Annotated in this window: 112 protein-coding genes and 3 tRNA genes (2 of these 115 only partly in view); 65 read left to right on the forward strand and 50 right to left on the reverse strand. The window is 60.5% G+C overall.

Annotated features, from left to right (window positions below):
- The 4 genes from fecR to ydfG form a co-directional block, all read left to right on the forward strand.
- On the forward strand, window positions 1-211 hold the 3' end of the coding sequence (gene fecR, locus J0X03_RS12425) for a ferric citrate uptake sigma factor regulator FecR (protein WP_160204265.1). The gene continues 746 nt to the left of window position 1, outside the view; 211 of the gene's 957 nt are visible here — the last part of the coding sequence; the start codon falls outside the window, past its left edge; its stop codon occupies window positions 209-211.
- A gap of 213 nt (window positions 212-424) precedes the next feature.
- Window positions 425-2,677, forward strand: a complete 2,253-nt coding sequence (fecA, locus tag J0X03_RS12430) for a TonB-dependent Fe(3+) dicitrate receptor FecA (protein WP_226773067.1) — start codon at window positions 425-427, stop codon at window positions 2,675-2,677.
- 199 nt (window positions 2,678-2,876) lie between these two features.
- Complete coding sequence (locus tag J0X03_RS12435) at window positions 2,877-3,398, forward strand: GNAT family N-acetyltransferase (protein WP_060660756.1); 522 nt, start codon at window positions 2,877-2,879, stop codon at window positions 3,396-3,398.
- A gap of 125 nt (window positions 3,399-3,523) precedes the next feature.
- Window positions 3,524-4,273, forward strand: a complete 750-nt coding sequence (gene ydfG, locus J0X03_RS12440; protein ID WP_033642989.1) for a bifunctional NADP-dependent 3-hydroxy acid dehydrogenase/3-hydroxypropionate dehydrogenase YdfG — start codon at window positions 3,524-3,526, stop codon at window positions 4,271-4,273.
- A gap of 36 nt (window positions 4,274-4,309) precedes the next feature.
- On the opposite strand, the gene J0X03_RS12445 is transcribed toward ydfG, so the two are convergent.
- Window positions 4,310-4,636, reverse strand: coding sequence for a YnfA family protein (locus tag J0X03_RS12445; protein WP_033650474.1), 327 nt, complete (start codon window positions 4,634-4,636; stop codon window positions 4,310-4,312).
- Window positions 4,637-4,784: 148 nt separating this feature from the next.
- Between J0X03_RS12445 and J0X03_RS12450 the strand changes: the two genes are divergently transcribed.
- Together J0X03_RS12450 and J0X03_RS12455 are read left to right on the forward strand one after the other, a co-directional pair.
- The gene (locus J0X03_RS12450) at window positions 4,785-5,153 is read left to right on the forward strand and encodes a DUF1283 family protein (protein ID WP_033633135.1); all 369 of its coding nucleotides are present in this window, start codon (window positions 4,785-4,787) and stop codon (window positions 5,151-5,153) included.
- 89 nt (window positions 5,154-5,242) lie between these two features.
- A complete protein-coding gene (locus J0X03_RS12455; protein WP_033642988.1) occupies window positions 5,243-5,542 on the forward strand; it encodes a DUF1161 domain-containing protein in 300 nt (99 codons plus the stop codon).
- Window positions 5,543-5,594: 52 nt separating this feature from the next.
- Here J0X03_RS12455 and J0X03_RS12460 read toward each other — a convergent pair whose 3' ends face one another.
- Window positions 5,595-7,082, reverse strand: a complete 1,488-nt coding sequence (locus J0X03_RS12460; RefSeq protein ID WP_033642987.1) for an MDR family MFS transporter — start codon at window positions 7,080-7,082, stop codon at window positions 5,595-5,597.
- 509 nt (window positions 7,083-7,591) lie between these two features.
- Between J0X03_RS12460 and J0X03_RS12465 the strand changes: the two genes are divergently transcribed.
- From J0X03_RS12465 to clcB, 5 genes are all read left to right on the forward strand, one after another.
- The gene (locus J0X03_RS12465; RefSeq protein WP_160204264.1) at window positions 7,592-8,308 is read left to right on the forward strand and encodes an ABC transporter permease; all 717 of its coding nucleotides are present in this window, start codon (window positions 7,592-7,594) and stop codon (window positions 8,306-8,308) included.
- Window positions 8,309-8,372: 64 nt separating this feature from the next.
- Window positions 8,373-9,230 carry a glycine betaine ABC transporter substrate-binding protein gene (locus J0X03_RS12470; RefSeq protein WP_227711513.1) on the forward strand — a complete coding sequence of 286 codons (858 nt, stop codon included), beginning with the start codon at window positions 8,373-8,375 and terminating at the stop codon, window positions 9,228-9,230.
- Between the two features lie 8 nt (window positions 9,231-9,238).
- Window positions 9,239-9,889 carry an osmoprotectant ABC transporter permease OsmW gene (osmW, locus tag J0X03_RS12475; RefSeq protein WP_004938544.1) on the forward strand — a complete coding sequence of 217 codons (651 nt, stop codon included), beginning with the start codon at window positions 9,239-9,241 and terminating at the stop codon, window positions 9,887-9,889.
- Entirely contained in the window at window positions 9,886-11,025 is a 1,140-nt protein-coding gene (gene osmV, locus J0X03_RS12480) for an osmoprotectant ABC transporter ATP-binding protein OsmV (protein ID WP_033642984.1), read from the forward strand. Before osmW ends, osmV begins: the two co-directional genes overlap by 4 nt.
- A 125-nt stretch (window positions 11,026-11,150) precedes the next feature.
- Window positions 11,151-12,452: a voltage-gated ClC-type chloride channel ClcB gene (clcB, locus tag J0X03_RS12485; protein ID WP_089197010.1), complete on the forward strand. Its 1,302-nt coding sequence runs from the start codon at window positions 11,151-11,153 to the stop codon at window positions 12,450-12,452.
- Here the strand turns inward: clcB and J0X03_RS12490 are convergent.
- Entirely contained in the window at window positions 12,449-12,841 is a 393-nt protein-coding gene (locus tag J0X03_RS12490; RefSeq protein WP_033642982.1) for a helix-turn-helix domain-containing protein, read from the reverse strand. The genes clcB and J0X03_RS12490 overlap by 4 nt on opposite strands.
- A gap of 69 nt (window positions 12,842-12,910) precedes the next feature.
- On the opposite strand from J0X03_RS12490, the gene J0X03_RS12495 reads away from it, so the two are divergent.
- The gene (locus J0X03_RS12495) at window positions 12,911-13,405 is read left to right on the forward strand and encodes a DUF2938 family protein (protein ID WP_033642981.1); all 495 of its coding nucleotides are present in this window, start codon (window positions 12,911-12,913) and stop codon (window positions 13,403-13,405) included.
- 5 nt (window positions 13,406-13,410) lie between these two features.
- Here the strand turns inward: J0X03_RS12495 and bioD are convergent, their stop codons facing one another.
- The 3 genes from bioD to J0X03_RS12510 form a co-directional block, all read right to left on the reverse strand.
- Window positions 13,411-14,076, reverse strand: coding sequence for a dethiobiotin synthase (gene bioD / locus J0X03_RS12500; protein WP_033642979.1), 666 nt, complete (start codon window positions 14,074-14,076; stop codon window positions 13,411-13,413).
- A 144-nt stretch (window positions 14,077-14,220) separates the two neighbouring features.
- The gene (gene mlc, locus J0X03_RS12505; RefSeq protein WP_033642978.1) at window positions 14,221-15,438 is read right to left on the reverse strand and encodes a sugar metabolism global transcriptional regulator Mlc; all 1,218 of its coding nucleotides are present in this window, start codon (window positions 15,436-15,438) and stop codon (window positions 14,221-14,223) included.
- Between the two features lie 159 nt (window positions 15,439-15,597).
- The gene (locus J0X03_RS12510) at window positions 15,598-16,488 is read right to left on the reverse strand and encodes a LysR substrate-binding domain-containing protein (RefSeq protein WP_033650481.1); all 891 of its coding nucleotides are present in this window, start codon (window positions 16,486-16,488) and stop codon (window positions 15,598-15,600) included.
- Window positions 16,489-16,635: 147 nt separating this feature from the next.
- Between J0X03_RS12510 and J0X03_RS12515 the strand changes: the two genes are divergently transcribed.
- Window positions 16,636-17,904 carry an MFS transporter gene (locus J0X03_RS12515; RefSeq protein WP_169539675.1) on the forward strand — a complete coding sequence of 423 codons (1,269 nt, stop codon included), beginning with the start codon at window positions 16,636-16,638 and terminating at the stop codon, window positions 17,902-17,904.
- Between the two features lie 50 nt (window positions 17,905-17,954).
- Here the strand turns inward: J0X03_RS12515 and J0X03_RS12520 are convergent, their stop codons facing one another.
- Together J0X03_RS12520 and J0X03_RS12525 are read right to left on the reverse strand one after the other, a co-directional pair.
- Window positions 17,955-19,241, reverse strand: coding sequence for a glycoside hydrolase family 10-like protein (locus J0X03_RS12520; protein ID WP_160204263.1), 1,287 nt, complete (start codon window positions 19,239-19,241; stop codon window positions 17,955-17,957).
- A 126-nt stretch (window positions 19,242-19,367) separates the two neighbouring features.
- On the reverse strand, window positions 19,368-21,164 hold the full coding sequence (locus J0X03_RS12525) for a glycoside hydrolase family 3 N-terminal domain-containing protein (RefSeq protein WP_160204262.1): 1,797 nt from the start codon (window positions 21,162-21,164) through the stop codon (window positions 19,368-19,370).
- Window positions 21,165-21,530: 366 nt separating this feature from the next.
- Here J0X03_RS12525 and tus point away from each other — a divergent pair, with 366 nt between their 5' ends.
- Window positions 21,531-22,469 carry a DNA replication terminus site-binding protein gene (tus, locus tag J0X03_RS12530; RefSeq protein WP_160204261.1) on the forward strand — a complete coding sequence of 313 codons (939 nt, stop codon included), beginning with the start codon at window positions 21,531-21,533 and terminating at the stop codon, window positions 22,467-22,469.
- Here the strand turns inward: tus and J0X03_RS12535 are convergent.
- The 5 genes from J0X03_RS12535 to J0X03_RS12555 form a co-directional block, all read right to left on the reverse strand.
- A complete protein-coding gene (locus J0X03_RS12535) occupies window positions 22,459-22,827 on the reverse strand; it encodes a VOC family protein (RefSeq protein ID WP_028128189.1) in 369 nt (122 codons plus the stop codon). The two genes, tus and J0X03_RS12535, sit on opposite strands and share 11 nt — an antisense overlap.
- A gap of 90 nt (window positions 22,828-22,917) precedes the next feature.
- Window positions 22,918-23,607 (reverse strand): helix-turn-helix transcriptional regulator, encoded by a 690-nt coding sequence (locus tag J0X03_RS12540; RefSeq protein WP_033642971.1) that lies wholly within the window; start codon window positions 23,605-23,607, stop codon window positions 22,918-22,920.
- 61 nt (window positions 23,608-23,668) lie between these two features.
- The gene (gene fumC, locus J0X03_RS12545) at window positions 23,669-25,066 is read right to left on the reverse strand and encodes a class II fumarate hydratase (RefSeq protein ID WP_033650487.1); all 1,398 of its coding nucleotides are present in this window, start codon (window positions 25,064-25,066) and stop codon (window positions 23,669-23,671) included.
- 228 nt (window positions 25,067-25,294) lie between these two features.
- Complete coding sequence (locus J0X03_RS12550; protein ID WP_042784419.1) at window positions 25,295-25,627, reverse strand: hypothetical protein; 333 nt, start codon at window positions 25,625-25,627, stop codon at window positions 25,295-25,297.
- A 33-nt stretch (window positions 25,628-25,660) separates the two neighbouring features.
- Window positions 25,661-25,927: a hypothetical protein gene (locus J0X03_RS12555; protein WP_127897192.1), complete on the reverse strand. Its 267-nt coding sequence runs from the start codon at window positions 25,925-25,927 to the stop codon at window positions 25,661-25,663.
- Window positions 25,928-26,103: 176 nt separating this feature from the next.
- On the opposite strand from J0X03_RS12555, the gene manA reads away from it, so the two are divergent.
- Together manA and J0X03_RS12565 are read left to right on the forward strand one after the other, a co-directional pair.
- Window positions 26,104-27,282: a mannose-6-phosphate isomerase gene (manA, locus tag J0X03_RS12560; protein WP_160204260.1), complete on the forward strand. Its 1,179-nt coding sequence runs from the start codon at window positions 26,104-26,106 to the stop codon at window positions 27,280-27,282.
- A gap of 141 nt (window positions 27,283-27,423) precedes the next feature.
- Window positions 27,424-28,956, forward strand: coding sequence for a YdgA family protein (locus J0X03_RS12565; protein WP_033642967.1), 1,533 nt, complete (start codon window positions 27,424-27,426; stop codon window positions 28,954-28,956).
- 45 nt (window positions 28,957-29,001) lie between these two features.
- On the opposite strand, the gene J0X03_RS12570 is transcribed toward J0X03_RS12565, so the two are convergent.
- Complete coding sequence (locus J0X03_RS12570; protein WP_033642966.1) at window positions 29,002-30,156, reverse strand: serine hydrolase domain-containing protein; 1,155 nt, start codon at window positions 30,154-30,156, stop codon at window positions 29,002-29,004.
- A 103-nt stretch (window positions 30,157-30,259) separates the two neighbouring features.
- On the opposite strand from J0X03_RS12570, the gene J0X03_RS12575 reads away from it, so the two are divergent.
- Window positions 30,260-31,165, forward strand: coding sequence for a LysR family transcriptional regulator (locus J0X03_RS12575; protein ID WP_033650491.1), 906 nt, complete (start codon window positions 30,260-30,262; stop codon window positions 31,163-31,165).
- Between the two features lie 29 nt (window positions 31,166-31,194).
- Here the strand turns inward: J0X03_RS12575 and J0X03_RS12580 are convergent, their stop codons facing one another.
- A complete protein-coding gene (locus J0X03_RS12580) occupies window positions 31,195-32,331 on the reverse strand; it encodes a class C beta-lactamase SRT-3 (protein WP_033642964.1) in 1,137 nt (378 codons plus the stop codon).
- A 206-nt stretch (window positions 32,332-32,537) separates the two neighbouring features.
- On the opposite strand from J0X03_RS12580, the gene J0X03_RS12585 reads away from it, so the two are divergent.
- A complete protein-coding gene (locus tag J0X03_RS12585) occupies window positions 32,538-33,419 on the forward strand; it encodes a LysR family transcriptional regulator (RefSeq protein ID WP_033642963.1) in 882 nt (293 codons plus the stop codon).
- Here J0X03_RS12585 and J0X03_RS12590 read toward each other — a convergent pair.
- Window positions 33,416-34,447, reverse strand: coding sequence for a Mal regulon transcriptional regulator MalI (locus J0X03_RS12590; RefSeq protein WP_033642962.1), 1,032 nt, complete (start codon window positions 34,445-34,447; stop codon window positions 33,416-33,418). The genes J0X03_RS12585 and J0X03_RS12590 overlap by 4 nt on opposite strands.
- Window positions 34,448-34,670: 223 nt before the next feature.
- On the opposite strand from J0X03_RS12590, the gene malX reads away from it, so the two are divergent.
- Together malX and J0X03_RS12600 are read left to right on the forward strand one after the other, a co-directional pair.
- Entirely contained in the window at window positions 34,671-36,290 is a 1,620-nt protein-coding gene (gene malX, locus J0X03_RS12595; protein WP_069100786.1) for a maltose/glucose-specific PTS transporter subunit IIBC, read from the forward strand.
- Entirely contained in the window at window positions 36,283-37,464 is a 1,182-nt protein-coding gene (locus J0X03_RS12600) for a MalY/PatB family protein (RefSeq protein ID WP_046686981.1), read from the forward strand. The genes malX and J0X03_RS12600 overlap by 8 nt, the downstream gene beginning before the upstream one ends.
- Before the next feature lie 32 nt (window positions 37,465-37,496).
- On the opposite strand, the gene J0X03_RS12605 is transcribed toward J0X03_RS12600, so the two are convergent.
- Together J0X03_RS12605 and J0X03_RS12610 are read right to left on the reverse strand one after the other, a co-directional pair.
- A complete protein-coding gene (locus J0X03_RS12605) occupies window positions 37,497-37,865 on the reverse strand; it encodes a hypothetical protein (RefSeq protein WP_033640470.1) in 369 nt (122 codons plus the stop codon).
- Window positions 37,862-38,458 carry an NUDIX domain-containing protein gene (locus tag J0X03_RS12610; protein WP_122016359.1) on the reverse strand — a complete coding sequence of 199 codons (597 nt, stop codon included), beginning with the start codon at window positions 38,456-38,458 and terminating at the stop codon, window positions 37,862-37,864. Before J0X03_RS12610 ends, J0X03_RS12605 begins: the two co-directional genes overlap by 4 nt.
- Window positions 38,459-38,554: 96 nt before the next feature.
- Between J0X03_RS12610 and J0X03_RS12615 the strand changes: the two genes are divergently transcribed.
- The 3 genes from J0X03_RS12615 (at window position 38,555) to J0X03_RS12625 (ending at window position 41,107) form a co-directional block, all read left to right on the forward strand.
- Window positions 38,555-39,310, forward strand: coding sequence for a DeoR/GlpR family DNA-binding transcription regulator (locus J0X03_RS12615; protein ID WP_060660765.1), 756 nt, complete (start codon window positions 38,555-38,557; stop codon window positions 39,308-39,310).
- 135 nt (window positions 39,311-39,445) lie between these two features.
- Entirely contained in the window at window positions 39,446-40,444 is a 999-nt protein-coding gene (add, locus tag J0X03_RS12620; protein ID WP_019455941.1) for an adenosine deaminase, read from the forward strand.
- A 117-nt stretch (window positions 40,445-40,561) separates the two neighbouring features.
- Window positions 40,562-41,107, forward strand: a complete 546-nt coding sequence (locus J0X03_RS12625) for an AAA family ATPase (protein WP_033642956.1) — start codon at window positions 40,562-40,564, stop codon at window positions 41,105-41,107.
- A gap of 11 nt (window positions 41,108-41,118) precedes the next feature.
- On the opposite strand, the gene J0X03_RS12630 is transcribed toward J0X03_RS12625, so the two are convergent.
- Window positions 41,119-42,123, reverse strand: coding sequence for a bile acid:sodium symporter family protein (locus J0X03_RS12630; RefSeq protein ID WP_033640474.1), 1,005 nt, complete (start codon window positions 42,121-42,123; stop codon window positions 41,119-41,121).
- A 73-nt stretch (window positions 42,124-42,196) separates the two neighbouring features.
- Window positions 42,197-43,237, reverse strand: coding sequence for an oxidoreductase (locus J0X03_RS12635; protein ID WP_160204258.1), 1,041 nt, complete (start codon window positions 43,235-43,237; stop codon window positions 42,197-42,199).
- Window positions 43,238-43,461: 224 nt separating this feature from the next.
- On the opposite strand from J0X03_RS12635, the gene J0X03_RS12640 reads away from it, so the two are divergent.
- From J0X03_RS12640 to rsxC, 4 genes are all read left to right on the forward strand, one after another.
- Complete coding sequence (locus tag J0X03_RS12640) at window positions 43,462-43,902, forward strand: DUF2569 domain-containing protein (RefSeq protein WP_004938446.1); 441 nt, start codon at window positions 43,462-43,464, stop codon at window positions 43,900-43,902.
- A 135-nt stretch (window positions 43,903-44,037) separates the two neighbouring features.
- Entirely contained in the window at window positions 44,038-44,619 is a 582-nt protein-coding gene (gene rsxA, locus J0X03_RS12645) for an electron transport complex subunit RsxA (RefSeq protein WP_004938443.1), read from the forward strand.
- On the forward strand, window positions 44,619-45,191 hold the full coding sequence (gene rsxB, locus J0X03_RS12650) for an electron transport complex subunit RsxB (RefSeq protein ID WP_004938428.1): 573 nt from the start codon (window positions 44,619-44,621) through the stop codon (window positions 45,189-45,191). Before rsxA ends, rsxB begins: the two co-directional genes overlap by 1 nt.
- A complete protein-coding gene (gene rsxC / locus J0X03_RS12655) occupies window positions 45,184-47,496 on the forward strand; it encodes an electron transport complex subunit RsxC (RefSeq protein ID WP_160204257.1) in 2,313 nt (770 codons plus the stop codon). Before rsxB ends, rsxC begins: the two co-directional genes overlap by 8 nt.
- Window positions 47,497-47,529: 33 nt before the next feature.
- On the opposite strand, the gene J0X03_RS12660 is transcribed toward rsxC, so the two are convergent.
- A complete protein-coding gene (locus tag J0X03_RS12660; RefSeq protein ID WP_046686976.1) occupies window positions 47,530-48,423 on the reverse strand; it encodes a helix-turn-helix domain-containing protein in 894 nt (297 codons plus the stop codon).
- A 365-nt stretch (window positions 48,424-48,788) separates the two neighbouring features.
- Between J0X03_RS12660 and rsxD the strand changes: the two genes are divergently transcribed.
- From rsxD to dtpA, 5 genes are all read left to right on the forward strand, one after another.
- A complete protein-coding gene (gene rsxD, locus J0X03_RS12665; RefSeq protein ID WP_033652582.1) occupies window positions 48,789-49,874 on the forward strand; it encodes an electron transport complex subunit RsxD in 1,086 nt (361 codons plus the stop codon).
- 9 nt (window positions 49,875-49,883) lie between these two features.
- Entirely contained in the window at window positions 49,884-50,513 is a 630-nt protein-coding gene (gene rsxG, locus J0X03_RS12670; RefSeq protein ID WP_033652583.1) for an electron transport complex subunit RsxG, read from the forward strand.
- Window positions 50,510-51,208, forward strand: coding sequence for an electron transport complex subunit E (locus J0X03_RS12675; protein WP_033642947.1), 699 nt, complete (start codon window positions 50,510-50,512; stop codon window positions 51,206-51,208). Before rsxG ends, J0X03_RS12675 begins: the two co-directional genes overlap by 4 nt.
- A complete protein-coding gene (gene nth, locus J0X03_RS12680; RefSeq protein WP_019455952.1) occupies window positions 51,208-51,849 on the forward strand; it encodes an endonuclease III in 642 nt (213 codons plus the stop codon). Before J0X03_RS12675 ends, nth begins: the two co-directional genes overlap by 1 nt.
- A gap of 604 nt (window positions 51,850-52,453) precedes the next feature.
- Entirely contained in the window at window positions 52,454-53,968 is a 1,515-nt protein-coding gene (gene dtpA, locus J0X03_RS12685) for a dipeptide/tripeptide permease DtpA (RefSeq protein ID WP_033642946.1), read from the forward strand.
- A 75-nt stretch (window positions 53,969-54,043) separates the two neighbouring features.
- Here dtpA and J0X03_RS12690 read toward each other — a convergent pair whose 3' ends face one another.
- Complete coding sequence (locus J0X03_RS12690) at window positions 54,044-56,137, reverse strand: prolyl oligopeptidase family serine peptidase (protein ID WP_096242201.1); 2,094 nt, start codon at window positions 56,135-56,137, stop codon at window positions 54,044-54,046.
- 194 nt (window positions 56,138-56,331) lie between these two features.
- Window positions 56,332-56,895 (reverse strand): helix-turn-helix domain-containing protein, encoded by a 564-nt coding sequence (locus tag J0X03_RS12695; RefSeq protein WP_033642943.1) that lies wholly within the window; start codon window positions 56,893-56,895, stop codon window positions 56,332-56,334.
- Window positions 56,896-57,010: 115 nt separating this feature from the next.
- On the opposite strand from J0X03_RS12695, the gene J0X03_RS12700 reads away from it, so the two are divergent.
- Together J0X03_RS12700 and J0X03_RS12705 are read left to right on the forward strand one after the other, a co-directional pair.
- Window positions 57,011-58,198, forward strand: a complete 1,188-nt coding sequence (locus J0X03_RS12700; protein ID WP_033652587.1) for a benzoate/H(+) symporter BenE family transporter — start codon at window positions 57,011-57,013, stop codon at window positions 58,196-58,198.
- 100 nt (window positions 58,199-58,298) lie between these two features.
- The gene (locus tag J0X03_RS12705) at window positions 58,299-58,802 is read left to right on the forward strand and encodes a cupin domain-containing protein (protein ID WP_033652588.1); all 504 of its coding nucleotides are present in this window, start codon (window positions 58,299-58,301) and stop codon (window positions 58,800-58,802) included.
- Here J0X03_RS12705 and J0X03_RS12710 read toward each other — a convergent pair.
- Entirely contained in the window at window positions 58,767-59,621 is an 855-nt protein-coding gene (locus tag J0X03_RS12710) for an aminoglycoside phosphotransferase family protein (protein WP_160204256.1), read from the reverse strand. The genes J0X03_RS12705 and J0X03_RS12710 overlap by 36 nt on opposite strands.
- 181 nt (window positions 59,622-59,802) lie before the next feature.
- Here J0X03_RS12710 and J0X03_RS12715 point away from each other — a divergent pair, with 181 nt between their 5' ends.
- Window positions 59,803-60,207 (forward strand): RidA family protein, encoded by a 405-nt coding sequence (locus tag J0X03_RS12715; RefSeq protein ID WP_160204255.1) that lies wholly within the window; start codon window positions 59,803-59,805, stop codon window positions 60,205-60,207.
- A 768-nt stretch (window positions 60,208-60,975) separates the two neighbouring features.
- Here the strand turns inward: J0X03_RS12715 and J0X03_RS12720 are convergent.
- Window positions 60,976-61,356: a nuclear transport factor 2 family protein gene (locus J0X03_RS12720; RefSeq protein ID WP_101453063.1), complete on the reverse strand. Its 381-nt coding sequence runs from the start codon at window positions 61,354-61,356 to the stop codon at window positions 60,976-60,978.
- A gap of 276 nt (window positions 61,357-61,632) precedes the next feature.
- Between J0X03_RS12720 and J0X03_RS12725 the strand changes: the two genes are divergently transcribed.
- Window positions 61,633-61,902 (forward strand): hypothetical protein, encoded by a 270-nt coding sequence (locus J0X03_RS12725; protein ID WP_033642938.1) that lies wholly within the window; start codon window positions 61,633-61,635, stop codon window positions 61,900-61,902.
- On the opposite strand, the gene J0X03_RS12730 is transcribed toward J0X03_RS12725, so the two are convergent.
- Entirely contained in the window at window positions 61,899-62,291 is a 393-nt protein-coding gene (locus J0X03_RS12730; protein ID WP_160204254.1) for a nuclear transport factor 2 family protein, read from the reverse strand. The two genes, J0X03_RS12725 and J0X03_RS12730, sit on opposite strands and share 4 nt — an antisense overlap.
- A gap of 200 nt (window positions 62,292-62,491) precedes the next feature.
- On the opposite strand from J0X03_RS12730, the gene J0X03_RS12735 reads away from it, so the two are divergent.
- The 4 genes from J0X03_RS12735 to gstA all read left to right on the forward strand — a co-directional run bounded on the left by J0X03_RS12735 (window position 62,492) and on the right by gstA (window position 65,490).
- On the forward strand, window positions 62,492-63,187 hold the full coding sequence (locus J0X03_RS12735; protein ID WP_080301939.1) for an HD domain-containing protein: 696 nt from the start codon (window positions 62,492-62,494) through the stop codon (window positions 63,185-63,187).
- Window positions 63,188-63,282: 95 nt separating this feature from the next.
- Entirely contained in the window at window positions 63,283-63,546 is a 264-nt protein-coding gene (locus J0X03_RS12740) for a YjbD family protein (protein WP_033642935.1), read from the forward strand.
- A gap of 361 nt (window positions 63,547-63,907) precedes the next feature.
- Window positions 63,908-64,792 carry a 4-hydroxy-tetrahydrodipicolinate synthase gene (gene dapA, locus J0X03_RS12745; RefSeq protein ID WP_042784387.1) on the forward strand — a complete coding sequence of 295 codons (885 nt, stop codon included), beginning with the start codon at window positions 63,908-63,910 and terminating at the stop codon, window positions 64,790-64,792.
- 92 nt (window positions 64,793-64,884) lie between these two features.
- Window positions 64,885-65,490 carry a glutathione transferase GstA gene (gene gstA / locus J0X03_RS12750; RefSeq protein WP_025302671.1) on the forward strand — a complete coding sequence of 202 codons (606 nt, stop codon included), beginning with the start codon at window positions 64,885-64,887 and terminating at the stop codon, window positions 65,488-65,490.
- 39 nt (window positions 65,491-65,529) lie between these two features.
- On the opposite strand, the gene pdxY is transcribed toward gstA, so the two are convergent.
- From pdxY to anmK, 5 genes are all read right to left on the reverse strand, one after another.
- Window positions 65,530-66,390, reverse strand: a complete 861-nt coding sequence (gene pdxY / locus J0X03_RS12755; RefSeq protein WP_033652591.1) for a pyridoxal kinase PdxY — start codon at window positions 66,388-66,390, stop codon at window positions 65,530-65,532.
- Window positions 66,391-66,478: 88 nt separating this feature from the next.
- The gene (gene tyrS / locus J0X03_RS12760) at window positions 66,479-67,753 is read right to left on the reverse strand and encodes a tyrosine--tRNA ligase (protein ID WP_033642931.1); all 1,275 of its coding nucleotides are present in this window, start codon (window positions 67,751-67,753) and stop codon (window positions 66,479-66,481) included.
- A 139-nt stretch (window positions 67,754-67,892) separates the two neighbouring features.
- Window positions 67,893-68,546: a pyridoxamine 5'-phosphate oxidase gene (gene pdxH / locus J0X03_RS12765; RefSeq protein WP_033642930.1), complete on the reverse strand. Its 654-nt coding sequence runs from the start codon at window positions 68,544-68,546 to the stop codon at window positions 67,893-67,895.
- A gap of 88 nt (window positions 68,547-68,634) precedes the next feature.
- Window positions 68,635-68,937, reverse strand: a complete 303-nt coding sequence (locus J0X03_RS12770; protein ID WP_004931294.1) for an MliC family protein — start codon at window positions 68,935-68,937, stop codon at window positions 68,635-68,637.
- Window positions 68,938-68,982: 45 nt separating this feature from the next.
- Entirely contained in the window at window positions 68,983-70,104 is a 1,122-nt protein-coding gene (gene anmK / locus J0X03_RS12775; RefSeq protein WP_160204253.1) for an anhydro-N-acetylmuramic acid kinase, read from the reverse strand.
- Between the two features lie 351 nt (window positions 70,105-70,455).
- On the opposite strand from anmK, the gene J0X03_RS12780 reads away from it, so the two are divergent.
- The gene (locus J0X03_RS12780) at window positions 70,456-70,920 is read left to right on the forward strand and encodes an outer membrane lipoprotein (protein WP_025159710.1); all 465 of its coding nucleotides are present in this window, start codon (window positions 70,456-70,458) and stop codon (window positions 70,918-70,920) included.
- Between the two features lie 92 nt (window positions 70,921-71,012).
- Here the strand turns inward: J0X03_RS12780 and slyA are convergent, their stop codons facing one another.
- The gene (gene slyA, locus J0X03_RS12785; RefSeq protein ID WP_004931301.1) at window positions 71,013-71,444 is read right to left on the reverse strand and encodes a transcriptional regulator SlyA; all 432 of its coding nucleotides are present in this window, start codon (window positions 71,442-71,444) and stop codon (window positions 71,013-71,015) included.
- Window positions 71,445-71,624: 180 nt separating this feature from the next.
- Here slyA and J0X03_RS12790 point away from each other — a divergent pair, with 180 nt between their 5' ends.
- The 3 genes from J0X03_RS12790 to J0X03_RS12800 are packed head-to-tail and all read left to right on the forward strand — an operon-like array spanning window position 71,625 to window position 74,762.
- Window positions 71,625-71,861 carry a DUF1656 domain-containing protein gene (locus J0X03_RS12790; RefSeq protein ID WP_025159708.1) on the forward strand — a complete coding sequence of 79 codons (237 nt, stop codon included), beginning with the start codon at window positions 71,625-71,627 and terminating at the stop codon, window positions 71,859-71,861.
- A 3-nt stretch (window positions 71,862-71,864) separates the two neighbouring features.
- Entirely contained in the window at window positions 71,865-72,728 is an 864-nt protein-coding gene (locus J0X03_RS12795) for an efflux RND transporter periplasmic adaptor subunit (protein WP_160204252.1), read from the forward strand.
- Window positions 72,729-72,731: 3 nt separating this feature from the next.
- On the forward strand, window positions 72,732-74,762 hold the full coding sequence (locus J0X03_RS12800) for an FUSC family protein (protein WP_160204251.1): 2,031 nt from the start codon (window positions 72,732-72,734) through the stop codon (window positions 74,760-74,762).
- Here the strand turns inward: J0X03_RS12800 and sodC are convergent, their stop codons facing one another.
- Window positions 74,763-75,284: a superoxide dismutase family protein gene (gene sodC, locus J0X03_RS12805; protein ID WP_033642927.1), complete on the reverse strand. Its 522-nt coding sequence runs from the start codon at window positions 75,282-75,284 to the stop codon at window positions 74,763-74,765.
- 241 nt (window positions 75,285-75,525) lie between these two features.
- Here sodC and J0X03_RS12810 point away from each other — a divergent pair, with 241 nt between their 5' ends.
- Complete coding sequence (locus tag J0X03_RS12810) at window positions 75,526-77,370, forward strand: polyurethane esterase (protein WP_033652595.1); 1,845 nt, start codon at window positions 75,526-75,528, stop codon at window positions 77,368-77,370.
- Window positions 77,371-77,430: 60 nt separating this feature from the next.
- On the opposite strand, the gene J0X03_RS12815 is transcribed toward J0X03_RS12810, so the two are convergent.
- From J0X03_RS12815 to J0X03_RS12825, 3 genes are all read right to left on the reverse strand, one after another.
- Entirely contained in the window at window positions 77,431-78,327 is an 897-nt protein-coding gene (locus J0X03_RS12815) for an aldo/keto reductase (RefSeq protein ID WP_069100775.1), read from the reverse strand.
- Between the two features lie 100 nt (window positions 78,328-78,427).
- On the reverse strand, window positions 78,428-78,667 hold the full coding sequence (locus J0X03_RS12820) for a DUF1289 domain-containing protein (protein ID WP_019455980.1): 240 nt from the start codon (window positions 78,665-78,667) through the stop codon (window positions 78,428-78,430).
- Between the two features lie 21 nt (window positions 78,668-78,688).
- A complete protein-coding gene (locus J0X03_RS12825) occupies window positions 78,689-79,618 on the reverse strand; it encodes a LysR substrate-binding domain-containing protein (protein WP_187174031.1) in 930 nt (309 codons plus the stop codon).
- 138 nt (window positions 79,619-79,756) lie between these two features.
- Between J0X03_RS12825 and J0X03_RS12830 the strand changes: the two genes are divergently transcribed.
- The 6 genes from J0X03_RS12830 (at window position 79,757) to rnt (ending at window position 85,587) form a co-directional block, all read left to right on the forward strand.
- On the forward strand, window positions 79,757-80,398 hold the full coding sequence (locus J0X03_RS12830; protein ID WP_069100774.1) for an NAD(P)-dependent oxidoreductase: 642 nt from the start codon (window positions 79,757-79,759) through the stop codon (window positions 80,396-80,398).
- Between the two features lie 136 nt (window positions 80,399-80,534).
- Window positions 80,535-82,172 carry a phosphoethanolamine transferase EptA gene (gene eptA / locus J0X03_RS12835; protein ID WP_096242198.1) on the forward strand — a complete coding sequence of 546 codons (1,638 nt, stop codon included), beginning with the start codon at window positions 80,535-80,537 and terminating at the stop codon, window positions 82,170-82,172.
- Between the two features lie 102 nt (window positions 82,173-82,274).
- Complete coding sequence (locus J0X03_RS12840) at window positions 82,275-82,895, forward strand: TetR/AcrR family transcriptional regulator (RefSeq protein ID WP_033642921.1); 621 nt, start codon at window positions 82,275-82,277, stop codon at window positions 82,893-82,895.
- Window positions 82,896-82,982: 87 nt separating this feature from the next.
- A complete protein-coding gene (gene nemA, locus J0X03_RS12845; protein WP_033642920.1) occupies window positions 82,983-84,086 on the forward strand; it encodes an alkene reductase in 1,104 nt (367 codons plus the stop codon).
- Between the two features lie 332 nt (window positions 84,087-84,418).
- A complete protein-coding gene (gene gloA / locus J0X03_RS12850) occupies window positions 84,419-84,826 on the forward strand; it encodes a lactoylglutathione lyase (protein WP_033652600.1) in 408 nt (135 codons plus the stop codon).
- 77 nt (window positions 84,827-84,903) lie between these two features.
- Window positions 84,904-85,587, forward strand: coding sequence for a ribonuclease T (rnt, locus tag J0X03_RS12855; RefSeq protein ID WP_016927925.1), 684 nt, complete (start codon window positions 84,904-84,906; stop codon window positions 85,585-85,587).
- Window positions 85,588-85,655: 68 nt separating this feature from the next.
- Here rnt and J0X03_RS12860 read toward each other — a convergent pair whose 3' ends face one another.
- Window positions 85,656-86,003: a Grx4 family monothiol glutaredoxin gene (locus J0X03_RS12860; protein WP_004931329.1), complete on the reverse strand. Its 348-nt coding sequence runs from the start codon at window positions 86,001-86,003 to the stop codon at window positions 85,656-85,658.
- 416 nt (window positions 86,004-86,419) lie between these two features.
- Between J0X03_RS12860 and J0X03_RS12865 the strand changes: the two genes are divergently transcribed.
- Together J0X03_RS12865 and sodB are read left to right on the forward strand one after the other, a co-directional pair.
- Window positions 86,420-87,238, forward strand: coding sequence for a C40 family peptidase (locus J0X03_RS12865; protein WP_042784370.1), 819 nt, complete (start codon window positions 86,420-86,422; stop codon window positions 87,236-87,238).
- 200 nt (window positions 87,239-87,438) lie between these two features.
- Window positions 87,439-88,017 carry a superoxide dismutase [Fe] gene (sodB, locus tag J0X03_RS12870; RefSeq protein WP_004931333.1) on the forward strand — a complete coding sequence of 193 codons (579 nt, stop codon included), beginning with the start codon at window positions 87,439-87,441 and terminating at the stop codon, window positions 88,015-88,017.
- Window positions 88,018-88,081: 64 nt separating this feature from the next.
- Here the strand turns inward: sodB and cydH are convergent, their stop codons facing one another.
- Window positions 88,082-88,171, reverse strand: coding sequence for a cytochrome bd-I oxidase subunit CydH (gene cydH, locus J0X03_RS12875; RefSeq protein WP_094143265.1), 90 nt, complete (start codon window positions 88,169-88,171; stop codon window positions 88,082-88,084).
- A gap of 321 nt (window positions 88,172-88,492) precedes the next feature.
- On the opposite strand from cydH, the gene purR reads away from it, so the two are divergent.
- Complete coding sequence (purR, locus tag J0X03_RS12880; RefSeq protein ID WP_004931336.1) at window positions 88,493-89,518, forward strand: HTH-type transcriptional repressor PurR; 1,026 nt, start codon at window positions 88,493-88,495, stop codon at window positions 89,516-89,518.
- On the opposite strand, the gene punR is transcribed toward purR, so the two are convergent.
- On the reverse strand, window positions 89,506-90,462 hold the full coding sequence (gene punR / locus J0X03_RS12885; protein ID WP_047026199.1) for a DNA-binding transcriptional activator PunR: 957 nt from the start codon (window positions 90,460-90,462) through the stop codon (window positions 89,506-89,508). The genes purR and punR overlap by 13 nt on opposite strands.
- A 123-nt stretch (window positions 90,463-90,585) precedes the next feature.
- On the opposite strand from punR, the gene punC reads away from it, so the two are divergent.
- Together punC and cfa are read left to right on the forward strand one after the other, a co-directional pair.
- Complete coding sequence (gene punC, locus J0X03_RS12890; RefSeq protein WP_069100772.1) at window positions 90,586-91,797, forward strand: purine nucleoside transporter PunC; 1,212 nt, start codon at window positions 90,586-90,588, stop codon at window positions 91,795-91,797.
- A 343-nt stretch (window positions 91,798-92,140) separates the two neighbouring features.
- A complete protein-coding gene (gene cfa / locus J0X03_RS12895) occupies window positions 92,141-93,292 on the forward strand; it encodes a cyclopropane fatty acyl phospholipid synthase (protein ID WP_033642914.1) in 1,152 nt (383 codons plus the stop codon).
- Between the two features lie 72 nt (window positions 93,293-93,364).
- On the opposite strand, the gene J0X03_RS12900 is transcribed toward cfa, so the two are convergent.
- Both J0X03_RS12900 and J0X03_RS12905 read right to left on the reverse strand, forming a co-directional pair.
- A complete protein-coding gene (locus J0X03_RS12900) occupies window positions 93,365-93,658 on the reverse strand; it encodes an I78 family peptidase inhibitor (RefSeq protein ID WP_033642913.1) in 294 nt (97 codons plus the stop codon).
- A gap of 54 nt (window positions 93,659-93,712) precedes the next feature.
- Window positions 93,713-94,363, reverse strand: a complete 651-nt coding sequence (locus tag J0X03_RS12905; RefSeq protein WP_033642912.1) for a riboflavin synthase — start codon at window positions 94,361-94,363, stop codon at window positions 93,713-93,715.
- 239 nt (window positions 94,364-94,602) lie between these two features.
- Here J0X03_RS12905 and J0X03_RS12910 point away from each other — a divergent pair, with 239 nt between their 5' ends.
- From J0X03_RS12910 to J0X03_RS12940, 7 genes are all read left to right on the forward strand, one after another.
- Window positions 94,603-95,979, forward strand: a complete 1,377-nt coding sequence (locus tag J0X03_RS12910; protein WP_033642911.1) for an MATE family efflux transporter — start codon at window positions 94,603-94,605, stop codon at window positions 95,977-95,979.
- A 181-nt stretch (window positions 95,980-96,160) separates the two neighbouring features.
- Window positions 96,161-96,237 (forward strand) — tRNA-Val (locus J0X03_RS12915).
- 20 nt (window positions 96,238-96,257) lie between these two features.
- Window positions 96,258-96,334, forward strand: a tRNA-Val gene (locus J0X03_RS12920).
- A gap of 20 nt (window positions 96,335-96,354) precedes the next feature.
- Window positions 96,355-96,431: transfer RNA gene (locus tag J0X03_RS12925), tRNA-Val, on the forward strand.
- A 121-nt stretch (window positions 96,432-96,552) separates the two neighbouring features.
- Window positions 96,553-96,858: a cupin domain-containing protein gene (locus J0X03_RS12930; protein ID WP_099782863.1), complete on the forward strand. Its 306-nt coding sequence runs from the start codon at window positions 96,553-96,555 to the stop codon at window positions 96,856-96,858.
- A gap of 393 nt (window positions 96,859-97,251) precedes the next feature.
- The gene (gene pykF / locus J0X03_RS12935; protein ID WP_033642909.1) at window positions 97,252-98,664 is read left to right on the forward strand and encodes a pyruvate kinase PykF; all 1,413 of its coding nucleotides are present in this window, start codon (window positions 97,252-97,254) and stop codon (window positions 98,662-98,664) included.
- Window positions 98,665-98,972: 308 nt separating this feature from the next.
- The gene (locus J0X03_RS12940) at window positions 98,973-99,209 is read left to right on the forward strand and encodes a major outer membrane lipoprotein (protein ID WP_004931354.1); all 237 of its coding nucleotides are present in this window, start codon (window positions 98,973-98,975) and stop codon (window positions 99,207-99,209) included.
- 140 nt (window positions 99,210-99,349) lie between these two features.
- Here J0X03_RS12940 and J0X03_RS12945 read toward each other — a convergent pair whose 3' ends face one another.
- The 7 genes from J0X03_RS12945 to sufA all read right to left on the reverse strand — a co-directional run bounded on the left by J0X03_RS12945 (window position 99,350) and on the right by sufA (window position 106,270).
- Window positions 99,350-100,363, reverse strand: coding sequence for a L,D-transpeptidase family protein (locus J0X03_RS12945; protein ID WP_033652724.1), 1,014 nt, complete (start codon window positions 100,361-100,363; stop codon window positions 99,350-99,352).
- 298 nt (window positions 100,364-100,661) lie between these two features.
- Complete coding sequence (gene sufE, locus J0X03_RS12950) at window positions 100,662-101,078, reverse strand: cysteine desulfuration protein SufE (RefSeq protein ID WP_047026200.1); 417 nt, start codon at window positions 101,076-101,078, stop codon at window positions 100,662-100,664.
- 35 nt (window positions 101,079-101,113) lie between these two features.
- A complete protein-coding gene (gene sufS / locus J0X03_RS12955; protein ID WP_160204250.1) occupies window positions 101,114-102,340 on the reverse strand; it encodes a cysteine desulfurase SufS in 1,227 nt (408 codons plus the stop codon).
- On the reverse strand, window positions 102,337-103,623 hold the full coding sequence (gene sufD, locus J0X03_RS12960; RefSeq protein ID WP_160204249.1) for a Fe-S cluster assembly protein SufD: 1,287 nt from the start codon (window positions 103,621-103,623) through the stop codon (window positions 102,337-102,339). Before sufD ends, sufS begins: the two co-directional genes overlap by 4 nt.
- A complete protein-coding gene (gene sufC, locus J0X03_RS12965; RefSeq protein WP_004931365.1) occupies window positions 103,598-104,344 on the reverse strand; it encodes a Fe-S cluster assembly ATPase SufC in 747 nt (248 codons plus the stop codon). The genes sufD and sufC overlap by 26 nt, the downstream gene beginning before the upstream one ends.
- Window positions 104,345-104,387: 43 nt before the next feature.
- The gene (gene sufB / locus J0X03_RS12970) at window positions 104,388-105,884 is read right to left on the reverse strand and encodes a Fe-S cluster assembly protein SufB (protein WP_004931367.1); all 1,497 of its coding nucleotides are present in this window, start codon (window positions 105,882-105,884) and stop codon (window positions 104,388-104,390) included.
- A 14-nt stretch (window positions 105,885-105,898) separates the two neighbouring features.
- Window positions 105,899-106,270, reverse strand: coding sequence for a Fe-S cluster assembly scaffold SufA (sufA, locus tag J0X03_RS12975; RefSeq protein ID WP_004931368.1), 372 nt, complete (start codon window positions 106,268-106,270; stop codon window positions 105,899-105,901).
- Window positions 106,271-106,795: 525 nt separating this feature from the next.
- Between sufA and J0X03_RS12980 the strand changes: the two genes are divergently transcribed.
- Window positions 106,796-107,200 (forward strand): hypothetical protein, encoded by a 405-nt coding sequence (locus J0X03_RS12980; RefSeq protein WP_004931369.1) that lies wholly within the window; start codon window positions 106,796-106,798, stop codon window positions 107,198-107,200.
- Between the two features lie 45 nt (window positions 107,201-107,245).
- On the opposite strand, the gene menI is transcribed toward J0X03_RS12980, so the two are convergent.
- The gene (menI, locus tag J0X03_RS12985; protein WP_016927938.1) at window positions 107,246-107,662 is read right to left on the reverse strand and encodes a 1,4-dihydroxy-2-naphthoyl-CoA hydrolase; all 417 of its coding nucleotides are present in this window, start codon (window positions 107,660-107,662) and stop codon (window positions 107,246-107,248) included.
- Window positions 107,659-110,715, reverse strand: a complete 3,057-nt coding sequence (gene ydiJ / locus J0X03_RS12990; protein WP_160204248.1) for a D-2-hydroxyglutarate dehydrogenase YdiJ — start codon at window positions 110,713-110,715, stop codon at window positions 107,659-107,661. The genes menI and ydiJ overlap by 4 nt, the downstream gene beginning before the upstream one ends.
- 245 nt (window positions 110,716-110,960) lie before the next feature.
- On the opposite strand from ydiJ, the gene ydiK reads away from it, so the two are divergent.
- A protein-coding gene (ydiK, locus tag J0X03_RS12995) for an AI-2E family transporter YdiK (RefSeq protein ID WP_042784360.1) crosses the window boundary here: on the forward strand, window positions 110,961-111,264 show its 5' portion. The gene runs 797 nt beyond the window's last position; 304 of the gene's 1,101 nt are visible here — the first part of the coding sequence; it begins with the start codon at window positions 110,961-110,963; its stop codon lies off the right edge, out of view.

Consider the following 111,264-nt stretch of genomic DNA (forward strand, 5'->3'; position numbering starts at 1 on the left):
CGTCAGCCAGTGGCGGCTGGACCGGGTGATCGCCGAACTGGCGCGCTATCGGCGCGGCCACCTGAGCTGCGATCCGGCCGTTGCCGGCCTGCGCGTCAGCGGCAGTTTCCCGCTCAACGATACCGATCGCGCCCTCGCCCTGCTCAGCCAGACGCTGCCGGTACGCCTGCAAAGCTTTACCCGCTATTGGTTGCAAATCGTCCCCGCCTGAATTTTTTAAATGAAAATGATAAAAAATCGCATTCTTGATTGTCCCTTTTGCTTTGCTCATCCGACTCCCAGGAAAACACTGCAGCAATAAATAAAAAATGATTCAGGAGAAGGTATGAACAACGCTTGGGGAAAGGTCGCTCCGGCTTCGCTTTGGGGAAAACGTGCCACGCCGCTGGCCGTGGCCATTGGCCTGGTCTTCGCTGCACCGCAGATGGCGAGCGCCGCCAGCGCCGCTGCCGCCTATCACATTCCGGCCGGTGAGCTGGACGGCGCGCTGAACGCTTTCGCCGCGCGCGCCGGCATCGCGCTCTCGGTAGACGGCGCGCTGACCGCCGGTAAACGTTCGCCGGGCCTGAGCGGCAGCTACGGCGTCGATGACGGCCTGAACGCCCTGCTGGCGGGCAGCGGCCTGCAGGCTAAAGCGCTCGGCAACAACGGCTACACGCTGGCCAAACTGCCGCAGCCGCAGAAAGAAGAAGACATCACCGTGGTCGGCGACTGGCTGGCGGAAGGCCGTCAGGCAGACGTGTTCGAACACCCCGGCGCGCGCGACGTCGTGCGCCGCGAAGACTTCGTTAAAACCGGCACCACCACCGTGCGTGAAGCGTTGAACCGCGTGCCGGGCGTGGTGGCGCCGGAGAACAACGGCACCGGCAGCCACGATATGGCGCTGAACTTCGGCATACGCGGCCTCAACCCGCGCCTCGCCAGCCGCTCTACCGTGCTGATGGACGGCATTCCGGTGCCCTTCGCCCCTTACGGCCAGCCGCAGCTGTCACTGGCGCCGGTCTCGCTCGGCAATATGGATGCGATTGACGTGGTGCGCGGCGGCGGCGCGGTGCGCTATGGGCCGCAGAGCGTCGGCGGCGTCGTCAACTTCGTTACCCGCGCCATCCCGAAAACCTTCGGCCTGGAGGCCGGCATGCAGGGGCAGCTCAGCCCGACCTCGCGCCAGGATCACCCGAAAGGCACCGGCAACCTGATGATCGGCGGCACCGCCGACAACGGCTTCGGTGCGGCGCTGCTTTACTCCGGCACCCGCGGCAGCGACTGGCGCGAGCACAGCGCAACCAAGATAGACGACGTGATGCTGAAAAGCCGCTACGCCCCGAACGAGGTGCACACCTTCAACAGCCTGCTGCAATACTACGAAGGCGAAGCGAACATGCCGGGCGGCCTGAGCCGGGCGGACTACAACGCCAACCCGTTCCAGTCTACGCGCCCGTACGACAAGTTCTGGGGCCGCCGCCAGTTGGCGAACTTCGGCTATCAATATCAGCCTGATCAGCAGCATAAGTTCGACGTGCAGAGCTTCTACACCTACACCCTGCGCAGCGGCTATCTGGATCAGGGCAAGAACCTGACGCTGTCGCCGCGCGAATACTGGGTGCGCGGCGTAGAACCGCGCTACAGCCAGAGTTTCCGCTGGGGAGATTCCGCCCATGAGGTCGGCGTCGGCTACCGTTACGTCAGTGAGTCCACCCATGAGCTGCGCTACACCAGCAAGGCCAGCACCGGCAGGCTGCCGTCCACCGCCAGCCCGTACGATCGCGACACCCAGTCCGGCACCGAGGCGCACGCCTTCTATCTCGACGATCGCATCGACATCGGCGACTGGACCATCACGCCGGGCATGCGCTACGAGTACATCAAGTCGTATCAGAACAACTACATCAAGAATAACCGCCTCGACGTCAGCTATAACGCGCCGCTGCCGGCGTTGAACGTGATGTATCACCTGAACGAATACTGGAACCTGTACGCCAACACCGAAGGCTCCTTCGGCACCGTACAATACAGCCAGATGGGCAAAGCGGTCGACAGCGGCAAGATTGAACCGGAGAAGGCGCGCACCTGGGAACTGGGCACCCGCTACGCCGGCGATGCGCTGACCGGCGAGATCGGGCTGTTCCTGATCAACTTCAACAACCAGTACGATTCCAACCAGGTGACCGACAGCGTGACCGCGCGCGGCAAAACCCGCCACGCCGGGCTGGAAGGCAGCCTGCGTTACGATCTGTCGCAGCTGACGCCGAAACTGGACGACCTGACCGCCTACGCCAGCTACGCCTACGTCAACGCCACCATCCGCGAAGACGGCGGCTACAAGGGCAACCAGGTGCCGTTCTCGCCGAAGCATAAAGGCACCCTGGGGCTGGACTACACGCCGGGCAACTGGGCGTTTAACCTTAACGGCGAGTTCCAATCCAACCAGTTCGCCGACAACGCCAACACCGTGGCGGAAAGCGCCGACGGCAGCACCGGCCGCATTCCCGGCTATATGCTGTGGGGCGTGCGCGCCGCCTATGATTTCGGCCCGGAAATGGCCGGCCTGAATCTGGGCGTCGGCGTGAAAAACCTGTTCAACCACGAGTATTTCACCCGCGCCTATGACGACAACAACAAAGGTCTGTACATCGGTCAGCCGCGCACGATCTATCTGCAAGGTTCGGTGAAGTTCTGATCCTCAACGGCGGGCGCGGTTAACCGTGCCCGCCGCCTTTCCCGTCGACGTGACGACGTCACATAAAACCGTTCCTCCGCGTCGCCGCAGCGGCGAAAAATAAGTCGCTTCTGACGCCAATACGCGTAATATCGACGATCCGCCCCGATTTATGTGCGCGGATTTTTTGCCGTTATGGCCTGAAAAGCGAGGAAATAAAATGAATCACAATGACCTTTCTCAGTGCCGCGTTGACACCGACCGTTTGTTGATTGCCCCCTTTACCGCAGCAGACGCCGACGATGTTTACCAGGCGATCACCCCCACGCTGACGCGCTTTATGACCTTTGAGCCGGAGGCGTCGCCGGAAGATTTCGCCAACGTTTGGCAAAGCTGGCTGCCGCTGATGCGCGAAGGCGAAGAAGTGATCTTCGTCGCCCGCCGGCGCGAAGACCGGCAGTTTGTCGGCGTCGGCGGCGCGCACAACCTGCGCAGCCCCACCCCGGAGCTGGGCATCTGGGTGAAAGAGAGCCTGCATGGCCAGGGCTACGGCCGCGAAATCGTGCAGGGCATCGCGCGCTGGGCCAGCGAGCGCTTTCAGCCGCCGCACTTTCTCTACCCGGTGGCCGAGCAGAATACCGCCAGCCGCCGCCTCGTCGAGTCGCTGGGCGGCGTGCTGGCAGGCCGTTGCGAACGCATCAAGTATGACGCCGTGGTCTACCACCTGCCGCCTCAGCGCTAATCAGCATCGGGCCGCTGGCCCGGTGTGACCTTTTTTCCTTTCCGCCGTGATAACCGCTGCCACTGCCTGCGGGTTTGTGCTAATGATAGAAGCATGTAGGGTAAAAACAGTTGAGGAACAGCAACATGATTATATTTGTTACCGGCGCCACCTCCGGTTTCGGCGAGGCCATTGCGCGCCGTTTTATCCGTGAAGGCCACCAGGTGATCGCCGCCGGGCGCCGCCTTGAGCGTCTCGAAGCGCTGCAGGAAGAATTGGGGGAAGCGCTGCACATCGTGCGGCTCGACGTGCGCAACCGCGCCGCCATTCAGCAGGTGATAGAAGCGCTGCCGGCCGAGCTGCGCCAGATCGACGTGCTGGTGAACAACGCCGGGCTGGCGCTGGGGCTGGAGCCGGCGCACAAGGCCAACGCCGATGACTGGGAAACCATGATCGACACCAACGCCAAAGGGCTGGTGAACATGACCCGCGCGCTGCTGCCCGCCATGGTCGAGCGCAACGTCGGCCACGTGATCAACATCGGTTCCACCGCCGCCAACTGGCCCTATGCCGGCGGCAACGTGTACGGCGCCACCAAGGCGTTCGTCAAGCAGTTCAGCCTGGGCCTGCGCGCCGATCTGCACGGCACGCGCATCCGCGTGACCGATATCGAGCCGGGCCTGGTGGGCGGCACCGAGTTCTCCAACGTGCGCTTCAAGGGCGATGACGGCAAGGTCAATAAAACCTACGAAGGCGCCGATGCGCTGACGCCGGAAGACATCGCCGAGTCGGTATTCTGGGTCGCCACGTTGCCGGCGCGCGTCAACATCAACACGCTGGAAATGATGCCGGTCAGCCAGTCCTTCGCCGGGCTGAACATCCACCGCGGCGCCTGAGCCCTGTCGGCGGGAGGCGACTCCCGCCGTGTTTCCTCAGGCCGCGCGCCAGCCGGAAACAATAATCAGCATGCCCGCCAGCGCCACCCCGGCGCCGACCCAATCCAGCGTAGACAGCTTCACGCCGTCCACCACTCGCAGCCACAGCAGCGCCGTCGCCACATACACGCCGCCATAGGCCGCGTAGACCCGCCCGCTGGCCGCAGGATGCAGCGTCAACAGCCAGACGAACAGCATCAGGCTCAAGGCCGCCGGCAGCAGCAGCCAGGCGCTGCCCTGCTTCTTGAGCCACAGGTAAGGCAGGAAACAGCCGATAATTTCAGCGAGCGCAGTGGCGAAAAACAACAGCGTAGTTTTTAACATCGGTCGCAGTTTTCTCTCGATAAAGTAAACGAATCGGCGCTTGGCTGGTGAATTCCAGGAGCGCAGTGGTATATTTGTCACCACGCCTGCGGGCGAGGTAACGCCAGTGCCGCCTTCATCAGGCGCACTCACTCATAAGGATGAAACGATGAAAACATTTTCGACCCAACGACTGCTGCGCGGGATGCTGCCGGTCGCCATGCTGGCCGTAATGGGCGCCTGGCAGGCGCCGGCGCTGGCTGCCACCTGCACTCAGGGCAGTACCTGCGTCACCGTCGATGGCAAAGGCAGCGGCGCGATGAGCACCGAAGAAGCGCGCCAGAGCAAAGAGCAGTGGAATGATACCAAATCCCTGCGCCACAAGGTTAACACCCGCGTCGAGAAAGAATTCGACAAGATCGATCGCGCGGCGGATGACGAAGATCGCTGCAACGACAGCAACAACGTCAACGCCTACTGGGAGCCGGACACCCGTAAATGTCTGGATCGCCAGACCGGGCGTCGGATTAATCCTTAATCCGCCTGCGGCGGGCGGGCAAGCGTGAAACCCGGTCGCCGTTGCTGCTATCCTGTTACAGGAAGTCCATTGTCTAAAAGGATGACGTGATGAAAAAAACGCTGATATTAACCGCTGTGTTGCTGGCCGGCGCGCCGATAGCGGCCCTGGCCTCCTGCGAAAGCGTGAAAGCGGACATTTCGCAAAAAATCGTCAATAACGGCGTACCGGAGTCCGGCTTCAAACTGGAGATCGTGCCAAACGATCAGGCCGATCAAGCGGGCGGCCAGGTGGTCGGCCACTGCGAAAACGACACCCAGAAGATCGTCTACACCCGCCTGAACAACGGCGACGATCGCGGTGATGCGGCGCAGACCGGCACCAGCCAGGATACCTCCAACACGCAGTAAGCCGCACCGGCTACCCAGGGCGCTCTGCAGCAGCGCCCGCTCCTTCTCTTCCTTACGCCTGTTCCGCCTCTTCCTCTTCGCCCTGCGGCCGACAACGCGCCGGGATCAGCATCGCCGCCGCCAGCGCCAGCAACGACACCAGCGCCGAAACCAGAAACACCCAATGCAGCGAAGCCGCCACTTGCTGGGTCAGCTGCGCCAACGCCTCGCTCCCCATGCTCTGGCGCACTGCCGGTTCCATCAGCCGCTGTACCGGATCGTCAATCTCCGGCAAACGCCACTGCAGGTTGAGATTCAGCGTCGCGCCCAAAATCGCGGTGCCGATGGCCGAGCCCACCATGCGGGTAAACACCGTACAGGCGGTGGCGATGCCGCGAATGCTGTAATGTGCCGCGTTCTGCACCGAAACCAGAAACGTGGTATTGCACAGCCCCATGCCGGCGCCGACCATAAACGCCGCCACCCGGCCCCACAGCAAGCCGCCCTCCGGCTGCAGCAGCAGCAAGATCAGGCCGCCCGCCACCAACAACAGCGCGCCCAGCAGCGCCGTAGCGCGGTACGAGGTCATCAGCATCAAGCGGCCGCTCAGCGTGCTGGCCAGCGGCCACCCGATCGACATCAGCGCCAGCGTGGTGCCCGCCTCCAGCGGCGAGCCCCCCATCACGCCCTGAATGAAGGTCGGCAGAAAGGCGCTGATGCCCATCATCGCCGCGCCGATCACCAGCCCGCCGATGTTACCGGCGACGATCACCCGGCTTTGCCACAGCGCCAACGGGAACAGCGGTTCGACCGCGCGCCGCTCCTGGCGGACAAGCAGCGCCAGCGCCGCTGCCGCCAGCGCAAACAGCGGCACCACCCACCAGCCCAGGCTTTCCATCTGCAACAGCGCCAGCAGCAGCGCCGAAACGAACAGCGTCAGCCAGGCGGTGCCGGCCAGATCCAGCGCGTGCTGGCGCAATGGCTGATGCGCCGGCAGATAGCGCCAGAGGAAGAACATCGCCAACAGGCCGATCGGCAGGTTGACCCAGAACACCAACGCCCACGGCAAATGTTGCACGATAAACGCCCCCAACAGCGGGCCGATGATCGCCGACACGCCCCACACGCTCGACAGGTATCCCATCACCTTCGGCCGTTCGGTGGCGCTGTAGATATCGCCGATGATGGTAGAGGCGATCGGCATGATGGCGCCGGCGCCCAGCCCCTGCAGCAGACGAAAGCCGATCAGCCAATACATGTCGGGGGCGAAACCGCACAGTACCGATCCCAACAGGAACAGCGTGGCGCCGAAGAAGAACACCCGCTTGCGGCCGTAGAGATCCGCCAGCCGCCCGTAGATGGGAATGGTGATCGCCTGCGACAGCAAATAGACCGCGAACACCCAGCCCAGCAGCGAGAAACCGCCGAGATCGCCGATGATGGTCGGCATGGCGGTGGCGACGATGGTGGCTTCGATCGCCGACATGAACATCGCCAGCATGCAGGCGATCAGAATCAGCGGGCGGTGAGCGATGGGTGCGGGTGAAACGTTATTTGTCATGGCGTTATGCAGGTTTCCTGGCGTTTTTGTTTTCCCTGAGTATATCAGCAAGCGCCTGCACCGAGTCTATCCGCCCTCACATCCCGTCTTCGCCGACGGCGGATCGCACCATTTGGACTTGTTGTTACGGCGTAACGTTATGCGGCGGGTTTTTTTCACTTTCCCCCCATCCCAGCGCTGACGCGGGCTGAGACGCCGATCGGCGCAAACTCAATCACCTGATTTTGTTCATAAAACTTGGCACGGTCAACGACAGGGTGCTATACCTTCCCTAGCCGGAGTCGTTGGGCTTCGTGCTTTCTCGGGTTTAAATATCAGTATCTTATGCTGATTAACTCACGTATTGAGCCTACGTTCAGCACGCTGTGCCGAACGCACCCTTCGCTCAATGTCGCTAACCTCATGCGAAACGCCCGTTTTGTACCGCCACGCCCGCCGGGCCGTGGGTAACAATCAGAGCGGAATGCGCCGTCTCGTCGGCCGCTCCGCGCAACGGAGGACGCAACATCATGCACAAGTCAGCGCCATACCGGCGCCTGCTCCTCGGGAGCCTGTTGTTTATCGTCGTCATCGCACTGCTGGTTTACGGCATCGGTTGGGACACCCTCAAGTCGCGCCGGGAAGATTTGATCTACCTCGGCCAACAACACATGTTCCTGGTGGCCTGCTCCATGCTGCTGTCGCTGCTGGTCGGCATTCCCAGCGGTATCTTGCTGAGCCGCCCTTTCGCCCGCCGCTGGGCGGAACACGTGATGCAAATCTTCAACGTCGGCAACACCCTGCCGCCGCTGGCGGTGCTGGCGCTGGCGATGGTGATCATCGGCATCGGCGATCGGCCGGCGGTGGTGGCGCTGTTCCTCGCCTCGCTGCTGCCCATCGTGCGCAATACCTATGCCGGCCTGCGTTCGGTGCCGCCGGCGCTGGTCGAGGCCGCCAACGGTATTGGCATGACCGCCGGGCAGCGGCTGCGCCAGGTCGAACTCCCCAACGCGCTGCCGGTGATCTTCGCCGGGATACGCATCGCGATGGCGATTAACGTCGGCACCGCGCCGCTGGCGTTTTTGATTGGCGCCAGCAGCTACGGCGAGCTGATTTTCCCCGGCATCTACCTGAACGACTTCCCGACGCTGATCCTCGGCGCCGCCGCCACCGCGCTGATCGCCCTGCTGCTCGATCTGGCGCTGGCCGGTCTCGGCCGCCGGCTCAGCCCGCACACCGCATCCTGATGGGAGAAACGCGATGACTCGATGGTTACAACGCCTCCGCCACGCGCTGCTGTTCTCCTTGCTGATGACCGGCGCGGCCGCCTGGGCCGCTCCGCTGACGCTGGCGAGCAAGAACTTTACCGAACAGCGCATTCTGTCGGCGATCACCGTGCAATACCTGCGGGCCAAAGGTTTTCAGGTCGAACCCAAGACCAACCTGGCCACGGTGATCACCCGCAACGCGATGATCAACAAGCAGATCGACATGACCTGGGAATACACCGGTACCTCGCTGATCATCTTTAACCACATCAATAAGCGCATGACGCCGCAGGAAACCTACGACACGGTGAAAAAGCTCGACGCCAAACTCGGCCTGGTGTGGCTGCAGCCGGCGGATATGAACAACACCTACGCCTTCGCCATGCAGCGCCGGCGCGCGGAAAAAGAGCAGATCCGCACGATGTCGCAGCTGGTGGCCAAAGTGGAACAGGTGCGTAAAACCGACCCGAAACACAACTGGCTGCTGGGGTTGGATCTGGAGTTTGCCGGCCGCTCGGACGGCCTGAAACCGATGCAGGCGCTGTACGATATGCCGCTCGATCGCCCGCAAATTCGCCAGATGGATCCCGGCCTGGTCTACAACGCCATCCGCGACGGCTTCGTCGACGCCGGGCTGGTGTACACCACCGATGGCCGGGTGAAAGGGTTCGATCTGCAGGTGCTGGAAGACGACAAGGGCTATTTCCCGAGCTACGCGGTCACGCCGGTAGTGCGCGCCGACGTATTGCAAAACACGCCGGGGCTGGAAGAGGCGCTGAACACGCTGTCGAAACAGTTCAACAATCAGGTGATCACCGAGCTGAACGCCAAGGTGGATATCGACTACCAGACGCCGCAACAGGTCGCCGACGCGTTCCTCAAGCAGCGCGGCCTGATTTAGGAGGCATGATGAATACCTTACTTTACGCCTGGCAAAACTGGGCCTATATCGCCGGATTGACGCTGGAACACCTGCTGCTGGTCGGCATCGCCGTCGGCCTGGCGATCCTGATCGGCGTGCCGCTTGGCGTGCTGATCGTCCGCCACAAATGGCTGGCGACGCCGGTGCTGAGCCTGGCCACGCTGGTGCTGACCGTGCCCTCCATCGCCCTGTTCGGGCTGATGATCCCGCTGTTTTCATTGATTGGCCACGGCATCGGCTACGTGCCGGCGATCACCGCGGTGTTCCTCTACTCGCTGCTGCCGATCGTGCGCAATACCCACACCGCGCTCGACAATCTGCCCGGCGGGCTGCGCGAAGCCGGCCGCGGCATCGGCATGACCTTCTGGCAACGGCTGCGCTGGGTGGAGATCCCGGTGGCGCTGCCGGTCATTTTCGGCGGCATCCGCACCGCCGTGGTGATGAATATCGGCGTAATGGCGATCGCCGCGGTGATCGGCGCCGGCGGCCTCGGCCTGCTGCTGCTCAACGGCATCAGCAGCAGCGACATTCGCCAGTTGATTACCGGCGCCGTGATGATCAGCCTGCTGGCGATCGTCCTCGATTGGTTATTGCACCGCTTGCAAATTGCGCTAACGCCCAAGGGGATCCGCTCATGATTAAATTGGAAAATCTGACCAAACAGTTCATGCAAAAGAACGGCACGCCGTTCAACGCCGTCGACAACATCAATCTGGACGTGCCGGAAGGCGAAATCTGCGTGCTGCTCGGCCCTTCCGGCTGCGGCAAAACCACCACGCTGAAGATGATCAACCGCCTGATCGAACCCACCGGCGGCACCATTCTGATCAACGGCGAAGACACCAGCGCGCTGGATACCGTCAGCCTGCGCCGTAAAATCGGCTACGTCATCCAACAGATCGGTCTGTTCCCCAACATGACCATCGAGGAGAACATCACCGTGGTGCCGCGCATGCTGGGCTGGGACAAAAAACGCTGCCACGCCCGCGCCGAGGAGCTGATGAGCATGGTGGCGCTGGATCCCAAGCGCTTTTTGCACCGCTACCCGAAAGAGATGTCGGGCGGGCAGCAACAGCGCATCGGCGTGATCCGCGCGCTGGCGGCCGATCCGCCTGTGCTGCTGATGGATGAACCCTTCGGCGCGGTGGATCCGATCAACCGCGAAACCATCCAGAACGAGTTTCTCGACATGCAGCGCCAGCTGAAAAAGACCGTGATGCTGGTCAGCCACGACATCGACGAAGCGCTGAAGCTCGGCGATCGCATTGCGGTGTTCCGCCAGGGTAAAATCGTGCAGAACGCCAGCGCCGATGAGCTGCTGGCGCGGCCGGCGAACGAGTTCGTCGCCTCCTTTGTCGGCCAGGATCGCACGCTGAAGCGCCTGCTGCTGGTGCAGGCCGGAGACGTGGCAGGCCAACAAGAGACGGTGACGGTGCGCCGGGAAACGCCGCTGGTGGAGGCGTTCGGGCTGATGGACGATATCGACGCCCGTTCAGTGACGGTAGTGGACGCCGACGGCAAGCCGCTGGGCTACGTCAAACGCCGTGAGGCGCGCGGCGCGCCGGGGGTGTGCGCCGACAGCCTGCACCGTTTCCGCGTCACCGCCCGCGCGGAAGAGAACCTGCGCGTGGTGCTGTCGAAGCTGTACGAACACAACACTTCCTGGATGCCGATCGTCGATGAAGACGGCCGCTACAGCGGCGAAATCTCGCAGGATTATATCGCCGACTACCTCAGTTCCGGCCGCACACGCCGGGTGTTGACGCCGCAATAACCCACGCCGGGGCGCTCGCCGCCCCGCCCATGCCGCAGTTTGCTAAAGATTCACTGGTCATCGGCCGGAGCGCCAAGCACAATGCGCTGATGACCCTTTGATTTTTCTCACGACGCCGCCCACGCATGAAAAGATTGGTCCACCTGCACCACTATCGCGCCCTGCTGCGCAGCCTGCTTATCGCCGTGTTTATCGGCGTCGCCGCCGCCCTGGCGGTGTGGCTGTTTCACCGTTCGATGATTGGCCTCGAGTGGCTGCTGCTCGGCAATGCCGACGGCAGCCTGGTGGCCGCCGCCGCCGCGCTGCCCGGCTGGCGACGCGCGCTGACGCCCGCGCTGGGCGGTCTGGCGGCGGGCCTGCTGCTGTACATTCACCAGCGCTACCGCCACCAGCGCCCGGCGGCGCCCACCGACTATATGGAAGCGATTGAGACCGGCAACGGCAAGCTGGATACCGGCGCCAGCCTGGTGAAGTGTCTGGCGTCGCTGCTGGTGGTGTCGAGCGGCAGCGCCATCGGCCGCGAAGGCGCGATGATCCTGCTGGCGGCGCTGGTGGGATCGCTCTTCGCCCAGCGCTTTACGCACGAGAAAGAATGGAAACTGTGGGTGGCCTGCGCCGCCGCCGCCGGGATGGCCAGCGCCTACCATGCGCCGTTGGCGGGCAGCCTGTTTATCGCCGAGATCCTGTTCGGCACCCTGATGCTGGCCTCACTCGGCCCGGTGGTGATCGCCGCAGTGAGCGCTCTGCTGATGACCAACCTGCTCAACGGCGGCCAGGCGCCGCTCTACCTGGTGACGCCGCTCGCCGCCCCCTTGCCGACGCAATACCTGCTGATGGCGCTGGTCGGCGTGGTGGCCGGCGCCGGCGGGCCGCTGTTTTTGTGGTTGATGACCGCCAGCGGTCGCGCCTTCCGATCGCTGCGCCTGAAGCCGCCATTGCAGCTGGCGTTGGGCGGCCTGATCGTCGGGCTGCTTTCGCTGCTGTTTCCGCAAGTGTGGGGCAATGGCTACAGCGTGGTGCAGGCGCTGCTGATCGCGCCGCCGGGGGTGTTGCTGCTGGGCGCGATCCTGGTGTGTAAACTGTTGGCAATCCTCGCCAGCAGCGGCTCGGGCGCGCCCGGCGGGGTCTTCACCCCGACGCTGTTCGTCGGCGCCGCGCTCGGATCGATAATCGGTCAGCTGTTCGGCCTGTGGCCGGGCATGGATGCGGCGGTGCCGCTGCTGCTGGCGCTGACCGGCATGGCCACCCTGCTGGCCGCCACCACCCATGCGCCGATCATGGCGGCGCTGATGGTGTTTGAAATGACCGGCGAATACGCGCTGCTGCCCGGCATTCTGCTCGCCTGCGTGATCGCCACCACCGTGTCGCGCGGCCTGCGGCCGATCTCGGTGTACCACACGGCGCCGCTGCCCAAACGCGAGGTTTAGAACTCACCCTGCTGCAATATTTTCCTGAACTGCGGGCACTGCAGGTGCTCAGGTTCAGGGCAATCAACCATGTGCCGCAGCCCGTCGCGCACCTGTATCAGGCGCTGGATATGGCGATCCAACTCATCCGCCCGCGCAGCCAGCAACACGCGATCGAGCGCGATTTTGCCCCGTTCGTCAAACAAGGCGCTCATCTCATCCAACGTAAAACCGGCCAGGCGCGCGAGGGCGATCAACCGCAGTTGATCGAGCACCCCGGCGGCGTATTGACGGCGCAAACCGTGGCGGCCTATCGACGCGATCAGCCCCTTTTTCTCGTAATGCCGCAGCGCAGAAGGCGCGACTCCGCTCAGGCGCGCCACCGCGCCGATATCCAGTTCTTTTGCCATTGACTTGAAGCCGGCTTTAAGTTGCACACTGTGCGCACCTTATCACGTCACTGAGCCAAGGACACCCCTATGACCCCCGATTTGTTATTGCGCATTCTGTTAACCGGCGCCGGCGCCACCCTCTGCATGGATTTGTGGGCGTTGCTGCTGAAGCGGCGCTTCGGCATCCCTTCCCTCGATTACGCGCTGGTGGGCCGCTGGTTTCTCGGCATGTTCGACGGCCGCTGGTTTCACGCCACCATCGTCACGGCGCCGCCGCGCCAGGGTGAGAGAAAAATCGGCTGGATACTGCACTACGCCATCGGCTTGGCGTTCGCCTTTATCCCGCTCGGTTTGGCGGGCATCGAGTGGTATGCGGCGCCGGAACCGCGCATCGCGCTGTTGAGCGGCTGGCTGAGCCTGGCGGCGCCGTTTCTGGTGATGCAGCCCGCGCTGGGCTTTGGCGTGGCGGCGGCGAAAACCGCCAATCCGCGCAGAGCGCGGCTCCTCAGCCTGCTCACCCACACGGTGTATGGGCTGGGCCTGCTGATCGCCGCCCGGTTGTTGGCGACGTTCTGCGCCTGAATGGGCTACAGCAACGTGGAAATATCGAGGTAGTGCGCCAGTTCGCGCTGCTCCGCGCGCGGCAGATACGGAATTTCACCCAGCAGCGGCGCGGAAATGCGCTGCTGCAGCGCCGTGATGGTTTCGGCATAGTGTGCCAACCCCGGATTGATGCGGTTGGCCACCCAGCCCAGCAGCGGCAAGCCGTCGTTGATGATCGACTGCGCGGTCAGCAGCGCGTGGCTGACGCAGCCCAGCTTGATGCCCACCACCAACACCACCGGCAGTTGCTCCTGCACCACCCATTCGGCGTACGGCCGCAGATCGTTCATCAGCACGCGCCAGCCGCCGCTGCCCTCTACCACCACCGTATCGGCTTTGGCGGACAGATCGCGCAGGCCGCTGCTCATCAGGCCGTAGTTGATGTCCTCGGTGGCATGCGCATGAAACACCTCATCCAGACAGGTGATGGGATTGATCTCCTCATAGCACAGCGGCAAGGTGGAAGATGCCTGCAACACCAAAGCGTCTTTATTGCGGATGCCCTCGCTGGTTTCCTGGCAGCGCGCGGCGATCGGCTTGTAGCCCGCGACCGAGCGGCCATCGGCGGCCAGCGCCTGCATCAACCCGCGGGAAACCACGGTTTTACCGACGTCGGTATCCGTGCCTGTCACAAATAAACGCTTCAACATGAATAAAATGCCCCAGAATGCCCCGTTAACAATGTATCGCCGCACCGGCGGCGAAGAAGTCTTGCGGAAAAATTCTAGGGGATGCTGCCACGTAGGGGCTTGAGGTAGCTCAATCTTTTGCGGGATTAATAAGAAGTTCTGATGTTAGCCTTGCAGCAGCTGCACCAGCAATGAACCATTGTACAGCGCCTCTTTCACCAGCGCCGCGCCGGGCATGGTGCCCTGATTGAAGAACTGCGTGGATTCAACCTTGACCTGCTCGCTGTAGGCCGGCAGCGCCTGCTGGCGAATGCAGGAGGCGATGGCCGGGTGCAGGATCTCCGCCGCGCGGTTGAGCGGCGAACCCACCAGGATCTTCTCCGGATTGAACAGGTTGACCATGATAGCCAGAATGCGCCCCACGCTGTGGCCGACGCCGAGGATGATGTCCCGCGCCAGTTGATCGCCCGCCAGCGCGGCGTCGCACAGCGATTCAACGGTCAGCGGCGCGCCGTGCAGGCTGGAGCTCATCGAGCCGCTCAGCCGCTGCTGGGCGATCTCCAGCATGTTCTCGATGCTGGCCACGGTCTCGAGGCAGCCGTGGTTGCCGCAGTAACAGCGTTTGCCGTAAGGATCGACCTGGGTGTGGCCGATCTCCACCACGCTGTGGCTGCCGGCATGCAGCACGTGGCCGCCGGTGATCACGCCGGCGCCGACGTTGTGGTCGATCACCACCTGAATCACGTTCTGGCTGCCGCGCGAGGCGCCGTACAACGCCTCGGCCATGGTCCAGGCGCTGATGTCGTGTTGCAAATAGACGGGCAGACCGGTCCGGGTTTCCAGCGCCGGGCCGAGCGGCATCTCCAGCACGTCGTAAAACGGCATGCGGTGCACCACGCCGGACTGCACGTCGATAATACCCGGCAGCGTAATGGCGATCGCCGTCAACCGTTCCAGCTTGCTTTGGTGGCGAATAAAGAATTGATCGACTTCGGTCAGGATGCGTTTCAGCAGCGGTTCGGGATCTTCGGCCGCCAGCGGCAGCAGCTCTTCCACCACCAGTTTGCTGCTCAGATCGCGCAGCGCCAGCGTGATGCTGCCGCGGCTGATGCGGGCGGACAGGTAGTGCCAGGCCTCGGTGTCCAGCACCAGCCCCACCGCCGGGCGGCCCCGGCTGCCGATTTCCTGGTACTCGGTTTCCTTGACCAGATGGGCTTCCAGCAGTTCGCGCACGATCTTGGTGATGCTGGCGGGCGCCAGCTGTGCGCGTTTTGACAGTTCGATGCGCGAAATCGGGCCCAGTTGATCGATTAGCCGATAAACCGCCCCCGCATTGGTCTGTTTGATTTGATCAATATGCCCAGGCTGCCCAACCGCAATCACAAACCGGCTCCTACTATTTTTCGCGCTTCTAAATAAAGACTAGGGGTTATGGTGGGGCTTTTGTCATACAGCGTCAACTATTTGATTCGTTATGTGATTTGCTGCACAAATTCCTCGCAATTTCAGCGCGAATTGATTTTTATTTGCCCAATCTCAACGTCATTTCAGCATCAACGCCATCAGCGCCTGCGCCGCAGCGGTCAGCGGCCGTCGGCGGTGATGCACCAGCCACACTTCGGTCGTGGCGTCCGGCTCCGCCAGCGGCAAATAACGCACGCCGTCCACCCGCACCCGGGCGAAAGACGCCGGCAGAATCGAGACCCCCAATCCGGCGGAGACCAAACCGATGATGGTCATCGCCTCCCCCACTTCCTGAGTGATATACGGGGTAATGCCGGCCTTGCCGAGCAGCAGCAGAATTTCGTCATACAGCGCCGTGCCCACTTCGCGCGAGAAGAACACGAACGGCTCCTGCGCCAGGTGTTGAAAACGCAGCGCGCCGCCGGGCGTTTCCGCCAGCGGATGCCCCTCCGGCACCACCGCCACCAGCGGTTCGCGCAGCAGCAGCTGATAGTGCAGCGCTTCCGGCAGCCGCGTGTTGCGCATCACCCCCAGATCCAGCTCACCGTTCAGCAGCGGTTCGATCTGCTGTTTGGTGTTGATTTCGCGCATCTTGATGTGCACCTGCGGAGAATGCTGACGGAAAGCGCGCAGGCTGCGCGCCACCACGCCGATAAAGGGCGCGGAAGAGGTAAAGCCGATGGTCATTTCCCCCAGTTCGCCGCGATCCAGGCGCGCCGCCTTTTCCGCCGCGCGGCCGACCTGATCGAGCACCTGATAGGCTTCTTTGAGGAACATCTCCCCGGCCTGCGTCAAGCTGACGTTGCGGTTGTTGCGCGCCAGCAGCCGCGCGCCGACCATGTCCTCCAGCGCCTGGATTTGCTGGCTGAGCGGCGGCTGGGAGATACGCAGCCGCTCCGCGGCGCGGCCAAAATGCAGCTCTTCCGCCACGGCGATAAAGTAACGCAGGTGTCTCAACTCGATATTCATATTTAAAAAGTCTTAATTGTAATTATTAATATATTAGACAAAAAAATCGCCGCTCCCTATCATTTTGTTATCTGCAAAGTGTCTGTTTATCTCCCCGAAGTTCGGTAAGGAAACGCTGTGACAACCCCTGTGCGTTCTGCGGCCGTGATGCCGTCGACGCTGGCCGCCAACGATGACGCGGCCGCTGCGCCAAAAGTAAAACGCTCCACCCTCAACAACAAACTCCCCTATATCGAACGCGGCACGCCGCAGTTTATGCGCGTAACGCTGGCGCTGTTTTCCGCCGGGCTGGCGACCTTCGCGTTGCTTTACTGCGTGCAGCCGATCCTGCCGGTGCTGTCGCAAGATTTCGGCGTCTCGCCGGCCGAAAGCAGCCTGTCGCTCTCGGTCTCTACCGGCCTGCTGGCGATCGGCCTGATGTTCACCGGGCCGCTGTCCGACGCCATCGGCCGTAAGTCGGTGATGGTGGTGGCGCTGTTGCTGGCGGCAGTCTGCACGCTGATTTGCGCCTTTATGACCAGCTGGCACGGCATTTTGCTGATGCGCGCGTTGATCGGCCTGTCGCTGAGCGGCGTGGCGGCGGTCGGCATGACCTATCTCAGCGAAGAGATCCATCCCAGCTTCGTCGCCTTCTCGATGGGGTTGTACATCAGCGGCAATTCGATCGGCGGCATGAGCGGCCGCCTGGTGACCGGGGTGTTGACCGACTTCTTCTCCTGGCGCGTCTCACTCGGGGTCATCGGTCTGTTCGCCCTCGCCGCCGCCTTCATGTTCTGGCGCATTCTGCCAGCTTCGCGGCATTTTCGCGCCAGCTCACTGCGCCCCCGCACGCTGCTGATCAACTTCAAACTGCATTGGCACGATAAGGGGCTGCCGCTGCTGTTCGCGGAAGGCTTTCTGCTGATGGGCAGCTTCGTCACCCTGTTCAACTACATCGGTTATCGCCTGCTGGCGGATCCTTATCATCTGAGCCAGGCGATCGTCGGCCTGCTGTCGGTGGTCTACCTCACCGGTTCCTACAGCTCGCCCAAGGCCGGCGCGCTCACCTCGCGCTTCGGGCGCGGCCCGGTGCTGCTGGCGTCGATCGTGATTATGCTGATCGGGATTCTGATTACCGCGTTGCCGCAGGTGCCGGCGATCTTTATCGGCATGATGCTGTTCACCGCCGGTTTCTTCGCCGCCCACTCGGTGGCCAGCAGCTGGATCGGCCGCCGTGCGCGCCGCGCCAAAGGCCAGGCGTCGTCGCTGTATCTGTTCTGTTATTACGTCGGCTCAAGCGTGGCCGGGACCCTCGGCGGCGTGTTCTGGCACAGTTTCGGCTGGAATGGCGTGGCGGCGTTCATCAGCCTGATGCTGTTGCTGGCGCTGCTGGTGGTGCATTACCTGAAGCGCCTGCCGGAAGCGGCGCGCCTGTGAATAAAAAAGCCGCGGTGGAATACCGCGGCTCGCTATGCCAATGCCGGTGATTATTGACCGGTTTTCCAGCGGGTGCGCAGGTACTCCACGGCCTTATCCGTTTGCGGCTCGGTCAGATAACGTTGCCGGAACAGGATGGTTCCCCCCATCCCAGGCAAGCTCTCGTTGAGATCCAACTGCCTTTTCAGCTCGGGAACGCCGCCGTCGACGGTCCATGCCGGTTCGCTCGCCGATGGCGTGCCTACTTTATACAGCGCCACCCCGGCATAAAGCCGAACCGGCGTGTCTTTCACCACCTCGGCCCACCAGTTGGCCAGCACGTCGTAGCGAACTATTTCACGATCGAAGGGCCAGTACAGCTGCGGTGCGATGTAGTCGAGCAGCCCCAGTTTGACCCACTGGCGCGTATCGGCATAGGCCGCATCGTACGATGGCGCGCCGGCCTGAGTCGCCGAGCCGGCGGGATCGTCCGCTTTGTTTCGCCAGACGCCCGCCGGGCTGACGCCAAACGCGACAGCGGGCTTTAGCGCCCTGACGGTGGCTGAAACCTGTTTTATCAATTGCAGCGTATTGTCTCTTCGCCAACTGGCCTTGTCTGCAAACCCTTTGCCGTATTCGCGATACGTCTTTTCATCATCCAGCGGCGATTGCGGCGTCTCATAATAGAAATAATCGTCAAATTGAATGCCGTCGACGTCATAGTTTTTGACGACTTCAGCCACCACGCCGGTGATCCAGTTGCGCACATCGGGTAAGCCAGGATCGAGCGCAAAGCGGTCGTTGGCCGTACGTATCCAGTCGGGATGCAGCACATAGACGCTGGCCGGCGGAGACTGCAGCGTTTGATTAAGGGCATCAATCGTTTGCTGCCGGGTATTCATGGAAACCCGATAAGGATTCAGCCAGGCGTGCACTTTGATGCCGCGCCGGTGCGCTTCTTTCAGCATAAAGGCCAGCGGATCGTAACCCGGATCCTGGCCCACGGTGCCGGTCAATACCTCCGACCAGGGCAAGATGTCAGAACGCCACAGGGCCGTTCCGTCCGGTTTAACCTGAAAATACACCGTGTTAATCCCGGTTTTCACCATGTCGTCCAGTGCGTCCGTCAGCGCCTGTTGCTGCAGGCGAATTCGCTCTGGCGCGGTTTCCGCTTTCAGGGAGGCCGCCGGCGGCCAGTCCAGCCCCATGACGGTGGCCAGCCAGATGCCCCGCATCGGTGTGACCGGCGGTGCAGGCTGCGGAGGCTTTTCCGGCTCAGGGGGTTTGGCGCATCCGCTCACGCCCAGCATGGCGGCCATCAACAGCCATCCGCCTAGTTTTGTTGCGCCTGTCGGCATAAATTTTCTCCTTCCGTGAGTGACGGTTATCCCATGTCGTATCGTGCAGAGCAAGAAACCGCCCGCTTTATCAACGCTATCCCACGACCGGCGTCGCCCTTTCTGACGACGCCGGTACTTGTCCCATTACCAGCTCAGCCCCGTCCCGCGAGGGAACGCCACCTTGCCCGTATTGGTTTCCTCATCGTAGTCATACCAGGTGTTGACCGGCAGTTTGCCGTGCGGTGTGATTTTCCCCGTCAGCACCTGTGCCAGAGATATCATCGAGGGACCGCGCCATACGCCGCTGTCATACCCGTAGTAAGAATAGGTGGCGACGGCTGCATCCACGTCTGCGGCATAGTTCACGATATCGTAAGGCGCGCGCAATGAGAGGTGAACGCGTTTTTTCCCCTGCTCGGCGGCGTATTTCAACCAGCCCGGATAAGGACTGGTATCATTAGCCGCCCCGGTTGCGGAGGTCACGACCCCATCCTGCTCGGCAGGCGTAAAGCGAGTCGAAAGCGTGCCGAGCAGGAACACGTCGCAATCGGCAATATGCGCCCTGATTTGGGCATCGCTCAGTTCCGTTTCCTTCGCGGCAACGACGTTCTGGTAGCCCTCCTGCGCCATCACGTTAGCGATGCCTTTGGCCTGCTCACCCCACGGGGTCAGGATAAAATAGCGCAGCGCCTTGTCTTTCAACGGCAGCAGGCTGTGGCGGTTAATGACCACGGTAATGGAGCGATCGGCGATGCGTTTTTCCAGCTTATGCGCTGAGGACGAAACGCTGCTGGAACAAGGGGCCTCGCGATGACCCATCAGGTGATGGCGTAATTTGAGGCGCAAAATGCGCTCGACCGAAGCATCGATATCGGCCTCGTTGAGATGCCCTGTTTTCACCCGGTCCGCAAGGTAACGAATCAGGTCCGGCAGCAGGTTAGCCTGGGCCGGCGAAGCGATGCTGACAGGCATCAGGGCGATATCCACCCCGGCGGCAAAGACGTTTTCAGCCGCCCCTTGCTGGCTGAAATGCTCAGCAATCGCCCCCATATCCAGCGCATCTGAAATCGTTACGCCGGCATAACCCAGCTCATCGCGCAGGATGCGGGTCTGAATTTCATGCGACATGGTGGCCGGCACCGTGATTTTTTCGCCGCTGCGGGTGTCGATCTGGCGGTTATCCAGCGCGGGGTACTGAATATGCGCGGTCATGACCATGTCCGGCGCCGCACAGCGGTCAATGGCCTGTTTGTAAGGCGCGATATCGATGGCAAACGCCTCTTCCCGCGTACGGTCGACGCGCGGCAAACCGGTATGCGAGTCGGTGGAGGTGCTGCCATGGCCAGGGAAGTGTTTGTAAGCGGTGATAAGCCCTTGCTGCTTCATCCCCGCCACCATTTTCTCGGCCAGGTGGGAAACGGCGTTCTTATCATCGCTGAAGGCGCGAACGTTAATCACCGGGTTGAACGGGTTGGTGTTGACGTCCACAACCGGTGCAAAGTTGGTATTGATATGCAACGCGCGCATATCCTGGGCCATCAGTTCGCCCTGTTCAACGGCGAGCTGTTTATCCGCGCCGCCCTCAATCGCCGCGGCGAGCGCCATATTGCCGGGGAATGAGGCATAGTCGCCGCGCGGCAGCCGGAAAACGTTACCGCCCTCGTTATCCGTGCCAATGAACAGGCGGATGCCGGCGTGGGTTTTCATCGCGGCATACCAGGCCGTTAACGTATTGATCTGCTGCTTATCTTTCAGATTATTGGCAAACAGGATCACCCCGCCCACATGGTTATCGGTGATCAGCTTGCCAATGGCTTCATCGGGAACGGTCATATCCTGATTGCTGCTACCGTTCCGATCCCAGTAGCGAAAATCCAGCATGATTTTTTGCCCGATCTTCTCTTCCAGCGTCATGTTTTTGACTTTCTGTTTAATATCCACAGTAAACCTCCTGTTAAAGCACCCGTTAATGACAGAAGAAAAGATAACCCCAAGGGCTCATAGCGTCCTGCCATTCTGTTTGTTCCAGCGTTTGGACAACGGCAAACGGGAAATGGATTAAACAGAAGACAAACGAACAGGAAAAAATCCATCAATGAATCAAAACCATAAGAAGAGCAGGTTTATTTTCGACAATCACACTTGCCCGCATGCGTAGCAGACGAGCGAGAGAATTCCCCCTGCTGCCCGCCCTGTTTCCCCCTGGTAAGCCGGGTGGGCAGTTAAGCCGAGTATTGTCCCATTGCCGATGTTGCCCCCAGCCTGCTACTCTCCTATAGTATGTTGTAACTAAAATAGGGGCATATGATGAGCAAATACGATGTGATTGGCCGGATGAACGCCTGCTTTGCCGAACTGGAGCAAGCCCTCGGCGCATTGCAGCAGCAGATAACCCCGCTGCGGCTGCTGACGGCGCGGGTGTTCAGCCTGCCGGAGGTAGAAAAAGGCCAGGAACATCAGGCCATTTCGCATATCGCGGTCGAGCAGCATGTGGGGCAAGCGGCGCGCGATCTGGCGCTGGAACACTATCAGCGGCTCTTCATCCACCATAACCGTGAGAATGTCAGCAGCAAGGCCGCCGTGCGCCTGCCCGGCGTCATCTGTCTGGCGGTGGTGCAACCGGAGTATCAGGCGCTGCAGGCGCAGCTGGCGCTGATCAACCGCCTGAAAGGCGAACTGGAGCAGATTATCACCGTCGATTCCGGCCTGGCGCCGGAGCAGCGTTTCGAATTCGTGCACACCCATTTGCACGGGCTGATTACCCTCAGCGCCTACCGCACCCTCACCGCCCTGACCAATCCCGACTCGGTGCGCTTCGGCTGGGCCAACAAGCACATCATCAAAAACGTCAAACGGGACGACATCCTGGCGCAGCTGGAGAAAAGTCTGAAAGCCGGCCGCGCGGTGCCGCCGCACAGCCGTGAACAGTGGGCCGCCCTGGTCAGCCGCGAAATAGACGATGTCAGCCGTCTGCCGCAACATGCGACGTTGAAAATCAAGCGGCCGGTCAAAGTGCAGCCGATCGCCCGCGTGTGGTATCAGCAGCAGCAAAAGCAGGTGCAACACCCCTGCCCGCTGCCGCTGATCGCCCTGTGTCAGGTTGAAAGCGGCGCTGCGGTGCCGAAGATCGGCGAACTGCTCAACTACGACGCCGACGCAGTAAAGCATCGCTACAAACCCGACGCCAGGCCGCTGCGGCTGCTGGTGCCGCGCCTGCACCTGTATACCGACGGCACTACTCGCTGAGGGCATATACCCGCAAGCGATGACCGTCCGGATCCCGCGCCACAAAGGTGTAGCCGAATTCCATTTCGGTTGGCGTTTGCTCGATAGGCAGCCCGAGCTCGCGCCACTGGTTATAGCGCGCCTCCACCTCTTGCGGATCCTGGCATAAAAAGCCCAGTTCACCGCCGCCGCCGGTCAGCGTGGCGGCGGGTTTTACCCCCTGTTTGGCCCACATCCCGAGCTTGAAGCCGTTGTTGAGCACGAACAGGGCAAAGCCGGGAGAAAGCTCTACCGGCGCCTGCCCCAGCAGGCGTTGATAAAAGGCGGCGCTGTTGAGCGGGTTATCGACGTAAAGCAGGGTCATGCTGGGAAGGGTCATCGGTCTGTCCTCTGGGTGATGGGAACCGGTTGGTTCCCGATAGGCACAGACTAAAGGAGGCGACTGACAGTTTATGGCAGCAGCGTGTCGTTATTGTTCCGCAATGCCTTCGCTCAACCGCCACTCTTTCAACAGTCGCCGCCGGCCATGCGGATAACGCTGTTCAAGCGGCGTGGCGGCCTGAATGCGATCGAGGCGAAAATGACGAAAGGCCTGACGCAACTCACACCAGGCAACCAGCATCTGGAACTGGTCGAAAAAGCCCAGCGCAAAGGGCCACAGCAGGCGTTCGCTGCGCTGCCCCGCCAGGTCGAGATAGTCGATATGCAGCTTGCGCTCGCGGCGGATGCTGTCACGGATTAACACCCGCATCTCATCCGCCACCGGCGGCGACTGAGCCGGTGCGATAAGCAGCGTGTTGGCCTCCAGCTCCTCCCGCAGCGCCGTCGGCAGCACCGCGGCGATCTTGGCGAGCGCCTGGCCCGCGGCGCTCGCCAACTGGCTGTCGCCGCGGCGGCTGACCCAGCGCATGCCCAGCACCAGCGCTTCTATTTCCGCTTGCGAGAACATCAGCGGCGGCAGCATAAAACCGGGGCGCAGCACATAGCCGAGCCCCGCTTCGCCGACGATCTCCGCTCCCTGCTGCTGCAGCGTGGCGATATCGCGGTAAAGCGTACGCATGCTGATGCCCAGCGTCTGCGCCAACGCATGGCCCGCCACCGGATAGCGGTGGCTGCGCAACAGCTGCATCAGATCGAGTAAACGTTGTGCGCGCGACATCTTAATTTCTCCATAAAAAAGGGGCTTACCTCAGTAAGCCCCCGGTTGCCTCACAGATCAATTATTTCTGCATGCTGCCGACCATCGCCTCCGGGCGCACCCATTCATCGAACTGCGCTTCGGTCAGATAGCCGAGCTTCAGCGCCGCGGCTTTCAACGTCAGCCCTTCCTTGTGCGCTTTCTTGGCGATTTCCGCCGCTTTGTCATAACCGATATGGGTGTTGAGCGCCGTCACCAGCATCAGCGATTCATTCAGCAACTGGGTAATGCGATCGCGGTTCGGTTCGATGCCCACCGCGCAGTGCTCGTTGAAGCCCTGCATACCGTCGGCCAGCAGGCGGATCGACTGCAGGTAGTTGTGGATCACCATCGGGCGGAACACGTTCAGCTCGAAGTTGCCGGAAGCGCCGCCGATATTCACCGCCACGTCGTTGCCCAGCACCTGCGCGCACAGCATGGTCATCGCTTCGCACTGGGTCGGGTTGACCTTGCCCGGCATGATGGAGCTGCCCGGCTCGTTCTCCGGGATAGAAATCTCGCCGATGCCGCAGCGCGGGCCGGACGCCAGCCAGCGCACGTCGTTGGCGATCTTCATCAGCGAAGCCGCCAGCCCTTTCAGCGCGCCGTGCCCCTGCACCAGCGCATCGCAGGTCGCCAACGCTTCGAACTTGTTCGGCGCGGTGACGAACGGCTGATGGGTCAACTCCGCCAGCGCTTTAGCGACGCGCACGGCGTACTCCGGATGGGTGTTCAGGCCGGTGCCGACCGCCGTGCCGCCCAGCGCCAGCTCGGCGATGTGCGGGATGCTGTCTTCGATGTGTTTCAGATTGTGCGCCAGCATCGCCGCCCAGCCGGAGATTTCCTGGCCCAGGGTCAGCGGCGTGGCGTCCTGCAGGTGGGTGCGGCCGATTTTGACGATGCCGCGGTAGGCTTCGGCCTTGTCGCTCAGCGTCTTGTGCAGCACTTTCAGCTCGGGGATCAGGTGCTCGCGCAGCGCAATCACCGCCGCCACGTGCATCGCGGTGGGAAACACGTCGTTGGAGCTCTGACTTTTATTGACGTCGTCGTTCGGATGCACCTTGCGCTCTTCACCTCGCACGCCGCCCAGCAGCTCGCTGGCTCGGTTGGCCAACACTTCGTTCATGTTCATGTTGGTCTGAGTGCCGGAGCCGGTTTGCCAGATGGACAGCGGGAACTGGTCGGCATGGCTGCCCGCCAGCACTTCGTCGGCAGCGTTGATGATGGCGGCGCCCCGCTCGGCCGGCAGCAGCCCCAGGTCCACGTTCACCTGCGCGGCGGCGCGCTTGGTCAACGCCAGCGCATGGATCAGCGCGGTCGGCATCTTTTCGGAGGAAATGCGGAAATGCGCCAATGAGCGCTGGGTCTGTGCGCCCCACAGCTTGTCGGCCGGTACTTCGATGGGGCCCATGGAGTCTTTTTCGATACGAACGCCTGCCATCATTGTCTCCTTAGCATAATTCCTAAAATTGTAGGGTTAGGCCGACGCGCTACCCCCCGTCGGCACGCATTCCCAGTATAGTGACATAATAACTATTCGCATTAAGAGAGTTATCTCACAGCACGATTCATCTCTTTTACCCATTCATGACGCGGTTATTTGCCGTCGGTTAACCCGCGCCGAAATAAAGGCGAAGAAAGAACCGGGATAATAAACGCGGAGATGAAATTAACGCGCGTGACGCGAATTAAAATTATTGATGCGCTGCGCCTGTAAGTGATTGAGTTCATCGATCCGCTGCTGTTGCAAATGATTGATCTCATCGTAGGCATCCTGCCGTTCATTATGGCGATACGCCCCGGTCGCCACCGCGCCGGCGGTGAGCGCCAGCGGATGCGCCACGGGTGCAGTCACGGCGGGAAGCGCGACCGGTGCGGGCGCAACGACGATCGGCGCCGGCGTTATCACCACGGCGCGCGGGGCCGCGTAGGGATAGGTGACGATCACCGCCCCCTGGGCCGCCCCGGTGCAAAGCCCCAACAACAACAACCATTTTTTCATGCAACAGACCTCTTGTTTCGTTAAATCGACTCGTTAACGGCTACGGTAAAGCGGTCTGTCGTTCAGGTTTAAGCTCGGCGTGTGATCGCCCGACTTGGCGCAAAAATAATAATAAGGGAATGGCTCAGAAGGTAAAAAATAAATTCCGCCGACATACTTTGACATGCCGATAAATAAATAATGACGTAGAAAGCCTGCGCTGTCGGCAATAATTTCTTTCCCTCCCATCAACGATCGATTGGCGGATTTGCCGGGCCCTCTTGAGGCCGGTGAGCCATTTGAGACGCCGATCGTTATCACGCTATACTCTGGCCGCGTGGCCGGACGCAACCTTATCCGGCGTTGTTTTGATCGCGCCCATGAGGGTTCCTGCCGACGCGGGCGTATGATGGTTGTCGGCACAGATGAAGCGAATCGTATAAAATCAGTAAGTTATTGCCATTAGTGCGGCAATGACGCAAAGGACGTTTATCGACATGCAAAAAATGACCAACGCGGTACAGAATTACGCCTGGGGCAGCCACGATGCGCTGACCCGTCTTTACGGCATCGCCAACCCGGATAATCAGCCGATGGCCGAACTGTGGATGGGCGCCCATCCCAAGAGCCCTTCCCGCGTGCCCGGCGCCGATGGCGCACTGCGTTCGCTGCGCTTTCTTATCGATGAAGACCAGCCAAAGCAACTGGGCGCTGACGTCGCCAGCCGCTTTGGCGAGTTGCCGTTCCTGTTTAAAGTGCTCTGCGCCGATCAACCGCTGTCGATCCAGGTCCACCCGAGCAAAGCGGCGGCCGAGATCGGCTTCGCGAAAGAGAACGCCGCCGGCATCCCGCTGAGCGCCGCCGAACGCAACTATAAAGATCCCAATCACAAGCCCGAGCTGGTCTTCGCCCTGACGCCGTTCCTGGCGATGAACGGCTTTCGCGAACTGACCGATATCGTCTCCCTGCTGCAACCGATCGCCGGCGCGCACCACGATATCGCCACCTTCCTGCAGCAGCCGGACACCGCCCATCTGTCTACCCTGTTCGCCAGCCTGCTGACGATGAGCGGCGAGCAAAAGTCGCTGGCGCTCGGCGTGCTGAAAGCCGCGCTCAACAACCAGCAGGGTGAACCCTGGGATACCGTGCGCTTCATCGCCAGTTTCTATCCGGACGACAGCGGTCTGTTCTCACCGCTGCTGCTGAACGTGGTGCAGCTCGCGCCGGGCGAGGCGATGTTCCTGTATGCCGAAACGCCGCACGCCTATCTGAAAGGCGTGGCGCTGGAGGTGATGGCCAACTCGGACAACGTGCTGCGCGCCGGCCTGACGCCGAAATTTATCGACGTGCCCGAGCTGCTGGCCAACCTGCAGTTCCGCCCGCAGCCGGCGTCCGGCCTGCTGACCCAACCGGAGCGGCGCGGCAACGAACTGTTCTTCCCGATCCCGGTGGAAGATTTCGCCTTCTCGCTGCACGATTTGACCGCCGCGCCGCAGGCGCTCGCACAACGGAGCGCGGCTATCGTGTTCTGCGTCAGCGGCGAAGCGACGCTGGAAAAATCCGGGCAGCGCCTGACGCTCAAACCGGGTGAATCCTGCTTTATCGGCGCCTTCGAATCGCCGGTCAACGTCAGCGGCAGCGGCCGCATCGCCCGGGTTTATAACCAACTGGCCTAACCGTTGATAAATTTCAGCAAATTGCTTGCTGAAAGCGAGAGCTGCCCCCACAATTAAACGCCTGCGGGCGTTTTTTGTCGGCCCACATTTGCCCCCTCCCTCGCAACGGAGGGTTATAAGAAAAAAGGATGAAACAGAGCTATGAAAAAATCGTTAGTCGCTGTCAGCGTCATTGTCGTTCTTGGCGCAGCATGGACCGGGGCATCCTGGTACACCGGGAAACAGATCGAGCAGCACATGGGCGAAGTCGTCGACAACGCCAACGGCCAACTGAAAGCCTACCTGCCGAAAGCCGGCGTCAAGCTGAGCTATGAAAATTACCAGCGCGGCCTGTTCAGCAGTAAAGTGCGTTATGTGCTGCGTTCCGACGGCACGGATACCAGCGAAAACGCGGCGCTGAAAGCCGGTGAAGAAGTGGCGTTCCTGGAAACCATCGATCACGGTCCGTTCCCGTTCGCGCAGCTGAAAAAATTCAACCTGCTGCCGAGCATGGCGTCGGTGCATACCGAGCTGGAAAACACCCCGGCGGTGAAAGGCCTGTTTGAAACCACCAAAGGCAAATCGCTGTTTACCGCCGATTCGCGCATCTCGTACAGCGGCGATACCGCGTCCACCATCGACTTTATCCCACTGGACTACCAGAAGGATAAATCTTCGCTGAAATTCAGCGGCGCCACCATTGACGCCGACGTGTCCCGCGATCTGAAAAAAATCGCGCTGGACGCCAACAGCGACAACATCGTGTTCGCCAGCCCGAACGAATTCGGCCAAAACGAGCAGATCACCTTCCAGGGCTTCAACCTGAAAGGCAACAGCAACGAAAGCAAGTTCGGCGTGAAGCTCGGCGATCAGACGATGACCCTGAAGCAGTTCAAACTGACGATCGACGGTAAAGACACCGTGGCGTTGGACGGTTTCAATCTGGTGAGCAAGTTCGGCGAGCAAGGCAGCAGCAATATCGGCGGCCAGATCGATTACACCATGGACGCGCTCAAGGTGCAGGGCAACGACTTCGGCGCCGGTAAACTGACGCTGAAAATCGACAACGTCGACGGCAAGGCGCTGAAAGACTTCTCCGACAGCTACAACCGCCAAACCATGGCGCTGCTGCAGCAGGGCGAGAACCTGGATCCGGACGTCTACGAACAGCAGACCTCCGAGATGCTGCAAAAGAACCTGCCGATGCTGCTGAAAGGCAACCCAAGCCTCAGCATCGCCCCGCTGAGCTGGAAAAACAGCAAGGGTGAGAGCATCTTCACGCTGGATCTGGCGATGACCGATCCGAGCAAGGCCGCCTCCCCGGCACAGTCGCCGGATCAAGTGATCGCTCAGGCGGTTAAAAAGCTGGATCTCAGCCTGACCATTCCGGAAGCGATGGCTACCGAAGTGACCGCGAAGACCGCCTTGTTGCAGGGTTACAATGAGGAAGACGCGCAGAAACTGGCGCAGCAGCAAGTGCAGGGCCTGGCGGCCATGGGTCAGATGTTCAAGCTGACCACCCAGAAAGACGGCGTGATCGCGAGCAAGTTCCACTACGCTGACAATCAGGTTGACCTGAACGGCAACAAAATGTCGCTGCAGGAGTTCATCAGCCAGTTCGCCATGCTGGGCGCCCCGGCGGAAGACGCTGAACCGGCGCAGGAAGCGGAACCCGCTCCGGCACCGGCGCAGTAATCGCCTGAAAGTCTTAACAAGGGCCCCCTGCGGGGCCCTTTTTATTTACGCCGCATAAACCGCATCGCGGATCTGCTGCGGGTAGCGGCCACACATGCCCTCAAATGCGGTATTGGTCAAGACAACCACGCTCAGCTGCGCCTCTGGATCAAAGAACCAGCTGTGGCCGTAAACGCCGCCCCAGGTCAGGGTACCGGCATGCTGCGGCGTCTGCGCAGCGTCTGGATCCACCAGCAGCGCGCCGCCAAAGCCGAAGCCCCAGCCCGGCCCTTGCGTTTGCGCCTCGGCGCCGACGTGCGGGTGACGCAGCAACGCCACCGTATCCGGTTGCAAAATGCCCTGCCCGCCGCTGCGCAGCGCCTCCACCAGCCGCAGCACGTCGTCAGCATCACCGACCATGCCCGCGCCGCCGGAGGGATAGGCTCCGACGTTAAGCGCGCGCGCCGGCGAGAACGTCACTTCTCCCCCCGCCATGCCTTCCGGCAAGGCGATCCGCACGCCTTCCGGCATGCGCCGCGGCCCCTGCGGCGTATTGTAATAAGGCGTCGCCAGGTTAGCGGCATGGGTCGCATGGAACGCGGTATTGCCGAGCCCCAGCGGCCGCGCCACCCATTCGACAAACAGCTGCGGCAGCGGCATGCCCGTCACTCGCTCCAGCACCGCGCCGAGCACGTCGATCGCCAGCGAATAGTTGAAGCGCGCGCCCGGTTCCGATAGCAACGGCGCCTGCGCCAACAGCCGCAGGTTTTGCTCCAGCGTCAGCGTCGACAGCTCCACGCCGTCCTGGATCCCCAACTGATGGTAAACGCCTGCTGGCGGTTGGTTCAGCCGATAGTCGAGCCCGGCGGTATGACTCAGCAAATGACGAATCTTGATCGTCGGGCGCCGGCCGTCGGCCAGCGCCGGGGTAAACCACGGCAGCCAATCGCTGACCGCATCGTCGAGGCTCAGCTTGCCTCGTTCAATCAGGCGCAGCGCCGCCAGCGTGGTATAGGGTTTGGAAACCGACGACAGCCGAAACTGCGTTTCTCGCCGCATCGGTTGCCGCGCTTCGCGATCGGCATAACCGGCCGCACCGGCGTAGCAAATTTCACCCCGCCGCGCCACCAGCACCACGCTGCCCACGATGCGCCCTTCGGCCATCGCCTGTTGATCGATCGCCGCGATCCGTTCTGTTAACGCCCGTTGTTCTGCCGACATGATTTTTATCTCGCTGAGGGAAAGTAAAAATCAGTCTAAAACGTTCGTCATAAATTAAAATAAGGCATAATTTAATGAATCATTAAGCACAGGTTATTGATAGATGAGTTCACTCCTGCAGCTGCTGCCCTATTTCGAAGCCGTCGCGCGGCTGGGCAACTTCACCCGCGCGGCCAACCAGCTGGGTGTCACGCCGCCGGCGGTGTCGCAAAACATTCAGGCGCTGGAGAATCAGCTGGGGGTGCGCTTATTCCACCGCACCAGCCGCTCGGTACGTCTCAGCGACGAGGGCCGACTGTTTTACCAGAAGGTCTCGCCGGCGATGAACCAGATAGACGTGGCGGCGGACGACGTGCGCGCCCTGGGCGCGCAGCCGGCGGGCCTGCTGCGCATCACGCTGCCGCAACTGGCCGCTTCGCTGCTGGTGATGCCGCACCTGGCGGAGTTTCAGCGGCGCTATCCCGAAGTGCAGCTGGAGCTGTTTACCGAAGACCGCTTTTCCGATCTGGTGCTGGGCAGTTTCGATGCCGGCATTCGCATGCACGCCATGCTGCAAAAGGACATGATCGCCGTGCCGATCGACAACGGCCAGCGCCGGGTGCTGGTCGCCTCACCCGATTATCTGACGCGTTGCGGCGCGCCGGCCACGCCGGACGATCTGCTCGCGCACCATTGCCTGCGCTACCGTTTTCCCGGCAGCGGCAAATTGGAGCCCTGGTATTTCAGTCGGCACGGCGATGAGCGGGCGCTGGACGTCAGCGGCAGTTTGATCTTTAACGAAGATCGGCTGATCAAGGATGCGGCGTTGGCGGGCCTGGGGATCGCGCAACGTTTTCAGGGCACGGTGGTGCAGGAACTGGCGCAGGGCGATCTGGTGGAAGTGCTGCCGGAGTATGCCAGCGAGGCATCGGGATTTTTCATCTACTTTCCCGCCGGCAGGCATCTGCCGCTCAAGCTGCGCGCTTTTATCGATTTCATGCGCGAACGGCGAGAGCGACAGCACCGGTAACAGGGGCGCCCCGACGGCGCCCCCCACGATCAGCGCTTATCCAGCGCTTGCACGATGCGGTAAGCCGCCTCGACCCGATCGTCGTTCGGGAACCATTTGTTGGCCAGCATCACCACGGCGATATTTTTCGCCGGGATAAACACCGCGTAGGTGGAGAAACCGCCGGTCGAGCCGGTTTTGTTATACCAACCGGCGCGCAGCTCCGGCTGCGGCGGCGTGATGGCGGTGGCCGGCGTGCCGTTCATGATCATCCCGGCGTTGTTGCCCTCGATCAGCCGCGACAGTTTCACCGGGTACGGGTAGTTCTCCCACATCAGATCCTGCGTGAACACGCCCGCTTTGTAATAGCCGACGTGCGTGGCGGCCAGCGCCTCGCGCCACGGCTGCGCGACCTTCGCCTGCTGCAGGTTGGCGTCCAGGTAACGAATCAGATCGCGGGCGTTGGATTTGATGCCGTAAGATTCGGCGTCCAGCGGGCCGGGATTGACGCGCACCGGCTTATCGTCCTTGTTGTAACCCTGGGCATAGTTGGCCATCTGCGCCGCCGGCACCTGAATGTAGGTGTGGCTCATGCCCAGCGCCGGCAGCATGCCCTGCTCCATGGCCTGGATAAACGGCCGATCGAGGCTCTTGGCGGCGATCATGCCCAGCATGCCGATACCGAGGTTGGAATAGACGCGGTAGCTGCCCGCCGGGTGCTTCGGCTGCCAGGCCCGGTAGTAAGCCATCAGTTGGGCGTTGTCGGTCACGTCGTCCGGCACGAACAGCGGCAGGCCGGATGTGTGGGTCGCCAGATTCAGCAGGCTGACGCCGTCGAAGGCGCTGCCGCGCAGCTCAGGCAGATAATGGCTGGCCGGATCGCTGAACGACAGCTTGCCCTGCTGCTGCGCATAGACCGCCAGCGTCGCGGTGAAGGTTTTGCTCAGCGACCCCACTTCGAACAGCGTCTGCTCGGTGATCGGTTTGCCGGTCTGTTTCGAGGCGACGCCATACGGGTAAATCTGCTGTTTGCCATCGACCGATACGGCGATCGCCATGCCCGGCACGCCGTATTTTTTCATCAGCGGCTGAATAACGGCGTCGATATCCTGCTGCTGCGCGGCGTGTGCGGTCGGCAAGATCAGTGCGGCGATCAGCGCGGCCGCCAGGCGGTTCATTTTCGTCATGATAGAGGCTCTTCGGTTGCAGGGCATCGGCCGCGGCCAAAAGTTTTTATTGGCGTTGCGCACGGCGCACTCCCTGATGGATGATGTCATTCCTTTACGGGCTCCGCCAATCTTGCGGCAGCCGCGCCAAATATCGGTTTTTGCCGCCGGGTTGACAAGCGATAATAATTTCAGCCAGCATAAAGAAAAACTTATGGCTATCAACAATGCGCAATCGACTTCCCCTCAACGCCCTGCGGGCGTTCGAATCCTCCGCCCGCCACCTGAACTTCACCCGCGCCGGTCTGGAGCTGCGCGTCACTCAGGCCGCCGTCAGCCAGCAGGTGCGCATGCTGGAAGAACAGCTGGGCATTCAGCTGTTCCGCCGCCTGCCGCGCGGGTTGGATCTGACCGAAGAGGGCCAGGCGCTGCTGCCGGTGTTGAGCGATGCTTTCGATCGCATCGAGGCGGTGTTGCAGCAGTTCGAAGGCGGGCATTTCCACGAAGTGCTGACGGTGGCGGTGGTCGGCACCTTCGCGGTCGGCTGGCTGATGCCGCGGCTGGCGGCGTTCCGCGCGGCGCATCCGTTCATCGATCTGCGGGTGCTGACCCACAACAACCTGGTCAATCTGTCGGCCGACGGCATGGATTTCGCCATCCGTTTCGGCGAAGGTTTATGGCCCGCCACCCGCAATATCAAGCTGTTCGACGCGCCGCTGACGGTACTCTGCTCGCCGGCGGTCGCCGCGCGGCTGCATACGCCGAAGGATCTGCAGCACGAACTGCTGATGCGCACTTACCGCCAGGATGAATGGGAACGCTGGTTCACGGCTGCGCAGGTGACGCCGTGGCGAATCAACGGCCCGGTGTTCGACTCATCGAGGCTGATGGTGGAAGGCGCGCTCCAGTGCGACGGCGTGGCGCTGGCGCCGGTCAGCATGTTCCGCCGCGAACTGGCCGCCGGCGCGCTGCAGCGGCCGTTCGCCGCCGAGGCCGCGCTCGGCGCCTACTGGCTGACCCATTTGAAATCGCGGGATCTGACGCCGGCGATGAAGGCTTTTATTGGCTGGATTTGCCGCGAAGCGGAAGAGGAACAGCGGCGGGATTAGGCGGAGCCGCGCCGGATCAGCGTCGGCGGCAAAATGACGTTCTGCGCCGGCAGATCGGCGTCATTGATGCGCTGCAGCAGGCGCGCGGCGGCGCTGCGCCCCACTTCCCGCGCCGAGCTGGAGACAAAGGTCAGCGGCGGTTCGGTCAGCTCGGCCTCCGGCACGTCGCCGAAACCGATCAGCGCCACCTGCCGGCCGTAGTAGGCGTCGACCCCGTCCGAACCGATGCTGCGGCCGCTGCGCGTCAGGCCAAAATAGGCGCCAAGCGCCACCGACGCCTTGTGGCAAACGACAGCGGTGATATTCGGGTAGTGGCGCAGCAGCTGTTCCGCCGCTTCCGCCGCCTCACGCTGCTGGCAATCGCACTCGACGATCCATTCGCTGCGAAACGGCAGGCCGTACTGCAACAGCGTGGCGCAAAATCCGCCCAACCTTTCGGCGCGCGTCAACGAGTCGCTCTGGCCGCCGAGATAAGCAATCTGGCTGTGGCCGCGTTTGATCAAAAATTCGGTGGCCAGCTTGGCGGCCTGCATATTGTCCGGCCGTACCACGTCCACGCCCTCGAGACCGCTGGAGCGCGCCACGCATACCAGCGGCACGCCCTGCTCGGCCGCCTTTTCCTTCAGCCCGGCCGCCGCGCGGATGCCGCCCGCCAGCACGATGCCGTCGACGCCCTGCGCCAGCAGCGCGTCAAACGCCCGCTGCAGCCCCTGACCATCGCGCCCGCTCTGGGTTAAAAACAGCAGTTTGTCGTGCGCCTCCAGCGCTTCGCTCAGCCCGGCGGTCATTTCGGCATAGAAAGGTTCGCAAATGTCGCGCAGGATCAGGCCGATTACCCCGGATTCGCCGCCGCGCAGCGTCGCCGCCTGGCGATTGCGCACGTAGCCCAACTGCTCTATCGCCTGATTGACCTTCTCGACGGTGGTCGGCGAAATCCGCCCCTTGCCGCTCAATACCAGAGAAACCGTGGTGACCGAAACGCCCGCCTGTTGCGCCACATCGGTAATGGTGATCTTTTTGATGCTCATAGTCTCTGCGAACCCGTTCCTGGGCAACCCGCGCCGTAGTGATCAAGGGTATACCGAATCCGTCAACGCAGTAAAACGTTTTACTGCCCGTCGCATTGTCGCCAAAAACCGGGCGACAGATTTGTGATTGGCGGCGCATTTTTGCTAGGTAAAACGTTTTATCTTCTTTTTACCTACTCAGAAGTCCCCTTTTTGCTCGTCTTTTCGCCAGGAGAAGTCGGTTATGTCAGCAGCCAATAAACCCAAAATCACCCTCTGGGAGTTCTTCCAGAGCCTGGGCAAAACATTCATGTTGCCCGTCGCCTTGCTCTCTTTCTGCGGCATCATGCTGGGGATCGGCAGCTCGCTGAGCAGCCGCGACGTGATCACCCTGATGCCGTTTATCGGCCATCCGATCTTCCAGCTGATCTTCACCTGGATGAGCAAGATAGGCTCCTTCGCCTTCAGCTTCCTGCCGGTGATGTTCGCCATCGCCATTCCGCTGGGCATGGCGCGCGACAACAAGGGCGTCGCCGCCTTCTCCGGCTTCGTCGGCTTCGCCGTGCTGAATCTGGCTACCAACTTCTACCTGACCGCCGCCGGCGTGCTGCCCACCAGCGATCCGCTGGTGCTGAAGGCCAACAACATCCAAAACATTCTCGGCATTCAGTCGATCGACACCGGCATCCTCGGCGCAGTGATCGTCGGCATCATCGTGTATCTGCTGCATGAACGTTTCCACACCATCCGGCTACCGGATGCGCTGGCCTTCTTCGGCGGCACCCGTTTCGTGCCGATTGTCACCACCGTGACGCTGGGCCTGTGCGGCCTGCTCATCCCCCTGATCTGGCCATGGTTCGCCGCCGGCATCAACGGCCTGGGGCGCATGATCAATGGCGCCGGCATTTTCGGGCCGATGATTTTCGGCACCGGCGAACGCCTGCTGTTGCCGTTCGGTCTGCATCACATACTGGTGGCGCTGATCCGCTTTACCGAGGCGGGCGGCACGATGGAGGTGTGCGGCCACAGCGTCAGCGGCGCCCTGACCATCTTCCAGGCGCAGCTCTCCTGCCCGACCACCACCGGTTTCGCCGAAAGCGCCACCCGCTTCCTGTCGCAGGGTAAAATGCCGGCGTTCCTCGGCGGCCTGCCGGGCGCGGCGCTGGCGATGTACCACTGCGCCAAACCGGAGAACCGCCATAAAATCAAGGGGCTGTTGATTTCCGGCGTGGTGGCCTGCGTCGTCGGCGGCACCACCGAGCCGATCGAGTTCCTGTTCCTGTTCGTCGCGCCGTTCCTTTATCTGATCCATGCGCTGCTCACCGGGTTGGGCTTTACCGTCATGGCGCTGCTGGGCGTGACCATCGGCAACACCGACGGCAACATTATCGACTTCGTGGTGTTCGGCATTCTGCACGGCACCGCCACCAAGTGGTATCTGGTGCCGGTGGTGGCCGCCATCTGGTTCGTCGGCTATTACGCCATTTTCCGCTTCGCCATCCGGCGCTTTAACATCAAAACGCCGGGCCGTGAGAGCGACGGCGCCGTCACCCAAAGCGCGCCAAGCGGCGCAGTGGGCAAATCCGGCTACAATGTGCCGGCGATTTTGGCGGCGCTCGGCGGCCCGGACAACATCATTACGCTGGACAACTGCATCACCCGCCTGCGCCTGTCGGTCAACGACATGAGCCAGGTGGACGACGCGGCGCTGAAGGCCAACCGCGCCATCGGCGTAGTGCATCTCAACGACCATAATCTGCAGGTAGTGATCGGCCCGCAGGTGCAATCGGTGAAGGATGAATTAGACTCACTGATAGCCACGGCGCGCCCTGCCGCGGCGCTGCAGGGAGCCACCCATGTTTGATTTCTCTACCCCGATCGACCGCCACGGCACCTGGTGCACCCAGTGGGATTACATCGCCGATCGCTTCGGCAGCGCAGACCTGCTGCCGTTCACCATCTCCGATATGGATTTCGCCACCGCACCGTGCATTCTCGAGGCGCTGCAACAGCGCCTGCAGCACGGCGTGCTGGGCTACAGCCGTTGGCAGCATGAGGATTTTCTCGGCGCGCTGCGCCACTGGTATCAACAACGTTTCAACACCGCTATCGACACCACAACGGCGGTGTACGGCCCTTCCGTTATCTACATGGCGGCGCAGCTGATCCGCCAATGGTCCGTGCCGGGCGACTACGTGGTGACCCATACCCCGGCCTACGACGCCTTCTATAAGGTGATCCTCGCCAACCAGCGCCAGCTGCTGGCCTGCCCGCTGCACAAGGCCGCAGATGACTGGCGCTGCGACATGGCGCACCTCGAAGCGCTGCTGGCGCGGCCGCAGACCAAGATCCTGCTACTGTGCAGCCCGCATAATCCCACTGGCAAAGTGTGGCGCCGCGAAGAGCTGCAGCAGATGGCCGAACTGTGCGAACGCCACGACGTGCGCGTGATCAGCGATGAAATCCACATGGACATGGTCTGGGGCGCACACCGCCATACGCCCTGGAGCCAGGTGGCGACCGGCCCCTGGGCCTTACTGACCTCCGGCTCCAAGAGTTTTAACATTCCGGCGTTAACCGGCGCCTACGGCTTTATCAGCGACGACGCCAGCCGCGAAGCCTATTTCCAGCAGCTCAAATCCCGTGACGGCCTCTCCTCGCCGGCAGTGCTGGCGGTGGCGGCGCACGTAGCCGCCTATCGGCGCGGTGAACCCTGGCTGGACGCCCTGCGCGACTATCTGCAGGATAACCTGACCTACGTCGCCGAACGGCTGGCGGAGGCGTTTCCCGCGCTGGGCTGGCGCCCGCCGCAGGCCACCTATCTGGCCTGGATCGATCTGCGGCCGCTGGCCGTGGACGATCGGGCGCTGCAGCAGGTGCTTATCGAGCGTGAAAAGGTGGCGATCATGCCGGGCTTTACCTACGGCGAAGAAGGCCGCGGGTTCCTGCGCCTCAACGTCGGCTGCCCGCGCAGCAAGCTGGAAGCCGGCATGGACAAACTGATCGCCGGGTTGAAGTTTGTGCTGGACGAGAAATAACGCGAGGGGGCGAGCCTCTGCCCGCCCCTCGGTTACGCCTGAACAGACGGAATTTCCTCCAGATGACGATAGACCGTCAATCCCCATTCGTTAGCCAACCGCACGTCGTTATCGGCCCCCGCAGACGCCCCTTCGATGCGATACACCGCCTGACACTGCGCAATCAGTCGGTGAGCCACCGGGTAAAGAAACGCCTCGCTGACCGCATCGCCAACCTGAGTGGAACCGGCCGCGGCCGCCAAAGGCAGCGCCAGCCATTCGCCGATCACCGGCACGTGCCCCCGTTGGTAGACCGCCAGCGCCGCCTGTTCGAGGCGCGCCAGATTGGCGGCGATACGCTGCGGATCGCCATCGGTGCCGCTGCGATAAGGGCCGGCGATCAAGATTTGTTGGGCTTTCATCGTTGTTCCTCCAACGTCCGATTCAAGGCGACAAACTGCAGCAGCATGATAGTTTTGGCGTCAACGATCGTACCCTGACGAACCGCCTGCAGGGCCTGCGCCAGCGGCAGCTCGATCACCTCCAAATCTTCCCCCTCCGCCGCCAGCCCGCCGCCCTCGTTGAGGCGGTCGCCCGCCTGATATTCGCCGACGAAAAAGTGCAGCTTTTCGGTGACCGAGCCAGGGCTCATGTACGCCTCAAACACTTTCTCCACGTTCTGCACGAAATAGCCGGTTTCCTCTTCAACTTCGGCGCGGATGCGCGCCTCCGGCGACGCGTCGTCCAACAGCCCGGCGGCGGCCTCAATCAGCATGCCGTCATGACCGTTGACGAACACCGGAAAGCGGAACTGGCGCGTCAGGATCACCGTCTGCGCCTGCCGGTTGAACAGCAAAATCACCGCGCCGTCACCGCGATCGTAAGTCTCACGGCTTTGCCGCTGCCAGACGCCGTCGCGCCGCAGAAAATCAAAGGTGGTTTTTTTCAGCAGGTACCAGTCATCGGACAACACCCGGGTTTCGACAATGCGAACCCTGTCTTTGGTGGCTATCATCGGTTTACTCCGCCAGAGGAAGGAAATTGATACTATCGTGCAGTTTCGTGTATGATCAAGATATTTCGTGCATAGCAGATTTGAGAGGAAATGGCCATGTTGACCAGCCAGCGCAAGAAGATCATTTTGGAAAAACTGGCCCAGGAGGGTCAGGTCTTGGCCAAACAGCTCAGCGAGATGTTCGGGCTGTCGGAAGATACGGTCCGGCGCGATCTGCGCGAACTGGACGCCGAGGGGTTGCTGCAACGGGTGCATGGCGGCGCCCTGCCGGTTTCTTCCGCCATCGCCAGCTTCGCCGAACGCAATCAATTGGAATCCGGCGCCAAACGCGCGATCGCCAAAGCGGCGGCGGCGCTGATCGCCCCCGGCCAGGTGGTGATCATCGACGGCGGCACCACCTCCGCAGAGCTGATCAGGCAACTGCCGGCCAACCTCAACGCCACCATCGTCACCCACAGCCCCAGCGTCGCCGTGGGCCTGGTCGATCACCCCACCGTCGAGGTGATCCTGATCGGCGGCCGACTGTATAAGCATTCGATCGTCAGCGTCGGCGCCGCTGCCGTAGAAGCGATGTCGCATATTCGCGCCGATATCTATTTTATGGGCGTGACCGGCGTGCACCCCACTGCGGGGTTGAGCACCGGCGATCTGGAAGAAGCCTACATCAAGCGCGCGCTGGCGGCCCGTGCGGCGGAAACCGTGGTGCTGGCTTCCGCCGCCAAGCTTAATGCCGCCTCGCAGTATGCGATCGGCGATATTACGCTGGCGCACACCATCATCGTTGAGCGGGCTACCGATGACGCGCTGATCGCGCCGTTGCAGCAGGCGGGCGTCAGCGTGTTGAAAGCCTGATTCACGACGAAAATGCGATACACCTCGCATTATTTGTGATGTAAGTCACTTTTTTATGCAACGCGATGGCAAGTTTCATCCATTTGTTTTTATACTGTTCTGCACTTTACCTACGATAATTAGCGAGTGCCCAGCATGATCGATCCCCGCCTACCGCTTACCGATATTCACCGCCATCTCGACGGCAACATCCGCGCGCAGACCATTCTCGACCTCGGCCGCCAGTTCAACCTCGCCCTGCCGGCCAACGATTTGGAGAGCCTGCGCCCGCACGTGCAGATCACCCATGCCGAACCGGATCTGGTCAGCTTCCTGCAGAAACTGGACTGGGGCGTGGCGGTGCTGGGCGATCTGGACGCCTGCCGCCGGGTGGCATACGAAAACGTCGAGGACGCCGCCAACGCCGGCCTGCACTATGCCGAGCTGCGTTTCTCCCCTTACTACATGGCGATGAAGCATCAACTGCCGGTCGCCGGCGTGGTGGAAGCGGTGATCGACGGGATCCGTTCGGGCTGCCGCGATCGTGATATCGACATTCGCCTGATCGGCATCATGAGCCGCACCTTCGGCGAGGCCGCCTGTCTGCAGGAACTGGAAGGATTGCTGGCGCACCGCGACGGCATTACCGCGCTGGATTTGGCGGGCGATGAGCTGGGCTTCCCCGGCAGCCTGTTCCTCAACCACTTCAACCGCGCCCGCGACGCCGGCCTGCGCATCACCGTGCACGCGGGCGAAGCCGCCGGCCCGGAAAGCATCTGGCAGGCGATCCGCGAGCTGGGCGCCGAACGTATCGGCCACGGGGTGAAAGCGGTCGAAGATCCGGCGCTGATGGACTTCCTGGCGGAACACGGCATCGGCATCGAATCCTGCCTGACCTCCAACATCCAAACCAGCACCGTGCCGTCTCTGGCGCAGCATCCGCTGGCCACCTTCCTGCGCCACGGCGTGCTGGCGTCGATCAACACCGACGATCCGGCGGTTCAGGGCATCGAGATCGAGCATGAATACCGCGTCGCCGCGCCGCAGGCCGGGCTGACGCCGGAAGAAATCCGCACCGCGCAGGAAAACGGCCTGAAGCTGGCCTTCCTCAGCGAGCAGGAAAAACAGGCGCTGCGCGCCAAAGTTCAGGGCTAAATCCCCCCAGGCGCCAAACGGCGCCTTCTTCTCATCCCTCTCCCCGCAGTCTTCTTCCGACTGCTCGTCTTTATCGCTGTGTTACCCCATGACTCTGCCGCAAGAGAGGAATTTCGCATGTCTGACAAAACACGCCGCATCGTGCTGACCGGCGGCCCGGGTTCGGGCAAAAGCACGCTCATCGACGTTCTTCATCGCCGCGGCTTTCCGCACTCGCAGGAGGCCGGCCGGGCGATTATTCAGGATCAGGTGAGTATCGGCGGCCATGCGCTGCCGTGGGGCGATCGCCAGGCCTTCGCCGAGCGGATGCTCGATTGGGAACTGCGCTCATGGCGCGAAGCAACGGGGGAAACATGCTGGTTCTTCGATCGCGGGCTGCCGGATATCGCCGGGTATCTCACGCTGTGCGGGCTGCCGATCCCCGCGCATTTGACAGCGGCGATCGGCGCCTTTCGCTATGCCGAAAGGGTGTTCATCGCCCCGCCGTGGCAAGCGATCTACGCGCAGGACAGCGAAAGAAAGCAATCTTTCGCCGAAGCCGAGCTGACCTACCGGGCGATGGTGGCCGTCTATCGCCGCTATGGCTATCGACTGCAAGAGCTGCCGCGCGCCTCACCGGACGAGCGCGCCGACTTTCTGCTCGACGCGCTGGGCCGCCGTTAGCGACCTGCGGCCTATTTGGCCGCCAGCGCCTCCGCCTCGGCCCGCTGTTTAGCGGTTTTACGCGCATAGCGCTGCGCCAGCACCGCGCACACCATCAGCTGAACCTGGTGGAAAATCATCAGCGGCAGCACCATCGCGCCCACCGCCGCGGCCGGGAACAGCACGTTGGCCATCGGGATGCCGTTCGCCAGGCTCTTTTTCGAACCGCAGAAGACGATGGTGATTTCATCGGCGGTGTTAAAGCCCAGCCAGCGCGCCGCGTAGGTGTTGATCACCAGCACCACCGTCAGCAGCACCAGCGACATCACCAGGATGGTCAGCAGCGACCAGCCGTCGATGCGATGCCAAATCCCTTCCACCACCGCCGCGCTGAACGCGGTATACACCACCAGCAGGATCGACGAACGGTCGGTCAGATTGATCAATTTGCGATGGCGATCGATCCACTTGCCGATCAATGGCCGCGCCAGGTGACCGATCACGAACGGCACCATCAATTGCAAAATGATTGAACCGATGGCGTGCAGCACGTCGGTATTACCGCCCTGAGTATGCATCAACGCCCCCACCAGCAGCGGCGACAGGAACACGCCGAGAATGCTCGACGCCGAGGCGCTGCAGATCGCCGCCGCCACGTTACCGCCCGCCGCCGACGTAAAGGCAATGGCCGACTGCACCGTGGCCGGTAGCGCACACAGATAGAGGAAGCCGAGATAGACTGTCGGCGTCATGATGCCCGGCACCAACAGGTTCATCGCCAGCCCGAGCAGCGGGAACAGCGCAAAGGTGCTGAGGAACACCAGCAGATGCAGCTTCCAGTGACTCATGCCGGCGATGATCGCCTCGCGCGACAGCTTGGCACCGTGCATAAAGAACAGCAGCGCGATGGCGGCGGTGGTCAGGTGTTCAAAGAAGGTTTTCCAGATGCCTTCGCAGGGGAACAGCGAGGCGACGATCACCACCAAAATCAGAACCAGCAAAAATTTGTCAATGCGCAAACGCTGCAACCAGGACATGAAACGGATTTCCTTGCACGTAGAGTCGTAAAAAGGCCCGACGTTGCGCCGGGCCACAGAAAAGTGGGCGGGATCAGACCACCGGCAGCGCCTGCTGCAGCCGGACCGATTCCAGCCCCAGTTCGATCAATGCCATCACCGCGATGGCGTCGGCGGCCGGCACCGGATTTTCGCCTATGCCGGCAATCGCGTCGCGCACCGCCGCGTAATAAGCCGGGTAGTTGCCGGGAATATTGAGCAGCGGCTGTTCCGCCAGCAGGTCGCCGCGTGACAGCGTCACCACACCCTCGCGCATGTCATAGCCCCAGTCGGCCTGCGGCAAGCGTTCGCCGGCCTTCAGCCGGTCTTCCTGCGGATCCAGGCCGTATTTGACATAGCTGCCGCGGGTGCCGTGCACCACATAGCGCGGGCTCTCCGCCGCCGCCAGCATGCTGGCGTGCAGCACCACACGGCGATCGCCATAGCTCAGCAGCGCGTGGAAATAGTCCACCGCCTGCGCCCCCGGCCGCAGCTCACCCAGATCGACAAACAGCCGCTCGGGTTTGCCGAAGAGTTGCAGCGCCTGATCGAGCAGATGCGGCCCCAAATCGAACCAGATGCCGCTGCCGACGCCGCCCTGTTCGCGCCAGCGCTGACGCACCTGTGGCCGGTAACGATCGAAGTGCGACTCGAAGTACACCACCTCGCCCAGCGAACCGTCGTTCAGCAGCGCTTTGAGGGTCAGGAAATCGCTGTCCCAGCGACGGTTGTGGAACACCGACAACAGCAAACCGCTCTGCTGCGCCTGTTGCTGCAGCGCCTGAGCTTGTGACAATGTCACGGTAAACGGTTTGTCCACGACCACGTGCTTGCCGGCGGCCAGCGCCTGTTGCGCCAGCGGGAAATGGGTATCGTTGGGGGTAGGAATCACGATCAGATCGAGGGCCGGATCGGCGAACAGCGCCTGCGCATCGCCCACCACCGTCATCGACGGCCAGTCCGCGCGCACTTTGCCGGCATCGCTGCTGGAAACGGCGGCCAGCTCCAGCCCGGGCGTACCGGCGATCAGCGGCGCATGAAAGGTTTTGCTGGCGTAGCCGTAACCGACCAGCCCGACACGAATTTTCTCAGCCATGGGATTTCCTCTTGCAGGCTCACGACAGACCCTTTCGATTTGACACCATGCGGACGGCTGGAACAAGAAGTAAATGAGATGTTAATTCGAAGCGGGGTCGGAGTAGCCAAACGTGCGGCCCGGCCCCGCGACGCCGAGCTATCCGGTTGATAGGGATGACGAAGCCGGTATTACCCGCTAAGCTATGCCGCCTGTGATCCCCGATTCAATCAGGAAGCCGTTTTATGTCTCAAGCTGAATACTCTCGTATCGGCGGTTGGTTGCTGGCCCCGCTGGCCTATCTGATCGTCACCCTGCTCAGCGCCAGCCTGATGCTGCTCCTGTACGCCATGGCGATCTTCATGCCCGAGTCGCGCGACTATCTGTTGACCAACGCCCAGGCGTTTACCCTGCAATGGTACTTTTCGGTGTTGACCACGCTCTTGATGTGGGGCTTCACCCTGTGGCTGGTGTTTCTGTTTTGCCAGCGGTCGCAGCGCTTCCCTAAACTGTTCTTGTTATGGCTGCTGATCACGGTGATCCTGGCGGTGAAAGCCTTCGCCTTCGCGCCGGTGCCGGATGAAGTGGCGGTGCGCAGCCTCGGCTGGCCGCTGCTGATGGCGGCGCTGCTGGTGCCTTACATCAAGCGTTCGCAGCGGGTCAAAGGGACCTTTACCGAACGTTAAAGGCGATTGCAGCACGTTTTATTGGGTGATTTGTGTAAATTTTCACCAAAAAAGGCAATACCCCTGCGATTCATATGTTGTCGTCCGGCCGCCGATTCCCGATAATAGGCGGCTTTTATTTTTTTAGGCATCGCAATGACCGAATACCTGCTCCTGTTTGTCGGCACCGTACTGGTGAACAACTTCGTTCTGGTGAAGTTTCTTGGCCTGTGCCCGTTCCTCGGCGTTTCCAAGAAGCTGGAAAGCGCCATCGGCATGGGAATGGCCACCACCTTCGTCATGACGCTGGCCTCCGTCAGCGCCTGGGTGATCAACACCTTTATTCTGGTTCCGCTGGACCTGGTGTACCTGCGCACGCTCTCCTTCATTTTGGTGATCGCCGTGGTGGTGCAGTTCACCGAGATGGTGGTGCGCAAGACCAGCCCGGCGCTCTACCGCCTGCTGGGCATCTTCCTGCCGCTGATCACCACCAACTGCGCGGTGCTGGGCGTGGCGTTGCTTAACGTCAACCTCGGTTATAACTTCCTGCAGTCCGCCGTTTACGGTTTCAGCGCCGCCGCCGGTTTCTCGCTGGTGATGGTGCTGTTCGCCGCCATTCGCGAACGTCTGGCGGTGGCCGACGTGCCGGCGCCGTTCCGCGGCTCCTCGATCGCACTGATCACCGCCGGGCTGATGTCGCTGGCCTTTATGGGCTTTACCGGGCTGGTGAAATTCTAATGACTGCGTTGTGGATAGCTATCGCGGCTTTGAGCGCGCTCGGGCTGCTGTTCGGACTGGTGCTGGGCTACGCCGCGCGCCGTTTTGAGGTGGAAGAGGATCCGGTCGCCGAGCAGGTCGACGCGATCCTGCCACAGAGCCAGTGCGGCCAGTGCGGCTACCCCGGCTGTCGCCCCTATGCCGAGGCGGTGGCCAACGGCGAGATGATCAATAAATGCGCGCCGGGCGGCGAACAGGTGATGCTGAAACTGGCGGAGCTGCTCAACGTGGAGCCGCAGCCGCTGGGCAGCGAAGCCGCCGCCGAGCCGGAGCGTAAAGTGGCCTATATCGACGAGGCCAACTGCATCGGCTGCACCAAGTGCATTCAGGCTTGCCCGGTTGACGCCATCGTCGGCGCCACCCGCGCCATGCATACCGTCATTACCGACCTCTGTACCGGCTGCGATCTGTGCGTCGCCCCTTGCCCTACCGACTGTATTGAAATGAGACCGGTCGCCACCACCACCGCCAACTGGAAGTGGGACATGAAGACGATCCCGGTGCAAGTGATCCACGTGGAGCAACATGCTTAATCTGTTCGCCGCCTTTAAAAAAGACCGGATCTGGGATTTCGACGGCGGGATCCATCCACCGGAAATGAAGACTCAGTCGAGCGGCGCGCCGCTGCGTGTCGCCCCTCTGCCCAAGACCTTTATCATTCCGCTGCAGCAGCATCTGGGACCGGAAGGCGAACTGTGCGTCAACGCCGGCGATCGGGTGTTGAAAGGCCAGCCGCTGACCGTCGGCCGCGGGCGCACCGTGCCGGTGCACGCCCCGACCTCGGGCACCGTTAGCGCCATCACGCCGCACATCACCGCTCACCCTTCCGGGCTGTCGGAGCTGTGCGTGATTATCGAGGCAGACGGCGAAGACCGCTGGTGCGAGCGCGAGCCGGTGGCGGATTACCGCCAATCGCCCGCCGCGGAGCTGATTCAACGTATTCATCAGGCCGGCATCGCCGGTCTGGGCGGCGCCGGTTTCCCGACCGCCAGTAAACTGCAAGGCGGCATGAGCGGCGTGGAAACGCTGATCCTCAACGCCGCCGAGTGCGAGCCTTACATCACCGCCGACGATCGCCTGATGCAGGAACATGCCGATCAGATCGTTGAAGGCACGCAGATCCTGCAACACATTCTGCAGCCCAAGGTCACGCTGATCGGCATTGAAGACAACAAGCCAGAGGCGATCGCGGCGCTGAAACAGGCGTTGCGCGGCCAGACCGGCATTGCCCTGCGCGTCATTCCCACCAAATACCCGTCCGGCGGCGCCAAGCAGCTGACCAAGATTTTGACCGGCAAGGAAGTGCCGCACGGCAAGCACTCCTCCGCTATCGGCGTGCTGATGCAAAACGTCGGCACCGCCTTCGCCATCAAGCGGGCGATCGTCGACGGCGAACCGTTGATTGAGCGCGTGGTGACCCTGACCGGCGAGGCGGTCGAGCGCCCTGGCAACCTGTGGGCACGCATCGGCACGCCGGTGCAGCACCTGCTTGATTTCGTCGGTTTCCGTCCGCAGGCGCAGCAGATGGTGGTGATGGGCGGCCCGCTGATGGGCTTTACCCTGCCCGCGCTGAACGTGCCGATCGTCAAGATCAGCAACTGCATTCTGGCGCCGACGGTGGATGAAATGACGCCGCAGGAACCCGAGCAATCCTGCATCCGCTGCGGCCTGTGCGTGGACGCTTGCCCTGCCGGGCTGTTGCCGCAACAGCTGTACTGGTTCAGCCGCGGGCAGGAGCACGACAAGGCGCGCAACCACAACCTGTTCGATTGCATCGAATGCGGCGCCTGCGCGTTCGTCTGCCCCAGCAACATTCCGCTGGTGCAGTACTACCGGCAGGAAAAGGCCGAAATCAAGGCTATCGATTTGGAAGCGGCGCGCACCGCCGAGGCCAAGGCGCGTTACGAGGCCAAGCTGGCGCGTCTGGAGCGCGAGAAACTGGCGCGCGAAGAGCGGCACAAAAAGGCCGCCGTCAAACTGACCGACGACGATCAGGGGGCGGTACAGGCCGCACTGGCGCGCGTACGCAGCAAGAATGCCGAAGCGGCGGTTACGCCGGTCGACGGCCAGCAGCCGGACAACAGCGAGATGATCGCCGCCCGCGAAGCGCGTAAAGCGCAGGCGCGTGAACGGCGCGCCCAGTTGGCGGCCGAAGCGGAACAAGCCTCGCCGGCAACCTCAGGCGACGACGCGCGTAAGGCCGCCGTGGCCGCGGCGCTGGCCCGCGTGAAGGCGCGCAAAGAGGCACCGGCCGCAGACATCACCGCCCATGCCGCGACAGAGGACGATCCGCGTAAAGCGGCAGTCGCCGCCGCCCTGGCTCGCGTGAAGGCCAAGAGAACGGCGCAGCAGGCGGACGCTCCCGCTGAGACAGAACCGGCTCCGGCTGCCGCCGAAGAAGATCCGCGTAAAGCGGCAGTCGCCGCCGCCCTGGCTCGCGTGAAGGCCAAGAAAGCGGCGCAGCAGGCGGACGCTCCGGCCGAGACAGAACCGGCTCCGGCTACCGCCGAAGAAGATCCGCGTAAAGCGGCAGTCGCCGCCGCCCTGGCTCGCGTGAAGGCCAAGAAAGCGGCGCAGCAGGCGGACGCTCCGGCCGAGACAGAACCGGCTCCGGCTACCGCCGAAGAAGATCCGCGCAAAGCGGCGGTCGCGGCGGCTATCGCCCGCGCCAAAGCCAAAAAAGCGGCGCAGCAGGCGGACGCTCCGGCTGAGACAGAACCGGCTCCGGCTGACGCCGAAGAAGATCCGCGCAAGGCGGCGGTCGCGGCGGCTATCGCCCGCGCCAAAGCCAAAAAAGCCGCCAGAGAATCGCTGGCGGCGGAAACGGAAGACAAATGATGACGGCGGCGCCTGGCCTACGCCGGGCGCCGTTTAATCGATAGAGATCAGATAGGTGTAGTCCACTTCAATCTGACGCAGTTTGGACTCCGGGTTCCACTCTTTGGTTTGAATGATCTCCATTTCCATACTGCCGCGCACCTTATCCTTCAGCCCCGGCATCACATGCGACACCAGATAACCGAAAAACTGCAGACACTCCTTCGCCGTGCCCTTATGGTTGATGGAGATAAACTCGCGGCTCGGCAGATGGATGGTGTCTATCTGATGATTGGAAAGAATGTCCTTTTTATGTTCAGGATCGACCGCCATCACCAGCGTGGACGACAGCTCGTCGCCTTTCCCGGCCTGCGGGCAATAAATGCTGTAAATTCGCCGGCAGTCGACGTGCAACCCCTTGAAGAAGTCATTGAAAATCTCGTCCTTCATCGCCATGCAGGACGCGTACTCCAGCTCTTGTTCGGAGGCGAAATCCAGCCGGCGCGAGAAGCCGACCAGCTGCATCTCGGGCAGCGTCAGCCGCTTCACTTCCGGATAATATCCCGCGCCGTAGCTGGCTTCGAAGTTAAAGCGCGGCATCAGGTTTTTCACGTCCCAGTGCTCCATCGAGCGGTAGCGATTGGGCGTGGTGCCGAAGCGCTGCTTGAACATGCGAGTAAAGGTCTGCTGCGAGTCGAAGCCCAGCTCATCGGAGATGTCGATGATGGAGCGACGGGTGATGCGCAGCGCCACCGCGGCGCGCGTCAAGATGCGCGAGCGGATATAGGTGGCGAGTTGAATGCCGGTAATACGCTTGAATTTACGCTGCAGATGCCACTTGGAGTAGCCCGAAATACGCGCAACTTCATCCAGGTTTGGCCGTTTCTCCAGATGTATCTCCACCCACTCAATTAGCTCTTCAATAAAAAAAATGTCTTCATTTGTCATTATTATGGATTCACTGACTCAATAATGTTCGCGATAGTAACCTACACGTATTATGTGAAAGTTGTTATTTTGTGCGGAAATCTGGACAAAAATGATATTTCATTCATACGGTTACCCCATTTCTCAGGGGCGATGGCGGCACAAGTTCCACAGACAATTCCTCACGTTAGCCCATTTTCCGGCCAAAAAAAAATCAAATCGCGCCACGCCGATCTCAACGGGTGCGAAAAGCCGAATACCCCTATCATTAAGGCGTATTACCCTCGCATCGAATCAGGTAGAATGCTCGGCTATTATTTTTGCCGCGCCCGCAATTCGGCGCATCGAAACTGCCGCAGGCGCGGCGCAGAAGGTATCGTTACTCTATGAAGTTCAGGCCGGTATCACCCACAGCCGCCAAAGGCTTACACATCGCCAGCTCGCCGTTCACCCACAACCAGCAAAGCACCAGCCGCATTATGCTGTGGGTGATGTTGGCCTGCATTCCCGGCATCGCAGCACAGATTTGGTTCTTCGGTTATGGCGTGCTGATTCAGGTGGCGCTGGCGGCGATCGTCGCGCTGGCCGCAGAAGGCGCGATCCTCAGGCTGCGCAAGCTGCCGGTGCGCAGCCGGCTGGCGGACAACTCCGCCCTGCTGACCGCGCTGCTGCTCGGCATCAGCCTGCCGCCGCTGGCCCCGTGGTGGATGATCGTCATCGGCACCTTCTTCGCCATCGTCATCGCCAAACAGCTGTACGGCGGCCTTGGGCAGAACCCGTTCAATCCGGCGATGGTCGGTTACGTGGTGCTGCTGATCTCCTTCCCGGTGCAGATGACCAGCTGGTTGCCGCCGGATGAGCTACGCGCCACCGCACTGTCGTTCCACGACACGCTGCTGGCCATTTTCAGCGGCCATACCGCTCAGGGCGCGACGCTGCACGAATTGCAGATGGGCGTTGACGGCATCAGCCAGGCTACACCGCTCGACGGCTTCAAAACCGGTTTGCGCAGCGGCCACAGCGTTGAACAAGTGTTGCAGCAGCCGCTGTTCGGCGGCGCGCTGGCGGGCATCGGCTGGCAGTGGGTCAACCTCGGCTTTCTGGCCGGCGGCCTGTTTATGCTGGCGCGCCGCCTGATCCACTGGCAGATACCCTTCAGCATGTTGGCCGCTATCGCCTTCTGCTCCGGTCTGGCCTGGTGGCTCGATCCGGCGCATCAGGCTTCGCCGCTGATCCACCTGTTCTCCGGCGCCAGCATGCTGGGCGCGTTCTTTATCGCCACCGACCCGGTCAGCGCCTCCACCACGCCGAAGGGCCGTTTAATCTACGGTGCGCTGATCGGCGTGCTGGTCTGGCTGATCCGCGTTTATGGCGGCTACCCTGACGGCGTGGCCTTTGCTGTGCTGCTCGCCAACATCACCGTCCCGTTAATCGACCACTACACGCAGCCGCGCGTGTACGGCCATCGCTAAGGAGCCGCCATGCTGAATTCCATGAGAAAGCACGGCACCACGCTGGCGGTGTTTGCGGCGGTCACCACCGGCCTCACCGCCGTGGTCTACGCCCTGACGAAAACCACCATCGCGCATCAGGCGGCGCTGCAGCAAAAAGCCCTGCTCGATCAGGTGGTGCCGCCGGAAAATTACGACAACGTCATGCAGAACGAATGCTTCCTGGTCAGCGATCCGGCGCTGGGCGACGGCGCGCCACACCGTTTATACCTGGCGCGCAAAAACGGGCAACCGACCGCCGCCGCGCTGGAAACCACCGCGCCGGACGGTTACTCCGGCGCCATCAAGCTGCTGGTCGGTGCCGATTTCAACGGCACGGTACTCGGCACCCGGGTGATTGAACACCATGAAACCCCGGGGCTGGGCGACAAGATCGAACTGCGCATTTCCGACTGGATTTCCTTCTTCAGCGGCAAGAAAATCGAAGGCCCGGACGACAAACGCTGGGCGGTGAAGAAAGATGGCGGCATGTTCGACCAATTCACCGGCGCCACCATCACCCCGCGTGCGGTGGTCAATGCGGTGCGCCGCACGGCGTTGTATATGGAAACGCTGCCGCCTAAACTTGAAAGCTTACCTGCGTGTGGAGCCAGCGAATGAGTGAAGCCAAAGAATTGATCGTCCAGGGGTTGTGGAAGAACAACTCCGCCCTGGTGCAGCTGCTGGGCATGTGCCCGCTGCTGGCGGTGACCTCCACCGTCACCAACGCGCTGGGCCTGGGGCTGGCCACCACGCTGGTGCTGACGCTCACCAACGCCTCCATCTCCGCGGTGCGTCGCTGGGTGCCAAGCGAAGTGCGTATTCCAATCTACGTCATGATCATCGCCGCGGTGGTGAGCATCGTGCAGATGCTGATCAACGCCTATGCCTTCGGTCTGTATCAGTCGCTCGGCATTTTTATTCCGTTGATCGTGACCAACTGCATCGTCGTGGGCCGCGCCGAAGCGGTGGCCGCCAAGAAACCGGTCGGCCTCTCGGCGCTGGACGGCATGGCCATCGGCCTCGGCGCCACCGGCGTCATGGTGACGCTGGGTTCAATGCGCGAGCTGCTGGGCAACGGCACGCTGTTCGACGGCGCCGATCAACTGCTGGGCGGCTGGGCCAAATCGCTGCGCATCGAAGTGGTGCACTTCGACAGCCCGTTCCTGCTGGCCATGCTGCCGCCAGGCGCCTTTATCGGCCTGGGCCTGCTGTTGGCGGTCAAGTATCTGATCGACGAAAGAATGAAGGCGCGCAAAGCCCGCGCCGTGGCGGCGGAACCGCTGCTGGAACAAGGACGTGCTGAGAAGGCCTGATGAACAAGCAGAAGCGACTGGAAATTCTGACCCGGCTGCGCGACAACAATCCGCATCCGACCACCGAGCTGGTGTACACCACGCCGTTTGAGCTGCTGATCGCGGTATTGCTGTCTGCGCAGGCCACCGACGTGAGCGTTAACAAGGCGACCGCCAAACTCTATCCGGTCGCCAACACCCCCGCCGCCATGCTGGCGCTGGGGGTTGATGGCGTCAAGGAGTACATCAAGACCATCGGTCTGTTCAACAGCAAGGCCGAAAACGTGATCAAGACCTGCCGCATGCTGCTGGAGCTGCACGGCGGCGAAGTGCCGGAAGATCGCGCCGCGCTGGAGGCACTGCCGGGCGTTGGCCGCAAAACCGCCAACGTGGTGCTCAACACCGCCTTCGGCTGGGCGACCATCGCCGTGGACACCCATATCTTCCGGGTGTGCAACCGCACCCACTTTGCGCCGGGCAAGAACGTCGATCAGGTGGAGGAGAAACTGTTGAAGGTGGTGCCCGCCGAATTCAAGGTCGATTGCCATCACTGGTTGATCCTGCACGGACGCTACACCTGCATCGCGCGCAAACCGCGCTGCGGCTCCTGCATCATCGAAGACCTGTGCGAATATAAAGAAAAGGTTTATCCGGAATCCTGAGTCAGTTGGGTGCGGCAAACCGCACCCGCCGCGTCCTCTTCCCTCGCCAACGCCGCTTTTTTATCAAAAATGTGATATCGCGCAGCAGTAACCCCGGCGTTATCACGGTTTTCAGTAAGAAACCCATCGCTGCGTTATTTTCAAGCAAAAAATTAGTCGAAAATTGCGGTGAACGTCACGCTTTCAGGATCACAAGGCGTTCACAAATGCCAGCCCCGTTTTCCTAAATTTCTATAATTTTACAAATCGCGCCATATACACAACATTCCAACGGATTAATAACCTCACGTACACTGATGCGCTAAAAAATAGCAATTCAGCAGAATATATCCCTGTTTAAAATTCGTATAGCTTTTAGTCAAAACAAAAAATCGATAAACCACCAAAAGCCGAAAGTTAATACTGCATAACATTTGCAACATCGTGGCATAATCCTGCCGGCGTTAAATGTAACCGAATATGACAAACAGCTTGCCACGTTGACAAAGATAGTGAACATTAACCGCCGTCCCCATCCTATAACAACGCAAAAGGATGCCGTTCCGCATCAACTTTTGTACTTTCCCGTCCCCTAAAGACGGGCTGCGAAAAAACAGAGGTACCAGTGTCAACAGCAAACAACCAACACCAGGAGAGCGTGAGCCTTAACGCGTTCAAACAACCGAAAGCATTCTATCTGATCTTCTCGATCGAACTGTGGGAGCGCTTCGGCTATTACGGCCTGCAAGGCATCATGGCGGTTTATCTGGTCAAGATGCTCGGTCTGAGCGAAGCCGACTCCATCACCCTGTTCTCTTCTTTCAGCGCCCTGGTATACGGCTTCGTCGCCATTGGCGGCTGGCTGGGCGACAAGGTGCTGGGCGCCAAACGCGTGATCGTGCTCGGCGCGCTGGTGCTGGCCGCCGGTTACGCCATGGTGGCCTACTCCGGCCACGACATCTTCTGGGTCTATCTGGGCATGGCGACCATCGCCGTGGGCAGCGGCCTGTTCAAGGCCAACCCGTCCTCCCTGCTCTCCACCTGCTATGAGAAAGACGACCCGCGTATCGACGGCGCCTTCACCATGTACTACATGTCGGTGAACATCGGTTCCTTCTTCTCCATGCTGGCTACCCCGTGGCTGGCGGCGAAGTACGGCTGGAGCGTGGCGTTCTCCCTGAGCGTGGTCGGCATGCTGATCACCCTGGTCAACTTTATGATGTGCCACAAGTGGGTGAAGAAAAACGGCTCCAGGCCTGACTTCAAGCCGCTGCATCTGCCGAAACTGCTGATGGTGCTGGTCGGCATCGTGGCGCTGGTCGCCGTGTCCAGCTGGCTGCTGCACAACCAGGTGATCGCGCGCTGGGCGCTGGCCTTCATCTCCGCCGGGATCGTGATCGTGTTCGCCAAGGAAGCCTTCGCCCTGCATGGCGCCGCACGCCGCAAAATGATCGTCGCCTTCCTGCTGATGCTGGAAGCGGTGGTATTCTTCGTGCTGTACAGCCAGATGCCGACGTCGCTGAACTTCTTCGCCATCCACAACGTGGAGCACAGCATCTTCGGCGTCGCCTTCGAGCCGGAGCAGTACCAGGCGCTGAACCCGTTCTGGATCATGCTCGCCAGCCCGATTCTGGCCGCGTTGTATAACAAGATGGGCGATCGCCTGCCGATGCCGCACAAGTTCGCTTTCGGCATGATCCTGTGTTCCTGCGCCTTCCTGGTGCTGCCATGGGGCGCCAGCTTCGCCAACGAACAGGGCATCGTGTCGGTCAACTGGCTGATCCTGAGCTACGCGCTGCAGAGCATCGGCGAGCTGATGATTTCCGGTCTGGGTCTGGCGATGGTGGCGCAGCTGGTGCCGCAGCGTCTGATGGGCTTCATCATGGGTTCCTGGTTCCTGACCACCGCCGCCGCGGCACTGATCGCCGGTAAAGTCGCCGGTCTGACCGCCGTCCCCAGCGACATCAACGACGCGCACGCTTCGCTGGCCATCTACAGCCATGTGTTTATGCAAATCGGCATCGCCACCGCCGTCATCGCCATCCTGATGATGCTGACCGCGCCGAAACTGTACCGCATGACGCTGGACACCAGCGAAGACCTGAATCAGAAAGCGCAGGAAGCCACGGCGGCTCACTGATCGCCTGCGGATTGAGCGTAAATAGAAACGCCGGGGTTAACCCCCGGCGTTTTTTTATGCCCGCAAGAAACGTGTTTACGCTGGCTTGCGCTTGCCGCTCAGGTTAGCCCACATGAATTCGCTCACCAGCGCGCTGTGGAACGCCGCCTGTTGCTTGTCGGCGGCGGCGCTGTGCCCACCCTCGGTATTTTCGTAGAAGTAAGCCTGCTGATACCCCATCGCCTGCATGCGCGCCGCCATTTTGCGCGCGTGGGCCGGGTTGACCCGATCGTCGCTGGTGGCGGTATAGAACAGCACCGGCGGATAGGCCGTTTTCGCCTGAATATTGTGGTACGGCGAGAAGGTTTTGATATAGGCCCACTGCTCCGGCTTGCTCGGATCGCCGTATTCCGCGATCCACGACGCGCCGGCGGAGAGTTGGGTATAGCGCTGCATGTCCAACAGCGGCACTTCGCAGACGATGCAGCCGAACAGCTGCGGATACAGCGTCAGCATATTGCCTACCAGCAGACCGCCGTTGCTGCCGCCGCGCGCGCCGAGATGCGGCGCGGAAGTCACCTTGCGCGCGAACAGGTCTTCGGCCACGGCGGCGAAATCTTCATAGGCACGATGACGATTCTGCTTGAGCGCCGCCTGATGCCAGGCCGGACCATATTCACCGCCGCCCCGAATGTTGGCCACCACGTATACCCCGCCGCGCTCCAGCCAGGCCGGCGCTTTGCCGCCCAGATAGCCCGGCAGCAGCGGCACTTCAAACCCGCCGTAGCCGTACAGCAGCGTCGGCGTGCTGCCGTCCAGCTTGAGATCTTTGGCGGCGATCTGGAAATACGGCACGCGGGTGCCGTCCTTGGAGCGCGCGTAATGCTGGCTGACCTGATAGCCGGCGGCGTCAAAGTCCTGCGGCGCCTGTTTCAGCAGCGTCGCTTCCCCGCCGTCGAGGTTGCCCATATACAGCGAGGTCGGCTGCAGGAACCCGCTGACCGTCAGGAAATAGGCGTTGCTCTCGTCGTCGATGCCGCCGGCGGAAAGGGTGCTGATGGCGCCGGGGTTGCCCAGCGGGCGACGTTGCCAGCTGCCGCCCTGCGGCGTCAGCACTTCCAGTCGGTTGACCACGTTATCCATGATGCTGAGGATCAGGTGATCGCGAGTGCCGCTGTAGCCGCTCAGCGCCTGCTCCGCCGTCGGGGTAAACAGCGGCTGCAGCTCGCGCTTGCCCGCCAGATAGTCGTCGAAATTGGCCGCCAACAGCGAGCCGGACGGATAGCGCTTGCCGCCCACGTCCCAATCGCTGCTCGGCTTGATCAGCAGCCATTCCCGATGCGTATCCAGCTCGGCGTCGGCGGGGATGTCGATTTTTTTCTGCCGGCCGTCCTGAGTCAGCAAGAAATAGTCGCGGCGGTAGAAGTCCAGGCTGCGGCCGACGAAATCGCGCTCAAAGCCCGGCGTGCGGTCGTGATAGGCGAAGACCGCCATGTCCTCGGGCTGCGCTTCGTACAGCGTTTCGGCGGCGCTCAGCGGCGTGCCGCGCCGCCAGCGTTTGGCGATGCGCGCGTAGCCGGACTGGGTCATCGAGCCGGGGCCGAAATCGGTGGCGATGAACAGCGTGTCCCGATCGACCCAGGAAACCCGGCTTTTCGCCACCGGCACGTTGAAACCCTCTTTGACGAAGCGTTTGGCCACCAGATCGAATTCGCGGATTTCGGTGGCGTCACCGCCGTCCGGCGACAGCTGCATCAGGCAATAGCGGTATTCCGGCGCCAGCGGCTGCGAGCCCTGATAGACCCAATCTTTGCCCTCCGCCTTGCCCAGCGCATCGATATCCAGCACCGTCTCCCAGGCCGGTTTGGCCTTGCGGTACTCGTCCAGCGTGGCGCGTCGCAGCAGGCCACGCGGGTTGGCCTGATCCTGCCAGAAGTTGTAATAGTACTCGCCGCGTTTGCTCACCCACGGGATCTGGGTGTCTTTATTGAGGATATCCAGGACTTCGCGCTCAATGCGCTGAAAGTCTTCGCCCTGGCCGAAACGTGCCACGGTGCGCTGATTTTCCTGCTGCACCCATTGCAGCGCTTTTTTACCCTGCAGCTCTTCCAGCCACAGGAATTCATCGCCGGCGGCCGCGCCGCCCTCCGCCGCCATCGCCAGGCGGATACTGTTGGGTAATGAAGTCATCGCGAATACGGCTCCTGCGGTTTGCGCACTGAGTTTAATAAACTGACGTCGATTGGTGACCGGCAAAATCAAGCTCCTTTTGAGTCGGCTGCAACGCCGCCCCGTCATGGGCGACAGCCTGTGAAATAAGAGTCATTTTCAACAAGGTAGGCGTTTGGCGGCGCGGAGTCAAAGCCCGCGGCCGCCGCGTTGAGTCAGGATTGAGGATAGTGGATCAGATCGTGAATGCGCACCGTGTGTGAACCGGCGTTGCGGTAGGCATGCGGCCGATCGGCCTGAAAGCGCATCGCCTCGCCGGCTGCCAGGCTGTGCCACTCGCCGTCTATCGCCAATTCCAACCGGCCGCTGATCACGATCACATGCTCAATCACGCCCGGCTCATGCGGCGACGATTCGCTGAGCGCGCCCGGCGCGAGATCGATGACGAACATGTCGAAACCCAGCTGGCGATCGTAGGGAAACAGCGGCACCACGCGCATATCGGCGTTGTCCTGATCGTACACCGGCAGTTCGCCGTAGCGGTGCAGCGTCGCCTGCTGCTGCGCGGGCGACGCCTCAAGAAAGGCGGAGAACGCCACGTTGAAACCGGTGGCGATCTTCCACAGCGTCGCCACCGTCGGGCTGGATTCGCCGCGCTCAATCTGCCCAAGCATCGCTTTGCTGACGCCGGTGTATTCCGCCGCCTGCGTCAGGCTCCAGCCGCGCTGCGCGCGCAACGTGCGAAGGGTGTGCGCCAAATGGCCGGCAAGTTCCTGCATCCTGTTCTCCTCTGCGTATCGCGCTCGATTATACCCGCTTGTGCGCTATAGCGCACGGTGCTATGCTGATTTCTTACCGTGCGTTATAACGCACACTCACCGATTGGAGCTCCTCATGCGCCCAGCCCTCTCCTTGCGCCATCTGACCCTGCCCGCCGTCATGGCCGGCTTTGTCGCCGTTCTGGTCGGCTACACCAGCTCTGCCGCCATCATTTTCCAGGCCGCCGCCGCCGCAGGCGCCACGCCGGCGCAGATCGGCGGCTGGCTGAGCACGCTTGGGATCGCGATGGGCGTCACCTCGCTGGGGCTTTCGCTGTACTATCGCACCCCGATCCTCACCGCGTGGTCGACGCCAGGAGCGGCGCTGCTGGTCACCAGCCTGCCCGGCACGCCGATCAATGAGGCGATCGGGGTGTTCATCTTCGCGTCGGGCCTGATCCTGCTCTGCGGCGTCACCGGGCTGTTCGCCCGCCTGATGGATTATATTCCGCAGGCGATTTCTGCCGCGATGTTGGCGGGGATCCTGCTGCGTTTCGGGCTGGACGCCTTCGCTTCACTGCAGCTCAATTTCCTCCTCAGCGCCGGTATGGGGCTGGCCTATCTGCTCAGCCGCCGTTACCTGCCGCGTTATGCCATCGTACTGACGCTGGCGATTGGGCTGGCGATCGCCGCGCTACAGGGCGATATCCATCTGGCGCAACAGGCGCCGGCGGTCGCCGTGCCGGAATTTATCGCGCCGCATTTCAGCTGGCCGACGCTGCTCGGCATCGGCGTGCCCTTCTTCGTGGTCACCATGGCTTCACAGAATGCCCCCGGGATCGCTACGCTGCAGGCGGCGGGCTACCGTGTTCCCACCTCACCGCTGATCGCCTGGACGGCGCTGACCGCGCTGCTGCTGGCGCCATTCGGCGGTTTCTCGGTGTGCATCGCCGCCATTACCGCCGCCATTTGCATGGGGCCGGACGTGCATCCCGATCCACAGCGGCGCTATATGGGCGCGGTGGCCGCCGGCGGCTTCTATTTGTTGGCCGGGTTGTTCGGCGGCGCCATCGGCCTGCTGTTCAGCGCGTTGCCGGTCGCCTTGATCCACACCATCGCCGGGCTGGCGCTGCTCGGCACCATCGGCGGCAGCCTGCAACGCGCGCTGCATGATGAAAAACAGCGCGACGCGGCGCTGATCGCCTTCCTCATCACCGCCTCCGGCGTCACGTTGCTCGGCATCGGTTCGGCATTCTGGGGCATTGTCGGCGGCGCCATCGCGCATCTGCTGCTGTCGCTGCCGCGGCGAAACACCGTGACGTAAGGGGCGGTCTACATTGACAAGCGGCGCCGTGGCGCCTTCACTTTCTCTGTCGTCTGAATGTCAATTCACATAATAAGTGACGCCGTCACCAAGGAAGCTTATGACCGAGAAAGCCGCGCTGTTAGCCCAGCGCTTGATACGCAATGTCGAACAGGTAGAGATGAAGCATGACCGGCGGCCGCCGCTGTATGACAGCGTCGGCGCTCGTCTCGGCACCGGCACCGCCGCCGACAAGCTGGGCGCCTCCTTCGATTGTGTGGCGCCAGGCATGCGTTCCTGCCCCTATCATTTTCACTACGCTCAGGAGGAAATGTTCATCATTCTGGAAGGCAGCGGAACGCTGCGGGTAGCCGGAGAAATGCTGCCGATCGTCAGTGGGGATGTCATTTTCATTCCGCCTGGCCCGGAATACCCGCACCAGATCATCAACACCTCCGATGCGCCGCTGAAGTATCTGTCCGTCAGCACGCGCGAACAGCCGGAAGTGGTGATGTATCCGGACTCAGGTAAATACCAGGCGATGGCGCGCGGCAATGACGGCGAGCAGGTGCGTTATCTGCAGCGCCCTTCAGCCTCGCTCGATTACTGGCAGGATGAACCCTGAATCGCCGCCCGGCAACGTGAGATCCAGCGCGCGCGCCGCCAGTTCCGCGACGCGAAAATCGATGTCCGCCGCCTGCCCGTCTTCCATGAACCAGGCGGCGGAAAGCCCCGACCAGGCCAGGATCCATTGCAGCAGACGCCGGCGATCCAGCCCGGCCAACCGGCACACCTGTTCCACGCGGCGATGGAAAATGGCCGGATCGGTGGCGACGCCGTAGTTGGGATTGCAGAAGATGTTGGCGTAATCGAAGCCCCGTTCACCGTACAAACGCTTGGGATCGATCGCCAGCCAACCGCGTGCACCAAAGTCCAGCACATTGTCATGGTGGATATCCCCGTGCAACACGCTTTCTTCTCGCGGGCTGCTCAACAGCTCCGCCGCCGCCGTGGCGCTGAGACGCAGCATGCCGCCGTGCGCCTGGGCCGCAGGCCACAGCGAGCTGAACCACTCCTGCAACGGGATAAGCTCAGGCAACGGCGCCGCCCGCGGCGCATGCAAGGCGGCGATCGCCCGGCACAGGATCTGCGTGGCTTGTTCATCGTCGCCGTCACGCACCAGCTGCGCCAACGACCCTTCGCCCTGCGCGCGCTCCAGCAAAATGCCGTCGTCGTGCCACGCCAGCACCTGCGCGGCACCTTCTCCACGCCACCAGCACATCAGCTGACCACCGAAGCGCTCCTCCTGCTCGCGGGCGATCTTCAGCATGGCCGCCGCGCCCCGGTAACGCACCGGCATCAATAGACTGCTGTGGGTTTCGAAGGCTTTGCCGTCCTGCTCCAGCCGCCAGCGCTGCAGGTAAGGCGTAAAAAGCGGGTTCATCGTCTCTGCATCCTTGTTGCCGATCTGCGCCGCACTGTCACATTCGCGTGAGAGACGGCGTATAACATAAAGGGGGATGATTCTCTCAGATATCATCGGCGTGCGGCGCTTTGCCGCGTTTTCTCCAGTATCCTAACCAAGTTTGTCGATTTTATTAACCGGTCTTGCGCGGGGTTTGACCATGACATCATTAAAACGCATTAATTATCCGCAATTGCCTACGCCGGGTGGCCCTTATGTGCACGCCGTGCGCCACGGCGATCGCCTGTACGTATCTGGCTTGACGGCCTTCGCCACCGACGCGCAGGGCTTGAGCGCGCCGCAGCAAACGCAAGAGATCCTTGAGCAGTTGGCGACCATCGCCGTCAGCGAAGGCGTCAATCTCAAGGCATTGATTAAAATCAGCGTGTTCCTGACCGACATCGCCGATCTGGCGAGCGTGCGCCCGGTGCTATTTGACTATTTCGACGGCGCGCTGCCGGCCTGTTCTTTGATGGCGGTCAGCGCGTTGTTCTCACCCGCAGTGTGCGTAGAGATAGAGGCGGTGATGGCGTTGCAATTAGGCGCGGCTAGAGCACAATGCTGATTCAGTTAAGCGTTTTTCTGCAGGCGTTCGTGACATTTTCGGTCGATAAAAGTGAGATGCCCCATGTGGCTCACGCACCTCGACCGAGCCAGGGGCCGAAGGCGCGGCCCCTGGCAACCCGCGCCTTTGCCCTATCAGACGGTTGGCTTTGCCAACGTTACTCAGCCCATCCCTGGGCCTCGCCCCTTCGGGGCCGCTGCAAGCAGCGTTCAAATCTGCTCCAGGCAGATTTGTCCTCTCTCCGCCATAGCACATTGAGGCCGGTTGCGACAGGCGTCCCTGCCTGTCTCACCTGAAACCGCCGTCCATGGCGGTTTCTCCTAATGCGCTATGCCTGCGTTCGGCGTCTTCAAGGGCGTCCAATACCGTGCTCATCTCCGATTTCTCTTCTCTGTCATAACCTCATAAGGGACAGGTTGCCCAGTAGCTGCCAGCTCGGGTGTTGACCTTTAGCGCGCATCACCGGCTGCCGAGCAAGGCGGCGTTGTCAGGGGCAACCGGCCAGGGAAGGCCGGTTGAGGCGAGACTAACAGGGACGTTTGTCGCAGCCGACCCGCCCGACAATGCAGACACGGCGAGGGTATCCGCGCAGCGGACAGGCGGTGTTAAGCAAAGGCGCGGGTGTAGGGGCCGCGCCATCGGCCCCTACAATTGCCGTTCATGTTGGCCACAAAGAAATGCGGAACATTGACGGCAATTCCCCTGCACAGAACGCCCAGAGGCTGGATAAGCAAAATGCCACTCAGGCTTAAGTGAGCGGCATTGCGGCTAGAGCGCGCCTTCGTCCGGCACGCAGGGGCCGATCTTGAACCAGGCTTTGGCGATCCGCCCCTGTTCCACTTCGTAAATGGCGATGACATCCATTTTGCCGCGCCCCTGCGGGAAGTTACGCGTCACCACCTCCTGATCGACCACCATATTCCCCACCGCCATGCGTTTTATCCGTTCGCCGTACAGGCTCGGCTCGCGAAAGCGCGCCAGATGCCGTTCGCGGATCGCCGCCTTGCCGCTGGCCAGCAGCGTGTCGGGGTGTTCGTAATACTGCGCGTCATCCGCCCAACAGGCCATAAAGGCCTCGATATCGCGGGCGTTATAGGCGTCAAGCTGTTGTTGAACCACATCCTCCGGGCGTGCCGTCTTATCGTTCATCATGTTCTCCTGCCGAAGTTAACCGCCGCATGCGTCGAACCCATCACGTTAACCGCCCAGTGCTACGGCTTGATGATACAGCGCTAATTGAATAAAAACACGAAAATATCGAATAAATAACCTATCACACCCGATAAACAATACCAGCGTCCGCGCATAAATTTTCCGCGTACTCCGGGGTACGCTGAAAACCGCCTGACGGCGTGCGTTAATCTTTGCGGCAGTTGGGAGGATTCTGCTAATTTAGCGTGAACAGCCTGATGATAACGAAACGCTATGCAGCAAAAACCGGTGTTGGACGAAGCCAGACAGTTAAAACGACTCAACGCCGCCACGCGGCGCCAATCCCATATGTACAAATGGATCGCGCTGATTGCTGCGCTGGATGCGCTGTTGGTGTTTTGGTATGACCGGGATATGCGCAACGTCACCTTCTCGGGAGCGGTTGCGCTGGTGTGCGGCTATTTGTGGATCCGCGATCGCAACAAGGCTCGGGGTTACCGGCGCGAGTTTGACCGCAAATTCGGCAAGCACAGCGGCGATTAAGGCTGCATCGCTTCCAGCACTTTAGCGCTGTCGACAATCTGCACGAACTTCACGATCTTGCCGGCGCGCACCGTATAAATATGCGCAAAGGAGGCGCTGAAGGCTTTGCCGGTGGCCCGGTAAGTGCCGTGATAAAAACCCTGAGCAATCACGTTGTCGCCGGCGTCGTAAAAGCGATCGACATCGGCGCGGTAACCTTGCCATTCGCTGCCCAAACGCTGATGCACGTTCTTGATGATATTCTCCGGGCCGATATAGGTACCGGCGTAAGGGAAACCGGCGGCTTCGGTCCACTCGGCATCGGGGGCCAGCGCCGCCAGCAGATTACGGCCGTTTTCTTCGGAACTGCCTTCGTAAGTCGCGCGCACTATCTCAAGAGGGGTTGGCATGTCTCTTCTCCCATGGCTGATAAGGATATTCCGACCATCTCCGCGGACACAGGCTCTCACCAGGCGGAGACGGCGGAATGCGGCTATTCTAGGTTGCTTGTTTCGCTGCAAAAACCGCAGTTGTGACAATAGTAGGTTGCACTTTAGTAAACAATAGTCGTCTTCTGTCATTCCCTCGACCTCCGACGCGACTATGCTGATTGCCCGATTTCCCCCAACAGGAGCTGAACGTGTCTTTACCCTCGCTGACGCAAGAGCTGTTACAACCGTTTTCCCCCTACCAGACGCTGGCGCAAACGCTGCTGCCGCTCACCCTCGAATCGGACGATGGCTCGCACGATGTGGCGCACCTGCACCGAGTCTGGAAGAACTGCCGCCGCATCAGCAAGCTGGAAGGCGGCGACCGGCGCATTCTCTGCGCGGCGGTGCTGCTGCATGACGCCGTGGCGGTGGAAAAGAATTCGCCGCAGCGTCACCTGGCTTCGCGCATGGCGGCGCAGCAAGCCACGCTGACGCTGACCCGGCTCGAATGGGCGCCGGCGGACATCGCGGCGGTGGCCCACGCTATCGAAGCGCACAGTTTTTCCGCCGGCATCCCTCCGCAAACGCTGGAAGCGAAGATCCTGCAGGACGCCGATCGTCTCGACGCCATTGGCCTGATTGGCGTAGCCCGCTGCTTCTATATCGGCGGCCGCATGCGCAGCGCGCTGTATGACGCTGCGGACCCGCGGGCCGAACATCGTCAATACGATGACAAGCGTTTCAGCCTGGATCACTTCGAAACCAAGCTCTTCAAGCTGCAAGACGGCTTCCAGACCGCCGCCGGGCGACAGATGGCCGAGCAGCGAACCGAACGGATGCGGCGCTTTGTCGACGATCTGCTGGAAGAGGTGTAACCTGGGCTTACGGGGCATTTTCGTTATGCCCATAACATTTTCGGTCACATAACACCGTTAAACTGAAAGCCAACTTCACCGAATGGGCGGCAAAGATGAAAAAGTTGACGTTGAAAGAGATGACGGAAAGCGAGCAACGGGAAGTCAAAACCGAGCTGGACAAAGCGCGTAAAAGCCACGGCCGGCCGCTGACCAACGCCGAACAGCACAAGGTCAAAGATGAAGTGGTGGCGCGCATCATGGCCGCCAGAGCGAAGCTCGCCAAGGCAGAGCGCGCGGAACGCAAAGCCAACCGCTACCGGCCAAGCGGCGACACCTTCAGTTGGTCCGCCACCATCGGTACCCGCCCGCCGCGCTGAATCAGCCAAACAATCCCCGCCGCCGCGGGGATTGTCGTTTATTAGCCAAACTCATCTGCCCTCACCCATCATGAATAACAATGTTATCAATCTGTTGTAAATTGACAGCCTGATGAAGAATATTCATTATCACCCCACATCCTCTTTTCACGAGACTGCCATGGCCTATCCGCGCAACGTTAATACACCGATTCTCCCGGCGTTGCCCGTTGGCGGTTTGGCGGCGGTTACATCGAAGAAACAGACGCTCATTTGACCGGGGCGAGCTGTCCCGTCAGATGAGCTGACTGGATGGCCTGCAATGCCCCGCCTTCAATTTTCTCATCTGGCTTCTCTGTCGGTCACACAGAAGGAATATTTTATGGCCTCATTTTCGGGTATTTGGGTAGCGATGGTTACCCCTTTCAATCAAGATGCCGTCGATCTGCCGGCGGTTAAACGCCTGGCGCGGCACCTGCTCGACGCCGGCATCGACGGCCTGGTGGTCTGCGGCTCTACCGGTGAAGCCGCCGCGCTGAGCAAGGAAGAACAGCTGGCGGTGCTCGACGCCGTGCTGGAGGTGGCGCCCGCCCATCAGGTGGTGATGGGCCTTTCCGGCAATAACATGGCCGCCACGCTGCAGATGCAGCAAGCCATTCAACTGCGCGACATCGCCGGCGTGCTGATCCCGGCGCCTTACTACATCCGCCCTTCGCAATGCGGCCTGATAGACTATTTCACCCAGTTGGCCGACGCCTCCACCGTGCCGGTGATCCTGTACAACATTCCGCAGCGCACCGGCATCGCCATGGAGCTGGCCACGCTGCGCCGGCTCGCACGTCACCCGCGCATCACCGCCATCAAGGATTGCGGCGGCAACCCTGACGCCACCATGGCGCTGATCGCCGACGGCGAAATCGATGTGATGACCGGGGAAGACAATCTGATCCTCACCACGCTGTGCCTCGGCGGCACCGGCGCCATCTCCGCCGCCGCGCATGTTCACCCGGAACGTTTCGTCCAGCTGGTGCAGCAAGTCGCCGCCGGCGATCTGGCCGCGGCGCGCAGCAACTTCTATGAGCTGTTGCCGATGATCCACCAGATGTTCAGCTTCCCGAATCCGGCGCCGGTCAAGACCGTGCTGGCCCAACAGGGGCTGATCGCTAACGAACTGCGCTCGCCGATGCAGGTGGCGCCGCAGGCGCTGCAGCAGCAGATCGCCGCGACGCTGGCGCAGCTGCAGCCCGCCGAGGCGATAGTCGGTTAAATTTGTTAGCTAAGCCGCTGTAATTTTGGCGCTATGGGACTACGATGAGAGGTTAAGCATGCCCGTCATTCGTCATCAACAAGGAGCTTCCGATGAAACTGTTCTATAAAGCCGGCGCCTGTTCGCTGTCCCCGCATATCGTATTGCGTGAGGCAGGGCTGGATTTTACGGCGGAGAAGGTCGATCTGGCGCAGAAGAAAACCGAGAGCGGCGCCGATTACCTCGCCATCAACCCCAAGGGACAGGTACCGGCGCTGCTGCTGGATGACGGCAGCCTGCTGACTGAAGGCGTGGCGATCGTGCAATACCTGGCGGACCGCGTGCCGGACCGCAACCTGATCCCGGCGGCGGGCACCCTGTCGCGCTACCACGCGATCGAATGGCTGAACTACATCGCCACCGAGCTGCACAAAGGGTTCAGCCCGCTGTTCAACCCGAAGACGCCCGAGGAATATAAAACCATCGCGCGCGCCAGGCTGGAGCAGCAGTTCAGCTATCTGGATTCGGTGCTGGCGAAGCAGCACTTCCTGTTGGGAAGCCGTTTCAGCGTGGCCGACGCCTACCTGTTCACCGTGCTGCGCTGGGCATTCGCCCTGCAGTTCGATGTGCGCAAGCACGCCCATCTGGCGGCCTGGTTCGATCGCGTTGCGGCGCGCCCGGCGGTAGATGCGGCGCTGAACGCCGAAGGATTGAAGTAAGGTTCAGCCCCGGCGGCTCTCGCCGGGGCCCGATGCCGCTTACAGTTTTACCGCACTGAACTCGCTGCGCGGCTGCACGATCCGATCCTGTGCCGCCACCACCTGCAATTCATACTCGCCCATCGCCTGCGTGGTCAGCATCACCTCATACACGGCGGCGGTCACGTGCTCCAGCGCTTTATCCAGCGCCTCGCCCTTCAGCAGATCCACCAGCAGCAGACCACTGGTCAAATCGCCGACGCCGACCGGCTGACGCGCCCCGAAGTCCACCAGCGGCCGGCTGATGTGCCAGGCTTCGTCCGCCGTCACCAGCAGCATTTCGAAACAGTCGGTGTGATAGCCGGCACGGGCCAGGTGCTTGACCAGCACCAATCGCGGCCCCTTGGCGATCAGCGATCGAGCGGCCTGCACCGCGTCGTCCACGTTGGCGACGGCCATCTGGCTCAGCATTTCCAGCTCCAGCAGGTTCGGCGCCACCATGTCGCTGCACGGCAACGCCTGACGGCAGTGAAACTCGGCCACCCCCGGCGCCACGATGCAGCCCTTTTCAGGATGTCCCATCACCGGATCGCAGAAATACCAGGCGTTCGGATTCGCCTGCTTAACCTGACGCACGATCGCCAGAATATGGTCACCCTGCTCCGGCGAACCGATATAACCGCTCAGCACCGCATCACAGCGTTTCAGCTGATCGATATTGGCGATGCCCTGCGCGATCTCGCTCAGGTGGCTGGCCGGCATGACGCAGCCGGTCCACTGACCGTATTGCGTATGGTTGGAGAACTGCACCGTGTTCAGCGGCCAGACGTTGACGCCCATGCGGCGCATCGGAAACTCCGCCGCACTGTTGCCGGCGTGACCAAACACCACGTGCGACTGGATAGAAAGAATGTTTTTCATCGACAGAACTCGTTGGGAATGCGGCAGCCAGCCTGGCGGCTGCCCAAAAAGAAAGGGGCCGCCTGGGCCCCTTACCATCATTATACGCTTACTGCCAGTCCACCAGGCAGTAGTGTTTCTTGCCGCGGCGCAGCAGCGTGTAACGGCCAAACAGACGGTCCGCATCGCTGAAGCGGTATTCGGCATCCGACTGTTTCTCGCCGTTGATGGTCACCGCGTTGGAACCGATCATGGTGCGCGCCTGGCCACGTGACGGCACCAGTTCAGCATTCACCAGCGCCTGCTGCAGATCGGCGTCGCGCTCAAGTTTGATGGTCGGCATGCCGTCCTGCGCCAGCTGGGCGAAGTCCGCTTCGGTCATGTCATGCAGCGCGCCGGAGAACAGGCTCTGGGTGATGCGCTTGGCAGCCGCCAGGCCTTCCGCACCGTGCACCATGCCGGTCACTTCTTCCGCCAGCACGTACTGGGCGCGCGGCGCCTTGCCGCTGTTCTTGTCTTCTTCTTCCAGCGCGTTGATCTCTTCCAGGCTCATGAAGGTGAAGAACTTCAGGAAGCGGTAAACGTCGGCATCGGCGGTGTTGATCCAGAACTGGTAGAACTTGTACGGGCTGGTTTTTTCCGGCGCCAGCCAGACCGCGCCGCCTTCGGTTTTACCGAACTTGGTGCCGTCTGCCTTGGTGATCAATGGCACGGTCAGGCCGAACACCTGCTTCTGATGCTGACGACGCGTCAGATCGATGCCCGAGGTGATGTTGCCCCACTGATCGGAACCGCCGATCTGCAGCTCCACCTGGTGGCGGTTGTACAGCTCGGAGAAATCGAAGCCCTGCAGCAGGTTGTAGGAGAACTCGGTGAAGGAGATGCCGGAGTCGTCGCGATTCAGGCGCTGCTTGACCGCTTCCTTGTTGATCATCTGGTTGACGGAGAAGTGCTTGCCGATATCACGCAGGAAGGTCAGCACGTTCATGCCGCCGAACCAATCGTAGTTGTTGGCCGCGATAGCGCTGTTGCTGCCGCAGTCGAAATCGAGGAACGGGGAAACCTGTTTGCGGATCTTCTCAACCCACTCGTTCACCGTATCGGTGGTGTTCAGCTTGCGCTCCGCCGCTTTGAAGCTCGGATCGCCGATGAGGCCAGTGGCGCCGCCCACCAGCGCTACCGGTTTGTGGCCGGCCAGCTGGAAGCGCTTCAGGCACAACAGAGGAACCAGATGGCCCAAATGCAAGCTGTCAGCGGTCGGATCGAAACCGCAATACAGTGCAATTGGCCCTTGCGCCAGTCGCTCCGCTAACGCTTCCTCATCCGTAACCTGGGCAACGAGGCCCCGCTCTTGCAGTTGTTTAATCAAGTTGCTGCTTGCCATCAATGACTCCATGTATAAACGAATGCACCTTTGCCGGTACACGGCCTTTCGCCCAGTGGCGAAATAAAAATTCAGGGTAGCGCATAGAATAAAGCGCCGGCGGCGTCAGCACCAGCGCTTAGAGGGGGATTTTACGTCTTCAAGGTGCCAGTCGGTCAATTTTCCAGTCATTCCCGTCCCGCTGATACAGGAAACGGTCATGCAGGCGGTGGGCGCCGCCCTGCCAGAACTCGACGGAGTCAAATTTCACGCGGAATCCGCCCCAGAAACTCGGCAACGGCACCTCGCCCTGCTGGAACTTCTGCTTCAGCTCGAGGAATTTGCTTTCCAGCACGCCGCGCGCGGAAATGCGTGACGACTGCTGCGACACCCAGGCGCCGATTTGGCTGTCCTTCGGCCGGCTATGGAAATACTTCAGCACTTCGAGGGTCGACAGGCGCTCCGCCTGACCGAGGAAAATCACCTGACGATCGAGCATGTGCCAGGGGAACAGCAGGCTGATATGCGGGTTTTGCGCCAGCTGCTGCGCCTTGCGGCTGCCGAGGTTGGTGTAGAACACCAACCCCTGCTCATCGAAATGCTTGAGCAGCACGATGCGCTGATACGGCTGGCCGCGTTCGTCGACGGTGGCGACGCACATGGCGGTCGGATCGGCCAGGCGCGCGTCGCAGGCCTGTTTCAGCCAACGCTCGAACAGCTCGAGCGGATTGGCGGTCAGATCGTTGCGGCGCAGGCCGCCTCGGGTATATTCACGGCGCAGGTCCGCAACATCAAACTCATTCTTTTCAATCATCTGGGTTATCGACCAACTGAAAAATCCGTCGTTACATTCTGCGCCTGCGGCGCCAGGAACTCAATCGCTCCGACGCCACCGCTGACCGTCACTCCGTCAACACGCAGTCGCTCATGACTACCTTGCCGTTGCGCTCAAGATAGGCATTGCGGTCTTTCGACCAAAAAGTGTATTTGCCGTCGCTGTATTTAGCGCCGGTCAACGCCAGCACCTGCTTGAGATGCAGCTGTTCGCCATCCATCAGCAGGCTGACTTCGCTCGCCTTGCCGTCGAGCGCCACCGTCAACGGCGTGGTGCCGCACTGGTAGTGCATCGTCTGGCTGCTCTGCGGCAGGATGTAGCTGCAGCCGGACAGCGCCAGCGCGCCGGCGACGAAAATGACTTTTTTCATGCTGTTGCTCCTTAGAAAAATCCTTCACAGGCTATCCTAACAGAGCTAGCGCCCCCCGAATGGCAAAACCGGATAAATCCCACCCAGCACCGTTTCACGGCTGGCGCCGGTCACCGAAGGCAGGTTGCCGGCCTGGCCGGACAGCGTGCGAAACGCCAGCCAGGCAAAGGCCAAGGCCTCCATATCGTCGCCGCTGACGCCGAAATCGTCGGTCAGCCCAACTTCCGTCCCCGGCAGCAGCGCAGACAGACGCGCCATCAGCAGCGTGTTGCGCGCCCCGCCGCCGCACACCAGCAAACGCTCGCACCCGCCGGCCAGCAACACCTGTTCGCTGATGCTGACGGCGGTCAGCTCCGTCAGCGTGGCCTGCACGTCGACCGGCGCAATCGCCGGTAATCCGGCCAGCTGACGCTCCAGCCAGGCGATGTTGAAATACTCGCGGCCGGTGCTTTTCGGCGCAGGCAGCGCGAAGTAAGGGTCCGCCAGCATCTGCTGCAACAGCGGCAAACAGACGCGCCCCTGCATAGCCCAGCCGCCGTTCTGATCGTAAGGTTGCGCGCGGTGGCGCCAGATCCAGGCGTCCATCAGCATGTTGCCTGGCCCGGTGTCAAAACCGCGCACCGGCGCACCGGGCAACAGCAGAGAGAGGTTGGCGATGCCGCCGATGTTCAGCACCATACGCCGCTCGACGGGATGCCCCAGCAGCGCCTGATGAAACGCCGGCACCAGCGGCGCGCCCTGCCCGCCGTAAGCCATGTCGCGCCGGCGGAAATCGCCGACGGTGGTGATATTGGTCAGTGCGGCGATGCGGTTGTTGTCGCCGAGCTGCATGGAGAAACGCGCGTCGCCTTCCGGTTCGTGCCATACCGTCTGGCCGTGGCAGCCGATGGCGGTGATATGATCCGCGTCGATACCGGTTTGCTTCAGCAGGCCGAGCACCGCCTCGCCAAACAGCGTGCCCAGCTGTGCGTCCAACCGGCCGACCGCGGCCAGCGTGGTTTGCTGCCCCTGGCACATCCCCAGGATCTCTTTTTTCAGCGCGATCGGCATCGGATGGCTATAGCTGGCCTGCTGCGCCACCATGCGATCGTCAATCGCGGCCAATACCACATCGATTCCGTCCAGACTGGTGCCGGACATGACGCCTATATAGCGGCCTGACTTCATAGCAACATCCTCTAACCCGCACGGTAAGCAAATTTTATCCTGACAAATAAACCAGAATTGACGAATTAACGCCATGAATTATGATGCTTTTTTTACGCGCCGTGAGCCAGGTGCGTCGCTGTGGCACATTTTATGTGTTAAACCGTGCGTTAACCGGCAACGGAATGTCGGTGAGGCTGTCATAAAGGTAAACCGCGGTTTATTATTGGTTGAACAGAGAAAAGTTAAGCTGCGTGCAGCGATGAGGCATGGCGCTGTATCAACTTTCAGCCATACTTTGTCTATCATTTTCACTGAATCTTGCCTGGTGAGCATTGCCAGGTTATGGACTACTACCATCAGGAGTTTTATATGATCAAGCGTCTTCTCGTCGTTGCCGTCGCCGCCGTTACGTTGGCTGGGTGTGCCAATGAATCCATGTCCGGCGATGTCTACTCGTCCTCGCAGGCCAAGCAGGTGCAGAACGTCACTTACGGGACGCTGGTTTCCGTGCGTCCGGTTAAAATTCAGGGCGGCGAAGGCTCCAACGCCTTGGGGATGATCGGCGGCGCGGTAATTGGTGGGCTGTTGGGCAACACCGTTGGCGGCGGCACCGGCCGTACGCTGGCTACCGCGGCGGGCGCTATCGCCGGCGGCGCGGCGGGCAACAGCATCGGTGAAGTGGCCGGTCGTACCTCAGGCTACGAGCTGGAAATCAAAACCGACCAGAAAGAGAACATCGTCGTGGTGCAGAAAGCAGGCGACACCAAGTTCAGCCCGGGTCAGCGCGTGCGCATGGCGCGCATGGGCGACACCATCACCGTCTCTCCGCTGTAAGTCAGCAGGCGGCACACGGCAAACCGGAGGCAATCGCCTCCGGTTTTATTTCTGATGCTGTGAAACTGTAATCGTAGAAAATAAGAATATTATTATTTGTTCTGCAGTTCGGTGATATTTTGTTCTAACTTGCCAATCAGCCCTACCAACAGATGCACTTCGTCGGCGGTAATGCCGCTTAAAATCTCACTGCGCGTAGATGTGATCACACTGTCGACTTCCCTGATGATCGGATCGGCCGCTTCGGTCAGCTTGATGCGCTTCGCGCGGCGATCGTTGGCACAGGTGTGACGCGTGATAAGCCCCTTCTCCTCCAGTTGGTCCAGCGTGCGAACCAGTGACGGTTGCTCGATACCGATCGCCTTGGCCAGCTGGATTTGCGACTGCTCCGGCGGCAAGCGATTGATATTGTGCAACGTAACCCAATGCGTTTGGGTCAGCTCCAACGGCTTGAGCCGATGATCGATGAGCGCTCGCCAAACACGAACCAATCGTGCTAAATCTGAACCTAATGTTGACTCCACTTACCCCTCCTTATAATTAGCATGCTAACATTACCTCCCAGAGCTTAGACTATTTTGGGTAACTCACATTAAAAACACAAATGTATATAATGTATATTGTGGAAATAACCACTATTTTTAGCCGCTATTGTTTAATCGTTATGCAAATATTCAACATATTCACCCGTAGGGATTGTTAATGTGAATACATCATGGTTACACGCCTCATCGCCCTTACCCGATTTGGTCCTGGGGGCATCGCTTTATTTTCCACCCATATTTAAAGCTTTTTTGCTAGGACTGGTCTTATGGTTGCTGATTCATCAGCTGCTCAGGGACTGGATGTATTCCGGTGAAATCTGGCACCCCATGTTGATGGACCTGTCCATTTTCGTCCTGACCGTCAGCGGTTCCTTATGGATTTTAGCGAGTTGGTAACCCATGCAGCATAAAACATTAAAATACTTTTCTACGGTGATCGTCTGCGCCATTGCCGTCTGCGCCGGTTGGTGGCTCTGGAATTATTATATGCAATCCCCATGGACCCGTGACGGAAAAGTGCGCGCAGAACTCGTCAATATCACCCCTGAGGTTTCTGGAAGATTAGAGAAAATAAGTGCGAATGACAATCAATTCGTACCTGCGGGAAGTCTGATTTTTACCCTCGACCCGGTGCCTTATCAGATCGCGCTGAACAATGCCGAGGCCGCGGTGGCAAAAGCGCAATCGGATCTGGCCAAGGCGGACCATGAAGCCGCCCGACGCCGCGGGTTGCCGCGCAACGTTATTTCCGCTGAAGATTTGGATGAGTCCAATTTAGCCGCTCAGGCAATGAAGGCCGCCTATAAAGCCGCCCTGGCCAACCTGGAACAGGCCAAATGGAATTTGAGCAAAACTAAAATTTACGCGCCGACCGACGGTTATATCACCAATCTGCAGGCGCGGGTCGGGAACTACGCCAACGCCGGCACGCCTTTGGTCGCACTGGTGGATGTCCATTCGTTTTATGTACTCGGTTATTTCGAAGAAACCAAGCTGAAACATATAAAAGAAGGCAATAAAGCCGATATTGTCTTATATAACGGCAACACCCCGCTGCAGGGGGAAGTAGAGAGTATCGGCCGCGCCATTTACGATCAGAGCGTTGACAGCAACAACGATCTATTAATGGATGTTAAGCCCAATGTTCCCTGGGTGCGTTTGGCTCAGCGCGTGCCGGTGCGGATAAAATTGCTCAACGTGCCCGCCGATTTGACGCTGGTTGCCGGCACCACCTGCACCATTTCGATTCATCAGCGGAACTAAAGTGTGAACCTGCCCTTTCTGGAGTGGAGCCGTACCCCCTGGGGTAAGGCGACCGGCGGCCAATGGCGCTATGCGCTGCGCAACTCGCTGGCGATGTGTCTGGCGCTGTGGGTGGCGTTCGTGCTCGAGCTCGACGAACCCTATTGGGCGCTCACCTCCGCTGCGGTGGTCAGCTTCCCCACCATCGGCGGCGTGATCAGCAAAAGCATCGGCCGCATCTTCGGCAGCCTGGTGGGCGCCGCCGCCTCGGTGGCGATCGCCGGCCACTGCCTGAACGATCCCTGGCTGTTCACGCTGTTCATCGCCGCCTGGATCGGGCTATGCACCTATATCTCCAACCATTATCAAAACAACGTTTCCTACGCGTTCGCGCTGGCGGGCTATACCGCCGCCATCATCGCCTTCGGTACGGTCAACGTCACCGATACCCAGCAGATCTTCGATATCGCCCAGGCGCGGGTTTGCGAAGTGATCACCGGCATTCTGTGCGGCGGGCTGATGATGATGATCCTGCCCAGCACCTCCGACGGCGAAGCCTTGCTGACTTCGCTGCGGCGCATGCAGCAGCGGCTGCTGGAGCACGCCGCCATGCTGTGGCAGCCGGAGGTCACCGCGCAGATGCGCACCTCGCACGAAGGGGTCATCGGCCAGATCCTGACCATGAACCTGCTGCGCATTCAGGCGTTTTGGAGCCACTACCGCCTGCGGCGGCAAAATAACCTGCTCAACTATCTGCTGCACCAGCAGCTGCGCATTACCAGCGTCATTTCCAGCCTGCGCCGCATGCTGCTGAACTGGCCGGATCGTCCCGCCAATCTGATGCCGGTGCTGACGCAACTGCTGGATGAATTGCGCGATCCCACCACCGATAAATATCGCTTGGCGCGCCTGCTCCAGCAGATCGCCCCGCAAGATGCAGCGGACTACCGCCATCGCGCCTTCTGGCTGCGTTTGCGTGATTTCTGCTGGCTTTATCTGCGCTGCAACCGCTGGCTTCAGCGATTGGAAAGCGCCACGGCGGTCAGCGATCTCCAGCCGCCGCGCGTCACCTCGCTGGCGCGCCATACCGACAGCTACGAAGCCGCCTATAACGGCCTGCGCACCTTTTTATGCATCGTGATCGGCTGCGCCTACTGGATCAACACGCAGTGGGACGCCGGCAGCGCGGCGCTGACGCTCACCGCCATCAGCTGCGTGCTCTACTCCTCCACGCCTTCGCCGATCAACAGCGTCAGCACCTTGCTCAAGGCGGTGCTGCTGCTCTCGGTCGCCTGCTTCGTGGTGAAATTCGGTTTGATGATCCAGATTGACGATTTCTGGGTGTTCTGCGCCTTCCTGTTCCCGATCCTGGTGACCATGCAGATGCTCAAGCTGCAGAATCCGCCTTATGCCGCGCTTTGGGGGCAGCTGATCGTCTTTATGGGCTCATTTCTGACCGTCAGCAATCCGCCGAGCTATGACTACCAGTCCTTTATCAATGACAACATCGGTAAAATTGTCGGTGTGCTGCTGGCCGGGCTGGCGTTTCAGATCCTGCGCCCCAGCTCGGACAAGCGAAAGAGCCGCCGTATTATCCGCGCGCTGCGCCGCGACTTTATCGATCAGTTGAGCAAAAAGCCGCAGCAGAGCAAAAGCCAGTTTGAATCGCTGATCTACCATCGCATCAGCCAGCTCAATCAAAGTCAGGATCAGGAGGCGCGCACCTGGTTGCTGCGCTGGGGCGTGGTGCTGCTCAACTGCAGCCATATCGTCTGGCAGCTGCGCGACTGGCAAACCCGCTCAGATCCGCTGTCGGCAGTGCGCAACGTCTGTATCCACTGCCTGCGCGGCATCATGACGGAGAAAGGCGTGCAGCACAGTTCGCTGGACGCCACGCTGCAAGAACTGCTGCGCATGAGCAACGCCCTGGCGCACCACCCGGAACAGGCGGCGCGCGATCTGGCCGGCCTTATTTGGCGGCTCTACTGCTCGCTGCAACAATTGCAACAGGCCATTGGCCAGCCCGCCGCCACTGCGGCCGTCAGCGGCGGATGATCACTTGATCACGCCGCAGGCGAAGCGCTCACCGCCGCCGCCGAGCGGCAGCGGATGATCCGAGTGATTATCGCCGCCGGCGTGCACCATCAGCGCCTTGCCCTCAATTTCACTGATTTTTTTCAGCCGCGGCGCCAACACCGGGTCGTTCGCCATGCCGTCGGCGGTCACATAGATGGCCGGCAAATCGCCCAGATGCCCGTCGGCATACGGCCCGAGGTGTTTCCCGGTTTTTTGCGGATCAAAATGCCCGCCGGCCGCCAGCGCCGCCACCGCCTTACCGTCCTTCATGCCCGGCTCGCAGCTGCCTTTCTCATGCACATGGAAACCGTGCACCCCGGCCGGCAAGGCTTTCAGGCTCGGCGTGAACAGTAAGCCGTAAGGCGTTTCGCTGATGGCCACTTTGCCGATATCCTGACCGATGCCCTGCCCGGTCACCAAGTTCATCTCAACGTCGACCGTCGCCGCCTGAGCGGCCCCGCAGGCCATCAGGCCAAGCGCCGCATACCAATAACGTTTCATCAATCAGTCTCCTTAATGACTCTATCGAGTTATCAGTATAGGAGAGCCAGCGCCAGCACTGTTAACCAACGCACAATCTCGCCAATTTGATTCGCGGGCCTAATATTTAGCACCAATAATAATTCTACCGATGTTGGTCCTCTGACCAGCTGTCGTTCGGCTAACGTTGTTTCCCTGTTTCCACCGCCGACGCGCGAGAGTTCACTTCCCGGCCAGGCGGCATACTTCATAAGGAACTGATATGGGCATCTTTAGCTATAAGGATCTGGACGAAAACGCGTCAAAGGCGCTGTTTTCCGACGCCTTGGCCATCTCTACCTACGCTTACCACAATATCGATAACGGCTTCGATGAAGGCTATCACCAGACCGGTTTCGGCCTCGGTCTGCCGCTGACGCTGATCACGGCGCTCATCGGCAGCACCCAGTCGCAGGGCGGCCTGCCCGGTCTTCCCTGGAACCCCGACTCCGAACAGGCCGCGCAGGACGCAGTGAACAATGCCGGCTGGTCAGTGATCGACGCCGCGCAGTTGGGTTACGCCGGCAAAACCGATGCGCGCGGCACCTACTACGGCGAAACCGCCGGTTACACCACTGCTCAGGCCGAGGTGCTGGGCAAATATGACAGCGAAGGCAATCTCACCGCCATTGGCATCTCATTTCGCGGTACCAGCGGCCCGCGCGAGTCACTGATCGGCGATACCATCGGCGATGTGATTAACGATCTGTTGGCCGGGTTCGGGCCGAAAGGCTATGCCGACGGCTATACGCTGAAGGCCTTCGGCAATTTGCTGGGGGACGTGGCGAAATTCGCGCAGGCACACGGGCTGAGCGGCGAAGACGTGGTGATCAGCGGTCACAGCCTCGGCGGGCTGGCGGTCAACAGCATGGCGGCGCAGAGCGACGCCAACTGGGGCGGCTTCTACGCGCAGTCCAACTATGTCGCCTTCGCCTCGCCGACCCAGTACGAAGCCGGCGGCAAGGTGATCAACATCGGCTATGAGAACGATCCGGTGTTTCGCGCGCTCGACGGCACCTCGCTGACCCTGCCGTCATTGGGCGTTCACGATGCGCCGCATACCTCCGCCACCAACAATATCGTCAACTTCAACGACCACTACGCGTCGGACGCCTGGAATCTGTTGCCGTTCTCCATTCTCAACATTCCGACCTGGCTATCCCACCTGCCGTTCTTCTATCAGGATGGCCTGATGCGGGTGCTGAACTCCGAGTTTTATTCGCTGACCGACAAAGACTCGACCATTATCGTCTCCAACCTGTCGAACGTCACGCGCGGCAGTACCTGGGTGGAAGATCTGAACCGCAACGCGGAAACGCACAGCGGGCCGACGTTTATCATCGGCAGCGACGGCAATGATTTGATCAAGGGCGGCAAAGGCAACGACTATCTCGAGGGCCGCGACGGTGACGATATCTTCCGCGACGCCGGCGGCTATAACCTGATCGCCGGCGGCAAAGGCCACAATATCTTCGATACCCAGCAGGCGTTGAAAAACACCGAGGTCGCCTACGACGGCAATACGCTTTACCTGCGCGACGCCAAAGGCGGCATTACGCTGGCGGACGACATCAGCACCCTGCGCAGCAAAGAAACCTCCTGGCTGATTTTCAGCAAAGAGGTGGATCATCAGGTGACCGCCGCCGGATTGAAATCGGATTCGGGCCTCAAAGCCTATGCGGCCGCCACCACCGGCGGCGACGGCGATGACGTCCTGCAGGCTCGCAGCCACGACGCCTGGCTGTTCGGCAACGCCGGCAACGACACGCTTATCGGCCATGCCGGCGGCAACCTGACCTTCGTCGGCGGCAGCGGCGATGACATCCTGAAGGGGGTCGGCAACGGCAATACCTTCCTGTTCAGCGGCGATTTCGGCCGCGACCAGCTGTATGGCTTCAACGCCACCGACAAACTGGTATTTATCGGCACCGAGGGCGCCAGCGGGAATATCCGCGACTATGCCACGCAGCAAAACGACGATCTGGTGCTGGCCTTCGGCCACAGCCAGGTCACGCTGATCGGCGTCTCGCTCGATCATTTCAACCCCGATCAGGTGGTGTTGGCCTAAAGACCGACGTAAAAAAAGCCGGGCGCTTTCGCCGCCCGGCTTTCCTCTTTCTACCCCGTCTCAGGGCACATCATACCCCAACGCAGCCTTGCGAATGCGGAACCACTGCTGGCGGTTCAGCGCCAGTTTCTGCGCCTTCAACGCCGAACGCACCCGCTCGATCTTGCCGGAGCCGATAATCGGCAGCGGCGAAGACGGCAGGCGCATCACCCAGGCGTAAACCACCTGTTCAATGGTCTCGGCGCCGATCTCTTGCGCCACCCGCTGCAGCTCGTCGCGCAGCGGCTGGAACTCGGCGTCGTTGAACAAGCGGCCGCCACCCAGGCAGGACCAGGCCATCGGTTTGATGCGCAGCTGCTGGCACTGGTCGAGCGTGCCGTCCAGGATCGCCGGTTGGTGAATCGGCGAAATTTCCACCTGATTGGTGACCAGAGAGAACGGCAGACGCGACTGCAGCAGTTGGAACTGCGCGGGCGTAAAGTTAGAGACGCCGAAATGGCGCACCTTGCCGCTTTTGTGCAGCGCGACAAAGGCTTCGGCCACGTCGTCAGCGTCCATCAACGGATCCGGGCGGTGGATCAGCAACAGGTCGAGGTAGTCGGTATGCAGATAGCGCAGCGAGTGTTCCGCGCTCTGTACGATATGATCGCGATCGGTGATGTAGTGGCCGATCGGGTTGCCGGGCTTGGCGGTGGTGGCGATGCCGCACTTGCTCACCAGCTCCAGCGACTGCCGCAACGCGGGCTTCAGGCGCAGCGCGTCGCCGAATGCCTGCTCGCAGGCATAACCACCATAGATATCTGCGTGATCGACGGTGGTGACGCCCAGTTCGACGTGCTGTTCGATAAACGTCAGCAGCTGCTGCGGCGACATGCCCCACTCCATCAACCGCCAGTAACCGCAAATCATGCGGGAAAATTCAGGCCCCTGCGGCGCGAGACGAATGCGTTCTACCATTGCGAAAACCTCATGACATTAGTTGTCAGCCAGCATACACAAGCCGGTGAGGCGCAGGGAAGCGCAAAGGCGCATGAACGTGCGGCAGATCAGGAAAGGGTCAAAACAGCGAAGGCTGTTCCGGCAGCGGCTCGTCGGGGGCTTTGTTGGCGCGCTGCAGGCGCAGGAAACGTTGGCGACACAGACGCAGCACTTCGCGCTTTTGCGCGTCGCTCATGCTCATCCAGCCGAACCGCTCCTCGCGGCTGCGCAGGCAGCCACGGCAGAAACCGCGATCGTCGGCCTGGCAAATGCCGCGACACGGGCTGGGGATGTCGAAAAATTCAAGCTGCTGTGCCACGGACCCTCCTGCATTCTCCTGCTAATTGAAGACGTCATCGCCGCCGCTGGCAAGTCCCTTTTCGCCATTGCGGCGAAAATAGTCGCGCAAATAGCGCAGCGCCTGGCGGCTTTTCTCCGGCATAGTGCGTTCCAGCGTCAGCGCGTGCAGCCGCAGCGGCGCCGGCCGCCACTCCGGCAACAGCAGCAACAGCTCGCCGCGCTGCAGCTCGTCGCCAATTTCATACAGCGGCTGAACGGAAATGCCCAGACCGGCGCGGGTAAAGGCGCGCATCACGTTCATGCTCTCGCTGACGATCTGCCCCTCCGCCAGCCGCAGCTTGACCTGCTGGCCGGATTGATGCAGCAAATCCAGATGGGCCCCGCTGTAGCCGCTGGAGATCCAGCGGTGCTGCACCAAATCCTGCGGCTTTTCCGGCACCCCATGCTGGCTGAGGTAACGCGGCGCCGCGCACAGCACCATCGGCCACGCCGTCAGCGGGTGAGCGATCATATTGGCGTCCGCCAGTTGACGATTGGCGCGCAGCGCAATGTCGACCCGCTGTTCTATCATGTCGACGATGCGATCGTCTGCCAGCACCCGCAGCGTCAGCTTGGGATGCGCCTGCAACAGCGGCGCCAGCGCCTCCGCCAACGAGCGGCCGCCGATGCCAACCGGAGTGGCGATGCGCAGCTCGCCCACCAGCGTGTCCCGCAGTTCCGCCAGCCGCTGCTCCGCCTGCTGCGCCTGTTGCAACATCGCCTCGCAGCCGGGATAAAACGCCGCCCCCGCCTCGGTCAACGCCAGACGGCGGGTGGAGCGGTGCAACAGCGGCACCCCGAGCGCCTTCTCCAGCGAGCGCATATGCTGACTGACCGCCGACGGCGTCATGCCCAGCCGCCGCGCCGCACCGGCCAACGATCCCTCCGCCACTACGGTGGCGAACACCGCCATTCGATTGAGTTTATCCACGATTATGAAGTTTTACTTAATCAAGAAAGCATGAATATGGCACTAATCACGGCTATTGTTAAGGACTAGAGTAGATCCCACGCAGCAGGCACATCGGCCTGCCTTACGATACTGACCCATCCCTGAAGGAGCATACAGATGAAAGTAGCCATTATTGGAGCAACCGGTTTTGTTGGCCGCCGTGTGGTGGATGAAGCGCTGGCTCGCGGCATTCAGGTAACGGCGATCGCCCGTCAGAAAAAAGATTTGCCGGACCACGCCAATCTGACCGCCGCGCTGGGCGACGTCGCCGATACCGCCTGGCTGGCGGGGCAATTGCACGGTCAGGATGCGGTGATCAGCGCCTACAATCCCGGCTGGGGCGAAGACAACCTGTATGAGAAGACTACGCGCGGCGCCCAGCAGATCCTTACCGCGGTCGAGCAGGCAGGCGTCAAGCGCCTGTTGGTGGTGGGCGGCGCAGGCAGCCTGGAAGTGGCGCCGGGCGTTGAACTGGTGGATACGCCGCAATTCCCGGAAAATATCCGCCCCGGCGCGCAGGCGGTGCGCGATCTGCGCAATAAACTGCGCAACGAATCAGCGCTCGACTGGACCTATCTCTCTCCGGCCGCCCTGCTGGAACCGGGCAAACGCACCGGCCAGTTCCGCCTTGGCACCACGCAGCTGCTGATGAACGGCGACGCGCCGGCCAGCATTTCGGTGGAAGATCTGGCGGTGGCTATCGTCGATGAGATTGAAAAACCTCAGTTTATTCGCGCCCAATTCACCGCCGCCTACTAATTCACCTCACCGCCAGGCCACCGGCCTGGCGTTTTCCCGCGTTCGCCGCCGCCAGTATTCTGAATTTCTAAGGTTTTCTTAAGTTTCATCCGGTAGATTTCAAGGCATTATCTACTCTCAGGATCCAGATTTGGCAATGTGGTTACGTCAACGCTTACAGTGCAACAGCCTCGGTTTTATCCTCGCCACCGCCCTGTTCTTCACTCTGTTCCAAAACGCGTTATTCCTGCATCGCGCCTGGTCGTATATCACCTTCGATAGCGTCCACAGCGTGATATTCGCCGCCAGCATGCCGGTGGTGATCTTCTGTGCGCTGAATATTATCTTCAGCGTGTTGACCGTGCCCTACCTGCGCAAACCGCTGATCGTCTTTTTCTTGCTCGGCAGCGCTGCAGCCAACTATTTCATGTACAGCTATGGCGTGGTGATCGACGGCAACATGATGCAAAACGCCTTTGAAACCAACACCCACGAAGCGACGGCGTTGCTGACGCCGCGCATGGGGCTGTGGCTGGCGCTGCTCGGCGTCCTGCCGGCGGCGGCGGTTTGCTTCACCCATATTCGCCAGACCCGCCCCTGGTGGTACATGGTTGGGCTGCGCGCCGCCAACGTCATGCTGTCATTGGTGGTGATCCTGATCATCGCCGCGCTGTTCTACAAAGACTACGCTTCGCTGATCCGCAACAATAAAAGCGTGGTGAAGATGTTGACGCCTTCCAACTTCGTCGCCGGCACCATCAAGTTTACCGAGCAGCGCTACTTCACGCGCAATCTGCCGCTGGTGAAGATCGGTGAAGACGCGCGCAAAGGGCCGCTGATCGCCGGACAGGCCAAGAAAACGCTGGTTATCCTGGTGGTGGGCGAAACCGCCCGCGCCGAAAACTTCTCTCTCGGGGGCTACGATCGCGAGACCAACCCGCGCCTCAAGCAGGACAACGTGGTCTATTTCAAGAACGCCAGCTCTTGCGGCACCGAAACGGCGATCTCCGTCCCCTGCATGTTCTCCAACATGCCGCGCAAAGCGTACGACGCAACTCAGGCGACGCACCAGGAAGGCATGCTCGACGTGCTGGCGCATGCCGGCGTCAACGTGCTGTGGCGTGATAACGACGGCGGCTGCAAAGGCGCCTGCGATCGGGTGCCGCACATCGACATGACCAAACTGAAACTGCCGCAGGACTGTGACGGCGAAGTTTGCATGGACAATGTGCTGTTGTACGAACTGAACGACTACATCAATAGCCTGAAAGACGACGGCGTGATCGTGTTGCACCAGATGGGCAGCCACGGCCCGGCTTATTACCGCCGCAGCACGCCGCAGTTCCAGACGTTTTCGCCGACCTGCAACAGCAATCAGATCCAGGATTGCAGCCATGAACAGCTGGTGAACACCTACGACAACTCGATCCTGTATACCGACGCGATGCTCGATGCCACCATCAAGCTGCTGCAGCAGTATGACGACCGGTTCAATACCGCGCTGGTCTACCTGTCCGATCACGGCGAATCGCTGGGAGAAAACGGCATGTATCTGCACGGCACGCCTTATGTCTTCGCGCCGAGCCAGCAAACTCACGTGCCATTCCTGATGTGGATGTCGGCCGACTATCAGCGCAATTTCGGCATCGATCGCCAGTGCCTGAGCGCGCTGGCGGAAAAGGACGACGTGTCGCAGGACAATCTGTTCCACACCCTGCTGGGCATGCTGAATGTGCAGACGCGTGAATATCAATCCCAGTTGGATATTCTGCAACGCTGCCGCAACGCGGCGTAAGCGCTTAACTTACGCGTGCCGCTGAGGCACAATGCCTGAGACCAACCGGCGTTTTGTGCGCCGGTTTTTTTATTCCCATTGACCTAGACCAATCGGTCTATTATGCTCGGCGCCATGATGACCAAATCAACGCATTGCAACGTGGATACACGTGAACATCTGCTCGCCACCGGCGAAACCCTCAGCCTGCGCCTGGGCTTTACCGGCATGGGGCTGAGCGAACTGCTGGCCACGGCGGGCGTGCCGAAAGGATCGTTCTACCACTATTTCCGCTCGAAGGAAGCCTTCGGCGAAGCGATGCTGCAACGCTATTTCGCGCACTATGATGCGCAAATGCAAAAGCTGTTTGCCGACGAGCACACCGATGCCCGCCACCAGCTCTTGGGGTATTACGCCCAGGCCATCAGTTACCACTGCCGCAGCGAATGTCATAACGCCTGTCTGGCGGTGAAACTCTCCGCCGAGGTGAGCGACCTGTCGGAGCCGATGCGCCATGCGCTGGAAACCGGGACCGCCCGGGTGATCGGCCACCTGCAGGCGGCCATTGAGCGCGGCATCGCCGAGGGATCGCTGTCGGTAGCCATGAGCCCGGCGGCAACCGCAGAGACGCTGTATGCCCTGTGGCTTGGCGCCTCGCTGCGCGCCAAGATCCGGCGATCGTTGGCCCCGTTGACCAGCGCGCTGGAAAGCATCGAGTTGCTGCTGCGCCCGCCGCAGCCGTAACACCACCGTCTTTTTTCGTGAAAATGCAGTTCGTGTTTTTTTATCGCCCATAACTAGACGACCGGTCTATTAAATACAGGATGCACTATGAAGACTGAAAAATTGCTCTCTCCGCTGAAAGTTGGCGCAGTCACCCTGCCCAACCGCGTGTTTATGGCTCCGCTGACGCGTCTGCGCAGCATCGAACCGGGCGACATTCCCACGCCGCTGATGGCGGAGTATTATGCGCAGCGCGCCGGCGCCGGTCTGATCGTGACCGAAGCGACGCAGATTTCCTTCCAGGCGAAAGGCTACGCCGGTGCGCCGGGCCTGCATACCCCGGAGCAGATCGCCGCTTGGAAACACATCACGCAGGCGGTACACGACAAAAACGGCCACATCGCCGTACAGCTGTGGCACGTAGGCCGCATCTCCCACACCAGCCTCCAGCCGGGCGGACAAGCGCCGGTCGCCCCTTCGGCGATCAACGCAGACACCCGCACCACCGTGCGTGACGAAACCGGCGCCTGGGTGCGCGTACCGACCTCTACGCCGCGCGCGCTGGAAACCAGCGAGATCCCGGGCATCGTCAACGATTTCCGCCAGGCGACCGCCAACGCGCGTGAAGCCGGCTTCGACTTTATCGAGCTGCATGCGGCTCACGGCTATCTGCTGCACCAGTTCATGTCTCCGGCGTCTAACCAGCGTACCGATCAATACGGCGGCAGCATCGAGAATCGCACCCGCCTGACGCTGGAAGTGGTCGACGCCGCCATCGCAGAATGGGGCTCCGAGCACATCGGCATCCGCATCTCGCCGCTGGGGCCGTTCAACGGCCTGGACAACGGTGAAGATCAGGAAGAAGCGGCGCTGTACCTGGTGGAAGAGCTGAACAAACGCAACATCGCCTATCTGCACATCTCCGAACCGGACTGGGCCGGCGGCAAACCGTATTCCGACGCCTTCCGTGACTCGGTGCGCGCCCACTTTAAAGGGGTGATCGTCGGCGCCGGCGCCTACACCGCTGAAAAAGCCGAAGCGTTGATCGAAAAAGGCTTCATCGACGCGGTGGCCTTTGGCCGTAGCTACATCGCCAATCCGGATTTGGTCGAGCGTTTCCGTCAACACGCCCCGCTCAACGAACCTAAGCCGGAAACCTTCTACGGCGGTGGCGCCGAAGGTTATACCGACTATCCGTTTCTGACGAAGTAACCCGTCCTGATCCTAAACGGCCACGCAACCGCCTGGCCGTTTTTTATGCACGCAAAAAGGCCCGCACAAGGCGGGCCGACGTTCCCTGGTGTTGTTATCTGCTACAGGTCAATTTCTACACGGTTACGCGCGGAATTGATAATTGATTGTGCAGATCAATTACTTCGTATCGATCGGTACACTCGATCAATATTTAAACACCCATGGCGAGGGGGCAAAAAGTGACATCGTCACCAACTCGTCACGTTGAATTCCCTTGCGGGACAAGGCTATACTCGCTTGTGCTTCAATCCACCCGCCGTCTGCCACGGCACAGTCAATTCAGAGGAATTATGCGCTTACTCCATACCATGATCCGCGTCGGTGATCTGCAACGCTCCATCGACTTCTACACCAAGGTATTAGGCATGCGCCTGCTGCGCACCAGCGAAAACCCGGAGTACAAATACTCGCTGGCTTTTGTCGGCTATACGGAAGAGAGCGAAGGCGCGGTTATCGAACTGACCTATAACTGGGGCACCGACAGCTACGACATGGGCACCGCCTTCGGCCACCTGGCGCTGGGCGTGGACGACGTCGCCGCCACCTGCGACAACATCCGCCGCGCCGGCGGCAACGTCACCCGTGAGGCCGGCCCAGTGAAAGGCGGCACCACGGTGATCGCGTTCGTCGAAGATCCGGACGGTTATAAAATCGAGCTGATCGAAAACAAACACGCCGGCCAAGGCCTCGGCCACTAAGCCTCTCTCGGGGCGCGCCTGCGCCCCGCTGATTCTCCGCGCGATAGCGCCTGCAACCGGGCGCAAAATTTGCCATAATGCGCGCTGCATTCGATGAAGATAAGAAACTGATGGCCGAAAAAAGTGATCTTAACGCCCTGAGTGGTCGTTTTCGTGGGTTTTATCCCGTAGTAATAGATGTTGAAACCGCCGGCTTCAACGCCAATACCGATGCGCTGCTGGAAATCGCCGCCGTGACGCTGAAAATGGATGAAGACGGCTGGCTGCAGCGCGACGAAACCCTGCACTTCCACGTGGAGCCTTTCGAGGGCGCCAACCTGCAACCGGAAGCGCTGGCGTTTAACGGCATCGATCCGCACAACCCGCTGCGCGGTGCGGTCAGCGAATACGACGCGCTGCACGCCATTTTCAAAGCGGTGCGCAAAGGGCTCAAGGATCGCGGTTGCAACCGGGCCATTATCGTCGCGCACAACGCCAACTTCGATCACAGCTTCCTGATGGCCGCGGCCGAACGCGCCGGTTTGAAGCGTAATCCGTTCCATCCGTTCGCCACCTTCGACACCGCTGCGCTGAGCGGCCTGGTGCTGGGGCAAACGGTGCTGGCCAAAGCCTGCATCGCTGCCGGCATGCCGTTCGACAGCAGCCAGGCGCACTCCGCGCTGTACGACACCGAACAAACCGCCCTGCTGTTTTGTGAGCTGGTTAACCGCTGGAAGCGTCTCGGCGGCTGGCCGCTGCCCGCCGGCGACCTCGCCGAATAAGCCCAATAAAAAAGGCGGCCCAGTTTGCACTGGCGCCGCCCGTTACGCGATAACCGCACGTCTGTCGATTAAGACTGCTGGTCTTCCTGCGCTTTATACTTTTCTGCCGTTTCTTTGATCAGCTGCTGCAATTCGCCGCGCTGATACATTTCGATGATGATATCGCAACCGCCGACCAGTTCACCGTCTACCCACAGCTGCGGGAAAGTCGGCCAGTTGGCGTATTTTGGCAACTCGGCGCGGATGTCCGGGTTTTGCAGAATATCCACATAGGCGAAACGCTCGCCGCAGGCGGACAGCGCTTGCACAGCCTGCGCAGAGAAGCCGCAGCTCGGCAGCTTTGGCGAACCCTTCATGTACAGCAGAATCGGGTTTTCAGCGATCTGGTGCTGAATTTTTTCAAGTGTCGTCGTCATTTATTGCTTCCTCAAGCCACATTTCATGGCTACAACATGCATCACGCGGGCTATTGTAGCGGCTGGAACAGTCGCAAGAAAACGCCATCTTTTGCAAGGATATTCGCCCGCCGCCGATCGCGTTTCACCGGCCACGTCATTCCGGTCAAAACATACGTTGAGAATAACATTTTTAATCCGACCATTTCACTAATATATTGCGCCGCGATGACGGCGCGGCTTAATTATATCCGCTACCGCCGCCTGGCGCTTTTTTATACATCAACAGGCTGATTTTAAACCAAAAAAAATGTCATTAACGTTTTCTCACAATATGGATTATTATTTATGAGTTCTTCGCTGTTTTATATGGCGAAATTCGGGAATACTGTAACTCTTTCGATATCCGTTTCGGGGCCAAGGTTGGTGACGTCGACATGCGTTTAATTCTTACGCTCTTTGCGCTGCTGTTTACGCAGCTCTTCTTCAATTTGGCGCACGCTGCGCCACAGGCGCGTGTTGCCGCCGAGCAGCGTAAAAGCCATGCCAATGAAGCGCGGCCCGATGACCGCAGAAAAAAGAAAGCGGATAAAGCCGCCAAAAAAGCCAAAGTGACGGCCCCCGAGAAAAAAACCAAGACCGCCAAGGTCAAAAGCGAGAAAAGCGCGAAAAAGATCGTCAGCGCCAAACCCAAGGCCAAAGCGCAGAAAACCGCCAAAATTAAAGTCACCCCGCCGAAAAAGGGCTACAAAAAAGGCTATGGCCGCCACCGCGAAGCCGGTATGGCCACCGCCAAGCTGGCGCGTGATGAAAAACCATTGAAACTCAGCCCAGCGCACAAAAAGCGTTACCAGCACGCCAAGCAGACCGCGATGGCCAAGCTGATGGATCAGATGGGCAAGCCTTACCGCTGGGGCGGCAGCTCGCCGCGCACCGGCTTTGACTGCAGCGGCCTCATCTATTACGCCTATAAAGACGTGGTGAAAATCAAGATGCCGCGCACCGCCAACGAAATGTATCACCTGCGCGACGCGGCGCCGATCAAGAAAAGCGAACTGGAAAGCGGCGATCTGGTGTTCTTCCGCATTAACAACCGCGGCGTGGCGGATCATGTCGGCGTCTACCTCGGCAACGGCAAATTCATCCAGTCGCCGCGCACCGGCGAAGAGATCCGCATCAGCCAGCTCGATAACGACTATTGGCAGAACCACTACATCGGCGCTCGCCGCGTAGTAACGCCGAAAACCATCCGTTAATTCCCTGCTCTTCGCGGTTGCGGCCTCGGCCGCAACCGCCTGCTCAAGCTATCGCCCATCGCACTCCCCCACGCGCATTTCTCGCTTTTCCTCCTGTTTTTTATGATGAAAATTGTTAAGATTGAATGACCACAATAAAAAACGGCCCATCCGGCGTTCGCCCCGGCGAGAAGCTGAATGGCGCTGTAAAGGAGGAAGCAATGTCGTTTGAATTACCTGCATTACCGTATGAGAAAAACGCGCTCGAGCCGCACATCTCCGCCGAGACTCTGGAATACCACTACGGCAAACACCACAACACCTACGTGGTTAACCTGAACAACCTGGTGAAAGGCAGCGAGTTCGAAGGCAAATCGCTCGAAGAGATCATCAAGACCTCTAACGGCGGCGTGTTCAACAACGCCGCGCAGGTGTGGAACCACACCTTCTACTGGCACTGCCTGTCGCCACAGGGCGGCGGTGAACCGCAGGGCGAACTGGCGGCGGCGATCGTCAAATCCTTCGGCTCTTTCGCTGCGTTCAAAGAGCAGTTCACCGATGCCGCCGTGAAAAACTTCGGTGCCGGCTGGACCTGGCTGGTAAAAAAACCGGACGGCGCGCTGGCGATCGTCAACACTTCCAACGCGGCAACCCCGCTGACCGGCGAAGACAAACCGCTGCTGACCGTTGACGTGTGGGAACACGCGTATTACATCGATTACCGCAATGCGCGTCCAAAATACCTGGAAAACTTCTGGGCGTTGGTCAACTGGACCTTCGCGGCGGAAAACCTGGCGTAAGCGCAGGGCTTGCCTAAGTGATGAGGCGCAGCTTGGCTGCGCCTTTTTTAAAACTGGCGGGAAATCAGTTCAACGCGGCGACAAAGCTGAAAGCGATGATCATCGCCAATGCGCAAACGGTGGTGAACAGCGACATCTTCAGATCGGTATCCATGACAACTCCTTTAAAATGGGCTTTCCTAAGGATAAAAGGCGCACAATTAGTACGTCAAATCATTTTCCCACAGTTCGCCGATAAAATCTTGTTATCATTTCCCGGTTTATAATCTCGATTACCTCTTCCACTTTTGTTCAATATGCGACAAAATTCGCAGTTCACAACTGCGTACCGGCATTCATGCCCCTCCTGATTAGCGCTGACGACTTCAACACTAAAAACTCAGTTTTCGCTTCTCTGGAGAAGGATCTACGTAGGCAAACGATTAACATCACACTTACATGCTGTAAACATGTGAGTTCAGGAGTCATTCCTTACATGGCAACGATTAAAGATGTGGCCAAACGCGCGGGCGTTTCCACCACCACCGTTTCGCACGTCATCAATAAGACTCGTTTCGTCGCCGAAGAGACCAAAGCGGCCGTGTGGGCCGCCATCAAAGAGCTGCACTACTCGCCGAGCGCCGTGGCGCGCAGCCTGAAAGTCAATCACACCAAGTCTATCGGTCTGCTGGCCACCTCGAGCGAAGCGCCCTACTTTGCCGAAGTGATCGAGGCGGTGGAAAACAGCTGCTACAGCAAAGGCTATACCCTGATCCTGTGCAACTCGCACAACAATCTGGACAAACAGCGCGCCTACCTGGCGATGCTGGCGCAAAAGCGCGTCGACGGCCTGCTGGTCATGTGTTCCGAATACCCGGATCAGCTGCTGGGCATGCTGGAAGACTACCGCAACATCCCGATGGTGGTAATGGACTGGGGCGCCGCGCGCGGCGACTTCACCGACACCATCATCGATAACGCGTTCGAAGGCGGCTATCTGGCCGGCCGTTACCTGATCGAGCGCGGCCACCGCGATATCGGCGCTATCCCGGGCCAGCTGTCGCGCAACACCGGCGGCGGCCGTCATCAGGGCTTTATGAAGGCGCTGCAGGAAGCGCATATCGATATTCGCGAAGAGTGGATAGTCCAGGGTGACTTCGAGCCGGAGTCCGGTTACAAGGCGATGCATCAAATTCTGTCGCAGAAACAGCGACCGACCGCGGTATTCTGCGGCGGCGACATCATGGCGATGGGCGCCATCTGCGCCGCCGACGAACTGGGGCTGCGGGTGCCGCAGGATATTTCCGTGATCGGCTACGACAACGTGCGCAACGCCCGCTACTTCACCCCGGCGCTGACCACCATTCATCAGCCGAAAGAACGTCTGGGCGAAATGGCCTTCACCATGCTGCTGGATCGCATCATCAGCAAGCGCGAAGAATCGCAGGTGATCGAAGTGCATCCGAAGCTGGTCGAACGCCGTTCGGTCGCCGACGGTCCGTTCATCGACTACCGCCGCTGATCCTCCTCCCTACCGGAAGCCGGCACGGCTTCCGGTGCCGCCTCACTCAGCCACTCCTGATTCAGCGTCTCGCCATCGCCCAAATACGCCAGCAGCCAGCTCATCGCCGGTGACGGTTTATCCTGTTGCCAGGTCAGGCAGCAGGGGCTGGCGGGAAACGGCTGCTGCAACTGCAACGCCTTCAGCTCACCGCGCTGCACCCGCGGCAGCGCCAGATGCGCCGGCATCATGCCGACGCACAATCCGGCGCACAAACAGTCGAGCGCCGAGGTCCAGTCCGGCACCACCAGCCGCCGCTGGTTATCCAGCGTCCAGGTGACGCGCTTGGGCAGATTGCGCGAGGTGTCTTCCAGACAAAGCGCAGGGTACGGCCTCAACCGATCGTCATTCAACGGCCCTGCCAGCTGCGCCAGCGGATGCTGTGGGCTGACTACGCACAGCCAGTTCATATCCCCCATGTCGCGGAAAGCGAAGCCGCCGCCGACCGGCACCGCGCGGGTGGCGCCGATCGCCATGTCCACCCTGCCGTCCACCAACGCATCCCACACGCCGTTAAACACCTCGGGTTGCAGCATCAACTCGACGTCGGGGAAATGACGGTAGAAATCCAGCACCAGCTGGCGGCTGCGCTGCGGTTTGACGATGATGTCCACCGCGATATTCAGCTGACCGCGCCAGCCGTTGGCCACCTGTTGACAGTGGCGGCGGGTGTCGAGCATTTTTTTGATAACAGCTCGCGCATCCTTGATAAACAGCGCGCCGGCCGGCGTCAGTTCCACATCTCGGTGACGCCGCTCAAACAGCGGCACCGCCAGCCATTGCTCCAGCTGCCGCACGGTATAACTTACCGCCGACGGCACCCGGTGCAGCTCCTGCGCCGCCGCGCTGAAACTGCCGGTGCGCGCCACCGCATCAACGACCTCGAGAGAATATTCAGACCACATCGCTTTGCCTTCAATTTTTTTAACAGCACTTTGCAAATATTACCGTTTCACAAGCAGAGATCCAGCCGGATACACTGGCCGGCGCTAAAAACCTGCGACACTAAAATATTAACGAGAAATACCATGCGAAATTCCTTTGGTTTTATGTTCTACCTCGCCGGCCTGAGCATGCTGGGTTATCTGGCGACCGATATGTACCTGCCCGCCTTCGGCGCCATGCGGGAGGAACTGCAAATTTCCGCCGGCGCGGTCAGCGCCAGCCTGAGCATCTTTTTGGCCGGCTTCGCCTTCGCGCAGCTGCTGTGGGGGCCGCTCTCCGACCGTCTGGGACGCAAACCGGTATTGTTGATTGGCCTAACGCTGTTCGCGCTCGGCTGCCTGGGCATGCTGTGGGTGGAAAATGCCGCGCAGCTCTGGATACTGCGCTTTATTCAGGCCGTAGGTGTCTGTTCCGCCGCCGCCATCTGGCAAGCGCTGGTGGTCGACCGCTATCGTGAAGGCCAGGCCAACCGCGTATTCGCCACCATCATGCCGCTGGTGGCGCTATCGCCGGCGCTGGCGCCGCTGCTGGGCGCCTGGCTGCTGAACCACGCCAGCTGGCGCGCGATCTTCGCCGTGCTGCTGGCCATCACCGCCTTGTTGCTGTTGCCGACGCTGCTGCTCAAAGAGAACGCCAGGCCAAAACCCGCCGTCGACGCGCCAAAAAGCAGCGTCAGTTTTTGGCAATTATTGAAATCCCCGGTATTCAGTGGCAATGTCGCCATGTACGCCGCCTGTTCGGCCGGTTTCTTCGCCTGGCTGACCGGCTCGCCGTTTATCCTCGGTGATATGGGCTACGGCCCGAGCGACATCGGCCTGAGCTATGTGCCGCAGACGCTGGCCTTCCTGCTGGGCGGTTACGGGTGCCGCGCCGCGCTCAAGCGCATCAATGGCAAAACCCTGCTGCCGTGGCTGCTGGTAGCTTATGCTGTCAGCATGGTGGCCCTGTATCTGGTGGCAACCCTGACCAATCCGACGCTCACCACGCTCCTGATCCCGTTCTGCGTGATGGCGCTGGTCAACGGCGCCGGCTATCCGATCATGGTGGCCAACGCGCTGATGCCGTTCCCGGACAGCAGCGGCAAAGCCGCCGCGCTGCAAAATACGCTGCAGCTGGGGCTGTGTTTCGTGGCGAGCATGCTGGTATCGACGTTTATTGCGCAGCCGCTGTTGGCGACGGTGACGGTGATGGTGTCCACGGTGATACTGGCCGCGCTGGGGTATTTCCTGCAGCGGGGAAAAGCGGCCAAGGCGCCGCAAGAAACGGCGCGCGAACATGCTAACTCAGCGTCATAATTGCCAAGCTAAATAATCACTTAAAGAATATGCGTGCCGAGTGCGATTTACAGTTGAGTCAATGCCTCGGCGCGCCTATACTCAAAAACAACCTTGTAAAGTAACACCTTATAATCTCTATATCTCAATTAGCTGTTGTGTACGCGTCTTGCGTCACACTCTTTTTTGAAGAGGCGTTTATCCTGCGCCGTTTGCGTCGGGTCGCTTCTTTAAATTTCCTCTGTTCATAGTCGGATATCAGACGCCGCGGGCTTATTTCCCGTCGGTATACGTATGCACCCGCAGAAATTGTCTAAGCTGTTTCCTAACGGGTCATCAGTCAGAAGAAGGTGATGGAGAAGCTATGAGTTCATCGTGTATAGAAGATCTGAGCATCCAGGATAACCAGTGGTACCGTATCGCGCACGAAATGCTCGGTCTGGCCGGTATCGAAATTAACGGATCGCGCCCTTTCGATATTCAGGTTAAAAACCCCGAATTCTTTAAACGCGTTTTGCAGCAAGGCTCCCTGGGTCTAGGCGAGAGCTATATGGATGGTTGGTGGGAATGCGAGCGGCTGGATATATTCTTCCAGCGCGTGGTCAGCGCCGGGCTGGAGAAGAAGCTCCCCCACCACCTGAAAGATACCCTGCGTATCGCCGCGGCGCGCCTGACCAATCTGCAATCGAAAAAGCGCGCCTGGATCGTCGGCAAAGAGCATTACGATCTTGGCAACGATCTGTTTACGCTGATGCTCGATCCTTACATGCAGTACTCCTGCGGCTACTGGAAAGACGCCGCCACGCTGGAGGAAGCGCAAGAAGCGAAACTGCGGATGATCTGCGAAAAACTGCAGCTGCAGCCGGGCATGCGCTTGCTGGACATCGGCTGCGGCTGGGGCGGCCTCTCCGCCTATGCGGCGAAAAATTACGGCGTGTCGGTGGTCGGCGTGACCATTTCCGCCGAGCAGCAGAAGCTGGCTCAGGCACGCTGCGCCGGGCTGGACGTGCAGATCCTGCTGCAGGACTATCGTGATCTGCATCAGCAGTTCGATCGCATCGTCTCGGTCGGCATGTTCGAGCACGTCGGGCCGAAAAACTATCGCACCTATTTCAACGTGGTAGAGCGCAATCTGGCGCCGCACGGCCTGTTCCTGCTGCACACCATCGGTTCCAACAAGACCGACATGAACGTCGATCCGTGGATCAACAAATATATCTTCCCGAACGGCTGCCTGCCCTCGGTGAGGCATATCGCCGAGGCCAGCGAAGGCCATTTCGTGATGGAAGACTGGCACAACATCGGCGCCGACTACGATCGCACGCTGATGGCCTGGTTCGAGCGCTTCAAGCAGGCGTGGCCGCAGCTTGCTCCACGTTATTCCGAGCGCTTCGAGCGGATGTTCAGCTATTACCTGAACGCCTGCGCCGGCGCGTTTCGGGCGCGCGATCTGCAGCTGTGGCAGGTGGTGTTCAGCCCGAAAGGCGTTGAAGGCGGCATCCGCGTCGCACGCTGAACGCTCCCCTAATAAAAAAAGCCCCGGCAACCTCATCGCCGGGGCTTTTTTTGCTCTTTCGAACCAGGCGGCTTAGCCGCAGTAAACGCGGATGATTTTATCGTTGCTATCGCCGAGGAAGTTCAGACGGCGCAGGTTGAAATCCATGGTGACGGCAGAGTTGTACGGAATGGCGCGCACCTTGGATTCGATCCGCACGCCTTCCAGCGACGTCATCGGCTTGCCGACGTAGTTTTGATACTGCGAAGCGCCGCAGGTATCGTCCGCATCGGCCACTTGCGCGCCGCCGCCCTGCTCAGGTGAACTGCTGCAGGCGCTCAGCGCCAGCAACGCGGTTAACAACAACGTTTTCCCATAAAACTTCACGCGTTTCTCCTCTCTGCTTATGATTCGACTCCGGCGGCAACGCCCGAATCGCTGTCAGTCTTTGTGCGCCGGCGCCACCGCCGCCGCCAGCGTCGCTTCCCGATTGGCCAGCACGCGTTCGACGGTGTCCACTACCGCCTGCGTCTGCGGATCGATCTCGATGTTCACCTTATCGCCCAGGCGTTTCTTACCCAGCGTGGTGCGCTCCAGGGTTTCCGGGATCAGATGCACGCAGAAACGGTTATTCACCACTTCGCCGATGGTCAGACTAATGCCGTCGATGCCGATGAAACCTTTGTGCAGCACATATTTCATCAATTCCGCATTCGGCATGCGCAGCCATACCTGACGGTTATTTTCCGAGGTATAAATTTTGGCCACTTCCGCCGTGCATATAATATGGCCGGACATCAAATGACCGCCAATTTCATCATTGAATTTCGCCGCGCGCTCGATATTGACGATGTCGCCCAGCGCCAGATCGCCGAGGTTGGTCAGGCGCAACGTTTCCTTGATCAAATCGAAGCTGACGCGGTTGCCTTCCACCGCGGTGACGGTCAGGCAGCAGCCGTTATGGGCCACCGACGCGCCCAGCTCCAGCCCCGGCAGCAGTTCTGCAGGCATCTCGATCACATGGGTGCGGAAATTGGGTTTCTCATCAATGGCGACCAGCGGCGCGGTGCCTTGTACGATACCGGTGAACATATGTGCCTCTTCTTACTCAATAGATTAAAACGCTTCCGGCAGTTTGCCCCAGTTGGCGCTGAAAACCAAATCCGCGACGGCAAAAAACGCGTGCCTGCGCATTTAATAACTATTTATCTGCGGCGTTTGCTTAACGACGCCGAGCAGGTACAATATTTTTGACAAAATTCCGCTATTTTAATTGTTGTCCTCTCGCGGCAGCCCTCCCTCCCACATATATAAAATAGAAAGGTGTATGCGTGCAGAAGTACTTAATTGAAGCGCGTAGTTTATTGGCTCTCGCTATCCCGGTGATCATCGCGCAAATCTCGCAAACCGCCATGGGCGTGGTGGATACCATCATGGCCGGCGCTTACAGCGCCACCGATATGGCGGCGGTGGCGGTCGGCACCTCTATCTGGCTGCCGGCCATCCTGTTCGGTCACGGCCTGCTGCTGGCGCTGACCCCAGTGATCGCCCAGTTAAACGGCGCCGGCCGTCGCGATCGCATCGCCCATCAGGTGCGTCAGGGCTTCTGGCTGGCCTCCGGCGTTTCCGTACTGTTGATCGTCGTGCTGTATAACTGCAAATTCGTCATCGACATGATGCACAACATCGATCCGCAGCTGGCGGATAAAGCCGTCGGTTATCTGCACGCCATCATGTGGGGCGCGCCGGGCTATCTGTTCTTCCAGGTGATGCGCAACCAGTGCGAAGGGCTGTCCAAAACCAAGCCCGGCATGGTGATCGGCTTCCTCGGCCTGCTGGTGAATATCCCGATCAACTACATCTTCATCTACGGCAAGTTCGGCATGCCGGAACTGGGCGGCGTGGGCTGCGGCGTCGCCACCGGCAGCGTCTACTGGATCATGTTCCTGATGATGCGCTGGTACGTGAAGCGCGCGCCGTCGCAGCGCGACATCAAGCGCCAGACAGGCGATCTCGGCGGCCCGGACTGGGCGGCGCTGAAGCGCCTGATCGGCATCGGTATGCCGGTGGCGCTGGCGCTGTTCTTCGAAGTCACCCTGTTCGCCGTGGTGGCGTTGCTGGTGTCGCCGCTCGGGATCGTCGCGGTCGCCGGCCACCAGATCGCGCTTAACTTCAGCGCGCTGATGTTCGTGTTGCCGCTGTCGCTGGGCGTCGGCGCCACCATTCGCGTCGGTTATCGTCTGGGAGAAGGGTCGGTAGAAGGCGCGCGCGTCGCCGCATACTCCGCCATCGGCGTCGGCATCACCATGGCCGTCTGCACTGCGCTGTTTACCGCCACCTTCCGCGAACCGATCGCCCTGCTGTACAACGACAGCCCGGCGGTGGTGGCGATGGCCTCGCAGCTGATGCTGCTGGCGGCGCTGTATCAAATCTCGGATTCAATCCAGGTGATCGGCAGCGGCGTGCTGCGCGGTTATAAAGATACTCGCGCGATCTTCTTCATCACCTTCATCGCTTACTGGGTGTTGGGCCTGCCGAGCGGCTATCTGCTGGCGCTGACCGATGCGGTGGTGCCGGCAATGGGGCCGAGCGGTTTCTGGATCGGCTTTATCATCGGCCTGACCTTCGCCGCCATCATGATGGCGCTGCGCATGCGCTGGCTGCAGAAACAGCCGACCACCGTCATCCTGCAGCGTTCTACCCGCTGAGTCCGTTCCCGGCCGGTTTTCTCCCCGGCCGGGCAGCGGGTTGCGGAAAAAAACGCCTGTCTGCGCACAACCTCAGCAATCGCGTGAAATACCGAATAAAATTGCGTTTTTCCCCTTGCCAGCACGCGGGTAGCTCGTTAATATTCGTCCCCGCTGTCAGCCATGACAGACAGGAAAAGATGCGTCCGTAGCTCAGTTGGTTAGAGCACCACCTTGACATGGTGGGGGTCGGTGGTTCGAGTCCACTCGGACGCACCAAATTCCAGAAGCAGTACAGTGCGTCCGTAGCTCAGTTGGTTAGAGCACCACCTTGACATGGTGGGGGTCGGTGGTTCGAGTCCACTCGGACGCACCAAATTTCACAAGCAGTGCAGTGCGTCCGTAGCTCAGTTGGTTAGAGCACCACCTTGACATGGTGGGGGTCGGTGGTTCGAGTCCACTCGGACGCACCATATTGCTGATTCACCTCTCCCCCTATCGCGTTATAATTCTCGCTGTTTCGTCTCTGCCCGACCGCTCGATTTTTCATGTCGATTGCGCCGAACTACCGCCATCAGCCATCAGGAACGCTACATGACCACCTTCACCGCCAACACCCCCTTTTTACCGCTCGACAATGGCCTTGCCCGTCGTGAAGGCGTGATGAGCGACGGTTCGCCGGCAGCGGAAGTGCGTTTCGAGACCGGGGCCTTCGGCCAGCTGCAAAAGCCCGCGCACGCGCTGCAAACCCGGGTGATATCGGGTGAATTCGAGTTCACCCTCGGCGGCGACACGCGGATAGTGCGGGCCGGCGAGAGCCTGACCCTGCCGGCCAACGTCGCCAGCGGCTGCTTCTGCCTGAGCGCCGGTGTGCTGCTGGAAATCCCGCAAACGCGCTAAGCCGCATTTACAGCAAGGTTATTTGCGCAACAAGCCGTACGCAACGCGTTGCATTTGCGCCACATTTGCCCTCGTTTTGACATATCCGCCGCACCGCCGCGGTTTTTTATTTTGTTTCCCGCCGCTTAGCCTTTATAATGCGCAACGTCTATCAGTTGAATGGTTTCAGCCCTTGATCTGCGAAAACGCAATAACAACACGATTTAATCTCACCCCGTTGCGCAGCATCCCCGCGCCCCCGCGCGGGCTGAATTTTTCCGCCCCACATCAACTGTCGTCACCTATCCTTAACTATGTTTTTCACCACCAGGCACGGCTCAAATTCCCTATCGGCGTAAACAACGCCGGTCAAATTCGTTTTTTTATCCATCACAACTTGTAGAAAACTCCGCCATGAAAAAGACCAAAATTGTTTGTACCATCGGTCCAAAAACCGAATCGGAAGAAATGCTGACCAACCTGCTCAATGCGGGCATGAACGTGATGCGTCTCAACTTCTCTCACGGCGACTATGAAGAGCACGGCAACCGCATCAAGAACATGCGCGCCGTGATGGCGAAAACCGGTATCAACGCCGGCATCCTGCTGGATACCAAAGGCCCGGAAATTCGCACCATGAAACTGGAAGGCGGCAAAGACGCCTCTCTGGTCGCCGGCCAAACCTTCACCTTCACCACCGACCAGAGCGTGATCGGCAACAGCGAACGCGTGGCGGTGACCTACGCCGGCTTCGCCGCCGACCTGAAGATCGGCAACACCGTGCTGGTTGACGACGGCCTGATCGGCATGGAAGTCACCAACGTGACCGAGAACGAAGTCGTTTGCAAGGTGCTGAACAACGGCGACCTGGGCGAGAACAAAGGCGTCAACCTGCCGGGCGTGTCCATCCAGCTGCCTGCGCTGGCCGAGAAAGACAAACGCGACCTGATCTTCGGCTGCGAGCAAGGCGTCGACTTCGTGGCGGCGTCCTTTATCCGTAAACGCTCCGACGTGCTGGAGATCCGCGAGCACCTGAAAGCGCACGGCGGCGAGCAGATCCAGATCATCTCCAAGATCGAGAACCAGGAAGGCCTGAACAACTTCGACGAAATTCTCGAAGCGTCCGACGGCATCATGGTTGCCCGCGGCGATCTGGGCGTTGAAATCCCGGTAGAAGAAGTGATCTTCGCCCAGAAGATGATGATCGAAAAATGCAACCGTGCGCGTAAAGTGGTGATCACCGCCACCCAGATGCTCGATTCCATGATCAAGAACCCGCGCCCTACCCGTGCGGAAGCCGGTGACGTCGCCAACGCCATTCTGGACGGCACCGACGCCGTCATGCTGTCCGGCGAAAGCGCCAAGGGCAAATACCCGCTGGAAGCGGTCAACATCATGGCGACCATCTGCGAACGCACCGATCGCGTGATGCCAAGCCGCATCGATACCCTGAACGATCGCCGCAAGCTGCGCATCACCGAAGCGGTATGCCGCGGCGCGGTTGAAACCGCCGAAAAACTGGACGCGCCGCTGATCGTCGTCGCCACCAGCGGCGGCAAGTCAGCGAAATCCGTGCGTAAATACTTCCCGAACGCCGTGATCCTGGCGCTGACCACCAACCAGACCACCGCGCATCAGCTGGTGCTGAGCAAGGGCGTTATCCCGCAGATGGTCAAAGAAATCGCCTCCACCGATGACTTCTACCGCATTGGTAAAGAAGCCGCGCTGGCCAGCGGCCTGGCGCAAAAAGGCGACGTCGTGGTGATGGTTTCCGGCGCGCTGGTGCCGAGCGGCACCACCAACACCGCCTCGGTACACGTGCTGTAATATAAAACGTGACATAATTATCTTGATCAAAACGCCGCTTTGCGGCGTTTTTTTTATCGGCAGTAAACTATTTTTCTCAAAACGCAACCGCGATCTGCTCATTATTTAGCTAATAACAAATCGGAGTAGTCCCATGGAAGCCGGCTGTTTTCCCTCGTTTTTTTAACTAATTTGTAAAACCAGATGCAAGTTTGAGCGAACGATCAAAATAAAGCACCTCAACACTAAAAAATTATTCTCTTTCGAAAAAAGTTTGTGTAATACTTGTAACGCTACATGGAGATTAACTCAATCTAGAGGGTGTTATAATGAATCGTACTAAACTGGTACTGGGCGCGGTAATCCTGGGTTCCACTCTGCTGGCTGGCTGCTCTAGCAACGCTAAAATCGATCAACTGTCTTCTGACGTTCAGACTCTGAACGCTAAAGTTGATCAGCTGAGCAACGACGTGAACGCAATGCGTTCTGACGTTCAAGCGGCTAAAGACGACGCAGCACGCGCTAACCAGCGTCTGGACAACCAAGCTCACGCTTACAAAAAGTAAGATAGCTTTGGTTATTGAAAACGGCGCACATTGTGCGCCGTTTTTTTTGTCTGTTTGTCGGCCTGGGCTTTCCAGCGCGGCAGGCAAAAAAAAGAGGTTCAGCACGCTGAACCCCTCTTCGACCGCTCAATCCGGCAAACTTAGTTCACCGAGCTGATTGGCGCTGCCTTGAATGGGCTCTTATTCGCCGCAGGAGCCGCTGCAGGCGTTAAACTCACCTCAGACGGGCTCTCCCCTACGTTGACCAGCACCGGCATGCCAGAGCGGCGGACAACCGCGCTATCGAACACGGCGCGATCGGTTTGCCCATCGGCAGCAAAGGCTTTCTCCGCTTTAGACAACGCGATCGGCATGGTCTGCGGATCGTCGCTTTCCACCCGCGACAGCGGCTGGTGCACTTCCACATAGCGTTTGCCGTCCGGCTCGACCGAAATCTTCACCGGATCGTTGATCACTTGCACCCGCGTACCGCGCGGCACCATGTTGAACAGCGCCTCGATATCCGTCGGACGCAGGCGAATACAGCCGGAGCTGACGCGCATGCCGATACCGAAGTTGGCGTTGGTACCGTGGATCAGGTATTCACCGCGCCCCATCGCCAGACGCAGGGCGAACAGCCCCATCGGGTTCTCAGGGCCGGCCGGCACCACCGCAGGCAGCGTCACGCCCTGGGATTGATAGCGCTTGCGGATGTTGGCGGTGGGCGTCCAGGTCGGGTTAGGGATCTTTTGGCTGATAGAAGTCACCTCCAGCGGCGTGTGCATCCCGGTCTGGCCGATACCGATCGGATAGACGATCACTTTATTCTCGCCTTTCGGATAGTAGTAAAGGCGCAGCTCGGCCAGGTTGACGATGATCCCTTCACGCTTGGTGTCAGGCAGCAGCATTTGGGTCGGAATGGTCAGCACCGTGCCTGGTTTAGGCAGGAACGGATCGGTGCCGGGGTTGGCTTCCAGCATGCCCAGCAGGCCAATCTTGTAGTCGGCGGCGATCGCCTCCAGCGGACGGCCGTCGTTTGGCACGGTATAAGTGGTGTTCTCGCCGATCAGACGGCTGTCCGGCGGCGGCAGCGGGTATTCGGTCGCACTGGCGGCCTGCGTGCCGGCCAGTACGGTGGCGAAGACCATGCCCATTAAACTCAACGCACGTTTCATTATCATCCCTATATTTTTTATGACGGTTCGCCCCCAAGGCTAACGAGCGCCTGGCGGTGGGTAAATCAGACAATACCTGATTAATACTAGCAACGCTGGCATCAAAGGCAATAAGTTCTCTAAAAATCAACACGTTATAACGTAATCGCCGTCGTTGATTGTCAACGAAACGTCAATGGGTAAGCTGCTGAAATATCACTGAATTGGGGGATGAACCCTGGGGAAAACGGCGGATTGTAAAGACTCATTGACAAAGCGAATATATCAATGAGCCTTTAAAGAGCAGTGGCGTTAAGGATCAGGCCAGCTGAGCGGCTTTACTGCGAATGGCGCGGATCATCGCCTCCAGCCCCTGCGAGCGCGAAGGCGTCAGATGTTGGCTGAGCGCCAGCTCGGTGAAAAACGGCCGCACGTCGAGCTCGACGATTTGCTGTGGCGTCAATTGACGATAAAGAATAAACACCACCGCCAGCAGCCCTTTGACGATCGCCGCGTCGCTATCGCCATGGAATTCGACCTGCCCTTGCTCATCGCGGCGCATCACGATCCACACCTGGCTCTGGCAGCCGGAAATCAGGTTCTCGGCCTGCCGCTCGGCCTCGTCCAGCGGCGGCAATTTGGCGCCGAGTTCAATCACGTACAGGTATTTCTCCTCCCAGTTCAAACAGCGGGAGAAATTACGCACCAATTTGTCTTTGTCCGGCAAATTCGCCATGGGGATCCTTTTGTACCGCCGAGGACGCGCCCCGGCTAGCCTAACAGCTGATGAATGCGTTGCAGCCCGGCCACCAGCCGGTCCACCTCTTCGCGGGTATTATATAATGCCAGCGACGCGCGGCACATGCTCGGCACCTGATAAAACGCCATCAGCGGCATGGCGCAATGGTGGCCGGTGCGAATGGCGATGCCGTACTGATCGAGGAAACTGCCGACGTCATAGGCATGGTGTTCCCCCAAATTGAAAGCGACCACCCCGGCCCGATGCGCCGGACCATAGATTTTCAGCGTCGGCACCTGCTTGAGCGCCTCAAGCGCGTAATGCATCAGCGACTGTTCATAATCGCGGATCGCATTCAGCCCCAGGGCTTCGACGTAATCGAACGCCGCGCCCAGCCCCATGATGCCAGCGGTGTTCGGCGAACCAGCCTCGAAGCGCCAGGGCGGATCGGCGAAGGTGGTGCCCGCCGTCAGGCTGACCTGACGGATCATCGAACCGCCCCCTTCCCACGGTGGCATCTGCTGCAGGAGCGCCTGGCGCCCATACAGCATGCCGATGCCGGAAGGGCCATACAGCTTATGGCCGGAAAACACGTAAAAATCGCAGTCCAGCGCCTGAACATCGACGCGCTGGTGCATCACCGCCTGCGCGCCGTCCACCAACACCGTCAGATCCGGCGCCAGGGCTCTGGCGCGGGCGATGATGTCGCGCACCGGGTTGACGGTGCCCAGCACGTTGGAGACCTCGGTCAGCGCCAGCAGTTTGCAGGACGCGTCGATCAGTTCCGGCAACTGCGCCAGATCCAGCGTGCCGTCGGGCTGCAGCGGCCAAACCCGCAGCTGCAGACCGCGCTCCTGCGCCAGCATCTGCCAGGGCACGATGTTGGCGTGGTGCTCCATCTCGGTGATGAGAATCGCGTCGCCCGGCTGCAGCCGGTGGCGGCCAAAGCTGTTGGCCACCAGGTTGATGCCTTCGGTGGTGCCCTTGACGAACACCATCTCTTCCGCCGAGGCGGCGTTGATAAAGCGCGCCGCCTGTTCCCGCACCGCTTCCATCTGCTGAGTCGCCTCGGCGCTCAGGGTGTGGATGCCGCGATGCACCGCGGCATAGCCGTGGCGATAGAAATCCAGTTCGCGGTCGATCACCGTCTGCGGTTTCTGCGCGCTGGCGGCGCTGTCGAGGTAGGCCAGCGGTTGGCCGTTCACCTCGCGCGCCAGCAGCGGGAAGTCACCACGCACGCGTTCAATCGGATAACTCATGCAGCCTCCCCCGGCAGGCGCTGGGCGATGCGCGCCAGCACCCGTTCCCGGATGGTGTCGTTGGCGATGCCTTCGGTCAGCTCGGCGGCGAAGGCGAAGATAATCATCTGCTGCGCCGCGCGTTTGTCGATGCCGCGCGACTGCAGATAAAACAGCTGTTCTTCATCGATACGCCCCACGGTGGCGCCGTGGCTGCACTTGACGTCGTCAGCGTAGATCTCCAGCTGCGGCTTGGTATCCACTTCCGCCACTTTCCCCAACAACAGATTGTGGTTGGTCATCTGCCCGTCGGTTTTGATGGCGTGTTTGGCCACTTTGATCATGCCGTTGAACACCGCTTTGCCGCGATCGCTGACCACGGTTTTATGCAGCTGGCGGCTTTCGCAGTAGCCCTTGTTGTGTTCCAGATAGGTGCGGGTATCGCAGATCTCCTTGCCCACCGGCAGCACCAGGCTGTTGATCACCAGATTGGCACCTTCGCCGTTCAGCTGCGCGCTGGTGTTGTGGCGCGTCAGGCCTGCGCCCAACAGGAAGCTGTCGCTTTTCACCCGCGCGTCGCGGCCGATGACCAGATCGTTATGGGCAAAGTGGTAGCTCGGCCGGCTTTCAAACGCCAGCTTGCAGTGCAACAGCCCGGCGTTGTCCGCCACGTTGGCGGTCAGGCGCGCGCCGGTAAAGTGCGCGGCCTCGCCCAGGCTGACATAGTGTTCAATCACTTCCGCCTCGGCCCCGCGCCCGATCTCCAGATGATGACGATGATGCACGGTATTCACTTCCCCCGTCACGCCGCGGCCGCTGCTGATATGCAGCAGGTACAACGGACGAGCCGGGGCCTTGCCGGCCGGCAAGCGAATCAGGCTGGTTTCCTGCGCCAGGCTTTCGGTCAGATGCAGGAAGACTTCGGGCTGAATGGGCTCCGGCAGCGCCTGCGGCGTGCCGTAGGCGGTCAGCTCGAACTGGTAGTCGCCCAGATCGCCATCGCTGAGCGCGGCACTGTAGCGGCCATCGATAAACACCAGCCGGCAGGCGTCGATACCGAGCGCCAGCGCCTCGAGCTGCGCGGCGTTCACGGATGCGGGCTGCGGCTCAAGGAATTGCTGCTCCAGCAGCCCCTCGAGCGGCGTGTATTTCCAGTTCTCATGTTTGCGCGTCGGCCAGCCGAGTCTCAGCGCCTGCTGCCAGTGCGCCAGCGCATGGGGCGAACGCTCGCCGCCGCGGCCTTCGAACAGACGATACAGCTGCTGCAGCGCGTTTGAATTACTGTTGGTCGGTAAGCCAGCCATAGCCCTGCTCCTCCAACTGTTTCACCAGCGAGAAATCGCCGGATTTAACGATGCGCCCCTGGGACAGCACGTGTACGTAATCCGGTTTGATGTAGTCCAGAATGCGCTGATAGTGGGTCACGATGATAAAGGCGCGCTTGCCGTCCCGCAGCGAGTTGACGCCGTTGGCGACGATTTTGAGCGCATCGATGTCCAGGCCCGAGTCGGTTTCATCGAGAATGCACAGATCCGGCTCCAGCGCCGCCATCTGCAGAATATCGTTGCGTTTTTTCTCACCGCCGGAGAAGCCGACGTTGACTGAACGGGTCAACAGATCGGCCGGCATATCCAGCAGCGCGATTTTCTCTTCGATGAAATCGGCGAAGTCAAAGCGATCCAGCGGCTCCTGCTCGCGGTATTTGCGCACCGCGTTGACCGACGTCTGCAGGAAGAAGTGGTTGCTGACGCCGGGGATCTCCACCGGGTACTGGAAGGCCAGGAACACGCCTTCGCCGGCGCGATCTTCCGGATCCAGCTCCAGCAGATCCTTGCCCTTGAAGGTGACTTCCCCTTCGGTCACTTCGTACTCTTCACGCCCGGCCAGCGTGGCGGACAGCGTGCTCTTGCCCGAGCCGTTCGGCCCCATGATGGCGTGCACTTCGCCCGGTTTGATCTCCAGATCCAATCCCTTGAGGATCTCGTTGCCTTCCACGCTGACTTTCAAATTCTTGATGCTTAACATGCTGTGTCCTCAGATAGCGCCGACGGCGCTAAAAATGCGGCGATTAGCCCACGCTGTGTTCCAGGCTGATGGCCAAAAGTTTCTGCGCCTCGACGGCGAACTCCAGCGGCAGCTCGGAGAAAACGTCCTTGCAGAAACCGTTGACGATCATCGAAATGGCGTCATCCTCGCTGATGCCCCGCTGCAAGCAGTAGAACAGCTGGTCGTCGCCAATCTTCGAGGTGGTGGCTTCGTGCTCCAGCTGCGCGCTGTTGTTGCGCGCTTCAACGTAAGGGAACGTGTGGGCGCCGCTGTCCGGCCCGATCAGCATCGAGTCGCACTGGGTAAAGTTACGGGCGTTTTCCGCCCCCGGCAGGATTTTCACCAGGCCGCGATAGGTGTTCTCGCTGTGGCCGGCGGAAATGCCTTTGGCGATGATGGTCGACCTGGTGTTTTTGCCGATGTGGATCATCTTGGTGCCGGTGTCCGCCTGCTGATGGCCGCTGGTCAGCGCCACCGAGAAGAATTCGCCGATCGAATTGTCGCCCTGAAGGATCACGCTCGGGTATTTCCAGGTGATGGCCGAGCCGGTTTCCGACTGGGTCCAGGACATTTTCGAGCCGGCGCCTTCGCACAGCGCGCGCTTGGTGACGAAGTTGAGGATGCCGCCCTTGCTCTCACCGCCGGAGAACCAGTTCTGCACCGTCGAGTATTTCACTTCGGCGTCTTTATGCAGGATCACTTCCACCACCGCCGCATGCAGCTGATAGCTGTCGCGCACCGGGGCGGAACAGCCTTCGATGTAGCTGACGTAGCTGCCTTCGTCGGCGATCAGAATGGTGCGCTCGAACTGGCCGGTTTTGGCGGCGTTGATACGGAAATAGGTCGACAGCTCCATCGGACAGCGCACGCCCTTCGGCACGTAGACGAAGGTGCCGTCGGAGGCCACCGCGGCGTTCAGCGCGGCGAAGAAGTTATCGTTGGACGGCACCACGCGCCCCAGATACTGGCGCACCAGATCCGGGTATTCCTGGATCGCTTCGCCGAACGAGCAGAAGATCACCCCGCTCTCCGCCAGTTTTTCACGGTAAGTGGTGGCGACCGAGACCGAGTCGAAGATAGCGTCCACCGCCACCTCGCTGCCCTCGCGCACCGGCACGCCGAGCTGGTTAAACGCCAGCTCCACTTCGCTGGTCAGGTAGTCTTTTTCCGTCGCCGCGCCCGGTTGCTGCTCGGCGCCGGGCTGCGAACCGCAGGCGTCGTCGCAGCTGCCGCAGGACGGCGCCGAATAGTAACTGTAGTCCTGGTAGTTAAGGCGTTCGTAATTGGCCTTCAGCCAGTGGGGCTCTTCCATCTGCAGCCAGGCGCGGTAGGCCTCGAGGCGGAATTCCAGCATCCACTCGGGTTCGTTGCGCTTGGCCGAGATGGCGCGCACCACCTCTTCGTTGATGCCCTTGGCCAACTCATCGGTTGCCAGCTGGGTGAAGAAACCTTCTTTGTAGCGACCTTCGCTGACCCAAGCCTGCACTTCATTAGGCATTTCTACATTGCTTCGTGTCATGTTGATTGCATCGCTCAAACGCCAAAACTCTCGCCGCACCCGCAGGCATGCTGAGCTTTAGGGTTATTGAATTTGAATATCTGATTCAGCCCTTCGCGGACATAATCTACCGTGGTGCCGTCAATAAACGGCATCGCCTTCAGCGGCACATAGAGTTTGGCGCCGTCGCGCTCAAACAGCAGATCGTCATCGGCGGGTTCGCGGGTCAGATCCAGCACATAGGCAAAGCCGGCGCAGCCGGATTGTTTTACCCCTAGCTGCAGCCCTTTCACCTGCGGATCCTGCTGCATCAGTTTCGTTATTTGTCGTACGGCGCTGTCGCTGAGCGAAATGCCTTGCCAGACATTCTCGTCCAAAGAAAAAGTGCCGACATTTTCCGTTTGCATAGGGTCTACCTCACACTCGTGTTTGGCCACAGCCAATCTGGGTTACTTATATGTTAGTGATAACGATTATCACTTCAACCGTTTGTTTTGCGGGGGTATCCGCCGCGAGCGCGGTTTTTCGCTGCGGCGTGCGGCAAGCCAGCGGGACATCCGTGGCGGCTTGCGGCGTGTGGCGGCAAGGCGTGCATGCTATCCCTATGAATTTGTTCTTTATCCTGCATCACCGTACCGCACTCCCCGGTGGCCCGTCAGCGTTACAGCGCCGCGGTGCGTTGCCGATCTAAACATTCATAGAAAATACCTATTTCTGCATTCTGTCTGTCGTAAATGTGCGTTTATCGGCATTTTGCGCCGCGGCGCAAGGCGCGGCCTTTAAGTTAAAGTTTAGTCGCTCTGGGTTAAGTTGGGCCGTCGATGGCCTTTTACCCCCATGGAATGAAAAAACGCCGCCACGGGGATTGATCGGCAACGCGGCAGTTTATATGATAATGATTATCATTCAATTTGAATTTGAGCGCGAAGCCAATGACTCTTTCGATCAACGCATGGTTGCTGGGCAAGATTGATGACTACAAATTCAGCGTGCGCGACGCCACGGTGGACTTTTATATGGCCGAAGCGGCGCTGCGCCGCCCGGAATGCAATATTGATCATCTGAAGCGGTACAACAGCGTCAGCCTCACCATGGCCAATCTTTGCCTGGAGAACGGCGATGATGACAGCTATCTGCACGCGCTCAGCAAGCTGCACAACCGGCTGATCGTCGAGATCAACAATCCGCAGCGCTGCCAGCTGTTTCGGGTGCAAAGCTACCACTTCGCCCGCCACACGCTGACGCTGATCTGCCAAAAATATGCGATGGAAGGCACCTGGGAGAAGGCGAACGCGTTTCAGAAGGACTTCGTCAAACGCGTGCCGTTTCAGCTGTAAAACGAAGCGCTCCGCAGGCCGATCGCCTGCGGAAACCGGCGGGGATCAGTCGATGACCGCCGTGGTCAGACGCGAGGTGCAGCACAGCCGATCGCGCGCGTCGAAGATCTCTATCTGCCACACCTGATGACGGCGGCCAACGTGCAGTGCGCGGCACACCCCGCGCACCTGGCCATCGAACACCGCCCGCAGGTGGTTGGCGTTGATCTCCAGCCCTACCACCTTCTGTTCGCCTTCGCTGCACAGGTAGCCGGCCATCGATCCCATCGATTCCGCCAGCACCACCGACGCCCCGCCGTGCAGCAGCCCGAACGGCTGCCGGGTGCGGCCGTCCACCGGCATGGTGGCTTCCAGGAAATCCTCGCCCAGCTGAGTAAACTCGATGCCCACATGGCTGACCATGCAGCCGTCGCCGGCACGGTTCAGCTGCTCCAGCGATGTTTCACGTTTCCACAATTTCACTCAATCATCTCCAGAAGTGCCTGTAATGGGTGGCGCACGCCATTGCCCTCGATGCGTTTCACCTGGCTGCGGCAGGAATAGCCGGTCGCCAGGCAGCGCTGACGCGGCAAACGCTGCAGCGTCGGATGCCATGATAGCTCATAAATGCCGAGCGAGTTTTGCAGGTTCTTGGCTTCATGGCCGTAAGTGCCGGCCATGCCGCAGCAGCCGACGCTGACGTTCTCCAGTTTGGCGCCGAAGCGGGCGAAGATCGCCGCCCACTGTTGGCCGCTGGCCGGCAGCGCGGTGGTTTCAGTGCAGTGACCGAACAGATACCAGGGTTCGCCGGTCGCCGGCTGTTCGGCGCGATCCGCGATCCGCTGTTGTAACCATTCATGCACCAGCTGCACCTGGAAATCGCCACGCTCGGTGCCGAGGATCTCGCGGTATTCGTCGCGATAGCACAGCACCAGCGCCGGATCGACGCCCACCAGCGGTATGCCGAGCTGCGCCACGCGGTTGAGGAAATCGGCGGTTTTGCGCGCGGTGCGGGCGAACCGCGTCAGGAAGCCCTTCACATGCTGCGCCTTGCCGTTCGGCGAGAACGGCAGCAGCACCGGTTTATAACCGAGCTTTTCCACCAGCCGGACGAAATCCGCCACCACTTTGGCGTCGTAATAGCTGGTGAACGGATCCTGAACAATCAGCACGTGTTCTTCGCGTTGCTCGGCGTTCAACCCTTCCAACTGTTCCAGCGTCAGCGTGGTCGCCCGGTGGCCTGACAGCTGCTGACGCAGCGTCGGGCTGGACAACAGCGGCAGATCGACCATGCCGACGGCGTTGCGGCTCATCTCCCGCAGCCACGGCTGGCGGAAGAAGAAGTTGAACACCTTCGGCGCGCGGGCCATCAACGGGGTATAGCTCTCTACGCCGGCGACCATGTAGTCGCTCACCGGGCGCAGGTAGCGGGTATGGTAAAGCTGCAGGAAGCGCGAACGGAACCCCGGCACGTCAATTTTGATCGGGCACTGGGTGGAACAGGCCTTGCAGGCCAGACAGCCGGACATCGCCTCTTTCACTTCGTGCGAAAAGTCGTACTCGCCCTTGCCGGCATGCCAGCTGTTGCGGGTTTTCTCGATTAGACCGCGCAAGCTGAGGCGCTGCTGCGGCAGCTGTTTCTCCAGCGCCAACGGATCGACGCCCTGCTCGGCCAACAGACGCAGCCACTCGCGCACCAGCGTCGCCCGCCCTTTCGGCGAATGAATGCGGTTGCCGCTGATCTTCATCGACGGGCACATCGGGCTGCGCACGTCGAAGTTGAAGCACAGACCGTTGCCGTTACACTCCAGCGCGCCGCGGAACGAGGTGCGCACCTCGACCGGTATCTGGCGATCGAAGGTGCCGCGTTTGACCGCATCCACCTGCATCATCGGCGCATCCACCGCCAGCGGCGAACAGATCTTGCCCGGGTTCAGGCGGTTATCCGGGTCGAATGCCGCCTTGATGCGGCGCAGCTCTTCATACAACGTTTCGCCGAAGAACTCAGGGCTGTATTCCGCGCGGAACCCCTTGCCATGCTCGCCCCACAGCAGGCCGCCGTATTTGGCGGTCAGCGCCACCACCCGATCGGAGATTTGCTTCATCAGCACCTCCTGCTGCGGGTCGCACATGTCGAGCGCCGGACGCACGTGCAGCACCCCGGCATCGACGTGGCCGAACATGCCATAGCTCAGCTTGTGGTCGTCGAGCAGTTGGCGGAACTCGACGATATAGTCCGCCAGGTGCTGCGGCGGCACGCAAGTATCCTCGGCGAACGGGATCGGCTTGGCGCGCCCTTTGGCGTTGCCCAGCAGCCCGACCGCCTTCTTGCGCATGTTGTAAATGCGCTCGATGCCCGCCAGGTCGCCGCAGATCTGGTACCCGATCACGCCGGCCTGCCGCTGGGCGATCAGTTCATCCAGCCGTTGGCACAGGGTCTCCATCTGGCCGTCGATCAGCGCGCGGTCGTCGCCGGCGAATTCGACGATGTTCAGCCCAAGCATCTCTTTATCCGGCACGTCGGCGATCAGTTCGCTTACCGAATGCCAAACGATATCTTCACGCGCCAGATTCAGCACCTTGGAGTCGATGGTTTCCACCGACAGCGCCTTGGCCTCGACCATAAAGGGCGCATTGCGCAGCGCCGAGTCGAAGGAGTCGTATTTCACGTTAACCAGACGACGCACCTTCGGCAGCGGCGTAATGTCCAGCCGCGCTTCGGTGATAAAGGCCAGCGTGCCTTCCGCACCGGTGAGGATGCGCGTCAGATCGAAGGTTTGCAGATCGTCGCTCAGCACGTGGCGCAGGTCGTAGCCGGTGAGGAAGCGGTTGAGTTTGGGGAATTTTTCCAGGATCAGCGCGCGCTGCTCGCGGCAGCGATTCAGCACCGTGCGGTAGATGCGCCCTTCGGCGGTCTCTTCCAGGGCAATCGTTTCCGCCAGCGCCGTCGGCATGGCGCGGGTGTCGATCATCTCGCCGCCCAGCAGCACCGCCCGCAGGCCCAACACGTGATCGGAGGTTTTGCCGTATACCAGCGAGCCCTGGCCGGAGGCGTCGGTATTGATCATGCCGCCCAAGGTGGCGCGGTTGCTGGTGGACAGTTCCGGCGAGAAGAAGTAGCCGAACGGCCGCAAATATTGATTCAGCTGATCCTTGATGACCCCGGCTTCGACTTTCACCCAGCCCTGTTCGACGTTGATCTCCAGAATGCGGTTCATATGACGCGACATATCGACCACGATGCCGGTATTAAGCGACTGACCGTTGGTGCCGGTGCCGCCGCCGCGCGGGCTGAAGGTCAGCGTATTGAAACGCTCTTCCCCCGCCAAGCGGGCGATCAGCGCCACGTCGGCGGTGGAACGGGGAAACACCACCGCATCGGGCAACAGCTGGTAAATGCTGTTGTCGGTGGCCATCGTCAGCCGGTCGGCGTAGCTGGTGGCGGTATCGCCGTTGAATCCGTTTTGCTTCAGTGCTTCCAAAAAGTCGAGCACCCGTTGAACGAGGCCGGGCGCCTGAGAAATCTGTGGGATCATTCGCTTTTTTGACCCTGTCCGTCTATTTTTTATGCGCTGATGTACGCTGAATCGGGCCTTTAATTCAGACCCACCCTATTTTTTAGTGACACTAAAAACTAACATACTCGTTTAGTGAAGGCATTCACATTATTACCGCCCTGCGAGCGCCGCCACAGGCGGCCGCCCGGCGGTGATAAACCGACCGACAGGCACCCCGATTCGCCGGTGCCAGGGATTTAATTGACCAGGATGAGAACCCACTGATGCCACTCCCGCAATCGCGTTACGACTTACCGCGAATTATTTTCGGCGTGCTGTTTATCGCCATCATGATCGTCGCCTGTTTCTGGGTGATCCAACCGTTTATTCTCGGCTTCGCCTGGGCGGGCATGGTGGTCATCGCCACCTGGCCGCTGCTGCTCAAACTGCAAAAGCTGCTGTGGGGCCGCCGCTCGCTGGCGGTGCTGGTCATGACCCTGCTGTTGATCCTGCTGTTCATTCTGCCCATCTCCCTGCTGATCAGCAGCGTGGTGGATAACAGCGCGCCGTTGATCGCCTGGGCCAGCT

Origin of the sequence: Serratia ureilytica, assembly GCF_017309605.1 — a bacterium.
Taxonomy (GTDB): Bacteria; Pseudomonadota; Gammaproteobacteria; order Enterobacterales; family Enterobacteriaceae; genus Serratia; species Serratia ureilytica.

Bases quoted from the DNA above. Each gene is read 5' to 3' on its own strand.
- J0X03_RS12435 (WP_060660756.1), top strand. From the start codon at position 2,877: ATGAATCACAATGACCTTTCTCAGTGCCGCGTTGACACCGACCGTTTG.
- sufE (WP_047026200.1), bottom strand. From the start codon at position 101,078: ATGGCGAATTTGCCGGACAAAGACAAATTGGTGCGTAATTTCTCCCGC.
- J0X03_RS12980 (WP_004931369.1), top strand. From the start codon at position 106,796: ATGACTCTTTCGATCAACGCATGGTTGCTGGGCAAGATTGATGACTAC.
- J0X03_RS12730 (WP_160204254.1), bottom strand. From the start codon at position 62,291: ATGCCAACCCCTCTTGAGATAGTGCGCGCGACTTACGAAGGCAGTTCC.
- clcB (WP_089197010.1), top strand. From the start codon at position 11,151: ATGAAAAGATTGGTCCACCTGCACCACTATCGCGCCCTGCTGCGCAGC.
- rsxC (WP_160204257.1), top strand. From the start codon at position 45,184: ATGCTTAATCTGTTCGCCGCCTTTAAAAAAGACCGGATCTGGGATTTC.
- J0X03_RS12460 (WP_033642987.1), bottom strand. From the start codon at position 7,082: ATGACAAATAACGTTTCACCCGCACCCATCGCTCACCGCCCGCTGATT.
- gstA (WP_025302671.1), top strand. From the start codon at position 64,885: ATGAAACTGTTCTATAAAGCCGGCGCCTGTTCGCTGTCCCCGCATATC.
- J0X03_RS12710 (WP_160204256.1), bottom strand. From the start codon at position 59,621: ATGAACCCGCTTTTTACGCCTTACCTGCAGCGCTGGCGGCTGGAGCAG.
- J0X03_RS12550 (WP_042784419.1), bottom strand. From the start codon at position 25,627: ATGAAAAAATGGTTGTTGTTGTTGGGGCTTTGCACCGGGGCGGCCCAG.
- J0X03_RS12495 (WP_033642981.1), top strand. From the start codon at position 12,911: ATGACCCCCGATTTGTTATTGCGCATTCTGTTAACCGGCGCCGGCGCC.
- J0X03_RS12660 (WP_046686976.1), bottom strand. From the start codon at position 48,423: ATGACAAATGAAGACATTTTTTTTATTGAAGAGCTAATTGAGTGGGTG.
- J0X03_RS12575 (WP_033650491.1), top strand. From the start codon at position 30,260: ATGAGTTCACTCCTGCAGCTGCTGCCCTATTTCGAAGCCGTCGCGCGG.
- sodC (WP_033642927.1), bottom strand. From the start codon at position 75,284: ATGAAACGTTATTGGTATGCGGCGCTTGGCCTGATGGCCTGCGGGGCC.
- J0X03_RS12540 (WP_033642971.1), bottom strand. From the start codon at position 23,607: ATGTCGCGCGCACAACGTTTACTCGATCTGATGCAGCTGTTGCGCAGC.
- J0X03_RS12535 (WP_028128189.1), bottom strand. From the start codon at position 22,827: ATGACCCTTCCCAGCATGACCCTGCTTTACGTCGATAACCCGCTCAAC.
- J0X03_RS12695 (WP_033642943.1), bottom strand. From the start codon at position 56,895: ATGCAGGAACTTGCCGGCCATTTGGCGCACACCCTTCGCACGTTGCGC.
- nemA (WP_033642920.1), top strand. From the start codon at position 82,983: ATGAAGACTGAAAAATTGCTCTCTCCGCTGAAAGTTGGCGCAGTCACC.
- osmW (WP_004938544.1), top strand. From the start codon at position 9,239: ATGAATACCTTACTTTACGCCTGGCAAAACTGGGCCTATATCGCCGGA.
- J0X03_RS12705 (WP_033652588.1), top strand. From the start codon at position 58,299: ATGACCGAGAAAGCCGCGCTGTTAGCCCAGCGCTTGATACGCAATGTC.
- J0X03_RS12605 (WP_033640470.1), bottom strand. From the start codon at position 37,865: ATGAAAGCCCAACAAATCTTGATCGCCGGCCCTTATCGCAGCGGCACC.
- J0X03_RS12515 (WP_169539675.1), top strand. From the start codon at position 16,636: ATGCCGTCGACGCTGGCCGCCAACGATGACGCGGCCGCTGCGCCAAAA.
- J0X03_RS12690 (WP_096242201.1), bottom strand. From the start codon at position 56,137: ATGACTTCATTACCCAACAGTATCCGCCTGGCGATGGCGGCGGAGGGC.
- J0X03_RS12780 (WP_025159710.1), top strand. From the start codon at position 70,456: ATGATCAAGCGTCTTCTCGTCGTTGCCGTCGCCGCCGTTACGTTGGCT.
- J0X03_RS12580 (WP_033642964.1), bottom strand. From the start codon at position 32,331: ATGACGAAAATGAACCGCCTGGCGGCCGCGCTGATCGCCGCACTGATC.
- J0X03_RS12905 (WP_033642912.1), bottom strand. From the start codon at position 94,363: ATGTTCACCGGTATCGTACAAGGCACCGCGCCGCTGGTCGCCATTGAT.
- J0X03_RS12490 (WP_033642982.1), bottom strand. From the start codon at position 12,841: ATGGCAAAAGAACTGGATATCGGCGCGGTGGCGCGCCTGAGCGGAGTC.
- J0X03_RS12585 (WP_033642963.1), top strand. From the start codon at position 32,538: ATGCGCAATCGACTTCCCCTCAACGCCCTGCGGGCGTTCGAATCCTCC.
- sufS (WP_160204250.1), bottom strand. From the start codon at position 102,340: ATGAGTTATCCGATTGAACGCGTGCGTGGTGACTTCCCGCTGCTGGCG.
- J0X03_RS12635 (WP_160204258.1), bottom strand. From the start codon at position 43,237: ATGGCTGAGAAAATTCGTGTCGGGCTGGTCGGTTACGGCTACGCCAGC.
- purR (WP_004931336.1), top strand. From the start codon at position 88,493: ATGGCAACGATTAAAGATGTGGCCAAACGCGCGGGCGTTTCCACCACC.
- eptA (WP_096242198.1), top strand. From the start codon at position 80,535: ATGTGGTTACGTCAACGCTTACAGTGCAACAGCCTCGGTTTTATCCTC.
- J0X03_RS12465 (WP_160204264.1), top strand. From the start codon at position 7,592: ATGCACAAGTCAGCGCCATACCGGCGCCTGCTCCTCGGGAGCCTGTTG.
- J0X03_RS12455 (WP_033642988.1), top strand. From the start codon at position 5,243: ATGAAAAAAACGCTGATATTAACCGCTGTGTTGCTGGCCGGCGCGCCG.
- rsxG (WP_033652583.1), top strand. From the start codon at position 49,884: ATGCTGAATTCCATGAGAAAGCACGGCACCACGCTGGCGGTGTTTGCG.
- malX (WP_069100786.1), top strand. From the start codon at position 34,671: ATGTCAGCAGCCAATAAACCCAAAATCACCCTCTGGGAGTTCTTCCAG.
- J0X03_RS12865 (WP_042784370.1), top strand. From the start codon at position 86,420: ATGCGTTTAATTCTTACGCTCTTTGCGCTGCTGTTTACGCAGCTCTTC.
- J0X03_RS12520 (WP_160204263.1), bottom strand. From the start codon at position 19,241: ATGCCGACAGGCGCAACAAAACTAGGCGGATGGCTGTTGATGGCCGCC.
- J0X03_RS12675 (WP_033642947.1), top strand. From the start codon at position 50,510: ATGAGTGAAGCCAAAGAATTGATCGTCCAGGGGTTGTGGAAGAACAAC.
- J0X03_RS12795 (WP_160204252.1), top strand. From the start codon at position 71,865: ATGCAGCATAAAACATTAAAATACTTTTCTACGGTGATCGTCTGCGCC.
- rsxB (WP_004938428.1), top strand. From the start codon at position 44,619: ATGACTGCGTTGTGGATAGCTATCGCGGCTTTGAGCGCGCTCGGGCTG.
- tus (WP_160204261.1), top strand. From the start codon at position 21,531: ATGAGCAAATACGATGTGATTGGCCGGATGAACGCCTGCTTTGCCGAA.
- tyrS (WP_033642931.1), bottom strand. From the start codon at position 67,753: ATGGCAAGCAGCAACTTGATTAAACAACTGCAAGAGCGGGGCCTCGTT.
- ydiJ (WP_160204248.1), bottom strand. From the start codon at position 110,715: ATGATCCCACAGATTTCTCAGGCGCCCGGCCTCGTTCAACGGGTGCTC.
- J0X03_RS12615 (WP_060660765.1), top strand. From the start codon at position 38,555: ATGTTGACCAGCCAGCGCAAGAAGATCATTTTGGAAAAACTGGCCCAG.
- sufC (WP_004931365.1), bottom strand. From the start codon at position 104,344: ATGTTAAGCATCAAGAATTTGAAAGTCAGCGTGGAAGGCAACGAGATC.
- osmV (WP_033642984.1), top strand. From the start codon at position 9,886: ATGATTAAATTGGAAAATCTGACCAAACAGTTCATGCAAAAGAACGGC.
- J0X03_RS12590 (WP_033642962.1), bottom strand. From the start codon at position 34,447: ATGAGCATCAAAAAGATCACCATTACCGATGTGGCGCAACAGGCGGGC.
- gloA (WP_033652600.1), top strand. From the start codon at position 84,419: ATGCGCTTACTCCATACCATGATCCGCGTCGGTGATCTGCAACGCTCC.
- J0X03_RS12600 (WP_046686981.1), top strand. From the start codon at position 36,283: ATGTTTGATTTCTCTACCCCGATCGACCGCCACGGCACCTGGTGCACC.
- J0X03_RS12945 (WP_033652724.1), bottom strand. From the start codon at position 100,363: ATGAAACGTGCGTTGAGTTTAATGGGCATGGTCTTCGCCACCGTACTG.
- rnt (WP_016927925.1), top strand. From the start codon at position 84,904: ATGCGCGCTGCATTCGATGAAGATAAGAAACTGATGGCCGAAAAAAGT.
- sodB (WP_004931333.1), top strand. From the start codon at position 87,439: ATGTCGTTTGAATTACCTGCATTACCGTATGAGAAAAACGCGCTCGAG.
- fumC (WP_033650487.1), bottom strand. From the start codon at position 25,066: ATGGCAGGCGTTCGTATCGAAAAAGACTCCATGGGCCCCATCGAAGTA.
- J0X03_RS12715 (WP_160204255.1), top strand. From the start codon at position 59,803: ATGACATCATTAAAACGCATTAATTATCCGCAATTGCCTACGCCGGGT.
- rsxD (WP_033652582.1), top strand. From the start codon at position 48,789: ATGAAGTTCAGGCCGGTATCACCCACAGCCGCCAAAGGCTTACACATC.
- J0X03_RS12815 (WP_069100775.1), bottom strand. From the start codon at position 78,327: ATGGTAGAACGCATTCGTCTCGCGCCGCAGGGGCCTGAATTTTCCCGC.
- J0X03_RS12445 (WP_033650474.1), bottom strand. From the start codon at position 4,636: ATGTTAAAAACTACGCTGTTGTTTTTCGCCACTGCGCTCGCTGAAATT.
- nth (WP_019455952.1), top strand. From the start codon at position 51,208: ATGAACAAGCAGAAGCGACTGGAAATTCTGACCCGGCTGCGCGACAAC.
- J0X03_RS12830 (WP_069100774.1), top strand. From the start codon at position 79,757: ATGAAAGTAGCCATTATTGGAGCAACCGGTTTTGTTGGCCGCCGTGTG.
- J0X03_RS12930 (WP_099782863.1), top strand. From the start codon at position 96,553: ATGACCACCTTCACCGCCAACACCCCCTTTTTACCGCTCGACAATGGC.
- ydfG (WP_033642989.1), top strand. From the start codon at position 3,524: ATGATTATATTTGTTACCGGCGCCACCTCCGGTTTCGGCGAGGCCATT.
- J0X03_RS12810 (WP_033652595.1), top strand. From the start codon at position 75,526: ATGGGCATCTTTAGCTATAAGGATCTGGACGAAAACGCGTCAAAGGCG.
- sufB (WP_004931367.1), bottom strand. From the start codon at position 105,884: ATGACACGAAGCAATGTAGAAATGCCTAATGAAGTGCAGGCTTGGGTC.
- J0X03_RS12725 (WP_033642938.1), top strand. From the start codon at position 61,633: ATGCAGCAAAAACCGGTGTTGGACGAAGCCAGACAGTTAAAACGACTC.
- J0X03_RS12510 (WP_033650481.1), bottom strand. From the start codon at position 16,488: ATGAATATCGAGTTGAGACACCTGCGTTACTTTATCGCCGTGGCGGAA.
- fecA (WP_226773067.1), top strand. From the start codon at position 425: ATGGCGAGCGCCGCCAGCGCCGCTGCCGCCTATCACATTCCGGCCGGT.
- sufA (WP_004931368.1), bottom strand. From the start codon at position 106,270: ATGCAAACGGAAAATGTCGGCACTTTTTCTTTGGACGAGAATGTCTGG.
- J0X03_RS12700 (WP_033652587.1), top strand. From the start codon at position 57,011: ATGCGCCCAGCCCTCTCCTTGCGCCATCTGACCCTGCCCGCCGTCATG.
- sufD (WP_160204249.1), bottom strand. From the start codon at position 103,623: ATGGCTGGCTTACCGACCAACAGTAATTCAAACGCGCTGCAGCAGCTG.
- bioD (WP_033642979.1), bottom strand. From the start codon at position 14,076: ATGTTGAAGCGTTTATTTGTGACAGGCACGGATACCGACGTCGGTAAA.
- cydH (WP_094143265.1), bottom strand. From the start codon at position 88,171: ATGGATACCGATCTGAAGATGTCGCTGTTCACCACCGTTTGCGCATTG.
- J0X03_RS12720 (WP_101453063.1), bottom strand. From the start codon at position 61,356: ATGAACGATAAGACGGCACGCCCGGAGGATGTGGTTCAACAACAGCTT.
- manA (WP_160204260.1), top strand. From the start codon at position 26,104: ATGCAAAAAATGACCAACGCGGTACAGAATTACGCCTGGGGCAGCCAC.
- J0X03_RS12625 (WP_033642956.1), top strand. From the start codon at position 40,562: ATGTCTGACAAAACACGCCGCATCGTGCTGACCGGCGGCCCGGGTTCG.
- punC (WP_069100772.1), top strand. From the start codon at position 90,586: ATGCGAAATTCCTTTGGTTTTATGTTCTACCTCGCCGGCCTGAGCATG.
- J0X03_RS12630 (WP_033640474.1), bottom strand. From the start codon at position 42,123: ATGTCCTGGTTGCAGCGTTTGCGCATTGACAAATTTTTGCTGGTTCTG.
- rsxA (WP_004938443.1), top strand. From the start codon at position 44,038: ATGACCGAATACCTGCTCCTGTTTGTCGGCACCGTACTGGTGAACAAC.
- dapA (WP_042784387.1), top strand. From the start codon at position 63,908: ATGGCCTCATTTTCGGGTATTTGGGTAGCGATGGTTACCCCTTTCAAT.
- add (WP_019455941.1), top strand. From the start codon at position 39,446: ATGATCGATCCCCGCCTACCGCTTACCGATATTCACCGCCATCTCGAC.
- J0X03_RS12450 (WP_033633135.1), top strand. From the start codon at position 4,785: ATGAAAACATTTTCGACCCAACGACTGCTGCGCGGGATGCTGCCGGTC.
- J0X03_RS12940 (WP_004931354.1), top strand. From the start codon at position 98,973: ATGAATCGTACTAAACTGGTACTGGGCGCGGTAATCCTGGGTTCCACT.
- anmK (WP_160204253.1), bottom strand. From the start codon at position 70,104: ATGAAGTCAGGCCGCTATATAGGCGTCATGTCCGGCACCAGTCTGGAC.
- J0X03_RS12770 (WP_004931294.1), bottom strand. From the start codon at position 68,937: ATGAAAAAAGTCATTTTCGTCGCCGGCGCGCTGGCGCTGTCCGGCTGC.
- J0X03_RS12565 (WP_033642967.1), top strand. From the start codon at position 27,424: ATGAAAAAATCGTTAGTCGCTGTCAGCGTCATTGTCGTTCTTGGCGCA.
- J0X03_RS12570 (WP_033642966.1), bottom strand. From the start codon at position 30,156: ATGTCGGCAGAACAACGGGCGTTAACAGAACGGATCGCGGCGATCGAT.
- pdxH (WP_033642930.1), bottom strand. From the start codon at position 68,546: ATGATTGAAAAGAATGAGTTTGATGTTGCGGACCTGCGCCGTGAATAT.
- cfa (WP_033642914.1), top strand. From the start codon at position 92,141: ATGAGTTCATCGTGTATAGAAGATCTGAGCATCCAGGATAACCAGTGG.
- pdxY (WP_033652591.1), bottom strand. From the start codon at position 66,390: ATGAAAAACATTCTTTCTATCCAGTCGCACGTGGTGTTTGGTCACGCC.
- J0X03_RS12610 (WP_122016359.1), bottom strand. From the start codon at position 38,458: ATGATAGCCACCAAAGACAGGGTTCGCATTGTCGAAACCCGGGTGTTG.
- pykF (WP_033642909.1), top strand. From the start codon at position 97,252: ATGAAAAAGACCAAAATTGTTTGTACCATCGGTCCAAAAACCGAATCG.
- J0X03_RS12860 (WP_004931329.1), bottom strand. From the start codon at position 86,003: ATGACGACGACACTTGAAAAAATTCAGCACCAGATCGCTGAAAACCCG.
- J0X03_RS12640 (WP_004938446.1), top strand. From the start codon at position 43,462: ATGTCTCAAGCTGAATACTCTCGTATCGGCGGTTGGTTGCTGGCCCCG.
- J0X03_RS12740 (WP_033642935.1), top strand. From the start codon at position 63,283: ATGAAAAAGTTGACGTTGAAAGAGATGACGGAAAGCGAGCAACGGGAA.
- J0X03_RS12470 (WP_227711513.1), top strand. From the start codon at position 8,373: ATGACCGGCGCGGCCGCCTGGGCCGCTCCGCTGACGCTGGCGAGCAAG.
- punR (WP_047026199.1), bottom strand. From the start codon at position 90,462: ATGTGGTCTGAATATTCTCTCGAGGTCGTTGATGCGGTGGCGCGCACC.
- J0X03_RS12840 (WP_033642921.1), top strand. From the start codon at position 82,275: ATGCTCGGCGCCATGATGACCAAATCAACGCATTGCAACGTGGATACA.